At 60.8% G+C, this 115343-nt stretch carries 93 protein-coding genes and 8 pseudogenes (1 of these 101 running past the window's edge); 53 read left to right on the top strand and 48 right to left on the bottom strand.

All coding sequences use genetic code 11. From position 1 onward, the window contains the following. Positions 1–852, bottom strand: the 5' portion of a protein-coding gene (locus P0D80_RS28580) for a TauD/TfdA dioxygenase family protein (RefSeq protein ID WP_408179693.1). The gene continues 81 nt to the left of window position 1, outside the view; only the first 852 of its 933 coding nucleotides appear in the window; it begins with the start codon at positions 850–852; the stop codon falls past the left edge of the window. 539 nt (positions 853–1391) lie between these two features. On the opposite strand from P0D80_RS28580, the gene P0D80_RS28575 reads away from it, so the two are divergent. Genes P0D80_RS28575 through P0D80_RS28560 form a run of 4 tightly spaced genes read left to right on the top strand, consistent with a single transcriptional unit; the run spans position 1392 to position 5271 of the window. Then, a complete protein-coding gene (locus P0D80_RS28575) occupies positions 1392–2231 on the top strand; it encodes an ABC transporter permease subunit (RefSeq protein WP_408179694.1) in 840 nt (279 codons plus the stop codon). Next, the gene (locus tag P0D80_RS28570; RefSeq protein ID WP_132379886.1) at positions 2228–2974 is read left to right on the top strand and encodes an ABC transporter ATP-binding protein; all 747 of its coding nucleotides are present in this window, start codon (positions 2228–2230) and stop codon (positions 2972–2974) included. The genes P0D80_RS28575 and P0D80_RS28570 overlap by 4 nt, the downstream gene beginning before the upstream one ends. A gap of 35 nt (positions 2975–3009) precedes the next feature. Continuing rightward, a complete protein-coding gene (locus P0D80_RS28565; RefSeq protein WP_408288455.1) occupies positions 3010–4014 on the top strand; it encodes an NrtA/SsuA/CpmA family ABC transporter substrate-binding protein in 1005 nt (334 codons plus the stop codon). 9 nt (positions 4015–4023) lie between these two features. Further along, positions 4024–5271, top strand: a complete 1248-nt coding sequence (locus tag P0D80_RS28560) for an acyl-CoA dehydrogenase family protein (RefSeq protein ID WP_408288452.1) — start codon at positions 4024–4026, stop codon at positions 5269–5271. 65 nt (positions 5272–5336) lie between these two features. Here the strand turns inward: P0D80_RS28560 and P0D80_RS28555 are convergent, their stop codons facing one another. Then, positions 5337–6398 carry an LLM class flavin-dependent oxidoreductase gene (locus P0D80_RS28555; RefSeq protein WP_408288449.1) on the bottom strand — a complete coding sequence of 354 codons (1062 nt, stop codon included), beginning with the start codon at positions 6396–6398 and terminating at the stop codon, positions 5337–5339. Positions 6399–6691: 293 nt separating this feature from the next. Here P0D80_RS28555 and P0D80_RS28550 point away from each other — a divergent pair, with 293 nt between their 5' ends. Continuing rightward, positions 6692–7144 (top strand): helix-turn-helix transcriptional regulator, encoded by a 453-nt coding sequence (locus P0D80_RS28550; RefSeq protein ID WP_408179699.1) that lies wholly within the window; start codon positions 6692–6694, stop codon positions 7142–7144. 2 nt (positions 7145–7146) lie between these two features. After that, a complete protein-coding gene (locus tag P0D80_RS28545; RefSeq protein WP_408288446.1) occupies positions 7147–8478 on the top strand; it encodes a type II toxin-antitoxin system HipA family toxin in 1332 nt (443 codons plus the stop codon). Positions 8479–8688: 210 nt separating this feature from the next. On the opposite strand, the gene P0D80_RS28540 is transcribed toward P0D80_RS28545, so the two are convergent. After that, complete coding sequence (locus tag P0D80_RS28540; RefSeq protein ID WP_408179701.1) at positions 8689–9261, bottom strand: cupin domain-containing protein; 573 nt, start codon at positions 9259–9261, stop codon at positions 8689–8691. Positions 9262–9872: 611 nt separating this feature from the next. On the opposite strand from P0D80_RS28540, the gene P0D80_RS28535 reads away from it, so the two are divergent. Next, the gene (locus tag P0D80_RS28535; RefSeq protein WP_408288443.1) at positions 9873–10823 is read left to right on the top strand and encodes an oxidoreductase; all 951 of its coding nucleotides are present in this window, start codon (positions 9873–9875) and stop codon (positions 10821–10823) included. A gap of 310 nt (positions 10824–11133) precedes the next feature. Further along, a complete protein-coding gene (locus P0D80_RS28530; protein WP_408288440.1) occupies positions 11134–11556 on the top strand; it encodes a hypothetical protein in 423 nt (140 codons plus the stop codon). Between the two features lie 197 nt (positions 11557–11753). Here the strand turns inward: P0D80_RS28530 and P0D80_RS28525 are convergent, their stop codons facing one another. From P0D80_RS28525 to P0D80_RS28515, 3 genes are all read right to left on the bottom strand, one after another. Then, a complete protein-coding gene (locus P0D80_RS28525; protein WP_408288437.1) occupies positions 11754–12689 on the bottom strand; it encodes an SMP-30/gluconolactonase/LRE family protein in 936 nt (311 codons plus the stop codon). Positions 12690–12705: 16 nt separating this feature from the next. Beyond that, a complete protein-coding gene (locus P0D80_RS28520; protein ID WP_408288435.1) occupies positions 12706–13560 on the bottom strand; it encodes an SDR family NAD(P)-dependent oxidoreductase in 855 nt (284 codons plus the stop codon). Positions 13561–13737: 177 nt separating this feature from the next. Next, positions 13738–14652, bottom strand: coding sequence for a LysR family transcriptional regulator (locus P0D80_RS28515; protein WP_408288432.1), 915 nt, complete (start codon positions 14650–14652; stop codon positions 13738–13740). A gap of 202 nt (positions 14653–14854) precedes the next feature. Between P0D80_RS28515 and P0D80_RS28510 the strand changes: the two genes are divergently transcribed. Both P0D80_RS28510 and P0D80_RS28505 read left to right on the top strand, forming a co-directional pair. After that, positions 14855–15910 carry an aldo/keto reductase gene (locus P0D80_RS28510; protein WP_132379862.1) on the top strand — a complete coding sequence of 352 codons (1056 nt, stop codon included), beginning with the start codon at positions 14855–14857 and terminating at the stop codon, positions 15908–15910. Positions 15911–15932: 22 nt separating this feature from the next. Then, positions 15933–16235 (top strand): hypothetical protein, encoded by a 303-nt coding sequence (locus tag P0D80_RS28505; RefSeq protein WP_408288430.1) that lies wholly within the window; start codon positions 15933–15935, stop codon positions 16233–16235. A gap of 80 nt (positions 16236–16315) precedes the next feature. Here P0D80_RS28505 and P0D80_RS28500 read toward each other — a convergent pair whose 3' ends face one another. From P0D80_RS28500 to P0D80_RS28485, 4 genes and pseudogenes are all read right to left on the bottom strand, one after another. Next, a complete protein-coding gene (locus tag P0D80_RS28500; protein WP_408288427.1) occupies positions 16316–17857 on the bottom strand; it encodes a UxaA family hydrolase in 1542 nt (513 codons plus the stop codon). Between the two features lie 20 nt (positions 17858–17877). Next, positions 17878–18009: a hypothetical protein gene (locus P0D80_RS28495; RefSeq protein ID WP_408288424.1), complete on the bottom strand. Its 132-nt coding sequence runs from the start codon at positions 18007–18009 to the stop codon at positions 17878–17880. Between the two features lie 42 nt (positions 18010–18051). Further along, positions 18052–19391, bottom strand: a pseudogene (locus P0D80_RS28490) (MFS transporter). A gap of 70 nt (positions 19392–19461) precedes the next feature. Further along, a complete protein-coding gene (locus tag P0D80_RS28485) occupies positions 19462–20682 on the bottom strand; it encodes a fumarylacetoacetate hydrolase family protein (RefSeq protein ID WP_408288421.1) in 1221 nt (406 codons plus the stop codon). A gap of 158 nt (positions 20683–20840) precedes the next feature. On the opposite strand from P0D80_RS28485, the gene P0D80_RS28480 reads away from it, so the two are divergent. Further along, positions 20841–21791, top strand: coding sequence for a LysR family transcriptional regulator (locus P0D80_RS28480; RefSeq protein ID WP_408288497.1), 951 nt, complete (start codon positions 20841–20843; stop codon positions 21789–21791). 74 nt (positions 21792–21865) lie between these two features. Here P0D80_RS28480 and P0D80_RS28475 read toward each other — a convergent pair. Beyond that, positions 21866–22060, bottom strand: a pseudogene (locus tag P0D80_RS28475) (BamA/TamA family outer membrane protein); the annotation flags it as partial. 77 nt (positions 22061–22137) lie between these two features. Between P0D80_RS28475 and P0D80_RS28470 the strand changes: the two are divergent. Beyond that, a pseudogene (locus P0D80_RS28470) lies at positions 22138–22785 on the top strand (IS6 family transposase); the annotation flags it as partial. A 245-nt stretch (positions 22786–23030) separates the two neighbouring features. Here P0D80_RS28470 and P0D80_RS28465 read toward each other — a convergent pair. Together P0D80_RS28465 and P0D80_RS28460 are read right to left on the bottom strand one after the other, a co-directional pair. Further along, positions 23031–23375, bottom strand: a complete 345-nt coding sequence (locus P0D80_RS28465; protein ID WP_408179709.1) for a DoxX family protein — start codon at positions 23373–23375, stop codon at positions 23031–23033. A gap of 2 nt (positions 23376–23377) precedes the next feature. Beyond that, positions 23378–24301, bottom strand: a complete 924-nt coding sequence (locus P0D80_RS28460; RefSeq protein ID WP_408288417.1) for an NAD-dependent epimerase/dehydratase family protein — start codon at positions 24299–24301, stop codon at positions 23378–23380. A 130-nt stretch (positions 24302–24431) separates the two neighbouring features. On the opposite strand from P0D80_RS28460, the gene P0D80_RS28455 reads away from it, so the two are divergent. Together P0D80_RS28455 and P0D80_RS28450 are read left to right on the top strand one after the other, a co-directional pair. Beyond that, positions 24432–25037: a TetR/AcrR family transcriptional regulator gene (locus tag P0D80_RS28455; RefSeq protein WP_132379712.1), complete on the top strand. Its 606-nt coding sequence runs from the start codon at positions 24432–24434 to the stop codon at positions 25035–25037. Between the two features lie 616 nt (positions 25038–25653). Then, positions 25654–28041, top strand: a complete 2388-nt coding sequence (locus tag P0D80_RS28450; RefSeq protein ID WP_408288494.1) for a phosphocholine-specific phospholipase C — start codon at positions 25654–25656, stop codon at positions 28039–28041. Between the two features lie 269 nt (positions 28042–28310). Here P0D80_RS28450 and P0D80_RS28445 read toward each other — a convergent pair whose 3' ends face one another. After that, entirely contained in the window at positions 28311–28451 is a 141-nt protein-coding gene (locus tag P0D80_RS28445; RefSeq protein ID WP_408288413.1) for a diguanylate cyclase domain-containing protein, read from the bottom strand. A gap of 162 nt (positions 28452–28613) precedes the next feature. On the opposite strand from P0D80_RS28445, the pseudogene P0D80_RS28440 reads away from it, so the two are divergent. Next, a pseudogene (locus tag P0D80_RS28440) lies at positions 28614–28838 on the top strand (TIGR00366 family protein); the annotation flags it as partial. Between the two features lie 28 nt (positions 28839–28866). Continuing rightward, positions 28867–29559 carry a cytochrome b/b6 domain-containing protein gene (locus P0D80_RS28435; protein WP_408288410.1) on the top strand — a complete coding sequence of 231 codons (693 nt, stop codon included), beginning with the start codon at positions 28867–28869 and terminating at the stop codon, positions 29557–29559. A gap of 44 nt (positions 29560–29603) precedes the next feature. On the opposite strand, the gene P0D80_RS28430 is transcribed toward P0D80_RS28435, so the two are convergent. From P0D80_RS28430 to P0D80_RS28415, 4 genes are all read right to left on the bottom strand, one after another. Next, on the bottom strand, positions 29604–30065 hold the full coding sequence (locus P0D80_RS28430) for a CHRD domain-containing protein (protein WP_408179713.1): 462 nt from the start codon (positions 30063–30065) through the stop codon (positions 29604–29606). A 122-nt stretch (positions 30066–30187) separates the two neighbouring features. Continuing rightward, positions 30188–30802 (bottom strand): hypothetical protein, encoded by a 615-nt coding sequence (locus tag P0D80_RS28425; RefSeq protein ID WP_408179714.1) that lies wholly within the window; start codon positions 30800–30802, stop codon positions 30188–30190. Positions 30803–30850: 48 nt separating this feature from the next. Then, positions 30851–31642 carry a molybdopterin-dependent oxidoreductase gene (locus P0D80_RS28420; protein WP_408179715.1) on the bottom strand — a complete coding sequence of 264 codons (792 nt, stop codon included), beginning with the start codon at positions 31640–31642 and terminating at the stop codon, positions 30851–30853. Positions 31643–31644: 2 nt separating this feature from the next. Next, positions 31645–32238, bottom strand: coding sequence for a cytochrome b/b6 domain-containing protein (locus P0D80_RS28415; RefSeq protein WP_408288403.1), 594 nt, complete (start codon positions 32236–32238; stop codon positions 31645–31647). Positions 32239–33376: 1138 nt separating this feature from the next. On the opposite strand from P0D80_RS28415, the gene P0D80_RS28410 reads away from it, so the two are divergent. Further along, positions 33377–34594: a tryptophan leader peptide gene (locus tag P0D80_RS28410; protein ID WP_408288398.1), complete on the top strand. Its 1218-nt coding sequence runs from the start codon at positions 33377–33379 to the stop codon at positions 34592–34594. 501 nt (positions 34595–35095) lie between these two features. Then, a pseudogene (locus P0D80_RS28405) lies at positions 35096–35572 on the top strand (3-methyl-2-oxobutanoate hydroxymethyltransferase); the annotation flags it as partial. 32 nt (positions 35573–35604) lie between these two features. On the opposite strand, the gene P0D80_RS28400 reads toward P0D80_RS28405, so the two are convergent. Further along, the gene (locus tag P0D80_RS28400) at positions 35605–36561 is read right to left on the bottom strand and encodes a helix-turn-helix domain-containing protein (protein WP_408179719.1); all 957 of its coding nucleotides are present in this window, start codon (positions 36559–36561) and stop codon (positions 35605–35607) included. A 95-nt stretch (positions 36562–36656) separates the two neighbouring features. Here P0D80_RS28400 and P0D80_RS28395 point away from each other — a divergent pair, with 95 nt between their 5' ends. The 3 genes from P0D80_RS28395 to P0D80_RS28385 all read left to right on the top strand — a co-directional run bounded on the left by P0D80_RS28395 (position 36657) and on the right by P0D80_RS28385 (position 40471). Then, a complete protein-coding gene (locus P0D80_RS28395; protein WP_408288394.1) occupies positions 36657–37901 on the top strand; it encodes a DUF1479 domain-containing protein in 1245 nt (414 codons plus the stop codon). Positions 37902–37974: 73 nt separating this feature from the next. Continuing rightward, positions 37975–39222, top strand: coding sequence for an ABC transporter substrate-binding protein (locus tag P0D80_RS28390; RefSeq protein WP_408288391.1), 1248 nt, complete (start codon positions 37975–37977; stop codon positions 39220–39222). Between the two features lie 268 nt (positions 39223–39490). Beyond that, positions 39491–40471: an aldose epimerase family protein gene (locus P0D80_RS28385; RefSeq protein WP_408288388.1), complete on the top strand. Its 981-nt coding sequence runs from the start codon at positions 39491–39493 to the stop codon at positions 40469–40471. A gap of 96 nt (positions 40472–40567) precedes the next feature. On the opposite strand, the gene P0D80_RS28380 is transcribed toward P0D80_RS28385, so the two are convergent. Both P0D80_RS28380 and P0D80_RS28375 read right to left on the bottom strand, forming a co-directional pair. Continuing rightward, positions 40568–41053 carry a MarR family winged helix-turn-helix transcriptional regulator gene (locus P0D80_RS28380; RefSeq protein ID WP_408288385.1) on the bottom strand — a complete coding sequence of 162 codons (486 nt, stop codon included), beginning with the start codon at positions 41051–41053 and terminating at the stop codon, positions 40568–40570. Positions 41054–41398: 345 nt separating this feature from the next. Continuing rightward, the gene (locus tag P0D80_RS28375; protein WP_408288382.1) at positions 41399–42301 is read right to left on the bottom strand and encodes a LysR family transcriptional regulator; all 903 of its coding nucleotides are present in this window, start codon (positions 42299–42301) and stop codon (positions 41399–41401) included. Between the two features lie 129 nt (positions 42302–42430). Here P0D80_RS28375 and leuC point away from each other — a divergent pair, with 129 nt between their 5' ends. From leuC to P0D80_RS28310, 12 genes and pseudogenes are all read left to right on the top strand, one after another. Next, positions 42431–43846 carry a 3-isopropylmalate dehydratase large subunit gene (leuC, locus tag P0D80_RS28370; RefSeq protein ID WP_408288379.1) on the top strand — a complete coding sequence of 472 codons (1416 nt, stop codon included), beginning with the start codon at positions 42431–42433 and terminating at the stop codon, positions 43844–43846. After that, the gene (leuD, locus tag P0D80_RS28365; RefSeq protein WP_408288376.1) at positions 43839–44480 is read left to right on the top strand and encodes a 3-isopropylmalate dehydratase small subunit; all 642 of its coding nucleotides are present in this window, start codon (positions 43839–43841) and stop codon (positions 44478–44480) included. The genes leuC and leuD overlap by 8 nt, the downstream gene beginning before the upstream one ends. A gap of 104 nt (positions 44481–44584) precedes the next feature. Further along, complete coding sequence (locus tag P0D80_RS28360; protein ID WP_408288373.1) at positions 44585–45916, top strand: MFS transporter; 1332 nt, start codon at positions 44585–44587, stop codon at positions 45914–45916. Between the two features lie 909 nt (positions 45917–46825). Further along, positions 46826–46987, top strand: a complete 162-nt coding sequence (locus tag P0D80_RS28355; RefSeq protein WP_408179725.1) for a hypothetical protein — start codon at positions 46826–46828, stop codon at positions 46985–46987. Beyond that, on the top strand, positions 46984–48348 hold the full coding sequence (locus tag P0D80_RS28350; RefSeq protein ID WP_408288369.1) for an amidase: 1365 nt from the start codon (positions 46984–46986) through the stop codon (positions 48346–48348). The genes P0D80_RS28355 and P0D80_RS28350 overlap by 4 nt, the downstream gene beginning before the upstream one ends. 63 nt (positions 48349–48411) lie before the next feature. Next, positions 48412–50031 (top strand): gamma-glutamyltransferase family protein, encoded by a 1620-nt coding sequence (locus P0D80_RS28345; protein ID WP_408288366.1) that lies wholly within the window; start codon positions 48412–48414, stop codon positions 50029–50031. A 136-nt stretch (positions 50032–50167) separates the two neighbouring features. Further along, positions 50168–51451, top strand: a complete 1284-nt coding sequence (oxlT, locus tag P0D80_RS28340) for an oxalate/formate MFS antiporter (RefSeq protein WP_408288363.1) — start codon at positions 50168–50170, stop codon at positions 51449–51451. Between the two features lie 220 nt (positions 51452–51671). Then, positions 51672–52172: pseudogene (locus P0D80_RS28330) on the top strand (MFS transporter); the annotation flags it as partial. Between the two features lie 235 nt (positions 52173–52407). Then, on the top strand, positions 52408–53709 hold the full coding sequence (locus tag P0D80_RS28325) for an MFS transporter (protein WP_408288357.1): 1302 nt from the start codon (positions 52408–52410) through the stop codon (positions 53707–53709). A 107-nt stretch (positions 53710–53816) separates the two neighbouring features. After that, positions 53817–54698, top strand: a complete 882-nt coding sequence (locus tag P0D80_RS28320) for a glutamate cyclase domain-containing protein (RefSeq protein WP_494478662.1) — start codon at positions 53817–53819, stop codon at positions 54696–54698. A gap of 35 nt (positions 54699–54733) precedes the next feature. Further along, the gene (locus P0D80_RS28315) at positions 54734–55834 is read left to right on the top strand and encodes an alanine racemase (RefSeq protein ID WP_408288352.1); all 1101 of its coding nucleotides are present in this window, start codon (positions 54734–54736) and stop codon (positions 55832–55834) included. Between the two features lie 106 nt (positions 55835–55940). Then, positions 55941–56339 (top strand): RidA family protein, encoded by a 399-nt coding sequence (locus tag P0D80_RS28310; RefSeq protein WP_408288349.1) that lies wholly within the window; start codon positions 55941–55943, stop codon positions 56337–56339. 29 nt (positions 56340–56368) lie between these two features. Here P0D80_RS28310 and P0D80_RS28305 read toward each other — a convergent pair whose 3' ends face one another. From P0D80_RS28305 to P0D80_RS28290, 4 genes and pseudogenes are all read right to left on the bottom strand, one after another. After that, positions 56369–57235: an amidohydrolase family protein gene (locus P0D80_RS28305; protein ID WP_408288346.1), complete on the bottom strand. Its 867-nt coding sequence runs from the start codon at positions 57233–57235 to the stop codon at positions 56369–56371. Next, on the bottom strand, positions 57219–58127 hold the full coding sequence (locus P0D80_RS28300) for a polysaccharide deacetylase family protein (protein WP_408179733.1): 909 nt from the start codon (positions 58125–58127) through the stop codon (positions 57219–57221). The genes P0D80_RS28305 and P0D80_RS28300 overlap by 17 nt, the downstream gene beginning before the upstream one ends. Positions 58128–58183: 56 nt before the next feature. Beyond that, complete coding sequence (locus P0D80_RS28295; RefSeq protein WP_408288342.1) at positions 58184–59479, bottom strand: MFS transporter; 1296 nt, start codon at positions 59477–59479, stop codon at positions 58184–58186. A gap of 99 nt (positions 59480–59578) precedes the next feature. Next, positions 59579–59716: pseudogene (locus P0D80_RS28290) on the bottom strand (porin); the annotation flags it as partial. A 137-nt stretch (positions 59717–59853) separates the two neighbouring features. On the opposite strand from P0D80_RS28290, the gene P0D80_RS28285 reads away from it, so the two are divergent. Beyond that, a complete protein-coding gene (locus P0D80_RS28285; protein ID WP_408288339.1) occupies positions 59854–60753 on the top strand; it encodes a LysR family transcriptional regulator in 900 nt (299 codons plus the stop codon). A gap of 394 nt (positions 60754–61147) precedes the next feature. Here the strand turns inward: P0D80_RS28285 and P0D80_RS28280 are convergent, their stop codons facing one another. Then, on the bottom strand, positions 61148–62140 hold the full coding sequence (locus P0D80_RS28280; RefSeq protein WP_408288336.1) for a LacI family DNA-binding transcriptional regulator: 993 nt from the start codon (positions 62138–62140) through the stop codon (positions 61148–61150). Positions 62141–62509: 369 nt separating this feature from the next. After that, positions 62510–62740 carry a hypothetical protein gene (locus tag P0D80_RS28275; RefSeq protein WP_408288333.1) on the bottom strand — a complete coding sequence of 77 codons (231 nt, stop codon included), beginning with the start codon at positions 62738–62740 and terminating at the stop codon, positions 62510–62512. 308 nt (positions 62741–63048) lie between these two features. Between P0D80_RS28275 and P0D80_RS28270 the strand changes: the two genes are divergently transcribed. Continuing rightward, positions 63049–63900: an MBL fold metallo-hydrolase gene (locus P0D80_RS28270; RefSeq protein ID WP_408288330.1), complete on the top strand. Its 852-nt coding sequence runs from the start codon at positions 63049–63051 to the stop codon at positions 63898–63900. Positions 63901–64557: 657 nt separating this feature from the next. Here the strand turns inward: P0D80_RS28270 and P0D80_RS28265 are convergent. Continuing rightward, positions 64558–64866, bottom strand: coding sequence for a putative quinol monooxygenase (locus P0D80_RS28265; RefSeq protein WP_132379765.1), 309 nt, complete (start codon positions 64864–64866; stop codon positions 64558–64560). A gap of 150 nt (positions 64867–65016) precedes the next feature. Continuing rightward, positions 65017–66513 carry a replication initiation protein gene (locus P0D80_RS28260; RefSeq protein WP_408179737.1) on the bottom strand — a complete coding sequence of 499 codons (1497 nt, stop codon included), beginning with the start codon at positions 66511–66513 and terminating at the stop codon, positions 65017–65019. 1241 nt (positions 66514–67754) lie between these two features. On the opposite strand from P0D80_RS28260, the gene P0D80_RS28255 reads away from it, so the two are divergent. After that, entirely contained in the window at positions 67755–68972 is a 1218-nt protein-coding gene (locus P0D80_RS28255; RefSeq protein ID WP_132381211.1) for a ParA family protein, read from the top strand. Then, the gene (locus tag P0D80_RS28250; RefSeq protein ID WP_408288326.1) at positions 68969–69943 is read left to right on the top strand and encodes a ParB/RepB/Spo0J family partition protein; all 975 of its coding nucleotides are present in this window, start codon (positions 68969–68971) and stop codon (positions 69941–69943) included. Before P0D80_RS28255 ends, P0D80_RS28250 begins: the two co-directional genes overlap by 4 nt. A gap of 3455 nt (positions 69944–73398) precedes the next feature. Here the strand turns inward: P0D80_RS28250 and P0D80_RS28245 are convergent. Beyond that, complete coding sequence (locus tag P0D80_RS28245) at positions 73399–73542, bottom strand: hypothetical protein (RefSeq protein ID WP_408288321.1); 144 nt, start codon at positions 73540–73542, stop codon at positions 73399–73401. Positions 73543–74021: 479 nt separating this feature from the next. On the opposite strand from P0D80_RS28245, the gene P0D80_RS28240 reads away from it, so the two are divergent. Then, positions 74022–74300 (top strand): HU family DNA-binding protein, encoded by a 279-nt coding sequence (locus P0D80_RS28240; RefSeq protein WP_408179739.1) that lies wholly within the window; start codon positions 74022–74024, stop codon positions 74298–74300. Between the two features lie 361 nt (positions 74301–74661). Here the strand turns inward: P0D80_RS28240 and P0D80_RS28235 are convergent, their stop codons facing one another. The 3 genes from P0D80_RS28235 to P0D80_RS28225 all read right to left on the bottom strand — a co-directional run bounded on the left by P0D80_RS28235 (position 74662) and on the right by P0D80_RS28225 (position 78291). Beyond that, complete coding sequence (locus P0D80_RS28235; RefSeq protein WP_408288316.1) at positions 74662–76821, bottom strand: malate synthase G; 2160 nt, start codon at positions 76819–76821, stop codon at positions 74662–74664. A gap of 41 nt (positions 76822–76862) precedes the next feature. Next, complete coding sequence (locus P0D80_RS28230) at positions 76863–77267, bottom strand: heme-binding protein (RefSeq protein WP_408223739.1); 405 nt, start codon at positions 77265–77267, stop codon at positions 76863–76865. A gap of 85 nt (positions 77268–77352) precedes the next feature. Further along, positions 77353–78291, bottom strand: a complete 939-nt coding sequence (locus tag P0D80_RS28225; RefSeq protein ID WP_408288312.1) for an SMP-30/gluconolactonase/LRE family protein — start codon at positions 78289–78291, stop codon at positions 77353–77355. Between the two features lie 236 nt (positions 78292–78527). Between P0D80_RS28225 and P0D80_RS28220 the strand changes: the two genes are divergently transcribed. The 4 genes from P0D80_RS28220 to P0D80_RS28205 all read left to right on the top strand — a co-directional run bounded on the left by P0D80_RS28220 (position 78528) and on the right by P0D80_RS28205 (position 84125). After that, entirely contained in the window at positions 78528–80075 is a 1548-nt protein-coding gene (locus P0D80_RS28220) for a UxaA family hydrolase (RefSeq protein WP_408288309.1), read from the top strand. A gap of 99 nt (positions 80076–80174) precedes the next feature. Continuing rightward, entirely contained in the window at positions 80175–81482 is a 1308-nt protein-coding gene (locus P0D80_RS28215; protein WP_342960174.1) for an MFS transporter, read from the top strand. Between the two features lie 73 nt (positions 81483–81555). Then, positions 81556–82848, top strand: a complete 1293-nt coding sequence (locus P0D80_RS28210; protein WP_132379779.1) for an MFS transporter — start codon at positions 81556–81558, stop codon at positions 82846–82848. 110 nt (positions 82849–82958) lie between these two features. Continuing rightward, positions 82959–84125 carry a mandelate racemase/muconate lactonizing enzyme family protein gene (locus P0D80_RS28205; RefSeq protein ID WP_408288304.1) on the top strand — a complete coding sequence of 389 codons (1167 nt, stop codon included), beginning with the start codon at positions 82959–82961 and terminating at the stop codon, positions 84123–84125. A 70-nt stretch (positions 84126–84195) separates the two neighbouring features. Here P0D80_RS28205 and P0D80_RS28200 read toward each other — a convergent pair whose 3' ends face one another. Continuing rightward, positions 84196–85125 carry a dihydrodipicolinate synthase family protein gene (locus P0D80_RS28200; protein WP_408179745.1) on the bottom strand — a complete coding sequence of 310 codons (930 nt, stop codon included), beginning with the start codon at positions 85123–85125 and terminating at the stop codon, positions 84196–84198. A gap of 41 nt (positions 85126–85166) precedes the next feature. Continuing rightward, positions 85167–86165 (bottom strand): 2-hydroxyacid dehydrogenase, encoded by a 999-nt coding sequence (locus tag P0D80_RS28195; RefSeq protein WP_408179746.1) that lies wholly within the window; start codon positions 86163–86165, stop codon positions 85167–85169. Between the two features lie 142 nt (positions 86166–86307). Here P0D80_RS28195 and P0D80_RS28190 point away from each other — a divergent pair, with 142 nt between their 5' ends. Genes P0D80_RS28190 through P0D80_RS28180 form a run of 3 tightly spaced genes read left to right on the top strand, consistent with a single transcriptional unit; the run spans position 86308 to position 89684 of the window. After that, positions 86308–88047, top strand: coding sequence for an IlvD/Edd family dehydratase (locus tag P0D80_RS28190; RefSeq protein ID WP_408179768.1), 1740 nt, complete (start codon positions 86308–86310; stop codon positions 88045–88047). Positions 88048–88100: 53 nt separating this feature from the next. Then, the gene (locus P0D80_RS28185; protein ID WP_408179747.1) at positions 88101–88844 is read left to right on the top strand and encodes a GntR family transcriptional regulator; all 744 of its coding nucleotides are present in this window, start codon (positions 88101–88103) and stop codon (positions 88842–88844) included. Positions 88845–88877: 33 nt separating this feature from the next. Beyond that, complete coding sequence (locus P0D80_RS28180) at positions 88878–89684, top strand: NAD-dependent epimerase/dehydratase family protein (protein WP_408288299.1); 807 nt, start codon at positions 88878–88880, stop codon at positions 89682–89684. A gap of 203 nt (positions 89685–89887) precedes the next feature. Here P0D80_RS28180 and P0D80_RS28175 read toward each other — a convergent pair. The 3 genes and pseudogenes from P0D80_RS28175 to P0D80_RS28165 all read right to left on the bottom strand — a co-directional run bounded on the left by P0D80_RS28175 (position 89888) and on the right by P0D80_RS28165 (position 92595). Next, positions 89888–90588, bottom strand: a pseudogene (locus P0D80_RS28175) (fumarylacetoacetate hydrolase family protein). An 89-nt stretch (positions 90589–90677) separates the two neighbouring features. Further along, positions 90678–91637 (bottom strand): AraC family transcriptional regulator, encoded by a 960-nt coding sequence (locus tag P0D80_RS28170; RefSeq protein WP_408288489.1) that lies wholly within the window; start codon positions 91635–91637, stop codon positions 90678–90680. A gap of 91 nt (positions 91638–91728) precedes the next feature. Further along, positions 91729–92595 (bottom strand): LysR substrate-binding domain-containing protein, encoded by an 867-nt coding sequence (locus P0D80_RS28165; RefSeq protein ID WP_408288296.1) that lies wholly within the window; start codon positions 92593–92595, stop codon positions 91729–91731. A gap of 128 nt (positions 92596–92723) precedes the next feature. Between P0D80_RS28165 and P0D80_RS28160 the strand changes: the two genes are divergently transcribed. The 6 genes from P0D80_RS28160 (at position 92724) to P0D80_RS28135 (ending at position 100028) form a co-directional block, all read left to right on the top strand. Then, positions 92724–93746, top strand: coding sequence for an ABC transporter ATP-binding protein (locus P0D80_RS28160; protein ID WP_408288293.1), 1023 nt, complete (start codon positions 92724–92726; stop codon positions 93744–93746). Continuing rightward, a complete protein-coding gene (locus tag P0D80_RS28155) occupies positions 93743–94876 on the top strand; it encodes an ABC transporter ATP-binding protein (protein WP_408179752.1) in 1134 nt (377 codons plus the stop codon). The genes P0D80_RS28160 and P0D80_RS28155 overlap by 4 nt, the downstream gene beginning before the upstream one ends. Before the next feature lie 101 nt (positions 94877–94977). Then, complete coding sequence (locus P0D80_RS28150) at positions 94978–96480, top strand: ABC transporter substrate-binding protein (protein WP_408288289.1); 1503 nt, start codon at positions 94978–94980, stop codon at positions 96478–96480. A 6-nt stretch (positions 96481–96486) separates the two neighbouring features. Further along, complete coding sequence (locus P0D80_RS28145; protein ID WP_132379805.1) at positions 96487–97431, top strand: ABC transporter permease; 945 nt, start codon at positions 96487–96489, stop codon at positions 97429–97431. Then, positions 97431–98327, top strand: coding sequence for an ABC transporter permease (locus P0D80_RS28140; protein ID WP_132379807.1), 897 nt, complete (start codon positions 97431–97433; stop codon positions 98325–98327). Before P0D80_RS28145 ends, P0D80_RS28140 begins: the two co-directional genes overlap by 1 nt. A 63-nt stretch (positions 98328–98390) precedes the next feature. Beyond that, the gene (locus tag P0D80_RS28135; protein WP_408288284.1) at positions 98391–100028 is read left to right on the top strand and encodes a gamma-glutamyltransferase family protein; all 1638 of its coding nucleotides are present in this window, start codon (positions 98391–98393) and stop codon (positions 100026–100028) included. A 150-nt stretch (positions 100029–100178) separates the two neighbouring features. Here P0D80_RS28135 and P0D80_RS28130 read toward each other — a convergent pair whose 3' ends face one another. The 3 genes from P0D80_RS28130 to P0D80_RS28120 form a co-directional block, all read right to left on the bottom strand. Beyond that, positions 100179–100754: a hypothetical protein gene (locus P0D80_RS28130; RefSeq protein ID WP_408288281.1), complete on the bottom strand. Its 576-nt coding sequence runs from the start codon at positions 100752–100754 to the stop codon at positions 100179–100181. Positions 100755–101006: 252 nt separating this feature from the next. Then, positions 101007–101432: a response regulator transcription factor gene (locus tag P0D80_RS28125; RefSeq protein ID WP_408288278.1), complete on the bottom strand. Its 426-nt coding sequence runs from the start codon at positions 101430–101432 to the stop codon at positions 101007–101009. A gap of 151 nt (positions 101433–101583) precedes the next feature. Further along, the gene (locus P0D80_RS28120) at positions 101584–107178 is read right to left on the bottom strand and encodes a trifunctional serine/threonine-protein kinase/ATP-binding protein/sensor histidine kinase (RefSeq protein WP_408288275.1); all 5595 of its coding nucleotides are present in this window, start codon (positions 107176–107178) and stop codon (positions 101584–101586) included. 231 nt (positions 107179–107409) lie between these two features. On the opposite strand from P0D80_RS28120, the gene P0D80_RS28115 reads away from it, so the two are divergent. Beyond that, positions 107410–108090 (top strand): response regulator transcription factor, encoded by a 681-nt coding sequence (locus tag P0D80_RS28115; protein WP_132381217.1) that lies wholly within the window; start codon positions 107410–107412, stop codon positions 108088–108090. A 670-nt stretch (positions 108091–108760) separates the two neighbouring features. Continuing rightward, a complete protein-coding gene (locus P0D80_RS28110; protein ID WP_243658403.1) occupies positions 108761–109027 on the top strand; it encodes a DUF3331 domain-containing protein in 267 nt (88 codons plus the stop codon). Positions 109028–109140: 113 nt separating this feature from the next. Here the strand turns inward: P0D80_RS28110 and P0D80_RS28105 are convergent, their stop codons facing one another. From P0D80_RS28105 to P0D80_RS28075, 7 genes are all read right to left on the bottom strand, one after another. Next, the gene (locus P0D80_RS28105; RefSeq protein ID WP_408288271.1) at positions 109141–110145 is read right to left on the bottom strand and encodes a GlxA family transcriptional regulator; all 1005 of its coding nucleotides are present in this window, start codon (positions 110143–110145) and stop codon (positions 109141–109143) included. Between the two features lie 55 nt (positions 110146–110200). Next, complete coding sequence (locus P0D80_RS28100) at positions 110201–111256, bottom strand: HoxN/HupN/NixA family nickel/cobalt transporter (RefSeq protein WP_408288268.1); 1056 nt, start codon at positions 111254–111256, stop codon at positions 110201–110203. Between the two features lie 84 nt (positions 111257–111340). Beyond that, positions 111341–111622 carry a nitrile hydratase accessory protein gene (locus P0D80_RS28095; RefSeq protein WP_408288265.1) on the bottom strand — a complete coding sequence of 94 codons (282 nt, stop codon included), beginning with the start codon at positions 111620–111622 and terminating at the stop codon, positions 111341–111343. 68 nt (positions 111623–111690) lie between these two features. Continuing rightward, positions 111691–112332: a nitrile hydratase subunit alpha gene (nthA, locus tag P0D80_RS28090; RefSeq protein ID WP_408179760.1), complete on the bottom strand. Its 642-nt coding sequence runs from the start codon at positions 112330–112332 to the stop codon at positions 111691–111693. A gap of 33 nt (positions 112333–112365) precedes the next feature. Continuing rightward, positions 112366–113109: a nitrile hydratase subunit beta gene (nthB, locus tag P0D80_RS28085; RefSeq protein ID WP_408288261.1), complete on the bottom strand. Its 744-nt coding sequence runs from the start codon at positions 113107–113109 to the stop codon at positions 112366–112368. A 25-nt stretch (positions 113110–113134) separates the two neighbouring features. After that, positions 113135–113638, bottom strand: a complete 504-nt coding sequence (locus P0D80_RS28080) for a DUF1097 domain-containing protein (RefSeq protein ID WP_408179762.1) — start codon at positions 113636–113638, stop codon at positions 113135–113137. 24 nt (positions 113639–113662) lie between these two features. Next, positions 113663–114652 (bottom strand): CobW family GTP-binding protein, encoded by a 990-nt coding sequence (locus P0D80_RS28075; RefSeq protein WP_408288257.1) that lies wholly within the window; start codon positions 114650–114652, stop codon positions 113663–113665. Positions 114653–115343: the final 691 nt, after the last annotated feature.

The following is a 115343-nucleotide window of genomic DNA, read 5'->3' as shown; positions in this document are numbered from 1 at the left end:
GACCTGACGGTTATCCCAGATCGCGACATCGCCGGCACGCCATTCGAAGCGGGCTTGTACTTCCGGCGTCTTGATCAGATCGTAGAGATAGTTCAGCAGACTCTGGCTTGCCGTTTTCGATACGCCGAGCAGATGGCTGGTATGCCCTTCATTGACGAACACCAGCTTGCGGCCGTTCTCCGGATGCGTCTTGATGACTGGCACTTCAATGGGCGGATATTTTTGCGCGGCATCGCGCACGCGTGCCAACCCGGCCTCCACACTCTGCTCGCTCGTGCCTTCGGGAATGTCGTAACCGCTCAGCAGATCGGACAGCGCGTTCTTCTTGGGCGACGCAAAGAACGTGTTCACCGCTTTCAGCTTCTCGAAGTAGCGGGCCAGATCGGGATCCAGCAAGTCGTAGACTGCCGCCGACGAGGTCCAGATCGTGTCGCCGCCGCCCCCCTCAGGAATCTCCTGCGCGTGGAGGACGGTGGCCTTTGGCGGCTGCGGTTGCCATGAAACATCCACGTGCCAGTTGTCGGTGCCGCCGGACTGGGTTTTATCGCTGTGGGCGATGACTTCGATCTCCGGGAATCCCGCGACGGCCGGCAGATAGATATTCTTGCGAATGGGCGTGCCGAAGATGCGCGCAAGCGTGACGTGCTGTTCTGGCGTAAGCGTCTGCTCGCGAAAAAAGATCACGCCGTGATCGACCAGTGCCTGCCTCACCGTTTGCTGGTTCTCATCGCTGAGCGGCTGCGACAGGTCGACGTTCTCGATCACTGCGCCGATCAGCGGCTTGTAGCGGCGTACGCGAAGTTCCTGGTGAACGGTGGATGGCGATTGCTGGCGGTCGAGCACTGTACTCATGACGTCCTCCTTGGGGTCGATGGCGTAATTCATGAAAGCAGCATCGATGCGGCATCGGCAACCAACGATTCAGCTCATGCTTATGCGTTGCCGGGCGATTCGATTAGTCGCCGTCGCGGCAAAAAGAGTCCACCAGAGAAGCGCTTTGGTTCGAATAAAAGCTTATTTCGAAGCCCGCTTGCGTTTGCCTATAGTCGAAGGTTGGGTCGTTGCTCCGCAAGACGTCGATTCTGGACGGGCGATCCGTCATTCGCCCCATCGCTGTCAATACACGCCGATTGCATTCGGGCGACGCTGCCGTGAAGCAACGCGCTGAAACTGCAAAGCAAAGCATAAAAAACTGTTTGTCATTGCGATGTCAAACGGCCTTTAATAACAGGCTCGCCTTCGTGACATGCCGAAGTTGACCAATGTCTGCCCCCGCATCGGGGTATCGCTGAAGTAGCAATCGTATGTCAGGACTCGTCTCCGCATGGCGGGTTGATTTGTACCGGCTCCATATCGGAGCACTCTTTTTTCATGGCTGATATGGAACCGACATGGCTGACTTAACTTCCTCTCGCAACAGCTATGTCTCTTCGAAACGAATGCGCGCAGGTGTTTCGAGAGGTGCGCTTTATAGTTGGCTCTCCTGGATTGTTCCAGTTCTGGTCCTGGTGCTTTGGGAGGCTGCGGCGCGTATTGGACTGATTGCGCCTCAGGTGCTCCCGGCTCCAAGCAGTGTCGCGGAAACCGCATTGGATCTGGCCAGAAACGGCGATCTTTTCGTTCACCTCGGCGTCTCGCTTCTGCGTGCAATGGCGGGCTTCCTCATTGGGGGAATCATCGGCCTCGCGCTTGGCATCATGGTCGGCTTCTCACCGCTGGCACAGGCCCTTTTCGACCGATCGATCCAGATGGTGCGCGCGGTCCCTTTCCTTGCGATGCTGCCGCTCGTCATCGTCTGGTTCGGTGTGGGCGAGGTTGCGAAAATTTTCCTTGTCGCGCTCGCGGTCCTGTTCCCCATCTATGTCAACACCATGCTTGGCATCCGCCAGATCGATCCGAAGCTGATGGAGCTCGCCAAGGTTATCGGGCTGAACTGGACCGCGATCGTGCGACGGATCATTCTGCCCGGAGCGATGCCGTCGATCCTCACGGGCGTACGTTATGCGCTCGCTCATGCCTGGCTCGCGCTGGTCATCGCCGAAACACTCGCGACGACAAAGGGCATCGGCTTCCTGGCCATGGATGCCCGCGAATTCCTCCAAACCAATGTCATTTTGCTGACCATGATCATCTACGCGATCATCGGCGTCGTAGCGGACGCGCTGGTGCGCTCGCTTGAAACCCATTTCCTCTCATGGCACGCGAACTACGCCAAAGGAGAGCAAAAGTGAGCCAAAGCATCGCACTGCCCCGTGGTTCCGAAGTATCGGCACTCGTCAACGAAGATCGCGTCAGTCAGTCCGCGCTGGGCGTATCGGTACGTGGCCTGCGGCGCTGCTATGGCACGCGTGTCGTCATCGATGCACTGGATCTTGATATCCACCAAGGCGAATTCGTCGCGCTGCTGGGTGAAAGCGGGTGCGGGAAGACCACCCTGCTGCGCGCGCTGGCAGGCCTCGATCTGCCCGACGCTGGACAGATCCGCGCGCCCGAGCGTCCTTCCGTCGTGTTCCAGGAGCCTCGTCTACTGCCTTGGGCTACGCTGTGGGAGAACGTCGCTCTAGGTCATGAAACCACTGTCGGCCGAGCCGGCGCGGCTCGTGCCCTGGCCGAAGTCGGGCTTTCCAGCCGGGAGAACGACTGGCCCCGCAATCTCTCAGGCGGTCAGGCGCAACGCGTCGCGTTGGCGCGGGGCCTCGTTCGCGATCCCGCCCTTCTGCTGTTGGACGAACCGTTTGCGGCGCTCGACGCGCTCACGCGGATCAAGATGCACGGACTCGTCAAGGAGCTCGTTGCCCGCCATCACCCGGGCGTGCTGCTCGTGACGCATGACGTCGACGAAGCGCTCACGCTCGCCGACAGGATTCTCGTCATGCGCACGGGGCGCATCGCTGCTTCTTTCCGACCCAAGAACCACACGCCACAGGAACTGCGGTCCACGCTGCTCGCAGAACTGGGCGTTCTGTCTCACTGATCGATTTCCTGCACGACTCCAAGGACCTGACAAGGATGAATGATTCTTCACTGAGCCGCCGCCAACTATTGCGCGCGGCGGGTGGCCTGCTGGCCGGCGCCGCCGCCAGCAGCCTGTTCCCAGCCCGGGCAGCCGAGCCGCGCAAGCTGACACGCAACACCGATACGGTTCGCATCGGCTGGGGGTACGGCAGCCTGCCGGACATTGCCAAGCAACGTGGCGTATTCGAAAAGACGCTCGCCGCAAAAGGCATCAAGGTCGAATGGATCGGTCCGTTCCCGAACCACGCGCCGTCAATTCAGGCAGTGGTCGGCGGCAGTGCGGATTTCGGCTTCTGGGGATCGACTACGCCTGCATTGGCCGCCATGCTGGCCGGCTCACCTATCGTCTTCAATGCGTTCGACGTCTATTCCCCACGCTCGACTGCCATCATCGTGAAGAAATCGAGCGGCATCAACTCGGTCGCCGATCTGGCGGGCCGCAAGGTCGCCATCAACCGTTCGGGACTTGGCGAATTCCTGCTCATTGCAGCCCTGGAAAAGAACCACATTGACCGCGACAAGGTCGAGTTCGTTTATCTGAATCCGCCCGATGCCGCGCCCGCGTTCGCGCAAGGCAAGGTCGACGCCTGGTCGATGTGGTCGCCGGCGGTGGATATCGCGCGTAATTCGAACGACGCCAAGGACATCTTCAACGAGGGACGCGACCTCGATTTCCTGATTGACTACAGTTCGCTGGTGACGCGTCGCAAATTCACCGAAGAGAACTCCGAGCTGATTCGCGCGGTGATCGACGCGTACTACGTCGAAGGCGCCTGGCAGTCGACGCATTCCATCGAAGCCGAGCAGCTCGCACAGGGAGAAGCCAAATACCCGAACCAGGTGCGCGACTATCTGGCGAGCCTGAAGCGTGTGAATCAATTCCACGAACCCGACGACGCCGCTTTCATCGCGCAGCTTCAACGGGCAGCCGACTGGCTCGCCGAACGCAAGATCATCCGCTCGCGGATCAAGGTCGCGGATTACAGCATCAAGGTTTGATGGAGCACCATGAGCACGTCTGAAACCACGATCGTCGACAGCGGCCGGCCCCAGCTTGTCTCGCCACTGTCCGCAAGCCTCGGCTTCTCGGAGGCCATCGCCGATATCGCATCGACTGCGGCAGAGCGGGAACTGACACATCGTCTGCCGTACGATGAGATCGCTAAGCTCAAGGCGCTAGGGTTCGGTGCGCTACGCCTGCCGACCGATGCGGGAGGGCAAGGGTTATCGTTGACCGAGCTCTTCTTTGTAGCTCGCGATCTTGCTGCGGCCGATTCCAATATAGCCCATGCTTTTCGTAACCATCTGTGGCAAGTCGAAGCGTCGCTTAGACAACGAGACCACCCTTTCCATGCGCATGTCCTCGACCTGACCAGGCAGAACAAGACCGTCGGGCTCAGTTTTACCGACAGCGACGCGGTGGCGGCGGGCGCTCGTCCGAGCCGGGTCCTGAGCAGGCTCGAATGGGACGAAACACGGCATGCCTACATCGGCTCGGGCGAGAAAGTTTATGCGACGGGCAACCTCTACAACGACGCATTCATCGGCCTTGCTGTGGAAAGCCGTGCGGGCCGGACTGTGCAATACGTGCTCGACCGAGGCGAAGGGGTCAGCGATCACGACGACTGGCAGGGATTCGGCCAGCGCCTGACAGGCTCAGGCACGGCGGCCTTTCGCGCCGTGAGCGTGCCCGCCGCCCATGTTTACCCGCCGGATCCGCCGAAGCCTGAAGAAGCCGCGCCGTGGGGATACACCTTTCATCAGGTCTATCTGACCAACTGCATCGCTGGCGTCGTGCGGCGCATCGTACTGGACGCTGTAGAGGTTCTGCGCGCGCGGGGGCGCAACTTCTACCATGGCGAAGCCGCGCATCCTACCGAAGAGCCCGTACTGCAGACATTGCTCGGTCGTATCCGCGCGTATGTGGCCAGCACCGAGGCGACTGTAGACCGCGCTGTCGGAGCGCTGCAACGAGCCTGGGACAGCTATGGCACGAGCGACGAATATGAGACTACGCTTGCCGCCACGCTCTCGGCGGCAGAGGCCAAGGTGGTGACCGACGATCTCGCCCCGCAGATCGCCAGTTGGCTGATCGACCTCGGGTCAGGCTCGGTCGTCTCGCGCGTGGGCGCTCTGGACCGGCACTGGCGCAACATCAAGGTCATTGCCTCGCATAATCCGCGGCTTTACAAGGAACGCCTGCTCGGGCAGAACTTGCTGACTGGGCGTCTTCCGCCCACAGGTGCGTTCTTCTGATCACGAACCACGTCGTACCTGGCGCCAGGTACGAGCCTTGATTGCTTCCACCAGATACTCCGCGCTCAGGCGACAAGGAGACGCCGAACGCGCGGCGCAACCTCTTCCGCAAAGCGCTGCATATCGGCCTCGAAAGGCTGGAACTGCAGCATGAAGAGTTCAATCCCCGCTCGGTGAAAATCGGCGATACGCCGTGCGACCGTGTCGTAATCGCCGACAAGCCTTGCGGCCGTGCCACCGTTCGAACCGACGCGCGGCGACTGTGCGAACGTCTGGATCATCACCACGTTCGGATCGATATTGGCTTTCTGCCGCTCCCGCAGCGGTTTGTCCAGCTCGGCCAGCGCGAACAGATGTTCGAGGTGAGCCTCTGCCTGCGCCTGTGTTTCGCGTGCGATCACGAACGCCGACAGGCCGAAACGCAAAGCGTCCTGCCCGACGGGGCGCGCGCGAGCGGATACGTCGGCGATCAGGCGTGCAACGTCGTCGTGCGGTTGACCATTGATGAACCACACGTCGCCGTGCGCCGCTACCAGTGCGCGCGCCGGCTCCGACTCACCACCGACGTAGATCCGCGGACGTGCGCGAAACGGATCAGCGGGACGCAACTGATACCCGTCGATGTGGAAGTTATCGCCGCGGTGATTCACCACTTCGCCGCGCAGCAGCGCATCGACGACCGAGATCCATTCGCGGCCGTACACGTAGCGTTCATCGTGTTCCGGAAAACCGATGCCGGCACGTTCGAGCTCCGGACGATTCCACGCGTTCACCAGATTGATCGCAAAACGCCCGCCGCTGATGTGCTCGATTTGCTGAGCCATTTTTGCGAGCACGACCGGATGATAGAGATAGGGCTTGATGGCCGTAATGATCTCGATGCGCGACGTGAGCGCCGCCAATGCAGCCGATGCCGTCCATGCCTCGAGCTGGTCGAGCGAGGCGTCATGCGGATTGACCGTATGCTGGGCGACGAGCACCGAGTCGTAGCCGAGGCGCTCGGCCTCGAGCACGAGCGTCTTGTTGCGTCCCCAGGAGGCGTCATACGGTTCTGCGGGATCCTGCAGCGCCGCGCGGCTACCATGCACGAGCGCCCAGATGCCGAAGCGCGGAGGTTTGGCTGACATCGCTTTGATCAACGGGAAGATACAGGTGAAGGGACGCCCATGCTACCGCTACCTGTACGCCTCGCCATCCAATTTCTATCGATATGCAATTGCCAGAAAGGCATTAAGACCCTCGTCGCGCAATGCGCGCATATAACGATGCGGACTACCCCGCGCCCCACGAGTCGACTTAACAGTCTATTTTCTGTATTTGCCATTTACAGCATATTTTCTGTATTTGTCGAATACATAATATATACTGTTTCTGTCACTCACAGACTGGTTGATGCTTTCACGACTTTCCGAGGTCGCCCGTGGACTATCCCGTTAAAACCCCTCGTCAGTTGCGGCCACTTCTTGTCGGCTTCCGCAAGGCCGCCGGACTCACGCAGTCCCAGGTGGCGAGCCATTTGGGGGTCGCCCAGCAAACCTACGCCCAACTCGAGGCAAAGCCCGAATCCGCGAGCATGGATCGGCTATTCCACGTTTTGAAGTTGCTCAAGGTCGATATCGTTCTGACCCAGGTGTTGAGCTCGGCCAATCCCGAAGGCCACCAACCCGGGCGTCTGCGTACAGCGGGGCCGCCGGTCGCGGCAAAGCAGAGCGTGGCAAAAAAGCGTGCGACTACTCCGGCCGCGAAGACAGCGGGCACCCGGAAGGCGGCCGCCACCCCGGCGCGCGGTAGCGGGCAAGGCGCGCCGAAGCCGCCCACCCGGAAGCGAGTGGCACCAGTGACTACTGCCCCCAAGAAGCGGGAGGACTGGTAACAATGGGCCGCCGCTCGCACGCCAAAAGCCTCAACCTCTGGATGAACGGGTTGCCAGTCGGTACCTGGGAGACCACGCGGGACGGAGAGAAGCTGACCTACTTCGAAGCTTGGATAGCAGACGAACAGGGACGTCCTCTATCGCTCTCGCTGCCTTTTACGGCCGGCAATCAGCCCTATCGGGGCAAGGTGGTCTCGGACTATTTCGATAACCTGCTGCCTGATAGCAGGGCTATCCGCGAGCGCATCGCAGGGCGCTACAAAACTGGCGGCACGTCGCCGTTTGAGTTGCTGGCCAAGCTTGGACGAGACTGCGTAGGCGCTACCCAGATGCTGCCTCCAGACGAAACCCCGGTGAATCTTGAGCAGATCAATGGGCGCCCCCTCAACGAGGCGGAAATCGCGCGGCTACTGCGGGAAACAACGGCCCCGTCCGTATTGGGCCAGCATGAGCCCATCGATGACCTGCGCCTGTCCATCGCCGGCGCGCAGGAAAAGACTGCACTTCTGTGGCACGACGACCAGTGGGCCATCCCGGAAGGCAGTACCCCGACCACGCATATCCTGAAGCTACCTCTTGGACTGGTCGGAAACATGCGCGCCGACATGCGCACGTCGGTGGAAAACGAGTGGCTGTGCTCGAAAATCGTCGCAGCGTATGGTTTGCCGATCGCCAGTTGCGACATCGCCACCTTCGAGGACCAGAAAGTGCTCGTCGTCGAGCGATTCGATCGCCGGTACGCGAGCGACGGTTCATGGATCCTGCGGCTTCCCCAGGAGGATATGTGCCAGGCGACCGGGACGTCCGCCGCCGACAAATATGAGTCAGATGGCGGGCCCGGAATCCAGAAGGTCATGGAAGTCCTGGCCGGTTCAGAACGGTCCGCGATCGATCAGCGCCATTTCTTCATGACGCAGATCGTGTTCTGGATGCTCGCCGCCACCGACGGGCACGCGAAGAATTTCAGCATCGCACACCTGAAGTCCAACCGCTATGAGGCCACGCCGATCTATGACGTTCTCTCCGCGCACCCGATCATTGGCAATGGACCGAACCTGCTTTCTGCGCGTCGGGTGAAACTGGCAATGGCGGTACGTGGCAACAACGCCCACTATCTGATCAATGATATCCGTCGACGCCACTGGATTGCGCAGGGGCAACGAGTCACGCTTGCTCCGGCCGACGTCGAGGAGATGATCACCACCCTAACGGACATGACGGAGGATGTCGTCGCGGAGGTTGAGGCGCTGTTACCGGCCGCGTTTCCAAACGATGTGTCGGACAGGATCTTCGAGGGCCTGCGACAACAAAGCGCGAAGCTTGCCGCCCAGTAGACCGGTTGAAGGCAGCAGATCCGTCGCCGCTATTGCAATCAAGCGAGACAAAATGACGACGTCTTCCACCGCCGCGACAAAGGTAGCGCGTACCGGCGCTAGCCAGTCTGCAATGTCGGCAGATACTTCTCGAACAGATAGCCCGGGCGGCTCGTCCTCACCGAAATCATGAGCCGACAACAGCGTATAGCCACTGGTCTGGTCGGCGATCTAAAACAGTCTGGGTGTACCGGCCCAGACAACGACCGACTCGATGTGGGCGGTATTTACCCAGCTATGCGGCACCGTCGATTCGTAATGCGCGCTATCTCCCGCGCGCAATACAAATGTCTTGCCCTCCAGCGTCAGCGATACCTGGCCGGCGATCACGTACATGAACTCCTCGCCAGCATGCGTTGTCACTTCGGAGCGCTCTTGCCCGGGCGGCATCCTCACGAGAATGGCCTCAAGATGACGGCCTCCGGTCAGGTTCGTGAGTCTGGCAAACAGGTTCGCCGAATCCGCAAAGCCAAAAAACGTCAACTGCTCCGCGCGGCACACCGAACGTTCTTCACTGGGCGTGTCGAGGAAATACTGCACGGCCACTCCGAGTGATCTAGCGATACCCGCCAGCGATGTAAGGGAGGGGCTTGCCAGACCTCGTTCGACTTGCGACAGGAATGGCTTCGAAATGCCAGCCGCAGTGGCCGTATCATCGAGCGTGCGCTTTAGCCGCTGCCGCAGGCCGCGTATCTTGCTACCCAGCGCAAGAGGTGAATCGCTATTGTCAGTTTTAGTGAGCATGGCACGCCAGAATTAGCCGCTCTTGGCGGGTGTAACAACTTAACAGTGCTACCGATGCGCTCGGCAAGACGAGCGATGTCGCACCCTCGCATCTGTCGCGGGTGCCTGCAAGCGACGATGTCCGGGCGCTGACCGACTACATCAGCGGCGAACAACAACTCAACCGTGGGCCGCCCATGGAATAATGCGCCGCCCTCTCTCCAGCTGTTGCTCGGTCCTCGGAATGGCCAAGATCGTTTAGCCCACTGTAATCCGCTCGGCCTTTTTCATTTGAGTCGGTTCTTCAGCGGAGCCCCGCATCAGCTCAGTCAATCTGCGGCTATTCTGATCAATTGTTATTGTCAGGCTTGACGTTGCGTCGCACTTTGCAAAAATTTTTTGCGCCAAATCCTTGATTCAACTTCCGAGCGGCATGCTGTAGGAAAACGAAAGGTTGTTCACATCCAATCACATTGACCTCCACGTCTTCTCATGCGCGAACTGGAATCCCCCGAGCGCAGCACGCAACACGGATGATCAGCATCGCGGGGAACTGCCTACCCGATAGCGACACCCCAAGCTTACTAATGGTAGTCTCGAAGTCGACTACCATCATGCCGAGCCGGAGCAATATGAATAAACAGTGGACCGTGACAGATATTCCGCCGCAGATCGGCAAGCGAGTTCTCATCACCGGTGCGAACAGCGGTATTGGCTACCATGCTGCATTGACTCTGGCGCGCAAAGGCGCGCAAGTCATACTTGCGTGCCGCGATAAACAACGCGGAGAAGAGGCCTTAGCCCGTCTGAACGCCGCCGCACCCGACGCTCGTGCTGAACTGGCGATTCTCGATCTCGCATCCCTCGCGTCCGTAGCACAGTTCGCACAGAGGGAGCTCGCCGGGCAACACCCCATTCACATTCTGGTCAACAACGCTGGCGTCATGGCGCCACCGAAACGGCGCGAAACTGCCGACGGCTTCGAACTGCAGTTTGGCACCAACGTACTCGGCCATTTCGCGTTGACTGCGCTCCTTATGCCCGCTCTCGAACTAGCGGCAACTGGATCGCCTGAGCGACCACGCATCGTCACGATTGCTTCCATCGCGCACAAGCATGGTCAGATCGATTTCAACGACCTCCAATCCACAAAGACGTATTCGCCGATGCAGTCCTATCGGCAGTCAAAGCTCGCGGATCTGATGTTTGCGTTCGAGCTCGACCGGCGTTTGCGTGCTGCCAATTCCCGTGTTATGTCGGTTGCCGCTCACCCCGGCGTCGCAAACACCAATCTGTTTCGGGGCGGTGACCACTCCACGATTTCAAGAGCTGCCCGCGAGCTCCTTAGTCATTTCATCGGTGCCGCGCTGAACACCGATTACGCAGGCGCCCTGCCGACCCTTTACGCTGCTACTTCGCGTGACGTCAGTGACGGTGGCTACTATGGTCCACAAGGCTTTCTGGAAGCACGTGGAAGCAGGATCGGCGAGGCGAGTGTTGCCAGACAGGCAAAGGACACTTCGAACGCCGGCCGTTTGTGGCAGTTGTGCGAGGAGCTCACTCAGGTACGCTTGCGCCCATAGTGCGGGCCGGCCAAACCCTGAAGCGAGGATCAGGAACGGGCGCCTCACGCGGATGGTCGCGGATCGGGCGAACATCAACACGGGTTAGGCAGGTGCGCGGACCGATAACGGATAGACACGCTGCGGCAGCCCTGGTCGCGAGTTTTCGTGGCGCTGGTTACCCCGCCTATACCTCTGTATAGGTAAGTTACGCTAACGCGGCATCGGCATATCCCACCGTAGAGTAGATTCGTGCTCCGGTAAAACCTACTCTTCTCTCGTTCCGACAGGACCGGCGAGCGCGCAAGCTCGCGTGCGGCAGGAGAACCGAGTGACTCTCGAATTTTTAAGCCATCAAGCCATTTTCGACCAGGCGGTCCAGCATCTGTTCCAGCAGCGCGAAGCAGCGCTCCTGCCGCGCGGCGGCGGCGCATATCGCGGTTACTGCGGCGGCTGTCCAATCGGCAACTTCATCAAGCCACGCGACTACCTGACAGTGATGGAAGGGGTTCCCATTCACTATGTCAGCAAGAAAAAGCATGAAGTGCCCGCTTATATGGATGTGGGTGTCGCTGCGCTGAGAAGAGCGCTACTGCGTTCGAAGATCAACGTATACGACCCGCAGACGGTCAGCCTGCTGAGCTGCCTGCAAAACGTACATGACGTCTTCGGCGTCTGGGAATGGGGCGACAGGCTGCAATCGATCGCGCATCAATTCGGCCTTAACGCAGACCAACTGACGAACGCTGCGTAAGGACGGCCCGGGCTCGAGCACACGGCGTGCAGTGCCGCTATGATTGCGACTGCCGTTCCTTGCCAACCCGCTGGAGTACGTTATGCCGGGAGTTCAGCGAGCGCCAGCGCACTTCCTGAACCCGCATAATCCGCATCATGACCGACCGGTGTGTGGTGACGCCGCCGACCGGGCGCGGACGTAATCCACCGACGAGCTCAGGTTGCAACCGCCGCAGTCGTATCCACGTATAGCGCGTACAGTGACTGCCCGGCTGCCATGAACAGCCGGTTGTGCGCCGCGCCGCCGAAGCAGACGTTCGCGCAGCGTTCGGGCAGAGCAATGCGCCCAATCGCGTTGCCGTCCGGCGCGAATACCATCACACCGTTCAGTCCCGGTCCGGTGCCCCAACCGGCCCATAGGTTACCGTCCATGTCGCAACGGAAACCGTCTGGCGCGCCGTTCTCGCCCGCATCGACGAATACGCGTCCGCGCACGAGGCGCCGACCGTCCTCGACATCGTACACACGGATGCGCCGCGGCTTCGAGCCCGATTCGACGATGTAGAGGCGGCGTTCGTCGGGCGAGAAGCAGATGCCGTTCGGATTGACGATGTCGTCGGCGACCACCTCCGCCCGGCCGGTGGCCGGGTCGAGGCGGTAGACGTTGGTCGGCAGCTCCGGCTCACCTTTGACACCCTCGTAGTTGTTGGAGATGCCGAACGGCGGATCCGTGAACCAGATGCTGTCGTCGCTCTTCACGACCACATCGTTCGGCGAATTCAGCCGCTTGCCGTCGAAGCGGTCGAGCAACAAGGTCAGCGTGCCGTTGTACTCGGTGCGCGTCACGCGTCGGTTGCCGTGCTCGCAGGTGATGAGCCGCCCCTGGCGGTCCCGTGTATTGCCGTTCGCGTACCCCGAAGCCCTGCGAAATACCGACGTCGCGCCAGATTCCTCGTCCCACCGCATGATGCGGTTGTTCGGAATATCGCTCCACAGCAGGAAGCGGCCGTCGCCAAACCACACCGGTCCTTCGCCGAAGCGCATGCCAGTCGCAAGCCGCTCGACCGCCGCGTTCGTGATCCGGTATTTCAGGAAGCGCGGATCGAGCACTTCCACTGCGGGATCGGGATAGGTTTCACTTTGTTGCCACATAGTGCTGGCTCTTGAGTCAACGGGGCTGCTTGATGAACGCTTCGAATGCCGTAGCGTAGTCCGGATGCCAGCGCGACAACGCGGGCCGGTTCTCGACGATATCGCCTGCGGCCCATAGGATGCGCAGTTCATCGAGTGAACGCGGCACGTCGTTGTCGGGACACAGTATGTAGAAGTCGCCGGCGTCGAGACGCTCGAACATGAAATCGACGGTCTGCTCGGGCGTCCATGCGGCGGCGGGCTTTTCCACGCGGCCGTTGCGTGTCAGTTCCGTGAACACGAAGCCAGGAATCAGCAGATGAGCGCTAATCCGGCAGTCGGCGGTGTTGCGCAGTTCGTGCTGCAGCGCTTCGGTGAACGCTTTCAGACCGGCCTTCGCAACGTTGTAGGCGGGGTCGCCCGGCGGCGTCGTGATGCCTTGCTTCGAACCAGTGTTGATCACAAGTCCCGGACGACCGCGCTTGATCATGTCCGGCACGAAGACTTGCGTACCGTGGATCACGCCCCACAAGTTGACACCCAGCACGCGCGCCCAGTTCTCGGTCGGACCGAACATTGCGCTGCCGGGCTGAATGCCGGCATTGTTCATCAACACATCTGTTCCGCCGAAGCGTTCGACGACGGTTGCGTGCAGGCGGCGAACATCGTCGGCGACGCTGACGTCGGTCTCGACCGCAAAGACGTCTTGTGTGCCGCTTGGGGTCAGCGCGGCGATTTCCTCCACCGCCTGCGCGACGCGGTCGGCGCCGAGGTCGGCGATGCAGACGCGCAACCCAAGCTGCGCAAAGCGTTTGGCAGCAGCCAGGCCGATGCCGGCGGCGCCACCGGTGATCACGGCGACGGCGCCGGGGGTCAGGGCAGAATGAGTCATGAGAATCCTCGTTGATGCCGGAATCGCGGCGCCTACAAGCGACTTACGATCCCGATCCGTTGGAACAGTGAGTCGGCGATCCTAGCATGACCGTTTCTTTCGTGACCGGCCGGGCTCTCAATGACGAGCGATCCTAAGCATGTTGCGCTATTGCCGCGCGAAGCGGCGAGTCGAACGTCAGGCTATCATCGCGGGCAATTTGAGCAAGTCCAGGAAAGCACGGGCGACGGGTATGAGCGGTTCTCCCGCGCTCCCCTTAAAAACCGCCGCAAGTTCCCAGCAGGGTTCCTCGGTCTCACGCAGGCTCGCCATTGCAACCGGCGCGCCGCGCGTGTCGCTGCCCCTTGCTGCGGCGACGGATTCGGGCACCATGCTGATCGCAAGCCCCTGTGCGGCCAGTTCGAGCAACATCGGCATGTCGTTGACCTCGAAGCTGGTCCGGCGCTGCAGCCCTGCCGCCGCAAAGCTTCGATCGACGAGCCGCCGCACGCTCCACTCCGGGCGCAGGTCGGCGAATGTTTCGTCGACGAGATCGGCCAGCTCCAGCCCGCTGGCGCCCGCAAGCCGATGATACGTCGCGCAGACGACAACCATTCCTTCGCATGCGAACATGTGCGACCCGAGATCGTCGAGCGGCGTATCCGGCGGCTGCGTGAACGCGAGGTCGAGGCGCCCTTCCCTCACATCGTCGATCAACGCACGCGAGCCGTCGAGTGTCAATTCGATGTCGATCCCACCGAACGCGGCCCGAAACTGTCCTAGAGAAGCCGGCAGGTCGACGAAAGGCGCGAGACCGTGAATCGCACCGATACTCAGCCGCCCGCGTGCGAGCCCATGAACCTGCGTGACGGCGTGCCGCGCGTCGCGGGCGGCAGCCAGTACCCGCTGCGCCTCTGCGAACAGCACTTCGCCGGCAGGCGTCAAGGCGACTCGCCTCGTGCTGCGATTGAACAACGGTCCGCCCAGGTCTTCTTCCAGCGAGCGGATCGACGCAGACAATCCGGACTGCACAAGGTTGAGGCGCCGCGCCGCGCGCGTGAAATGTCGCTCTTCCGCGACCGCCACGAAATGTTCCAGTTGCTTCAAATCCACGTTGGCACTCTTTCTGCAGAGACGATTAATCACGGAAACCGCTTAATTGGATCACATCTTTCTATTGGAATGGTAATTCAATCTCCGTTATCGTCGAATGTCTGGACACGTGAAACGCCGCGCACGAAATGCGGGCGCAATGGGACTTAACGACCGCACGCCAGTTGCGAATCCTCACAGCATATAGGGAGATTGCTTCATCATGGACTACCGTCAACTTGGCCGTTCGGGCCTCAAGGTGTCGACCGTCACGCTGGGCACGATGACGATGGGCGGCAAAGGCAAATTCGCCAGCGTCGGCGAGGTCGGCCTCGACGATGCGCGCCGGCAGATCGACATGTGCATCGACGCGGGCGTCAACCTGATCGATACCGCGGATGTCTATTCGAACGGTGCGTCGGAGGAAATCGTCGGCCAGGCGCTCGGCGGCAAGCGCAAAGGCGGCGTGCTGATTGCGACGAAAGCCCGCTTTCCCATGGGTGACGGCCCGAACGACCGGGGTCTGTCGCGGCATCATTTGATAGAAGCCTGCGAGGCGAGCCTGCGCCGTCTCAAGACCGATGTAATCGACCTCTACCAGGTGCACGAATGGGACGGACTCACGCCACTCGAAGAAACGCTTGAAGCGCTCGACCTGCTTGTCCGGCATGGCAAGGTCCGGTATGTCGGCTGCTCGAACTACTCGGGCTGGCACCTGATGAAGGCGTTGCATGTGAGCGAACGCGATCGCCTGCCGCGCTTCGTGAGTCAGCAGATTCATTACACGCTCGAAGCACGCGAAGCGGAATACGAACTCGCGCCGATCGCACTCGATCAAGGCCTGGGCATTCTCGTCTGGAGCCCGCTCGCAGGCGGCCTGCTGTCGGGTAAGCACCGCCGCGACGCGACGCCCGAGGGCACGCGTCAGCTCGCCGGCTGGACGGAGCCGCCGATCCGCGACGCCGAACGACTGTGGTCGATCGTCGATACGCTTGTTGAAATCGCCGGCGAGCAGAATGTCTCGGCTGCGCAGGTCGCGCTCGCATGGACGCTCGGGCGCCCCGCCGTCACGTCGGTCATCATCGGCGGACGCAACGAGAAGCAGTTGCTCGACAACCTCGGCGCGGCCAACCTCAGACTGAGCGCCGAACAGCGCGAGCGGCTCGACAAGGTGAGCGCGCCGCCCCTGCTCTATCCGTACTGGCATCAGGTGCAGACCGCGCACGATCGTCTTTCAGTTGCGGACCTGTCGCTGTTGGAGCCCCATCTCAAGGCGTAGACGCGCATCCATTCCCCATCTCATGGCGATGGTCGGCATGCTGGCGGGAGGCTGCCTCAGTGACAGCCTCCTGAAAAAGGGTAAATCGGTAACGGTCGCGCGCAAGTTGCCGGTGATCGTCGGCCTCGTGTTGACCGCCACGATCGTTCGGCAATCTGTCCGGTATTACTACGCCCGTCGTTTTCGGCATGATCCTGCAGCGCACGCACAACTTCCACTATGCGATGTGATACATCTCGATCGTCGCCGTTCTGGGCATCCTTTCGTAAATCTTCCTCGTCGGCAAAATCGAAATGATCGTGCCGCCGAAGAAGCGGGCACCTAACGCGTACGGGGTTACGCAGTCGAGCTAGGCTCAAACAGGCTGGCTTACGCTAGCCGCGCCAAAGAAACGCAAACGCCGCCTTATGTGATGGCGCCAATCTGCCAGGGCACGAATTCATTCTGGCCGTATCCGTGAATCTCGCTTTTCGACGCCTGGCCCGACGCGGTCGCAAGCATGAGTTGGAAGATCTCCTCACCGAGTTCGTCGACCGTTCGTTCGCCGTCGAGGATCGACCCGCAATTCAGGTCGATGTCCTCTTCCTGGCGTTGCCACAAAGCGGTATTGGTTCCCAGTTTCAACGATGGCGACGGCGCGCAACCATAGGCGGAGCCGCGGCCGGTCGTAAAGCAGATCAGATTTGCCCCGCCCGCGACCTGCCCGGTCGCCGAAACCGGATCGTAGCCCGGTGTATCCATGAAAACGAGACCGTGCGCACGCACCAGTTCGGCGTACCGGTACACGTCGACGAGATTGCTCGTGCCGCCTTTCGCTACGGCGCCAAGCGACTTTTCGAGAATCGTTGTCAGCCCACCGGCCTTGTTCCCGGCCGATGGATTGTTGTTCAGATCGGCATTCATGCGCGCGCAGTATGCTTCCCACCAGTGAATCCGTTCGATGAGCTTTTCGCCGACTTCACGTGACACGGCCCGGCGCGTCAATAGATGTTCGGCGCCGTAGACCTCGGGGGTTTCGGAGAGAATCGCCGTTCCACCGTGCGAGACCAGGCGATCGACTGCCGCGCCGAGTGCCGGATTTGCGGTAATGCCGGAGTAGCCGTCTGAGCCGCCGCATTGCAAGCCGATTACGAGGTGCTTGGCATCCACGGGCTCGCGCCGTACCTTGTTCGCTTCCCCGAGCATCGCCTTGACCTGTTCGATGCCCGCCGCCACCGTGCGCGCCGTGCCACCGGTCGCCTGAATGGTCATCGTCTTCAGCGCCGCCCCGGACGTAAGACCCTGGCTTTGCATAAGCCCATCGATCTGATTGGTTTCGCAGCCCAACCCGACTATCAGCACGCCGGCGAAATTAGGATGCCGTGCATAACCACCGAGCGTGCGCCGGATCATTTCCAGCGCTTCGCCTTCGGAATCGATCGCGCAGCCCTGAGCGTGCGTCAGCGCGATCACGCCATCAACGTTTGGATAGTCCGCAAGCGCTTGCGGATGAATATCGCGACGAAAGTAATCTGCGATGGCGCGCGCCGCCGTTGCGGAGCAATTGACCGATGTCAGAATGCCGATGTAGTTACGCGTTGCGACACGTCCGTCGGCGCGTACGATGCCCATGAACCGTGCCGCCGCTGCGACCGTCGACGCCGGCTTCGCATCTGCGCCGAACGCGTAGTCCCGATCGAAATCGCCCATCGCAAGGTTGTGCGTATGGACGTGCTCCCCGGCTTCGATGGCACGTGTCGCAAAGCCGATGATCTGGCCGTAGCGCCGCACTGGCGCGCCCGTTTCGATAGCGTGGACGGCAAGCTTATGACCCGCCGGGATCAACCCACGTACGGCAAGACTACCGCGGATGCGCATGCCCGAGACAAGCTGGTGCCGCGCGATGATGACATCGTCATCTGGATGCAGTTGCACGATTGGCTCTATAGTTGCCGAAGGATCGGCCATTGTGTTCTCCGCGTCGAATATCATGACGTTGCCTCCTCGATCTGCGCTGCGCGCACGGCCTCGCCTGTTACGGCATCAAGGCCGGCGAGCGTATTGATCGATGCGCAAGCGCCGCATCGTCCGCCGATGTAATGATGTCCGAGAATGCTCATGTGAATTTCCGGTTAAATTATGTGCAGCGTATCTGCATGTGCCTAGCGAAGCGTCGCTTCGGCCGAGCCAATCGGCGCTTCGGCTACGCGGCGTGAATGCAAGCCGATGCTCATAAGCAGGAACACGCCGACGACGCCTGCAAACGCCAGGGTGAACATGCCTGCACGAGGGCTATGAAAGAGCGTCTCCACTGCCGTCTTTAATGTGGGCGCGATGAAGCCGCCGAGATTGCCGAGCGCGCCGATCATTGCAATACCGCTCGCGCTGCCGCGGTACCGCTCAGGTAGGCCGTCGGCAAGGTCCAGAAGAGCGGCTGGACGACTACGAAGCCGACCGTCGCGATACAGAATGCGACGAGCACGGGTCCAATGTGATTGCCGAGGGTCGACAGTGCTATTCCTGCCGCGGCCGCCGCCAGCATGGCGATGGCGAGTTGCCGGTGCTTCCCGCTCGCGTCCGCGTAGCCGGTGATGAAGCGCAGTGCGATGAGTGCGCACAACCAGGGAATGGCGGTCAGAAAGCCGACCTTCGAGCCGATGGCGGTACCGGTCAGCTCCGAAATCCGCGTCGGCAGATAGAAGATGACGCCATACACGCTAACCTGAATGGCGAAATAAATCGATACAAAGCGAAGCACGTTCCAGTTGCGCAGCGCGGTTAGCGCAGTAGCGGGCCCATGCGCGACCTTGTGCCGGTCTTCCGCTGCAATGGCGTTTTCCAGGGCGTCTTTTTCGGCCGACGTCAGCCACTTCGCGTGGCGCGGTTTGCTCACCAGATAGAAGAACGCGACGATGCCAACAGCCGACGCAGCGAGACCTTCGATGAGAAACATCCATTGCCAGTTGTGCAGACCCAGGCGGCCACCCATGACCTCCATCAGATAACCTGATAGCGGGCTGCCCAGCACGAGCGCCACTGGCAAGCCAAAGTAGTAGATGCCTAGCGCCTTGCCGCGTTCACGTGCGGGGAACCAGTATGTGGAATAGAGAATGACGCCGGGCGAAAAACCTGCTTCGGCCACGCCCAGAATGAAGCGCAGCGCATAGAACGAGGCCTCGTTGTGCGCAAACATCATGGCCGCCGACGCAAGCCCCCAAGTGACCATGATCCGGCTCAACCAGAGCTTCGCACCCACCCGATGCAGCATCAGATTGCTCGGGATCTCGAACACCGCATAGCCGATGAAAAAGATCCCCGCCCCGAGCGCAAACGCCGCGTTGCCGATGTTCGAATCGACTTGAAGGGCCTGTTTGACAAACCCGACGTTCGAACGGTCAAGCATCGATAGCGCGAACATCAGCGCGAGGAAGGGCGCAAGCCGCAGGCGCGCCTTGCGCACCGCGCTTTCCAACGGGTCTTGCGTAACGTGTTGAGTCTGCATCTCGTCTATCTCCTTGAGGAAGCCGGGTATGCCGGTCTGTTATGGGGGGTTAGAGCCGGGTCATACGTGATCAGAGAAAGGCTGTGCCCAGTAGTCCTCGTGCAGCAAGGTTCGCCATCAGCGCGCGCACGCCGAAGGTCCACGGCTCGATGCGGTCGCTGTGGCTGACCCGGTTGACCAGCGTGCCGAGCTGCCGGCTCGAGATCTTCACGATATCGCCCAGCTTGTGTGTGAAGCCCGCGCCAGCGGCGTCGCGGTCTTCGATTGGTGCAAAAAGTGTCCCGAGGAACAGCAGCGCGCCATCGGGGTATTGATGGGTCGAACTGATCGTCTGCGAAACGAGATCGAGCGGGTCGCGCGTGATCTGGTCCATCGAACTCGTGCCTCGCAAGACAAAACCGTCGCTGCCTTCAACGCGCAAATCGACTGTCGCCCGACGCACATCGTCGATCGAGAAAGTCTCGTCGAAAAGCCGCAGGAAAGGGCCAATCGCACACGAGCCATTGTTGTCCTTCGCCTTGCCAAGCAGCAGCGCGCTGCGTCCTTCGAAGTCGCGCAGATTGACGTCGTTGCCCAGCGTCGCGCCGAGCGCGCGGCCGCGGCTGTCGATCGACAGCACGATTTCCGGCTCCGGATTGTTCCAGACCGAATTCGGATGCAGCCCGATCTCCGTGCCTGTACCCAAAGCCGCCAGCACCGGCGCTTTTGTGAAGACTTCCGCGTCAGGGCCGATTCCGACTTCCAGGTATTGGGACCATAGTCCCTGCTCGATCAGCAGCACCTTCAATTCGCGCGCCTCGGCGGAGTCCGGTCGGATGCTGGTGAGACTATCGCCGACCAGAGACCTGATCTGCTCTCGCACGCGCACCGCGCCTTGCGGGTCGCCCTTTGCCTGCTCCTCGATCACTCGTTCAATCAGGCTCGCCGCAAAGGTCACCCCTGCTGCTTTGATGACCTGCAGATCGCAAGGCGCGAGCAGATGGACGCGCTCCGGATTGCGCGCGGTACCGCCCGTTGCATCGGCCGTATTGCCGATGATCGTCTCCAGCTCGCCGATCCAGCGGCCACTCGCGGCTCGCACCGTCGCGACCGGATCTTCCCGCTCCAGCAAGCTGCTGATGGTCGGTGCTGCGTCGGAAATGTCGAACACGCCGTCGGCGCGCAAGACGACTACGGCGGGACCTGCGGGCATTGAATTCGCGGCAGGAACCCAGGCGCGGCCGACAAGCGTGCCGGACAATCCGTCCGACGGCAGCGTGTCCGTTACGCTGAGTGAAAGCGGGGGTGTCATGTCTGTCTCCACTGAAGTTTGTCTGGCGCGCGCGGCTTGCCGCCAGTTCGCGCGTTGATTCGCCCAGCAGCAACTTTAGGCAGCCGACCGATAAACATCCAATCTCTTATTCAGTACAATCGATTCCATCCGGTTATGAGTTCGTGCGTGTTTACCCCATGTCCAGACAATTTGCGGTGCGTACGTCGAGCGTCCTGGCAAGGCTGCGCTTCAGACATCTTCAACTGCTCGATGCCCTCGGACGCACGCACAACTTGCGCATCGCAGCCGAACAGATGCTTATCACCCAGCCCGCGGCGACAAAAATCCTGAGTGACATCGAATCGATGTTCGGGGCCCAGTTGTTCGAACGGTTACCACGGGAGATGCGCCCAACCGATCTCGGCGTATTGTCCGTGCGCTATGCGACCACGGCGGTAGCCGATCTGGGCAGGTTCGTGAACGAGTTCAGCACCTTGAGCGATGGCGGCTACGGTCATCTCACCGTCGGCGCTATCTCGGCTTCGGCCGCTCAGGTGGTGACGACCGGCATCAGGGAGATTCGCCAGCAGCGGCCGCAACTGGTCATCAAACTGGTCGAGCAAAGCAGCGACCAACTGGCGATCTGGCTCGAAGAAAGGAAGCTGGACGTGATGGTCGGCCGTCTGACGGAGCCGCGCCATCAAGTACTGTTCGACTTCGAGGTGCTGTCCGGGGAACCGGTCTGGGTGGTCGTCGGACAGCATCATCCGTTGCTGCAGCGGCGGCGGCTGGAGTTGGCCGATCTTGGCGCGTGGCCATGGATTCTCTATCCGCAAGCAACGGCTATCAGGCAGCTGTTCGACGAAACGTTCGCCGGCGCGGGCATTCCTGCGCCGGTGGGCATGGTGGAAACGCCTTCAATCTTTTCGACACTGGAACTGTTGCAGGCAACCGACATGATTTCGCTGCAGCCACGTGCCGCTGTCGAAAAATATGTAAGCAAGGGTCTGCTCGGACACCTGCCCATTCCCATCACCCGGACCATGACGAGCTACGGTATCGTCACGCGCAAGCACGAGTTGCCGTCACAGCCCATGCAGGAATTCATCGCCATTCTACGTTCCGTGGCCGGACGTGTCGGCGATTGAGCGCTGCCAACGCGGGACGAATCGAGTGAGGCAACGTGACGATAGGGATCGGCGAGAGCGGTCCGACGATAGCCTTAGAACGATGTGCCTATCTGGAACTGGAATTTCTGATACTGATCGCCTGCGTGCTTGACGAGCGGAAAGCCGAGGCTCAACTTGAGCGGACCGATCGGCGAGATCCAGGCGAGCCCCAGCCCATAGCCGTAGCGCAATCCGTTCGCACCGATGCTACTGCCTTCGCTGCCCCATACATTGCCGCCGTCGAGGAAGGCAGCCGAGGCTCTGTTGCAAATAGGGTCGGCGAATCGGTTAGGGTTATCGGAGCAAAACGAACGGATGACCCGCGATGAGCAAGCTGAAGAGTCTGGAGGAGTTGTTCGGTGGACACCATTTCGATCGGGAGACCATCATTCTGTGCGTTCGCTGGTATCTGCGCTACATGCTCAGCCTACGCGATCTGGTCGAGATGGTGGCCGAACGAGGATTATCGCTGGCCCACACGACGATCCTGCGCTGGGTGAGACGTTATACGCCCGAGTTCGTCAAGCGCTGGAACCGCTTTGCTACGCCAGCCGGTCGCTCGTGGCGCGTCGACGAAACCTACATGAAGATTCGCGGCAAATGGGTTTACCTGTACCGGGCGGTGGATCGGGCTGGCCAGACGGTGGACTTCATGCTCAGGGCGAGGCGCGACATGGCCGCGGCCAAAGCCTTTTTCAGCAAGGCTATCAGGCATCAGGGCCAGTCGCCGGAGACCATCACGCCCGACGGGTACGCTGCCTCGCACCGCGCGGTGCGCGAGATGAAGGCCGATGGTCTGCTGCCTGAAGACACGAAGGTCCGGTCCTCAAAATATCTGAACAACGTGATTGAACCGGATCATCGCCACATCAAGTCCAGAACAAATGTGATGCTTGGATTCAAGCGGTTCAGGAGCGCCGCGACCACGATTGCCGGCATCGAATTGACGCATCGCATTCGCAAGGGCCAGTTCGATCTCACGGAGCTCGGCCTCAAGGAGGCCACTGCACCCACCGTATGGCATGCGGTTCTGTCCACTCGATTAGTTATCCTTCCCATAGGCAACTTCTCAACCTGCTTTCCTATTTGCACCAGAACGATCAAATCGAAGTTGCTCCAATGCCGCTATCCATGTGCGCAATTCAAGTACCTGCAGCACGGATTTGCCCGCGCGACCTGTTAGCGTCCGGGGCTCACTCGCCTGGTGGCGAGGAAGCCTCAACCGCGGAGCGCCACAGTAACCACAACGAGAGCCGAGAAGATCAGCGCCGGGGCGAGATGCCGGAACGGCTCCCGATTTCGTAGCAACGTGAAGAGCGCGCCAATCATGATCGCACCGGCCAGCGTTAGGCCTAAAACTCTGGTTTGTTGTCCAAGAAGAAGTGCCGCACTGAGCAACTCGAGCGCGCCACAGAGCAACTGAAACCAGGCCGGGTAACCCCAGCGTGCGAAGTCGCGCTTCACCGCGCCGCGTCGTGCGAGATTGACGACCCCAGCAACGGCGAACAGAACCGCTACGATCACCGCGAGAATCGATTCGAAAGATGCAGTGTTTAACGCCATGGTCATGCTCCGTTGCTTTGCTGAAAGTGCTTCTGTACAGAGAGGTCCGCAATCAGGCCGGGGCCGTGGGGTTCCCACGCAAGAACTCGCCGGGCATGCTGGCCGCTTACCGTCTGGTCGAGCGCCAGTGCGTCAGCAAATGGCCCAAGCGATTTGCGAGCATCGTCAAGCGGCCAAAATTCGATGCGGTCCGCACCGACCGAGGCCCGAATCGCTTCGCCCATTTCGGCAATGGCAACGGCATCTTCCGCGACCACGTTGAAGATCTGTCCCGCGACTCGACCGTCCCCGGTTGCCGCCCGCTCCACCGCGCTCAGGTAGGCCGTGGCGAGATCATCGACGTGAACAGCAGGCCAGTGGTTGCGACCATCGCCGACGAACCTCACACTGCCGGTCTGACGGACCATGCCGGCAAGCATGCCGAAGATGCCGCCGCCGTAGCCGTGCACCATCGCCGGCCTGAGGATCACTGCAGCAATCGAGCGGCGTGCTGCTAGCGCCAGCACCTGTTGCTCCACTGCGGGCCGCCAGGCGATGAGTGGTGTCGGATTCAGCGCCGATGCTTCAGTCGCGGGCTCCCCCTCTGTATTGCCGTAGACCCAGGTGCCCGACGTATAGACAAACGCCGCGCCCGAATGCAGATGCGAAAGGATCGCTACAGCCGCGGCCTCGTCAGCAGCAGCAGCGGAAGCATCGTTGGTCGACGCCATGTGCACCACGCCATCAGCGGCACCGGCAGTCGCAGCGAAAGACTGTGGCTCGCGCAAGTCGCCGCCATGCAGTTTCACGCCGAGACGTGTCAGCGCGCCGGCGGCCGCCGAACTGTCCTCGCGCACCAGCGCCGTCACCTGATGGCCGAGGCTGATTGCCCTGCGCGCGACCGCCTGCCCGATGAAGCCCGTACCACCTGTGACGAATAGTTCCATAGCGTTCTCCTCGATGATTGCCTGCGAAGTTGAAAAGCCATACAAACGAGACTCATCAGTCTCGTTTTGACAAATCTAAACGAGACTACCCAGTCTTGTCAACTACTCGGCGATCTGTTATTTATCTCGCATGGACACTTCTTCTATCCCCGGCCTGAGCCCGCTGCAAAGCCGCAAGCGGTCTGCAATCCTCGACGGCGCGAAAACCGTTTTCTTACGCGAGGGTTTCGGCCTGGCAACGATGGACGATGTCGCCGCGGCCGCTGGCGTCGGCAAACAGACGGTCTACCGCCACTTCAAGTCGAAGGAGGCGCTCTTCGTTGGTCTGGTGAGCTCGATGTGCGCTCAGGTGGGTGGACTTCTTGCCAGCGCTCGGGACGAGCAATCCGATGGATCACCCGAAGTCGAGTTGCGCGAGTTGGGATGGGTGTTGGCACGAAGCCTTATTACCCCGGATAATCTGCGGCTTTACCGGGCCATCGTTGCTGAGGCCGAGCGTCTTCCGGCACTCGGCCAGGTGTTTTTCGAAAATGGTGCAAAGGTCGTGCGTGCCTTCGCCGCCAATATTCTGCGAGAGCGATTTGACGAATCGACTGCTGCAATGCGGGCAGCGACATTCGTTCAGTTGGTGCTTGGCGACGCGTATCTGGAACTGTCAATTGGCTACACGGTGCCCGATGTCGAAGCACGCTTTGCGCTGCAGATTGACGAGGCGGTAGCGGCTGCACTTCGCTAAGGAGCGGCGCATAAGATGTCGAGCCGCTTCATGCGGAACGCAACAGCGTGTAGCGCGGGAAGCAAGACAGCGGGTGTCCGATTCCGAACCCAGTCGCGCACCGGTTTCCGTACGATCCAGGCGCGTTTCCAAAATTGTGAGTGTCGTTTTGTGGCCGGTCACTGCCTGCCGCCGATCGACGACACGCGACCCACTCCTGCCTGTCACACGCTCCGCTAGTCAAAGGCTGGTAACGGAGAAGGCCGGACATCGAAACCACATCGAACAACCTGTCGGAGCCTGCCCAAGGATACCGACACGCCGCCCATCGCCGTCCCTCGCCTACGAAAACTATTAGAGAACCGACACCATACCGTCATTGTTGCTCCCTATATTCGTCAGTCGCCCGATCCTGACAATTACCGAACGACAGGTTACGGGCGTGCAACAAGACATCCTTGAGCTTCCACGAGCGGGGTCTCGGCAGGCAGCCGTCCTAACGGGCGATATCGAGCATGGAGCGCGAACGATGCATGCGGTCGATCGTGACAAGCCATGCGGGTTCGCCGAGCGATCGGCTGCAGTGAACGCTATCGAAGGTTTCGACGATCAGCCAAACAAGAAGGAGCACCTGCACGTGAATTCCCGCCGCAAATTTCTCCAGAGTACCGCCACGGCCGGCCTGTCGGCTGCCGCGCTCAGCGTATTTCCACCCAGCATCCGTCGTGCGCTCGCGATTCCCGCGCATCATGAGAGCGGCACGATCAAGGACGTCAAGCACGTCGTGATCCTGATGATGGAAAACCGCGCGTTCGACCACTACTTCGGCACCTATAAGGGTGTGCGCGGATACGGCGATCGCTTCACGATTCCGCTACCGAACGGCCGCAACGTGTGGCAGCAGATCGATGCCAACGGCAACGTGGACCTGCCATACCATCTGGATGAGACCAAAGGCAATGCGCAGCGCGTGACCGGCACGCCGCATAGCTGGGTCGACACGCAGAACGCATGGGATGGCGGCCGCATGGCTGCATGGCCGGTGTCCAAGCAGGACCAGACAATGGGCTACTTCGACACGGCTGAAATCCCGTTCCAGCGAGCGCTGGCCGAAGCGTTCACCATCTGTGACGACTACCACTGCGCGTTCCTTGGCGGCACGCACCCGAATCGCATCATCCATTCCACCGGCACGAATGGTCCTGCGTATGGCAAAACCTTCGTGAACAACTTCAGCGGCGACTTTGACGTCACCACATCGGCGTCGGCCTACTTCGACTGGAAGACCACCGCCGAGCGCCTGGAAGAGGCCGGTGTGACCTGGAAGGTGTATCAGAACATCAAGAACACCTTCGGCTGCAACCCGCTGCTCGGCTTCAGGCAGTACCGCCGGGCCAACGAGGCGCTGCCGTCGGCGCGTCAGGTCAGCACGTCGCTGAGCCAGGCCGCCGAGCCGGTCTACAACCCGACCGATGCCGTGGCCCAGCCGCTGATCAAGGGCTACGCGAACACACTGCCGACCACGGACACCGACCCGAACACCAACGGCACCTTCGTCGAGGCTTTCGCCGATGATGTGAGAAACGGCCGTCTGCCGGAAGTCTCGTGGGTCGTTCCGACCGACGTCTACTCCGAGCACCCGGGGCCTTCGAGCCCGGTGCAGGGCGCGTGGTTCGTGCAGCAATTTCTCGATGCGTTGACCGCCGTGCCCGAGGTATGGAGCAAGACCGTCCTGCTCGTCAACTTTGACGAGAACGACGGCTTCTTCGACCACGTGCCCCCGGCCGCTGTCCCGTCGCCGAACGGTGACGGCACCTACGCCGGAAAGACCACGCTGGGCAGCGCCGACCTGGGCGTCGAATACTTCACACATCCGTACGTGACCCGCGCCGACACGGGCGCGACGCCTAACAGCCAGCCGAGCGGGCCGGACGGCAAGCCGTACGGCCCGGGTCCGCGCGTGCCGCTGTGGGTGATTTCGCCGTGGAGCCGCGGCGGCTGGGTCAATTCGCAGACGTTCGATCACACTTCGGTGCTGCGCTTCCTCGAAGCCCGCTTCGGCATCAAGGAAAGCAACATCTCGACGTACCGCCGGCTGATCAACGGCGACCTGACTTCGGCCTTCAACTTCGCGACGCCGAACAACGAGCCGCTGCCGACCATCGCGGGCGAGAAGAGCAAGGCCGACGCCGATGCGTTGCGCGCCACGCAGCAGGCGCTGGGCCAGATCGTGCCGGACGCCAGCCGCGGTATGCCGAAGCAGGCTAACGGCTTCCGCCCGTCGCGTGCGCTGCCGTACGAACTGCATGCCAGCGCTCATGTGGACGCGAGCACCGGTACCGTAAAACTGCTGTTCGCCAATACCGGTCGCCAAGGTGCTGTGTTCCACGTCTATGACAAGTTGCACCTGGACCGCCTGCCGAAGCGTTACGCAGTCGAGCCGGGCAAGACGCTGGACGACGTGTGGGCGCCGGGCTCCACGGACCTCGGCAAGTACGACCTGTGGGTACTCGGCCCGAACGGCTACCATCGCGAATTCAAGGGCGACCTCACCGCGCTGAAGGGGCACAGAACCGCCAATCTGGAAGTTCGTGTGGGTTACGGCTCCCTAACCGGCAACCTGCACCTGCAACTGCGCAACGAAGGTGCCGGTCTCGCACAGTTCACAGTGAAGTCCAACAAGGTCTACGGTGCGCTGCAGGCTTTCCCAGGTCTGCCGAGTCCGGTTTTTGGCCAAGGTCCTTTGGGCTTCGCTGGTTTCCCGGTGCCGGGCTTCGGCGCATGGCCGGAGCCTGCCCCGTTCTCCCGGAATGATCGCCTCGACCCAGGTCACACCTGGGCGGTAAGCACCAACGGCGCGTTCCCGGTCGCGCTCTTCTGGAACCTCGCCCAGACCGGCTTCTGGTATGACTTCGAGATCACCAGCAGCACAGACCGCAGCTTCTTGCGTCGCATCGCCGGGCGTATCGAAACCGGCCGTCACTCGGTGACCGACCCTGCGATGGGGATGATCGACAGCTTCTGATCGAAGACGAGAGGCACCGGGCATTAGCTCAGTGCCTCTCGTGCAATGAAGGTCTTCCAGTGCATCGGACTACGGCTACCGCTCCTCGCCCGAACGGTTTCGATCAGGCGCTCCCGCACCTTCCATGTCTGGGACAATTCGCGTCACAAATTGGGCACACGACCGTCAGATGTAAAGCGGAGTCGAGCATTTTTCGTTGGATTGATACTGCGGACACGGTTGCAGTAGCCGCCCCGCTGCGACGCTTCCCGTCCTCACCGGACTTGTCTTCAAGACATCGCTACAGCCTCGAACGAAATCCGGTCTCGTCCACTTTGCTTCGCTCGGTAGAGCGCCGCATCTGCCCGAGCCAAGGTATCGGACAGCGTTTCCCCGTCGTGCACAATTGCCATGCCAAAGCTCGCGGTCACGCGATGCAAGTCGTGCACGCCCCCTACCGCGCCTGGCACCAAGCTGGCGATCAGCGCGATGCGCCCCAATTGGCGCCCTTCGACCGAGCGGGAATTCAACGGCCGCTTGCGAAGTACATCGGTCGTTTCGCCACCCACAACGGATGCGCGGTTGGACGAGCTGGTAGATTCGTAATCGCGATACCAGCCGCGTGCGCGCTGCACGCGGACTTGGGCAAGGCGGCGATGGCAATCGCTTTCGGCGAGACTCGGACCATTAAGGTGCAACCGTTCTGGGCGCTGCCGGCGCTCGCGATTGAGAAGCCTGCCGTACGGGATATCATGGACTATTGCGTCACCGCGTTGCTATTTTCCGGAGTGGTGTTCACCCCGGGCCTGTATCTCTTCCAATCGCTTGCGGACGGAGGCGCAACACATGGATACTCACGAACTTGTCACTCGGCAGACACAGCCTGCCCGCCGCCCGGTGCTGGTCTGGGACGCGCCAGTGCGACTGTTTCACTGGCTGGTGGTCGTGCTGGTCACGGCGGCCTATGTCACCTTGAAACTAAACTGGATCGACTGGCACGTCCGGGTCGGCGAGACGCTGCTCGCGTTGGTCATTTCCCGGCTGCTGTGGGGCTGCTTTGGCAGTGAGACCGCGCGCTTTCGCAGTTTCGTGGCGTCGCCCGCGGCTGCACTTCGTCATTTACACCACCTGTTTCGCCGCGAGCCGGATGTGCAGGTGGGCCACAATGCGGCCGGCGGCTGGATGGTCCTGCTGCTGCTCACATTGCTGCTGGTCGAGACGCTGAGCGGGCTCTATGTCAACAACGACATCGCCGACGAAGGGCCGTTGAGCGAAGTCGTGCCCGCGTGGCTCGCCAACGCGATCTCGACGCTGCACGGGCTTGTTTGGGACGTGCTGCTCGCCGCGGTGGCGCTGCACGTGCTCGTGATCGCTCTCTACGCGGTAGCGAAGGGACACAACCTGCTGCGCCCGATGCTAACGGGATACAAACTGTTGCCCTCGTCGATCGATGCGCCGCGGCAGACGCCAGCGCTGCTGGCGCTGCTGCCGCTCGGCGTCGGCGCTGCCGTGGTGATGCTGCTCGCGGCTTATCTCTGAGCTCGCCGGGAACCTGATCTCAGGATGCCGCTTCAGTGGTCGCGTCAGTTGCTCTTCGGCGGCACCACCTGGCCGCGGATCTCGCCGTTCGGATTGGTTTTGGTGTGAACGTTGATGTACATGTCACCGGCTTCGAACATCTTGGCATCGTCCGGGGATAGCGTGGCCTGACCGCTGATCGGGCTCGTCATCTCCATGTTGCCTTTCTGGGAGAGCCAGACCTTCACGCCAGCGTTTTTGCCGGCCGGGGCGGGCCCGTGGAAATGTGCCATGGTGGCCTGACTCGACAATCCGCCGAAGCTGATGTTCCAGGTTACGACCCGCGTGCCTGAGTCGTACGTGAGGTTGGCGGTGCCGCTGCCCGGAGTCTGCACCGGCGGAACCTGTTGAGCGCCCGTCAACGGCACTTCAAATGCGACCGGCGCCGCTTGCGCCAAGGTCAGCGTACCTGCCAAGGCCAGGCCACCCAATACCATGAAAGCGCACTGCGAGATGGATCGTGACATTTTGTTTTCTCCTTTAGGAACCAGCGAACGCGCGATGCTGCGGATAGTATAAATCGACCCGCTGCGGAGGTTGAACCACGTGCTACCGCAGCGGGCAGGTCATTCGTCCGACCGACGATCGACTACATCGGCGGAGCGACTCCATCCTTTTCGACCACCACGCGCTGCGCGACAAATGCACCCTGCGACGCGGCCGTCGCGACCACAAACACCTTCTTGCCCGCGGTCAGGTCGGTGCGTGCGGCCGGCGTGAAAGTCACGATGGGTACGTTAGGCGGTACGGTTACCTCATTGTTCCCGCCTTTGTACGACAGCTTCAGATTCCGGCCGCTGGTACCCTGAACCACCGTGTCGACGTTCGCATTCGTCATCGTGCTGTTCGGACCGAGGTCCCATGCGTAGTGACCTTCACCCGAGCCGCGCGCGGATTCGGGGAAGACGACCACTTCGGTGGCCGTCAACTTTCCGTCGGTGCCCGTCGTTGCGGCCGTGCCGACGAAGGAGCCCGGCTTGATGTCCGAAAGCTGCATCGCCTTGACCGCCGATACGGTAACGGTCGGTTTGAGCTCGATCGACACAGTGTCGCCGCTACGACGATGCACCTTCAGGACGTCGCCGTCGAGCGAGACAATATCGCCGCGGATGCGCGACGGTTTGGCGGCGGGCGTCTGAGCGAGCGCGACACTGGCAAAAGCCAGCGTGGCGAGGGTGACGCCAAGTTTCAAGCGGATAGACATGGATGCTCCATAAAGGACTGTTGAGTTTCGAGAGTGGACTAGTGCACATCAGGAACCGCCGAACCAGTTATAGCCCTGGTTCTCCCAGTAACCACCGGGATATTCGTTCGTCACACTGATTGCGACGATATGCTTCGGATTCTTGTAGCCGAGCTTGGTCGGCATACGCAGCTTCATCGGGAAGCCGTATTTCGGCGGCAGCACCTCGCCGTCGTATGTGAGTGTGAGCAGCGTCTGAACATGCAACGCAGTTGGCATGTCGATGCTGGTCCAGTAGTTGTCCGCACAGTGCAGTGACACGTACTTCGCCGTGATGTCCGCGCCCGAGTGCTTCAGGAAACTGGAGAAGCGCACGCCGCCCCATCGCCCGATCGCACTCCATCCTTCAATGCAGATATGGCGCGTGATCTGGCTTTCCTGCGGCATTGCGCGCAGCTCGTCGAGCGTCCAGACGCGTTTGCCAGTCGCGAGGCCACCCACCTGTAGCCGGTAGGTAGCGGCGTCGACTTCGGGCACATCGTCGATATCGTAGAACGCGTTGAACGGAAACGGCCGAGTGATCATCGACTCCGGATAGGTCGGGGCCATCTCGTTCGGATTGAACAACAGGGCTTGCACCTCGTCGTTGAAGAACGACATTCTGCGCAGCATGGTGTTCACCGACTTGTCATTGGTCAGATCGCAGCCCGACAGCAAAGCTAAGCCGCCGAGCGTGAGAACTCGCTTGCCAAGCAGCCGGCGGGCCGGATTTTTCAGCTCGTTGCGCGCATCCTTGATGATGGATTCAGCGTGAGACCGAAGAAACGTATCAGGCTCCACAGCCTTTTTTCGAAAAGTCATGGTCACCGTCCGCGAATCATCAGAAGCAGCGAGCGCGGCACCAGCGCAACCATGACGACATGCACGACGAAGAACGCAACCAGCACGCTCATGGCAACGAAATGCACGACACGCGCGTTGTCGTACCCGCCCATCAGCGTGCGCAGCAGCGGGAACTGCACCGACTTCCATATCGCCAGCCCCGACAGGATCACGAGCGCGATATCGACGATGACGACCAGATAGGCGAATTTCTGTACCGCGTTGTAGCGTGTGAGGTCCTCATGCGCGAGCGTGCCGCGCAGTGCGGCGACGAGATCGGTTGCAAGCGACTTGAAGCTGACCGGCAGCAGTTTCCGGCGCAGACGTCCCGAAGCGATATTCAGCCCGACGTAGATGAGGAAATTCGCGACCAGCATCCACATGATCGCGAAATGCCATTGCAAGGCCCCGCCGAGCCAGCCGCCCAATGTGATGGTGGAAGGAAACTGTAAAGCTGGAAAGATCGGCGAGGCGTCATAGATCTGCCAGCCGCTTGTCACCATCAATACGACAGCGAGCGCATTAATCCAGTGTGTGATGCGGACCCAGGCAGGTTGAATCGTTGTGTGAATCAAGGCGATCTCGTGATTGATGAGGTAGCACACGGTCGGCACTGCTGGCCGGCCGCGACCAGGATGCGTCGCCATACGTAAACATAACCAGCGCGCAACTATTCCATTGCGCGACAAATAATTTTTCTTACAAGCGACCGCATGCGTGACATTGCGGCCGAGAGCGCCAATTGGTCCATGTTTCGAAGGCAAGTGACTCGAACCAGGCAAGAATCAGTCACGGCCCGCTGGACCGGCCTAAGCGCGACGAGTGCGATCGTCGGGGAAGGTCCGTTACCTAGGGGCGGAGCCGACGTTCGAACGACCCGGCGACGAGCCTGCGTGGACAGCCCGTCTACCTCTGGTCCGGCACGCAAGACCAGGTCGTCAATCCGCTTGAGATGGTCACCGAGGCCGGCATCAACGAATGGGCCGATACGAACAAACTGGTCGTCGTGTATCCCGACACGATTGCGTCGTCTGCGCCAGGGCCGACGAACCCGCATGCATGCTTCGACTGGTGAGGTTACTCCAATCAATACGACCCGAACTACGCGCTCAAGAAGGGCTTGCAGATGTCCGGGCTTTACGCGATGGTGCAGCGCGTGCCTAGCCGGGCGTAGGGCCGTCGTGGCACGGTTCCAATCGGTCGCATGGAGATTTGTGCGGCTGGACCGAACAACCGGAAACGGTCATTCCCTCCGGCGACCGTATCGCTGCGCCAGAGCCAGCCGATAGCACGGACCGTACACACGAGCGGCGCCGTGCTTCGCAACGGCGCGACCCGATTCGGACGCTCCAGGCAACCCATCTTGCTGCTCCTTAACTCGCGCGCCTTGTCCTTTCGCCCAGGGAGCGGGCGGAGAAAGCCTTGCTTTTGGCGGCACCAGATCAGTGATCGGTGTCGCATTTGCGGATATTGCCGTTCCCCCTACAGGCCTCACACGCGCCGCCAGGACTGCTTCGAACTGTCCCAGAAGAACAAGGAGCAGCCGTCGGTTTACGGCCCCGCCCGAGTGTGCAAGTATCGGTGCCGAGGCGTATACCACATCCCTTTGCGAGGTTCAGGATGGCTTGGAGACTCTGGAAGACCGGGAAGCGGCAAGATGGGACGCAAAGCTGGCCCAGCGATACGAATCAGTCGATAAAGCAGCTTCTGGACATGTACCTCGCCAGCGATGCAGCACCGTTTTCAGGGTGGGCTGCACCTGGAATCATATTCGCGCCAGATGTCGAACCGGTCCTGCGAAACGGAGTTCGTGGATATCAACTTGCCCTCTGGTTCTGGCTCTTTGCCGAGAAGCACGGCCCGATCGCGGCACGAATGGTACGCGAGTCCTTCTGCCTGTTCGCTGAGGAAGCGCAACCGTCGTCCGGTGACAGGATTGATGCGCTCCTCGACTTCGAAAGCCGCCTCGCGCATTCTATCGAAGGGATTTCCTCCGAGGCGCGCACGTTCCGGCTCGAGAGCCTGTCGGTAGAGCTACCGATGGAATTCTTTCTGGCCACCGGCTTCCTCCGACTTGCACCTGAATCCCCTTATGCCGGAGGGAATGAGAGCGCCAGTCTGCAAGGCAATGATTACAAGCTCGCTGACTGCTTTGGCCATGCAACCGAGGAGGCGCTGGCAGTATTCCGAGCGATGATAGACAAGGTCGACTTTGATGCGAAATCGCTATCGAACTGGAAATGGAGCGCCCATCCTGGCGCTGCCGAGCGACATCTGCAGCGACGCTACAGCAATCCCCTGTTTCCCCTGCACCGCCAGATGGTGACGGCTCATGAGGTCTATGAAGCACGTCTTGCCGACGCCCAGTCCCTTCACGAAATCAGCAACGAGCTTGGTGAGCTTAGCCTCTCGTTCTCGCAGACGACCGAACTACCGCTGAACTGGCAATCGTTCCTGGAAGGATATCGGGACTACGTCGACCGACTCGATGAACGCCGCCTCGCGGCGGGTGGGCAGAACGCGCCGCTCGGTGACGCAATTGAAAGACTGCGCGCTGACATCCTCACAACCTGGCGCACTTCCCTTCACAGGAACCGGCACAGCCTTGCCACACTGGACCAGGAAGAAGCGCAGAGAGCCGAGCGACGCGCGCTTCTGTACGGATGCGACTGGACCGCACAGATTCTAAGTAACGGCTCTCTGATACCACCAGAAGAGGTCGTTCCTGCCCTTCTGAGTGAGTCCCCGTCTGAGCTGGAAAGGGTGGTGACCGCCCTTCAGGCCGACCCCCGACTGCATGAGACGCTTATGCAATGTCGCGCAACCGCGCATCGACTTGACAACGAATTCCGCTCGGGCGGCCGCAATATTCCTGACATTGGCGACAAGCTCCGTATCCTTGACGGTCCGCCCGGGCAGGTGCCGGCCTGACGTCGCCCGCTCGAAGTCAAACGTCCGGCCGTCCAACGCCGGGGCTGGCAGCGTCCAGGGCAGATCTGCGTACGGCCTTCGGCGGCGAGTCTGTCGATGAGGCGGTCCAGCACGGCAAATTCGGGGAGTCGGACCTACTTGGGCTTCTTCGAGATCGACATGGTCGGACACCGCGGCGCCTCGAAAATAGACCGTGAGTTCGTCTGCACCCTCACGCTGACTGATATCACCAGCGGCTGGACGAGGCAATCGTTCGAATCGTGCAAATTCTGGCGATCTCTATGGAACATAGCCACTACATCAATGACGTCGACCATGCGATTGTCGAAGACGAACGCTCCGTCATCGGCCATTGCCTACATTGACGTGACGGCGTCGGTGAGGAGGCTATAGGCCGCTTTCCTACCGTTCGCACACCGATGGCCGCGAATGTCAGGTCTCACTGTCAGGGAACTCACACTCCCGACCCGGAGCAGCCAGTCATGAAGTTAGGTCCAACGGCTGCTAAAAGTTGACATGCCTTTCGGTACCTATGCGACTCCGGAATCTGCATTCGACAATGCCGTGAAACTGATCCAAGCAGGTGCGCAGATGGTCAAACTCGAGAGGCGCGCCTGGCTGATCGATACCGTAAGATTTCTCACTGAGCGTGGCGTACCCGTTTTCGCTCATCTGGGCCTCACGCCGCAGTCCGTGCATCGACTCGGGGGCTTTAAGGTACAGGGGAAAAAAGCAGAAGACGTGGAACAATTGAAAGCTGATGCCGTCGCCCTGCAGGCAGCAGGTGCATCTCTTCTCCTTCTTCAGGCCATTCCGACTTCTGTCGGGAGCGAGGTGACGGAGTTGCTGGCTATCCCAACCATCGGTATCGGGGCTGGTCCGGACTGTTCGGGGCAAGTGCTTGTGATGCACGACATGTTGGGCGTCTTCCCCGGCAAGACCGCTTACCCGACGAGAAGACATTCCAATGCGGCCAGCTTCAATCCCGCGCCTAGGGCCGCTTGTCTGCGTTACGCGATTGATTTCGGTAGTCGCGGGTTGCGTTGCAATGAAGGTGAGCGTTCGTTGATCTGCGGACTGGCGTCTGTTTCGGCAATATCGCCGGCCGTGAACTGTTTGCGGTAAGCGGCGGGCGTGAGTTCCTTCAACGCCTTGAACTGTCGGTTGAAGTTAGCGACGTTCGGAAATCCAGAGCGGGCTGCAACGACGGAAACCGGGATGGAAGTGTGCGCGAGCATCCGGCAGGCATGTCCAATCCTGACCCGCGCGATATATCGCCCAACGCTCTCTCCAATGTGCTGCTCGAAGTAGCGGGCCAGAGAACGCTCCGACACATTTGCAGCGTCGCAAAGTTCGGATAGACGCAGCGGTTCAGCGAAGCGTAAATCGATCATCGAGAGCACGCGATTTATACGTTCCGGTTCGTGGCCTGAAGGACCCTCCGTCCGGTCGCTAAACGCAGTAGGCGAAGCGAGCGGCTCACCAGGCGCTTCCGCTAGCGCGCACAAAACGTTTAGCGCTACGGCAAGGCGTTCTCGCGGGGCGCTGGACAGCAGATCGTCGACCTGAGTGTGCATCGCGGCGCCGACCTCCGGACTGAACGCGAGCCCGCAGGCCGCCCGGCGTAACAGATTACGCAAAGGCGCATATTCCGGGCAGACATCCGCAAGCCGACGCGCCCAGTCGCCGCCGAACCAGATCACGATTGCAACCTGAGGAGATGCCGAGTCAATCGAGCGGTTCGACGCCCAGGTATGAGGAAGATTCGGCGGCACGAGAACCAGGTCCTCGTCTACATAGTCTGCAATCGAATCTCCGATATAGCGCTTGCCGTGACTGTTCAGCGTCAGGGTCAGTTCGTATTCCGGATGATGGTGCCATTCAAACGGAATGCGCGGCAGACGCCGGTGGTAAACCCTAACCGAGCAGTCGTCGCCAAATTCGACATGTTCGTACGCTGGTTTCATGGCAGAAGGCGCAAAGAAATTGTCTGGATGGTATCACTTTTGTGGGTGCGGTCAGCCTATGCTTCGGACATAGCAGAACCCACAAGGAGACGACCATGGCACTCATCATCGACGATCTGCCGGCAGCCATCCGGCAGGCCAAACAGGAGCTTCGCGCACGACTTCCGAACTATCGTGATGTTTTCGCCGAGGTGGATGAAACGATCCGCGCCGAAGCCAGCAGAATTGCCGCGCAACGCAGTCGCGGCGAAAACGTGATCCCCGAAATCCAGTTCTCTGACATCGCGGAGCAGCGCGTGAGCGCAGAGCAGATCGACCTCGTCAAAACGCGTGGTGCATGTGTGATCCGCAATGTGTTCGACCGCACTCTGGTGGAAGGGTGGGACCGCGACATCGCGGACTACGTCGAACGCAACGATCTGGATACGCGTCTGCAGAACCGCGCCGAGGACAAATACTTTGGCCAGCTCGCGTCGAGCAAGCCACAGATTTACGGCGTGTACTGGTCAAAGCCGCAGGTCCTCGCGCGGCAGGCGCCGTCGCTGACGGCGGCCCGTGTGTTTCTGAACCAGTTGTGGCGCAATGAGAGTGAAGGCCGGGTCCATTTCGATCCAGAGCGAGTGCCGGTTTACGCGGACCGGATGCGTCGACGGCCGCCTGGTTCCGAGTCATTGGGCTTGTCCGCGCATTGCGACGGCGGCTCGGTCGAGCGGTGGATCGAAGGTAACTTCCGCAAGGTGTACCGGCATGTGTTCGATGGCAACTGGCGTCAATACGATCCGTTCGACGCCGCATTCCGGCCCGACGTCGAAGAGATCGCGTCGCCCGCAGTGTGTTCGATGTTCCGCACGTTTCAGGGATGGACCGCGTTGACGCCGCAAGGCCCCGGCGACGGCACCCTGCAGCTCGTGCCCATTGCGAACTCGATGGCCTATATTCTGTTGCGCGCGCTTCAGGACGATGTCGCCGACGATGACTTGTGCGGGGCGATGCCTGGTCGCGCGCTCTCCATCAAGCCGGAATTTCATGCGCCGTTGTTCGACGCGCTGTCATCGATTCCCCACATGCAGGCGGGCGACACTGTGTTCTGGCACAGCGACGTGATCCACGCAGTGGAAGACGCGCACCACGGTGCAGGCTACAGCAACGTGATGTATATCCCGTCGGCGCCCGCTTGTGCCAAAAACGATGAATACCTCAGGCGCCAATTGCCCAGCTTCCTTGAAGGCAAGAGCCCGCCCGACTTCCCTACTGACCACTTCGAAGTCGACTTTGTCGGACGGGCTACCGCCGAAGATCTGACGCCTCTCGGTAAAGCTCAACTCGGTTTCGATCTGTGAGCGCTACCCTGACGCACGCCATCGTGGCGTGCGCCTGCCTGGTGATTCATAAACAAAACTAACGGAGACAGCAATGAAAAGAACACTCATGTCGGGCGCGATTGTCGCAGCGGCGCTCGCCACGGGCGCACAGGTCGCCAGTGCTGCCGAATCACTTTCTGTGTTGCACTGGTGGACCTCGGGTGGCGAATCGAAGGCAATCAGAGTGCTGAAGGACGACATGAATAAGCAGGGTTACGAGTGGAAAGACTTCGCCGTAGCCGGAGGCGCGGGTGCGGCTGCCATGACGGCGTTGAAGACACAGATCATGTCCGGTAACGCACCGTCGGCTGCGCAGATCAAGGGGCCGTTGATACAGGACTGGGCTGATCAAGGCGTGTTGGTCGATATAGACAAGTCCGCCACCGATTGGAAAGCCCAACTTCCAGCGCAGATCAACAAGACCATGATGTCAAAAGGCCACTATGTGGCCGCACCATTCTCGGTGCACCGAATCAACTGGTTGTGGATCAACAAAGCCGACCTCGATAAAGTGGGCGGTAAGCCGCCGACGACATGGCCCGAGTTCTTCGCGCTAGCCGACAAGTTTCGGGCTGCGGGCATTACGCCAGTCGCGCGTGGTGGCCAGCCTTGGCAAGACATGACCATCTGGGAGACGGTTGTACTTTCTCAGGGCGCGGATTTTTATCGCAAGGCCTTGATTGATCTCGACCAGAAAGCACTGACTTCGCCGCAGATGTTGCAGGTGTTCCAGATTGTCCGAAAGATTCAGGGTTACTTCGACAAAGGCTCCACCGGTCGCGACTGGAATCTCGCGACTGCCATGGTCATCAACGGATCGGGTGGTATGCAGTTCATGGGGGACTGGGCGAAAGGCGAGTTCGCGAATGCGAACAAGAAGGCTGACGTTGACTATATCTGTGCGGCTGCGCCTGGTACTTCGAATGCCTTCACCTACACAGTAGACTCGTTCGTGTTTTTCCAGCAAAACGGCAAAAAAGAAGCGACGCCTGGTCAGCTTGCGCTTGCCAAAACGATCATGTCCGTCGATTTCCAGGAACAGTTCAGTCTCTACAAGGGTTCCATTCCTGTCCGGCAGGATGTTCCCATGGGCAAGTTCGACGCCTGCGCCAAGAAATCATTCGCAGATGAACAGTCCACAATCAAATCCAATACGTTTCTTCCGTCATTCGCTTTTGGTGATGTTCAGTCGTCGGCCACCCAGGGCGCGATTACCGATGTCGTGACGAACTTCATGAACTCGAATGATGACCCGCAAGAGGGGGTGCGCAAGGTCGCCGCTGCAGCGAAGACCAAATAGGTACGAGTTCGCAACCGCCTGGCAAAAATCAGTCGGTTATGCAACGTCATTCGTGGGATATGAGGTCGCCTTTATGAACGTCTCCTCCACGTCTGCAAGATGTGGATTTAGCCCGCCGTTAGCGCGGGCTTTCTTTTCGTTGGAGATATCCTTCCAATGAAGCCCCTGCGGATCCGTCGGCCATGCGATTCGACGCAACGGAATCCGACGACGCCCCATATCGACGGTCCGTAGGTCAGTCTGGTGGGAACTGCCGGAGGAAAAGCCAATGAATGCAATGACCCGTCGGACATTGAATTGGGCGCATGGTGAAGCAACGATCCAGGCGCTGGGCGGAATGCTTGGGCCCGTCCGCTTTGAACTGGGTGGAGGTCAAAGCATATCGCCGCTACATGTCGCACCGTGGGGCGACGATGCGCGGTGGCCTGGACTTATGCGAGCGATGCGCGGAGAGTGGCCATGCCTTCCGTTTGGAACCGTCCATTGCCCCAGTGGCCTGCCGCAAGGTTTTGAGCTACTGAATTCCTCCGACGACTGGAATCACGGCTATGGATCCAACCATCTTTGGCAACTGGTGGAGCAGACTTCGGACATGCTCCGTCTTCGAATTGATTACCCGGAAAACGGCGAGATCGAGAGTCTCGAGCGTGTCATCAAAGCCAATCCCGATGCACCGATTCTAGACGTCTCGCTGACGGTCCGCGTTCGGCGGGAGGTCGTCTTGCCAGTGGCCCATCACCCGACATTCGATGTCCCGCTCGAGGGAGTTGAAGTCCTCGGATGTCCTCATCAGGCAACTCATAGTTACCCGGCCCCTGTAGAGCCAGGGGTGTCAAAAGTTTTGCCGGACCGCACGGCCACATCGCTCAGTGCACTTCCAACCGGAACCGGATCTCTGGATGTGACTCTGCTGCCCCTCACGGTGGCAACTGAAGAAATCTTGCAGATTGCAGGTTGCCAACCGCCCTTTGTTTTGAGGTACGCAGCCAGCGGCGCCGACGTTCTGCTTGACTGGAATGTCGAAGAGCTTCCAGATGCTTTGCTTTGGATTAGCAACGGCGGCCGGACAAACGCGCCGTGGTGCGGGAGGAACTTCGCACTTGGCGTCGAGCCGGCTAACAGTTTCTTTGATCTCGGACGCGTCGTGGTCCCGCCTGCCAGCCACCCACTCGCGGCCCGTTCTGGACTAAGGTTTCTTGTTGAAGAGCCGCGCACCATTCGCTATCGGCTTTCAGTACAGGCAATCTGAACGCGGGCAGTTGCGGATCGCGCAGCAACCGGCATCCGCCACCCGCCGATCGTCTGCCCGCCCTGGCGCAGCCTATTCTCACCCTGGCGTTTCGATTCAGGCTGTGCGTTTGCGCCGTGTCGACGGGCGCGTCCATTCGCCGCCCTCCTCAACGTGTTCCGTCAGCTTGTTGATGCAGTCAAAAAGCACGCGCTTTTCCTCGGCTGACAAAACGGACAGGAGCTGTTCGTCGAAGATCTTGCCGATCCGATCGCACTTGCGGACGATCGCCTTGCCTTTCCTGGTCAAGTTCAGGTTGATGACACGTGCATCCGTCGTGCCGGTAGAGCGCGTCAGCAAGCCGCGATTAGCTAGTGTGGTGACCAGCTTCGAAACCAGCGTCTTTTCAAGGTATGTCAGCTCAATCAGCGGGCCGAGGGAAATGCCCGGCTGCATATCGACGAAACGCAGCACGCGCAGGTCGCGAAGGGTTACGTCACATTCGGCTTCGTAAAGGCCAGACGCCACGCCCTTGGCCAACTCGCTCAGTACATCGAGGCGAAAGTTCAAATGCTCCAGTCTTGGATACGGTGCCTTCGACATGCTGTTCTCCCATTCGGCTACTTTAATTCAGTTGCACACTGCAACTTTTAAATATTACGCGTTTCGTGCACGAAACATACCACCGTGCGGAAACTCGCATAAGTGCGGACGAGCCCTGCGCTTACCAAACACGGTGCGATCGCACACGGTGTCAACATGCGCTGCTGCTGGTCGCGACGGGCGCGCCGCTCAACGTATGCGCCGCTGCGTTCGAATTCTGGAAGCGCGTCGACGACGCCGACTAGACGCACGGCAAAATGTCCATTGCCAGCCGGCTCGACCGACGTGTTCCGGGTTGCGGTGCAAATCGCAGGTGAGCGGAAAACCACCGGCTTTTCCGCCATCTCAGCCCGCTCCCGGCCCCTTCCCGAGAAAGCCTTCGAGAAACTCGACGAACGCCGTCACCTTCGCCGTCAGATTGAGCCGCTCTGGATATACAGCATAGATATCTGCTGGCGGCAACGACCAGTCGGGCAGCAACTGCTTGAGACGGCCAGACTGCAGATAGGTGGTCGCATCCCACTCCGAACGCATCAGGATGCCCTGTCCGTCAAGCGCCCAGACGAGCGTCGCTTCGCCATCATTGCTGCTCAGCACACCGTGCACCTTGACCGTCTCGTGGCGCTTCCCCTTGCTGAAATGCCAGGTGCCGTAGGCCGTGTCATTTTCCCTGAGTACGATGCATTGATGCCGCTGCAGATCGCGCGGCGTATCCGGTTCGCCTTTCGCGCGCACGTAGATCGGTGACGCACAGACCATCCGGCGGTTCGTCGCGACCTTGCGTGCGATCAACCTCGAATCAGGAATCTCGCCGAACCGCACGCCGACGTCAAACGCCGCTTCGGCGAGATTCAGCGGGCGATCCGTCAACTCGAGTTGTACCTCGACGTCGGGATACTGACGATGAAACGCTGCGATGGCCGGGGCGATGTGACGGCGGCCAAAGCCGAACGTCGCATTCACGCGCAGCAGCCCCTTTGGCGTCGCTCTGCTGCTCGAAATGGTCCGGTCGAGTTCCTGTAACGCAGACAGCAGCTTCGACCCCGTCGTCAGGTATTGCTCGCCCTCGTGCGTCATGCTGAGCCGCCGGGTAGTCCGGTTCAGTAGCCGCACACCGAGGCGCCGCTCCATCTGCGCAAGACGCGCGCTCACCGCGGGCGGCGTGACCCCAATGTCCCGCGCGAGCGCCGACAGGCTGCCATGTTTGACGAGTTTGACGAAAAACTCGAGATCCGAAACCGCATCCATTGATAAATTCAATTTAAGAGTAGTTTAGATTCTACTGAATTCTATAACGGAATTGGCGAATTAGACTCCCGCTTATCGGTCGATCATGACCGCGCCCCACGCTTCAGATTCAACCGGCCAGAGGAGTCCATGCCGCACACCTTCTATCAAAAGCTCGTCGCGTCACATACGGTCGACCGCCTCGACGAACAGCATGTGCTGCTGTATGCGGACCTGCATATCATGAACGAGTACACGAGTCCGCAGGCGTTCGCCGGACTCGCTGAGAAAGACCTCCTCGTGCGCCGGCCACGGCAGCAGATGGGGATTGTCGACCACGTCATCCCGACGCGTGCGGTGCCGGTTGCCGCCCGCACGATCGACATCGTCGACGCATCAAAGCAAGCCGCGAATTTCACACGCAACTGCGTCACGCAAGGCATCCACCTGTTCGACGTGAACGATCCGGCGCAGGGGATCGAGCACGTCGTCGCACCGGAAATCGGACTGATCCGGCCTGGCATGGTCGTACTGTGCGGCGATAGCCACACGACGACTTACGGCGCGCTCGGCGCACTCGGTTTCGGGATCGGCACCTCCGAAGTCGAACACGTACTCGCGACGCAAACGCTCGTCTATCGCGTGGCGAACGACATGCGGATCACCGTCGACGGCGAACTGCCGCCTGGCACCACGTCGAAGGACCTGGTACTGCACATCATTGCCCGTATCGGCGCACAAGGCGCCCGCGGCTTCGCGCTCGAATATGCGGGATCGACGATCGCTTCGCTTTCTGCCGAGGCGCGAATGACCCTGTGCAACATGACGGTCGAAGCCGGCGCGCGCGCTGCGTTGATTGCACCGGACGACACGACGATCGACTACGTGCGGGCCCGCGTGCGCGATCTGGATACGGCGACGCTCGATAGCGCGACGGCCGCATGGCGCTCGCTGCGCTCGGACCCCGATGCACTCTTCGATGTCGAACATCATGTCGATGCATCGCAAATCGCGCCGTATGTTACGTGGGGCACGAGTCCGGACCAGGCGATTCCCGTCGACGGGCACATTCCCGAAGTCGACACAGCAGCGGGCATCGACGCAGCAACCGCGCTCAAGGCACTCGACTACATCGCGCTGCCGTCCGGCGCAAGCATCGAGGGCACGCCAATCGATCGCGTGTTCATTGGCTCGTGCACGAACGCGCGCATTGAAGATCTGCGAGCGGCTGCGGCTATGGTGCGGGGACGCAAGGTCGCGGCATCGGTTCGCGCCATGGTCGTTCCTGGTTCCGGCATGGTCCGCGACCAGGCGGAGCGCGAAGGCGTTGCGCAGACCCTGATCGACGCGGGCTTCGAGTGGCGCCAGCCCGGCTGTTCGATGTGCCTCGCGATGAACGACGACGTCCTGGCGCCGGGCGAGCGCTGCGCTTCGACGACCAATCGCAACTTCGAAGGCCGCCAGGGCCGTGGCAGCAAGACGCACCTGATGAGTCCCGCAATGGCCGCTGCCGCCGCGATCGCGGGTCATATCGTCGACATTCGCAAGGAGCTTGTACATGGCTGATCGCCGTCTCATTCAGGGCACCGCAGCACCGTTGCCGATCAACAATCTTGATACCGACCAGATCATGCCGAAGCAGTTTCTGTTCGGCATCGACAAGTCGGGGCTCGCGCGTGGACTGCTTTACGACCTGCGCTACGACGACCGCGGTCAGCAGCGCGAGACGTTCGTGCTGAATCGCCCGGAATATCGCGACGCACGTATTCTCATCGCCGGTTCGAATTTCGGCTGTGGCTCGAGCCGCGAACACGCCGTGTGGGGGCTGCAACAAGCCGGTATCGAAGCGGTCATCGCTCCGAGCTATGGCGAGATCTTCTACTTCAACGCCGGCAACAATCGCCTGCTGCTCGTGACGCTCGCGCCGGAAATAGTCGATGCACTCGTCGCCGAACTCGCTCATGCGGAGACCAAACAGTTGTCGATCGACGTCGAGAACGAAGTTGTCGTGACCGCCTCGGGCGAGCGCCACGCGTTCTCGATCCCGCCCAGGCAAAAACGCATGTTCCTGGACGGTCTCGACATGGTCCAGATGACACTGCGGCAGTCCGACCAGATCGATGCATTTGAAAAGCGGCATTGGGCAGCCAATCCGTGGGCACGCATCGATCTTCCCGCCCAGCAAGGCAGCATGTCGTAACCAGACGCAAGCACGCTCTCCATGCGTGCGTGTCAGCATCGAGCGACGCGAATTTCAACCTGATAACGAGACCGGCGCGTGGAACGCACCGGCGGGAGACAACCATGGCCCAACCTTCCAGACACGCTACCGTGCCGGACGCCCGCGCGCTAGAGACGCGCACCGTCAAGAAGATCACATGGCGCATCGTGCCATTCATCATCGCGCTGTACTTCGTGAGCTTCCTGAACCGCGTCAACGTCGGTTTCGCCGGCCTGACGATGAATCACGACATCGGGCTCACGCCAGCGATGTTCGGCTTCGGTGCGGGAATCTTCTTCGTGGGCTACATCGTGTTCGGCATGCCGTCGAATCTTGCGCTGCAGCGCGTCGGCGCGCGGCGGTGGATCGCGTTGCTTATGGTCGTGTGGGGAGGCCTCTCCGCTGGGACCGCGAGCGTCAGCGGTCCCTATAGCTTCTATGCGCTGCGCTTCTTGCTGGGGCTGGCGGAGGCCGGATTCTTCCCCGGCATCATCCTGTACCTGAGCTATTGGTTCCCGGCCCGGCACCGGGCGCTCGTGACGGCGATCTTCATGACCGCCGCGCCGTTATCGAACATGATCGGCTCGCCTATCTCCGGCGCCATCATGGGCATGAACGGCATCGCACAGATTCATGGCTGGCAATGGCTCTTCATTCTCGAAGCGGCGCCGACCGTCGCGCTCGGCGTGATCGCGTTCTTCTTCCTGACCGACAAGCCTGAAGACGCGCGCTGGCTCGAAACCGAGGAGCGTGAGTGGCTCACGCTCGAGATGGACCGGGAACGCGCCGCCAAGGCGACCGGCGCGGCATCCAGCGTATGGGCGGCCACGAAGGATCCGCGAGTGCTCGCCCTCGCCCTCGTTTATGCGGGCACATCGACTGGCCTGTACGCGATTGGCATTTGGGCACCGATGATCATTAGCCACTTCGGCTTCAGCTATTTCGAACTAGGCCTCGTCAACGCAATTCCCAATGTCGTCGCCGTCGTGGGCATGGTGCTCTGGGCGAAAAACTCCGACCGCACCGGCGAACGCAGATTGCACGTATCGATCGCATGTCTGGCCGCAGGCGCAGGGATGCTGCTTGCCGGGTACGCACCCTCCGCACTGCTCCTGATCGTCGGACTGTCGGTCGCGAATTTTGGCATCAACGCTGCGAAGCCGCCGCTGTGGAGCATGCCCACGCAGTTCCTCTCCGGTTCGGCTGCAGCTGCCGGCATCGCATTGATCAATGCGATGGGCAGTTTGATAGGCGGCACGATCGGCCCGATGGTCATCGGCAGGTTACGCGAAATCAGCGGCGACTACTCGTTGGGACTCTACTTCGTTAGCGGCACGCTGATCGTGTCGGCGGTCATTTGCTGGATGTTCGGCCGTCGACAAACTGAGTCGTCCGTTACACCCACAGTCTCCTGATCCTGTTGTGCGAAGCAGCGCCCGATTTTCGCAAATAGGATCAGTGTGCAAAAGCCATACAAAACCTGACCAAGGTGATAACAACGCAGACGCGGTTGCCTAATCGCTGATGCGTCTACGCTCCTGACACGCGTAGACGTAACGGCCCTTGTGACAAATCATTGGGCAGAAGAGCCCCTATCCGGAAAGCACTCGCTGGCGTCGGTGGGAGGCCGTGTTTTTCGGCCGCCCACCGACGCCGCGGCATTTATGCGGCGGTCGAAGCGACACTTCATACCGCATGCCCCCTGGCCAAAACCACCTGAATTGAACTGGCAAGACGCTGTATCCAGCGCAACCCGAGCCGCACCATAAACGTTCTGATGCAACCGTTGGTACGGCGCCTCAATTCTGAAGGTAGTTTTCGCAACGATTCCCAATCCTGAATGTCTTGCAGCCGCTTTCGCCGCCGAACGTTTGTGTTTCGCCCAGAGACGGTGCGTCACCAATTTTGCCGTGCCTGATGCACCTTCGTTGCGCCTGTCTGCACACTTCCCGAACATGGCAGCGTGTTCACTTCCACATGGAAATGCTCGATTCGCCGTTGCATTTGGTGTTTTCGCACCATGGCACGCTTCGTGCAAACCGAATCAATGCGTACATTTCAATTGTTGCGATTTGCATCTATATTTCGCCGACAACCGGCGAAACCAGCAACTGAGTGTCCTGAGGAACAGACGCTTCACAGGCGTCAATCAACCGTGTACCGACGCTGCGCGTAGCGGGCACGTGAGCGAAGCGCGAAGTGATTGAAGTTCAGCACGAGGTCCGGCATGCCAGTACAACTAGCGTTGCGAAACATTCGAAAATCCTTTTCCAGTAAACAGCGCTCGGGCGTTGATCCAGATCGTGAGCGCCGCGGTAAAACGCATGCTTGACGAAGGCGTCTATCCGATGAATGTCGACATCACCCCGAAATCGCCGACGGCTGCGATGGGTATGCGGATCGCGCTCGGCAACCCGAAGCAGCAGCCGAAATACGACACCTTCATCGCGCAGAACTTCATTCATCAGGCACTCGCCGCGAAATGAACCATTCTTCCCCCTCCCCCGGCATCCGCGAAATCCGTGACGCGATCCGCACGGGAACCCGCACCGTCGAGCAGACCGTGCAACAGGCGTTCGATGCCGCGCAACGGCTGCAACCGGAGTTGCAAGCCTTCATCCATCTGCCGACGTCGCCGATCGTCAATCGTGCCGATCGCGACGCGCCGCTCGCGGGCGTCCCAGTCGGCATAAAGGATCTGATCGATACGGCTGATATGCCCACCGCGTATGGATCGCCGGCCTACGAAGGGCGCAGGCCCGAAAAGGATGCATGGGTAGTCGCCCGTTTGCGCGAGGCCGGTGCCACGATACTCGGTAAGACAGTCACCACCGAGTTCGCCTGGCGCCAGCCCGGCGCAACGACCAACCCGTGGAATAGCGATCACACACCTGGCGGCTCGTCGAGCGGCTCCGCTGCCGCCGTTGCGGCAGGCATCGTGCCACTCGCGCTCGGCACGCAGACGTTCGGCTCCGTCATCCGTCCCGCCGCGTATTGCGGCGTGGTCGGGGTAAAGCCGAGCTACGGCACGATTGCGCGGACTGGCGTGTTGCCGTTGTCAGCGTCGCTCGATCATCTTGGCGTTTTCACCGCCAATGTCGCTGACGCAGTTCATGCGCTAGCCATTCTGGCAGGCAGCGACGCGGACGATCCACACGCGTCGCATAACAGCCGCCAAGGGAAAGTCCCTGGCGATGCGGCAAAACGGCCGCCGCGCATCGGCGTGTTGCGCGAGCAGATCGGTGGACCGATCGACAAAGCGCAGCAGCATGTGCTGAATCAACTAGCCCTACGTTTGCGTGCCGATGGCGCGGAAATCGTCGCTGCCGACTTGCCTGCTGAACTGGCCGACGCTGCGCGGCATGCTTCGATCCTGCTCGCAGTTGAAGCCGCATTGACACACGGCGAATTGGTAGACCGTTCGCCAGCTCTTGTCAGCGCATCGATCACGGCTCTGGTCGAAGAAGGCCGGGCTTTACCCGCGACCGAGTATGCGAAAGCCAAGGCATTGCAGATAAAGATGGCGCTTCGCTTCGACCGCTGGCTGACCGAAGCGGCGCGACTCGACGCGCTGCTGGTAGCGCCCGCATCGGGCGAGGCGCCCCTTGGGCTCGACTATACGGGCGATGCGGCGTTCTGCACGCCCTGGACCTTCCTCGGCGTTCCGGCGGTGACGTTACCGGTTGGCTTCGGTCCGGGCGGACTGCCGCTTGGCGTGCAACTGGTCGGTGCAAGTCAGCACGATGCCGCTTTGCTATCGCTTGCCGAGTGGGCGGAAGGTAGAACCGGCTGGAACATCGCAGTTGCTTCTCGCTGTGGCCAGCTTCGTTGTGTGCAGCAAGTATGACGTGATCGTGCAAACCCGCGGCGGCTGAGCGGATAGCGATGATCGATTGATTTTTGAGGAAACATGAGAGCAGATTTTTTGAATCCCGTGCGCGGCATCCGCGGGATGGCGGTCACACCCCATGCGCTGGCGTCGCAAAGCGCGCTCGCGATCCTGCGCGACGGCGGCAATGCCGTCGAAGCGATGATTGCCGCCGCGGCGACCATCGCAGCGGTGTATCCGCATATGAACAGTATCGGCGGCGACGGCTTCTGGTTGATTTCGCGGCCGGGCGCAGAGCCCGTCGGCATCGAGGCGTGTGGCGCGGCGGCATCGGCGGCGACGATCGATGCCTACCGCGCACGCGGCCTGCAATCCATACCGTTTCGCGGCACGCTGGCGGCGAACACGGTGGCCGGAACAGTGTCGGGCTGGTCGCTGGCGCATCGCTGGTCCACTGACACACTCGGCGGCAAGCTGCCGGTCGCGCGCTTGCTGGAAGACGCAATCGCCTACGCAGGGGGTGGCATCCCGGTCACGCGCAGCCAGTCCGAATGCATCGCGCTCAAGCGGCACGAACTCAAGTCAGTCGCGGGGTTCGCCGAGACGTTTCTGACGAGCGACAACCCGCTGGGCGTGCCGGCCGTCGGCGAGCGCTTCGTGCAGCCGCGCCTCGCCGCGACGCTCGAGCGTCTCGCCCACGCGGGTCTCGACGATTTCTACCGGGGCGATCTCGCGCGCAGCATCGCGGCCGACCTGCGCGCCCTCGAAAGTCCTCTGTCGCTAGCGGATCTTGAACGGCATCGCGCAAGGCTGCGCACGCCACTGGCGCTCACGCATTCGCTCGGCACGATCTACAACATGCCGCCGCCCACACAGGGGCTTGTATCGTTGCAGATTCTCGGTGTGCTTGACCGTGTCTTGCGCGACGATATGGATCCGCTCGGGCCCGAGTACGTCCACGCGTGCGTGGAGGCAACCAAGCTCGCGTTCGCCATACGCGACAAGCACATCACCGACCCGGATTACATGGACATCGATCCACAGGCGCTGCTTGCGCCGAGTGTACTCGACGCGATGGCCGAGGGGATTTCGATGTCCACGGCAGCACCGTGGGGTCGCGGTCTCGGACCGGCCGACACAGTGTGGCTCGGCGTGATCGACGCCGACGGCGTGGCCGTCAGCTTCATCCAGAGCATCTATCACGAGTTCGGCAGCGGCCTCGTGCTCGCAGATTCGGGCATCAACTGGCAAAACCGCGGTTGCAGCTTCTCGCTCGATCCCTCTGCGCGCAACCCGCTTACGCCCGGGCGGCGGCCATTTCACACGCTGAACCCGGCGCTCGCGCGCTTCGCCGATGGACGCACGATGGTGTACGGAAACATGGGCGGCGACGGCCAGCCGCAATCGCAAAGCGCCGTCTTTTCGCGGATCGCGCACTTCGGCTGGAATCCGCAAGCCGCTATCGATGCGCCCCGCTGGCTGCTGGGCCGAACCTGGGGGCAAACCAATGAATCGCTCAAGCTGGAGGCGCGGTTTCCGGTCGACACATTCAATGCGCTGCGTCGTCTCGGCCATGACGTCGAGCAGATGAGGCCGTACGACGAAGCAATGGGCCACGCGGGCGCGATTGTCCGGCACGGCAACCGGTGTCTGGAAGCAGGCTTCGACCCGCGCAGCGACGGCGCCGCGGCTGGCTGGTAGGCGCGCCTGCTAGACAGCGGGCGGGCGCGCCGCCCGCATCTTTTTGAACCGACGGCCCGCGAGTGTTTGCGCTGACGTCAAGGACGGCGCACGTCTGTCCATCTGTCGATACATCAATCCCAAACGGAGAAACACGTTGAACACCCCCACGCAAGCACTGAAAGGCGCCGCCCCGCCCGCCGCGCAAACAGCCGCGCATACCCGCTGGATCCAGCTCGGACTCGGCCTTGTTTGCATGATGACGATTTCGAGTCCGCAATATGTATGGACCCTGATGACGAAGCCGCTCATGGCCAAGCTCGGCATCGCACTGCCGGAACTGCAAGTGACATTCTCACTGCTGGTGCTGCTGCAGGCATTTTTTTCACCGTTCCAGGGTGCGCTGATTGATCGTTTCGGGCCGCGCATGCTGATCTCGATCGGTACGCTGCTGGCAGGCGTGAGCTGGGTGTTGGCTTCGTATGCGCACAGCACATCGATGCTGTACCTCACGTATGGCTGCATTGGCGGTCTCGGAACCGGCATCGTCTATGTCGGCGTGGTGGGATTCGTGGTTCGCTGGTTTCCCGATCGACGCGGCTTCGCCGCCGGTGTCGCGGCCGCGGGCTACGGCATGGGCGCCATTGTCACCACCTTTCCGATCTCTGCATCGCTGGCAACGCACGGCGTCGAATCCACGTTGTGGCTCTACGGCATCATCTTCGCGGCGGTCGGCCTCCTCGCCTCGCAGGGCCTGCGAGTACCGCCTGCGGCCGAGAGTATCGGCTCGGCAGTATCCCAGTCAGGGGTCTCGACGCTCGACTACCGCCCGTCCGAGATGCTTAAGACGCCGCTGTTCTGGCTGATGTTCGTGATGATGACGATGATGTCTACTTCGGGCCTCATGGTTACGTCGCAGATGGCAAGCTTCGCCGCCGACTTCGGCGTCAGCAAGGTGCTGGTCTTCGGGCTCGCCGCGTTGCCGCTGGCACTGACGATCGACCGCTTCACGAACGGTCTGACCCGTCCGCTGTTCGGTTGGATATCGGATCGCCTGGGACGGGAAAACACGATGTGTTTCGCGTTCGCGCTGGAAGGTGTGGCGATGGCGCTCTGGCTGCTGACGCGCGAAAACGCGGTCCTGTTCGTACTGCTGTCCGGCGTGGTGTTCTTCGGCTGGGGCGAAATTTTCTCGCTGTTCCCTTCGACTCTGACCGACACGTTTGGTACCCGTTATGCGACCACGAATTACGGCTGGCTTTACATCTCGTTCGGGATTGGCTCGATCTTCGGCGGCCCGCTGGCCGCGTTGCTGCATGAGCACACCGGCAGCTGGGTGCCAGTGTTCGGATGCGCGATCGTGCTCGATCTGAGTACTGCCGTCCTTGCAATGTTCGTGTTGAAGCCGGCTCGCGCGCGTTTTGTGCGAGTGCTTGGATAGCCTGTCTTTTCGCGCCTAATGGCGGCCCTGTGCAGCAGGGTCGGCACGCTCCGACCCTGCTGGCGGGGCAGTCTCGTCTCGAGCGCATGTCTGGCGATGCCATTGGTATAGATCGGCGGCATCATTATGTCTTCAGGCGAAGAGTATAAAAACGAGCCACAACCACCAGTGCGCCAGCAACGTTTCATAGAGCGCGTAGCAAACGTATTGAGACTGCTTTCTGCGGCGCACCCTCATCGCCGGCAGCGTGTTCTTGCCGATTGGCGCCGTGGTCTTCGCAGCACTGACCCCAGAGAGCACACCGCTGTTTGCAGGAATCGGGTCGTTGATCATGGGCTTTGGGATGGGAATAGTTAGCGTGAGCTCACTTATTCTGATCCAGGAAATCGTCAGGCCTTCGGAACGCGGTAGCGCGACGGCGTCCAACCTCTTCTCCCGCAACCTCGGCAGTACGCTTGGCGCAGCCGTGTTTGGCGCGGTTCTGAACTATGGGCTGACTCATTCCACCGGCACCGCGGAGTTGACCTCCGATCAGTTGCGACAGCTTCTTGGCTCGGCACCGGGCGACGCTATCGTCAACGCTGCGGTGAGAGTTGCGCTCCACCAGTCCCTCCATCTCACGTTCTCGTCCGTCCTGGTGATATCGATCGGCGCGGTCGTCTCCTTGTTGCTTGTACCCACCATCAAGCTCGTGCAAAGGAGCGAACCTACAACCAATTGATACGCCGGCCTTTTCCTCACCGGGTCACCTTTGACCCAGCGCATGATCGGCGATTTCTATCGATTGCCCGGGTCACTTTCGATTATCTCCACTCAGAGCCGCGCACCTATACTCAATTTTTAACCAGCACGGAACAGGCGCCTGCGGCGTGGCAGATGACCAGTTCATCCATCGCCGATGCGCAACGCGCCGCGCATGTACGTGACATTCAAATAGCGAGTCAGGAGAAGCAGGCATGAGCAGAGCACCCGCCGCGGTCGTCGCGTACGCGCAGCCGAAGACATCGGTTCGCTGGAAGATTTTTCTCATCATGTTGCTGCTCGTCACGGTCAACTACATCGATCGTGCATCCCTGTCCGTCGCAATGCCGATGATCGCAAGCGAGTTCACGCTTACGCCGGTCATGCAAGGCCTCATCATGAGTTCGTTTTTCTGGTCGTACACGCTGATGCAGATTCCGGGCGGCATGGCAGTCGACCGCTTCAAGCCGCGGCTGGTCCTCGCGCTGTGCACTTTGCTCTGGGGTGCCTTCCAGGGTCTTGGCGCGTTGACGACCAATGCGATGTCCTTGCTCGCGACGAGGCTCGGACTCGGTGTGGCGGAAGCGCCCGTGGCCTCGGCGGGAGGTGCGCTCAATGCAATGTGGCTCACGCAGCATGAGCGGGTCCGCGGCGCATCGCTGATGGACGGCGGTTCACCGCTCGGCGCGGCGCTCGGATCAGTACTGATCACCTGGCTGATCGTAGTGGCGCACTCATGGCGCACAGCGTTCGCGATCGCCGGCGTCGGCACGGTCCTATGCGGCGTAGGCGCCTGGTACTACATCAAGAATCAACCGCGCGATCACGCCGGGGTCAACGAAGCCGAAGCGGAACATATCGAACAGGCCCGGCGCAAGGAAGATGAAAAAGAAGCGAAAGACCTGTCAGGCAACTCGCTCGATTTCTTCAGGTATCGCTCAGTGTTGCTGATGTTCGTCGGCTTCATGTGTTGCACGACGCTTTACTACGGCCTGTTGACGTGGATGCCCACCTATCTGCAGAAAGTGCAGGGCTTCAACATTCAGCAGATGGGCGGCGCCAGCTTCGTGATCTTCTTCTGCGGCTTCATTGGCGAACTATGCGGTGCCTACGTCGCCGACAAGTGGCTCGCGAGCGGCGCCGCGCCGAACCGCGTCATGCGCACGATCTTCGGTATCGCCGGCGTGGTCGCCACGATTGCGGTGTTTTCAGTGGCACATGCGACGAGCCCCACGATGGTCGTGATCCTGCTGTCCATCACGCTCTTCTTTCTGCGCTGGGGTGGTCTGTACTGGTCGATCCCCGCGATGCTCGCCTCGCGCAACAAGGTGGGCGTGCTCGGCGGTCTGCTCAACTTCGGTGGGAATATCGGCGGCATGGTGATCCCGATCGCGATCGGCGCGATCGTTCAATTCACCGGCTCCTATTTCCTCGCGCTGATGTGTTTCGCCGCGATGGGCGTCGGCCTGATGCTCTGTTCGATCGGAATCGATTATGAAACGAAGATTCCGGTCTAAGCCCTCGCCGCGCCTCGCATGAACTCCGTTGCTACTGAGATTGGAAAATGGGAATAGCAAAAGTCGAAGACATCATTGGCCAAACCGTCCGGCGCGATATTGGCCGCATGAAACGGTTCGTTGAAGGTCAGCTGGAAGCAGCCGCGCGCTCGATCATGAGCACGCCCAACGCCCACGTCGGTATCGTGACTGGCTTCTTCATACGCAATGCCGTCCCGCCCTCGCCGGAGACGGATGGACTGGGCGGCATGGCCCACCTGGCGGCCGCACTTTCGAACCTCGGCATACCGGTGACGGTGATCTCCGACGCGCCATGCTGCAAGGCGGTCTGGGCTGTTACAACCGAATTGCCGAAAGACGTGGCGTTCGAGATTACCTCGGTGAGCGCCGCATCGGTCAAGTCGCTGAGAGCCCGGCTCAGCGAGGCTGAACGTCCGATCACGCATATGATCGCGATCGAGCGGGTGTCGCCCGCGAGCGACGGCAAGCCGCACCGCGAGTACGGCGCGGACATGTCCGACGATACCGCTCCGCTGCATCTCCTGTTCGAGGATCCCGAGTGGCCGCGTCCGTGGGTCACGATCGGCATCGGCGACGGCGGCAATGAAATCGGCATGGGCGTGCTGCCCGAAGAAATCGTCCACGACGACATTCCCAACGGCCCATTGATCAGCGCAGCCATTCCCGCCGACTACCTGATCGTTTCGAGCGTCTCGAACTGGGGCGGCTGGGGCCTGGTATCCGCGATGGCGATGGTCGCGCCGCGAGATGCGGCCGCGCGGTTGCTCACCGATTTCACGCCAGAGCGCGACCGGGCTTATCTCGCCGCGGCCGTCGACGTCGGGCAGGCGGTTGACGATAGCCGCATCGACCGCCCCGCTACGCCGAAAATGAGCGTCGACCGGCTGTCGTGGGAACAGCATGCACAAGTGCTGAGTCAGCTCAGAGCTCACGTTGACGGATATCTCGCAGCGCCGTCGCACTCGTGAGCGCGACGCCCTTTTCCTCTCTTAACGCACCAACCATGTTCGACCTTTCGAGTACCGCTCTCAAACGTGCGCCGTCATGGGCCGCCAGCTTGCCAGAAGAATTGCAGACACCGTGTTTCATCGTATCCGAGCGCGGCATCGTCGATAACCTGCATGCGACCGCCCGCGCGTGTGGAGGGGTGGAACGCCTCATGCCGCATGTGAAGACGCATCGCGCAGGGTGGATCGTCAAGAGACTGATTCGCGAGGGCGTAACCGCATTCAAGACCGCGACCGTGGCGGAAGTGGCGATGGTGCTCGAGGCCGGCGCGAAACACGTCGTCTGGGCGTATCCGACTGTGAACCCTGCTCATATCCGTACCGTGCTCGCGCTGGCGCATGCTCATCCGGACGCACGGGTCGAGGCGCTCGTCGACTCGGCGGCAGGCGTAGCCGCGTGGCGACTCGCGACAAATGGGGTGCAGTTGCCCAATCTCTCGCTGCTCATCGATCTGGATGCCGGCATGGGCAGAACCGGAGCGCCGATAGCAACGGCGACGCTGCAACTGGCCCGTGAGTTGGCCACGCTCGGCTGCTTTGGAGGATGGCATGTCTACGACGGCCACATCCATGATCTCGACCATGCCACACGCCGCAAGCGGGTGGCCGCCATCGTGGAGGAAGTGGCGGCGCTGACGCGCGCCGCCGAGGCAGAGGGATTGTCGAGAAGGCTCATCGCCGGGGGCAGCTATACGTTCGATCTGTGGCCGCTCACACTCGCCGATTTCGTGTCCCCCGGCAGTTGGGCCTATTCGAGCGCTCAACACGACCTGGAGTTGCCCGCACTCGGCTGGACGCCGAACGCCTATGTGCTGGCCACGGTGATCTCACGCAATAGCACGACCGCCACACTCGATGCGGGCTCGAAGGCGATCTCGCCGGACAAGCCGCTGGCCGAGCGCTTTCGCTGGGACGGCAAGATCGTCATGATGAGCGAAGAGCACGTGGTGGTCGAAAACACCGATCTGGCAGTCGGCGACCGGGTGATGCTATTGCCGCGCCACGCTTGCACGACTGCTTATCTCTACCCCAGTGCAATGGTGCTCACCACGGAAGGGTCGTGGGAAGTGCGTGAACAACTCGGGAACCGTCGATAAGCCATAAGGCTCGTGGCGGGCAGAAGTCGATTGAAGCGACGCCACGCAGCCACGCACGTCATACGGCAAGTCGAAAAAACACCAGATCAAGGCGAAGGGAAAAAACATGAACGATAGCGGCACGTCCCGCGCACTGCGTAGCGTCAATCCAACGGACCTCAAACCAGGCGGGCACTATTCTTCCGCGATGATCGCGGGCGACTTCGTCTTCCTGTCCGGCCAGACGCCGCGCGACGCCGACCGGAAGGTGATCGGCGACTCGATCGAAGAGCAGACCCGTGCAACGCTCGCGAATGTCGAGCGGGTGCTGGCGGCCGCCGGCGCGAGACTGGAGGATGTCGTCAAGGTCACGGTCTATCTGACCGACTTGACGCTCTTTAGCCGCTTCAACGCGCTCTACGCGAACTGGTTTGCCCAGCACAAGCCGGCGCGAACGACCGTGGAAGCCGGTCTGCAAGGTGTACTCGTAGAGATCGACGTGGTTGCCTACATCGGCAAGCATTGAACCAGGCGGCGCGGCGTGCCGCACGCATGCTAAAAGCCGTAAAGCCTCGCAGGATTTTCAACGAGGATTCGGTGCCGCGTCGATTCATCCGGTATCCACAGCGCCAGGTCATCCAGCAAATGGGCAGCGTCCGGCTTGTTGCCGGCCGCTTGCGTCGGATGAGGCCAGTCCGTTCCCCACAGCATCCTGTCCGGGGCAAGCCGGGCCAATCTGAGCGCGACAGCGCCGACGTCGGCGTAGACCAGCGCTCCGCTTTTCGACGCGAGATAGGGGCCGCTCAATTTGACCCAGGTACGGCCGCCGGCCAGCAGCGCCTCGACCATCCGGAACGCGGCATGCTCCGCGCCGTCCGGTTGCGGGATCTGCCCCATATGATCGATCACGAGCGGCGACGACAGACTCGCAAGCAACTGCCGATGCGCGAGTAGCTGCGCGGCGGTGGCATTGACCTGAATGTGCCAGCCGAACGGTTCGATCCGTTTCGAGAGCGGCGCCATCATCGATACCGTGACGCCGACCAGGTATTCGAGGTTAAAGCGCAGCCCGCGTACGCCCATATCGTGAAGACCGGCCAACTCACCATCCGTCACGGTGACGGGCACGGTCGCGATACCGCGCGCGGTCTTTCCGAATTGCGATAAGGCATCGAGCAGACATCGGTTGTCCGTTCCATACGTAGACGGTTGAACGACGACATGTCGCTCGACACCCAGCCTCCGCTGCAGCGCGCGATAGTCGGCGACCGTCGCGTCGGGCGGCAGCAACTGCGCTGACGGATCGACTGGATACCGCGCATCGTAGATGTGGTGGTGACTATCGGTCGCCTTCGGCGGAACCGGAAAGCGCGGCTGCCCGGCGCCGCCGGATCGCGCACTGGATTCAGGTCGGTTGTGCATGTTCAAGTGCCCATTCGGCGACATCGCGATGTGTCGCGAACCACACTCCCGGCAACGACTGCGCGTGCCGGATGATTTCTTCCAGAATCCATATCCTCGACCGGTAACCGGTGACGTGCGGATGCATCGTCAACTGGAAGACGCCACCCTCCGCATAGGCCGCATCGAACTCGCGGCGAAAGATATCGTAGACGTCGGCCGGCGAAGTATAAGGCCGCACCGCCTCGAAGCGATTCATGATCAAGTACGCGCCGTCGTCGCGAATCCACTCGACGGGCAGTTCGACGAGACCGCTCGGCACGCCGGCCTCGAGCAGTTCATAGCAGTCGACGTCGGCCATCAGCGACGAATCGTAGCGCAATCCCATTTCGCGCGCGATGGACAGCGTATGCGGGCTGAAATCCCATGACGGCGTACGCATGCCCACAGGACGCTGCCCGGTGATGGTCTCGAGCGTGTCCGCCGAGCGTAGCAACAGATCGCGCTCCGCCTCATGCGGGAGCACCGAGTTCAATTCATGAATCCAGCCGTGCAGGCCGATTTCGTGGCCGTCGCCGACGATACTGCGTGCCTCTTCCGGATGCAAAAGCGCAGTGACCGCCGGTACGAAGAACGAGGCCGGCACGGCATATTTGCGCAGCACGTCGAGAATGCGCGGCATGCCCGCCCGGCTACCGTACTGCCCCCAACTGAGCCGGCCGATCGACTTTCCGCCCTCGCGCAATTCACTGGTTTCGTGGTCGCAATCGAATGAGAGCGCCACCGCGCAGCGCGCTCCAGCAGGCCAGCCATTGGGGCGAAGCGCGCGTCCCGCGCGTACCTGGTCGACCAACTTCCGCCAATGGGCCTCAGGCCATTGCCAAGGCTGGCTATACGAGTCATCTGGGTTCATCAAAGCGTCCTTACTGACGGTTGTTAATTGAAGACCGGAAAGCGGTAGCGCCGGTCTCATACAGGCAACTTCTTCTCGTAATCGATGCCGAGCGAGCAGAGCAGCAAGCCGACGCCGGTCGCCGCAAAAAACATCATGGCGAGAAAATACGAACCGGTTGCCTGGACAATCCCGCCGACCAGAATCGGCGCGCCAATGCCGCCGACCGCCGCTCCCAGGTTCAGAAAGCCACCTAGCGTGCCGACCTTGTTGCGCGTGGCAAGCAAAGGTGGAATGCACCAGTACAGGTTGCCCCAGCGCAAAAAGAAAACCGTGCACGAGAGCAACGCGACGACCAGCGTCGCGCTGGACAAGTAAGCCACCGAAAACACCGAGACGGTGGCAATCACGCCAGCCGCGCCGAAAATCGTACGCAACACCGTGTTCGGCCTGCCGCCCGCCGCCAGCCACTTATCGGCAAGCCACGCGCCGACGAGTTCGCCGGCGAAGCCGGAAAAGTAGATGATGAAGCTCGACCCACCCATTTGACGGATATCGAGGGCGTGCTCCCTGATCAGATAGCTCGGCATCCACGTGAGCAATCCATTGAACAACGTGTTGCAGCACATGAAGCCGAAGAACATGAACAGGAAGGAGCGGTACTTCAGAAAGTCGATTGAGCGCCCGGATGCGTTGGCCGGCTCGCGCTCCAGTTCTTCCTCGTGCGAGCGCTCGATGAACGATGCTTCGTCTTCGTTGACCGCCGGATGCTCACGCGGATGATTGCGGATATAGACCCAGGCCAGGGCGCCGGCCAGCGTCGTGGCGACACCCGCAACCACAAACGCGAGGCGCCACGAACCCAATACTCCGATCAACGCCGAGATCAACAGCGATCCCACCGCTGCGCCGAGCGGCGCACCGCCGTCCATTAGCGACGCGCCCCTTGTGCGTTCGTTGCGCGTCAGCCATAGCGCATTGAGCTTACCGCCGGCAGGCGCGATCGACGCTTCGGCGAACCCAAGACCGAAGCGCATGAGCAGTAGTGAAGCAGCGTTCGTACAGAATCCCGCCCCGGCCTGGAAGCCTCCCCAGACGAGCGTCGCCACCGTGATCACGATGCGCGGCTTGAAACGGTCGACCAGCAGGCCCGCCGGAATCTGCATCACCGCATACGACCAGAAGAACGAACTCAGAATCAAGCCTTGCACCATCGGCGAGAGCGAGAACTCCTTCGAGATCAGGGGCATCGCGACCGACAGCGAAGCCCGGTCCACGTAGTTGATCGTGATCAGCACGAGCAGGAACCAGAAGATCCTCCATCGAACCGATGATTTACGGCCGTGCGCCAGCGCTGCCATTCTCGTGTTCATGTTCACTCCCCTGCTTCAGTAGTGGTTGCCGCTCGAGCGGCGCTATCAAAATCTCACGCGCAGGGCCGCACGCCGCCCTCGACGCCGCTTTGCAGCGGCCCATTGACTATGGCCGGCCGAGTTGCTGACGTAGGTCAGCCCCTCATCGATCATCCCGTACAACGTGACGCTGCTTTGCGCAAACGCTGGAATAGCGAACGCGTTCGAAAGTGCGAGAGCGAGCAGCGATTTCCTTATCATAAGGATTCCCAATTCATCGTCAGAACGCTTCGGTGTCGATAGAGAGGCAACCAAGGAGTGCACCGAGTATACGAATGCAATTTTTCCGGGAGATAATCAAAGTTAGCGAGACCATCTGATAGAAACCTTCGATCATGCGTATTTCTCTTCAGCAAATTGAAACCTTTTACTGGGTGGCGCGGTTGGGAGGGTTTCATGCGGCGGCGCGTCATCAACATCTCACGCAGCCGACCATTTCGGCGCGTATCCAGGAGTTCGAAGAACATCTCGGCGTGCAGCTGTTCACGCGCAGCCGGACGCGCACCGAACTCACGCTCGCAGGCCGCGACGCGCTCGCCGATGCGGAACAGGTGCTGAAGCTCGCCGAGAAACTCGAACAGATCGCGAAGCGTACCGACCCCATGTACGGGCTTCTGCGTCTTGGCGCGATCGAGTCCATCGCCCACGCTGGGCTTGCGGATCTACTGACGCAACTCAAGACGCGCTATCCGCACATGAAGATCGAACTCACGATTGACGTGGGCGTCGCGCTCGGACGCAAGCTTGGCGCGCACGAACTTGACATAGCGATTCTGAACGATTCCACCGATGCGCCCCACGTGGTCGAGACCGCCATCGGCCACACCGATCTGCACTGGGTTGCGTCGCCGCAACTCGTGCCCAATAACAAAATCGCGCCTCACGATCTTGCGTCGGTGCCGATCATCACCGTCTCGCAACCGTCATCGAACCATTCGCTGGTGATGAACTGGTTTCGCAGCGCAGGTTGCAATCCGGACAACATCAGCTCATGCAATTCCCTGTCGATGATGTCGCGGCTCGTCGCGGCCGGACACGCGGCGGCCGTGTTGTCGCCCGCGATAATGCGCGCAGAGATCGATTCCGGGCTGATTCACGTGCTGAACACTGAACGGCCAATCACTCAGCAAGGGTTCTTTGTCGCCTATCAGGAAGAGTGTCTTAGCGGCGCGGATACCATCGTGGAGCTGGCCAAAGAGGTGCTCACGCGCAGTCGCGTGCTTATTCCGGGGTAGTCGGCGAGCGGGGGTGGACTATTGTGCGCCGTACAGCGCCAGACCGACGTACGGCGTGTTCATCAGGACAGGGGCGGTCGAGCTCCGGCAGACGTCGGCTGTCGTGCATGGAACTTGCCAACGCAGGTCGCTAAATGGGCGTTCTTGCCGTTGCTGCCCGGCAAATCTGAGGTGCGCACTGCCGCCGAAGCGAATGCGGCCGCACCTGTTACGTGCTGAGTCCGCGCATGGTGCGGAGTAGGCATCAGCCACGCAATGGTTGTCGGGGTCAGCGAGAATCTGAGTCGTCTGTCCGGACACACGAGTCGCCGACGCGTCGTCGCTGCACGCGCCGCAGTCCGTGCTCGCCCGACTTTGCGTCTTTCCATGACGCGCCACACCGCGCGTCGGCGACCTAGGTGTTGCGAGGACGCGCCGTCGTGCCGCGCACGATCAGATCGGTCGGAACGATATACTGCGAACTCACCGGCCGTCCTTCGATCCGTGCGAGCAGATACTCGGCGCTGCGCGCGCCGATTTCGTCAGCGGCGAGCCGCATGGTCGTTAGCGGCGGCGACGTGAAGCTGGAAAATTCGATGTCGTTGATGCCCGCGATCGACAGGTCGCCCGGTACGTCGATGCCCGACTCGCGCGCCTCGGCCAGCGCGCCGATTGCAAGCAGATCGGTGCCGCAAATGACGGCCGTCGGTCGCTCAGGGCCGTTCATCAGCGCCTTCATCGCCATCTGCCCTTCAATGATCTTGTGCGGCATCTCGATCAGATGCTCGTGGCGCAACTGCAGCCCGCGCGATTGCAGCGCCGCGCGCACGCCGATGATGCGATCAGCCGCACGATCGCTGTGCTGCGTCATTTGCGTAATCATGCCGAAGCGTGTGTGCCCGAGATCGAGCAGATACTCGGCAAGGCGACGGCCGACCGCCACGTTGTCGAAACCGACATACGGGTAGTCGTGATCGACTGTCCAGCCATTGACGAGCGGAATCTGTTCCTTCTTGATCAGTTCGTAGAGCGCAGGCGAGTGGCTGCGGCCCACGAGCATCAACCCGGCGATACCGTCCGCGATCAGGGCACGGACCTGCTTCAGTTCGTCTTCCTGGTCGTAGTACGAGCATCCGAGCAGCAATGTATAGCCGGCTTCCCCGATGCGCTTTTGCAGCGCGAACACGCCGATCGCGAAGTTCTGGTTTTCCAGCGATGGGATCACCGCGCCAATCGTTTTCGAGCGCTGCGATGCCAGCGCACGCGCCGCGGCGTGCGGTGTATAGCCGAGTTCCTGCGCGATGTCGCGCACGCGGTTCTGCAGTTCAGCCGCTACCTTTGCGTTGCCGTTCAACACGCGCGAGACGGTCGCAGTCGATACCCCTGCCGCGCGTGCAACATCGATCACGGAAATCGCATTCGATTTGCGACGCGGCGCTCTTTTCTTTGCCTCGTTGGTCAACTTGAACCCTGCCCGATGTCGAGGCGCACCATCGCGCCTTCCCTGTGCGGCATACTATAACGCGGCACCTTGAGAAATGGCCACCGCTGGGCGCGGGCCTTCGCCTGCTCCGTCCGTTCAGCGTTCGCGTCGGACTGTACGAGCCAGTCGAAGCTGCCGGAAAGAGTGCCTCGTGCCGATCCTTCACCCGCCCCGTGGCCGCGATCTGCACGGCATACCGTTGTGCGCTATTCGCCGGCGCGTAGCCCCGCTGCCGTAGGTTCTGTCCCTGCGGTTGCGAGCATTGCTCGACACACTGGGGGCGATCACGAAGTGCTAGTCGGGGTAATCATGCAGCGCTTTGTCGGTTGCATCACTCCGTGATGGCTGAGCAAAACGAAAGGATGGCGCAGCGCCGTCGGTGTACTGCCGGGACGAAACCAGTTGATCCGCATGCATGCGACCGATATGCCGCGCCTGTTCCGCGTCCATCCAGCCGAGCGCATTGGCGATTACCCGGTCGCATCGATGAAATCCCACGGGTGATTCGAACTCGGCGAACACCACGCGTTTGAAGTCGGCGTGCGAAGACTGGGCTCAATGGCACCCCAAAGTGGCATTCACCAAATACCCAATTTAAGTAATCGTTTCTCTAGCGTTTGAGATTTCCTTCAAAATTTAATCAAAAGCGTAGAGTCCCTAGGCATTTCTCGGGTAAACCCCGATAAATTATAGAGAAAGCGCTTACTCACTTCACCTATACTGTGGCTTCCGAACGGCCATACCCGCGACCGCGACAACGCACCTTATCGCCCGGCAATGCGCGCGGCGGAGTCATGTGTACCGATAAGATCGCGGCATCACCTTGCTCATGAATGGGTGGGAAGGGAAACGACCGAACTCGCCCTACGACCGTTCATCTGATCACCGACCCAGATTCGGCCAGGGGCCAGCCCGTCAAGTGGGCACTCTGCGTCAGCACCACAAAACAGTTGAAGCGAGCCTCAGACATGGCATTCACCATCGTACCGATCCGCTGCGGCGATATCGTCAACCATGAGCGCTCGTGTTTTTTGTACCGCAAGAACTGCGGTTCCGCGCGCCTGCATGCGCCTTGTATTGCGTGGTTGCTGCGCAGCGCTCGCCAAACGATCGTCGTCGATGCCGGGCCGGGTCCCCGCTCGCGCGCACCGCAGTGCTACACCGAGACGGATGCCGGAATCGACGACCTGCTGCAATACGGTCTGGCGCGCGAAGGCGTCGACCCGGCTTCCGTCGAACTAGTCATTCTCACTCATCTGCATAACGACCACGTCGGCGGCGCGCGGTTGTTCACGAACGCACGCTTTCATGTCCAGGAAGCCGAGTTGAAAGAGGCGGTCTGGCCGGTGCCGTTCCAGCGTCCGATCTACGAAACCAACCAGCGCGGCCGCACTCCACCGTGGGTGGACATTCTCGACCGGATGGACGTGGCGTTCGGTGACGCCGACGTGGTGCCGGGCATCCGCGTATTGCGCCTGCCGGGACATACGGGGCTCACAGGGTGTGTTGGTCGACACGCAGGCAGGACCGTATCTCATCGCGGGCGACCTGATTCCACTCTACGAGAACTGGCCGGAGGACGGCAGCGAGCCGATCCCGAACGGCAACCACACGGACCTGCGCGCTTACGACGAAAGCTTCCGCCGCATCGCGGCGCTTGGAGCAACAGCGCTACCGGCGCATGAGCCAAAGGTTTTCGATTGCAAGGTGTATCCCCCGCCGCAGGTCCGGTAAGCGGTCGGTATTGCCACGGAAACAGACGATGAGGCATAGATGGTTCCAGCCGCAGGGCGACGATGATCAACTTCATGGATCGCATCAACTTGGGCTTCGCGATACCGGCCATCGCAGCGAACTGGCGTCGACCTCCGCGGTATTCGATTTTGCCTCCGGCGAGCTTTTTCCCGGCTATGGCATCGCGCAGCCGATCTGGGCCGGCTCACCGACCACAGATACGGCAAGACGCTCATTGCCGTTACGCGGGTGCTGTGGAGCATCGCCGAACTATCGCAGAGCATGGTCCATAACGCGTTGCAACGGGCGGCCGTACGTTTTGCGATCGGTCTGTTCGAAGGAGCATCTTCCCGACCTTCCTGCTGTTCGTGAAGAACGGGTTCGCGCCCTGTAGGCGGGCCACAAGTACCAGCGTCGTTCCGTTCCCAGATCCGCGCGCAACTGATTCGGCTTCCGTTGCGCAGGTGTAGCCAAGAGCACGCTGTTCCCATCGCACCGTCGCAGCCAATATGCTGCGAACGCATTCACCGCATCATTGATCGTTTAGGTGCCCGACTGCTTGAGACATTCCCTGCTCATCAAAAGCAGGGCTGCACGAGCCCAGCCCTTTAGCAAGCCTGGAGCACGTTGATGACGCGGCTCACGAGCAACGGGCGAGTATTGCGTCCGTATTCGGCCATATGCGCGGAGGCCGCATGCGCCTTTAACGCTTCCGCGCTTTCCCAGCGTTCGATTACAGCAAAGGTGTCAGTGCCGAGCGATGTCTGAATCGTCCCGAAGTCCGGTACGTCGACTACGGCCTCGTAGCTAATGCACCCCTCTTCCGCCAGCACCGCCGGACGGTTTTTGTTGAAAAGCGCCAGCACGGCTTCGCGTTGACCGGGCTGGGTAGTGATCGTTGCAATGACATGGATCATCCGGATTTCTTCCTTTCCTGTTTCGGCGCCGATCGCCGCGCGAAAATGATAGCCGCATTTGGACATGCTTGCTGACAGGGCCTCACTGTGCGGTTCTGGTCGGGCAACTTCCGCAGCGAAGCGCAGGATTGCTGATAACCGTACAGAACGTTATGGGTTCCGCGCGCGTACACGCGCAGCTTTTCTAATTTCGCCGGCGACGTACGAACTGAACGTATTGGCAACGTCTGGCAGATTCAGAATGTTGGCCTCAGTGACATTAGCCGGTTTGAGCATTTGACGCTCAATAGCGCGCAGTCCCATCGTGCTCGACGCGACAAACTTGCGGACGAGGTCCTCCCGTGTCTTCTTGTCCGCTGTGTCGAAGAATTCGCGCGCCAGACGAATCTCCTCCTGTCGACGTTTATCGGCTGCCGCGTTGGCTGCCGCTAGGCTGGCCTCGACTTCCTTTTGCCTGTCAGACCTCGTCCCCTGTTCCCCCGTCGCGGCCTCAACAAGCTGGGCCTGAATCAACTCGACCTGCCTGTCGGCGTCGGATACCCGGTAGTTGTCCGAAAGAGCCCTCATGAGGTAGGCGGATGCTCTTTTCACCTTGATACCCTGCCTGATTGTCCAGCGGGTGTAGTCGATGGCTTGTTGAATGCGCTCGTCCGTCCAGACGAACCTGTTCTCAGCGATTTTTTCAAACTGTTTTTCAGACAGTCCGAATTCGTCTTGAAGCATTTTGAAGAGTACGACTGAGTTCAGCATGGCCGCTTTGGATGCCAATGCCCCTTCTTTGCGTTTGAGCCGGAAGCGTATCTGGTCTTTCTTTCGCGAGCCGGGAGTTCCGGCACGGGTCTCATACGACAACTCGATGTCGGACAGTTCGTTGATTTGGTTGACGGCTGGCTCGAGATAATCGCGCTTGAAGTATTTGAACTCGGCGTTGTTTGCCCATGACTTGCCGGGCAAGTTTCGAACAAGGTCGAGTGACAGCCAGTCTGTTAGCCCGCTGGGTACGGATGGCAAGACATGGTCGTAAATGCCTCGAGCGTAGATGAGCGTAAATCTCGAGGTGACTAGCAGGCTGGTCCAGTACGAGTTCTCAGGGTCCTTGATGAGGCGTTGCAGTTCGATAGGCACGCGGAAGCGAATCCGGCCATTTCTGACGCTGACCCGGCCGATCAACTCAAGCCAGTCTCCGTCTTCATTCTGGACGGCCAAGTCCTCATCCGCATCGTCATCACCGGCACTGCCCTCCTCGCCGGGTTCGAGAGGTTCCTCCAGCATGCGTCCTTTCGAATCTACGGACACTACCGGTGCACTCATCACTTCGAGCATCGAAGATTTGACGCTGCGAATGACGCTGGAAAAATGTTTCTTATTCCTGCTGTCATAGCGCATCAGCCATTTAAAAAAGCTGAGCGTCACGTCATAGGTTTCCTGAATTTCAGGGTCCTGCGCGACGATGAAGTAAGCGGCATCCACAAAGCGTCTGGCGGACAGTCCTAATCCGATAATGCGCGCGAAGACCCGGTTCTTTTGATACCCGATATCTTTATCCGGACTAGTCTCATCGATGGACCTTTGCGCCGGCGCCATCTCGACGAATAGGTCCAGTGCAAATTGAAGAGGAGTGACTCGCCGGTCGACGCTGCTGGACATGCCTGTTCCCTGGAAATTTCAGCAGACTCTAGGCATACAAAGGTGAGATGTCAACAAGAAAGTCTCACCTTTGGCACTGAGACGAACAGCATGCACATCATCTCTCACCTTCGGCACACCATCTCTCACCACTAGTGAAAGCGTCGGTGCCGCAGCCCATGATGGTAGAGGGTTTCAGCCGGTTATCCACAGGTGACGCAGGAAAATCTCTCACCTTCGGTAAAACGCGCTTTTGTCTCTCACCTCGGCATACTATAAATCTCCCCTTCTGCACCCAAATGTCTCACCTGAGGTGCACATTTTCTCTCACCTTCGGCACATTGCGTCTCACCTGTCCGGCACTAACCGTTTGATAACAAAGGAATCGCATTTCCCCTGTACGTTTGTTAGTTCGTTTTTTTTCTTTAAAACAACCAACAAACTGCTCGGCAACGTGGCTAGCTAAACGGCCCGCGCTAGACATCAGAGCCGAGCGCAAAGGTCCGATATGCGGTGGGACCTAAATAGGGCTGTCAACTCTGCGCGCTCGAGTGAGTGAGACAACAAGTCTCCCGCCGCGTTTAGGTCTGTATGGCGAGAACGATGGCGCTTTTCGGATGAGAGAAGCAGTGCCGCCCCACATGCATTTGGAGCGTCAGTCTCGGTGATGTTCTTCGCGCCTGCTTCAAAGGTGAGAGATTGTGTGCAGCATTTTCTGCTGGCCGATTCACACGAGGTCTTTCGTCCACGCCGTCGGTCACATTCAGTTGCGCCGCGACGATCGTCCTACGTACAACCTTCAGCGGCGAATGTTGATGACCGTGGGGTGAGGGATTTTGTGCATGCGGATGCGCGTCCGATACTGGCATTTGTGTGGATGCACACTATCTCTCACCTTTGCCCTCTTCTTCTGTCAAACGAAATAAAAATGTAATGTAATCGTCCCATGTATGTGCTCTCATCGCTACCAGACATCTTGAACTCTAGCCTCTCAGTCCGTTTCCTCGGCTCGGTCTGACGGGTTAGTGGACAAAAACTCTCACCTTTTTTCCATAACTGCATCCCCGGCGGCGTCACCTGCTTTAAAGGTGAGAGATTTTGTGCGGGCGATTTCGTTCACGTTGGCTGCCACACATATCGTTGAAGGCATAAAAAACAGTGGCTTACGAACGATATTTGAGAAACTGGACGACAATATAACGCTGTTTTTGCGTTTTTCCTGTATTCTCCGTTTAGCTTCAATTTCCAGGGAAAACTCCGAAATGGCCAATGTCAGCCAACCGATGCCGATAGACCGAACCGTGACGCTTGAGGAAATCTCAGATTTCGCGGACGTCGTCACCGATTATGCAACTGAACTACGGGACCAAATTCTCGCGCCGCGCCCGCGCAAGGAAGCGCCGGTGTTTACGACTGGAGAAGTCGCAGAGCTATGCGGCCTGACGCGTCAGCAGGTGCAATACTTGGCAACCAAGGGGGATGGTGTGTTGCCGGAAGGGCAGTCCACCGGGACAGGACGAAGCCGAAGTCGGCTATTTACACTAGGTGAAGCTCGAAATTGGGTACAGCAGGTGTCGGACATCTACCAGACGCCTTTGGTAGCTGGACCGAGCGATTTCGAAGGCAAAGTACTCATCACGTCGCAGTTGAAGGGGGGCTCGGCTAAAACCACAACGTCGATGTGCCTTGCCCAAGGGTTGAGCCTGCGCGGGCGAAAGGTTCTCGTTGTCGACCTTGACCCCCAGGCTTCGCTTTCCGAGCTATGTGGGCTGTATGCCGAAAAAGAGGTATCTCCGGACGATACAGTGCTTCCTTTTGTCTATGACCAAAAGGTCGAAGGAGGTCTGCTCTCCCGGGTGCAGCCAACGTACTGGGATGGGTTGGATATCATTCCGGCGCATACAGAACTGGTCGGGGCTGAGTATCACCTTCCCGCGATGCAGATGAAGCTTGCAGGATTCAAATTCTGGCAGGTGCTCCGGGATGGACTAGCGCCATTGCGCAAGCACTATGACTACATCATTCTGGATACATCGCCCTCTCTGTCCTATCTCAACCTGAACGCATTGATGGCAGCGGACGCCATGGTAATGCCGATGGTCCCGGAGAATCTCGACTTCTTCAGCTCGCTTTCCTTCTGGCGACTTTTCTCGGACGTCGCCAAGTCGTTCATCAAATACGAAGCTAACAAAAAGTACGATTTCGTTTCTGTGCTGCTGACCCGCGTGAATTACAACAGCACTTCCGCGGCACCGGTTGTCCGCACGTGGGCACAAGGTGCGTATCGTCACTGGCTGGACCCGTTTGAGGTTCCTGCCAGTTCCGTAATGAGCTCAGGTGCTCTCGCATTTACGACCGTTTTTGACATCAGCAGCTCGCATAGCCAGGCGAAATCCTTAGCGCGCGTCAAGCAGCCGTTAATTGACTATTGCCGATGGGTCGATGACATGTTCGTCAAGCAATGGAGGCCAGCACAATGAGCGCCAACAATATCCGTGATCAGATGTTGGCCAAGACCGCAAATCTTCGGTCAACAGCGGAACGAACCCCCGATGCCAGCCGTCGCGCAAGTCGGACAGAGACGGCACCGGGGATGGCCGGAGCATTGGCGGCCGCGCAGTTGAGGGTACAGGAGCTTGAGTCGTCCGGGACGACGTCGCAGTTGCCAGTGACAGAAATTATTCCTAATCCCTGGCAGCCGCGGCGCGTATTCAATGAAGCAAAGCTGTCCGAGCTGGCAGAGTCGATTCGCGAAGTCGGGCTCATGCAGCCCATCGTGGTTCGTCGGGTTGAATCGGCCTACCAGATTGTGGCAGGGGAGCGGCGCTGGCGAGCACACAAGATGCTCGGGGCGGAGTACATCAAGACGGTGGTCATCGAGTGCTCCGACCAGGACATGATTGTGTTGGCGCTGGTCGAGAATATGGACCGGGACGACCTCACCGATTATGAAGTGGCCATCTCGCTTCGTCGGTCTGAGAGCGAGTTCCCTAGCCGTAAAAGGCTGGCAGAGGCAGTGGGCCTCTCACGTACCGGGCTATACCAATTTCTTGCGTTCGAAAATCTGCCGGACTTCATGAAGAAGGACCTTGATTTGCAGCCTGCCCTACTCGGCTGTAACGCTGCAGAGGAAATTGTCTCAGCCCTTAAGAAGCACGGCGGCGAAGCTGAGTTGGCTGCACGCGAACTCTGGCCAGATGTGGTCAAGGGAGATCTGGCCCAAGGCAAACTTGCGCCGGCGATTATCGCGATGGTGACCCGTCGTGCGTCGGGGACGACGGCTCGGGAGAGGCTTATCGAGAAATTCTTCGCCGGAAAGGACCAGGCGGGAAGCATCACGAAGGACGTCAATAGCTTTACGGTGAAAATCAAGGCTGCGGCTTTGACCGAGGCACAAGAGGCGCGAATTCGGCAGCTTATCAGTGAGCTGTACAAGGGCGAGCCGCGATGACCTAGCATTTCTTGCGACAAAGGAGCCCGCGTCGAGCGGGCTTTTTTTTGTGCCGACGCGGGCGTCAGTAATACTGACACTGGACGCCTTGAAGCAAGACGATGTGTTCTATCGCCGAGGTGATGGGAGGTCGATGGCAGGCCGTGTCTGCGATTCGCGTTCCGCTCGGGCAAGGCGCAACATTGGGCGCACATGTGTCAGTGAAACCGACACCGACCGATTCTGAATTGCATACGACGGACGGCGCGTCCGGTCGTGGACGTTTGGCCGGTCTGGCTCTGCGGGAGCAGTGTCGGTACTACTGACACTCTGAGTTTTGGACAAGAAGGAGGACGGCAAGCAGAAAACCTTAGCTCTTTTTTGAGGTCGTCTTCCAAGCGCGAGTCAATAGCGAGCCTGCATCCCATAGAAGACAAAGCTCAGCCCGCAGCGACGCCTAGAAGATGAACCGGGTTGCGGTCATCACATGGGTTTCAACGTATGCCACACCTGCTCCTTGATGTGCTTTCAGGAGTGGCGCCTGCTGTAGTTGTGGACCGCCGTCCCGTCGGCGTTACCTAGGGTCACGGTATTTCCTCTTGCGAATGTGAGGACCGGCTTGGTTGGCATGAAGTGTGGGCCGAGGTTCATATGCACTGGAATTTGCGCAACCGCTACGAGGAGCCACGAGTGTATTGACAGGTTGCGACAGTGACTCTACAACGCGCCCTGTTCGGAGTGTCGGTATTACTGACACCCGCGGTCGATAGTCGATTTGCTTCGAGATATCCTACTTTTCTTCGTGTAGAGGCGTCAGTATCCCTGACAGGCGTTCAAGCCACACCTTTCGACCTATAGGCGGGCAAATATATGGCGACAGCGTAGCGACCCGACTGTTCATTTGCTCGCCGCTGATAGCGAGGGTGGAAAGTGCCTCCAGCGGCGTTGCCTCCCTCTCCCTCGCACAAGCGTGGTCGTGTTAGAACTAACCCGGGCCCGCTCTACCGATATGTAGATCGTTGCACTCTGGAGGAAAGCGTACCTCAGCACTCGCTGCGGCACATCCACGCGCAGGTGGTCGGCCGCGAGCAGGTTGACGAACGTGTGCTGCAGCGCGTGCGGCGCCGCTTCAAGCGAAGGGCGCGGTTCCCGCACGTCCAGCGCGAGAGTTTCGTTCTCCGCGAGGCGCTGCTGTGTCCGCGTCACGGCTTGGTCTAACCCGTGGCGCAGGATCCACTCCAATCCACAGAATGAGCAGATGCTTTGCTTGCGGGTTGCCGTGGTTGGAATCACCACCCGAGAGAGGCGGGATTTCTCGCTTCTTCGCATCCTAAAAGTCATGTTCGCGATCGGCCGTGAGCGCGTGGCCCTTCGACGACCAAATTCGAACGAACTCTGTCCGCCACTTTCGGTTCCACAGAATCGCGACCTTCCAAGGGTATCTGCTTCTTCGTGCTGCTCGCGCCCGGGCTGGGGCAAACACGCGGATAAGTTGGAAAGAATCATCCCGCTGCATATTGGCCAAGCCCATCAGAAGGACCGTTGCGCACGCGAGGCAGTACTGTGTGCCCGGTACCGTGGGGCCATTGACTTCCAGCGACATGGTACGCCGCGAGTGGATGAACTTCGCGCATTCAGGGGAGCAGCGCCGCCGCCGTGCGTGAACGACTCCTAGTGTCTCTTCGGCAGGCTTTGTCGACGGCAGCCGCCAGTCTTCGTTTCTGTCGCCGGGTCCGCGATGTCCCGACATGGGTTGCCGCAAAGGTAGCGTACGCCAATCGCCACGCGAACATTCCCGCAGTACAAACACGTTGTACCACTGCAAATCAAATCGACGACGAATGCCCGGCAAACGGGCGCAACGTACAGCTATTCTGAGTGCCTTCGTGCCGCTTCACCCTGGATACGACTGCGTGAAAAATCCCTCCGCGCTTGCACAATGCCCATCGAGGCGCCGAGATCTCAGTCTGCCAACCTCCAGACGCTGGCAAGGCGAAGCATTCAAGCCCCTTCTGGCCTCGGGGGGTGTTCGGGACGTCGCGGAGCAGGGCAGGTGTATCAGGATCGCTTCGACGTTGTTGTACGGGAGAGACCAGGGATGAGTTAAGAGCCGGGCGCGCGATTCCGGGCCCGGCTGCCGTCGCTCGACTCAGCGATCCGCCCAACCGGCGTCATCACGATTTGCGCCCGGAGTGAACGACCGAGGTTCGTGCACTGCTCCTCGGACGCGAATTGCCGTTCCGGCGTTGCTGCGTCGCATTCGGCCGCACAGTTCGATGCAGGCCTGCAGTACGGTTAGAGTCTTTGCTTGCTGGTGATGCACTGGCCGATAGCCCACTTCCCCAAGCCATGCTGAAGTCGAGTCTTCCTCTTCGGAACTCAGTCCTTCTAGTAGTGCCCTTCACCCAAAAAGAACGGCCGGCGACTGAACCTCTGCACGCCCACACGGTTCTCGGACAGGTAGCGGTTACTCAGACATAGTGCTTGCGTGGATGGTCGCGCATCTCAGCGAGCGATGCTTCCAGCCGCGTCGTCCTCTCGATGCGATTCATCATGGGGGCGTCGTCTGGATTGGACGTGGTCCAACGATCCGGCGTTGGGGCAGTGTCGATACGGAGGCAATGTGCGGTCAAGTCCACCGGCGCGTGGCGCCGCCCGGTTGCGACCTTATTGTGCTGGGCCATCAATAGGGCCCAGGTGAGCATTCGGACCCCTGCCAGCTGGTAGTAACCAACGCACAACACCGCAAAGAGAGACCGCCGGGTGTCTCCCTAGAACGAGACAGCTACATCAAAAAAATGGCGAAGCAGGCGGGTGCCGGCATCAATTTGCCGCGGTGGCCATGACGGCTCCTATTCATCAATACGCTAGATACGTTGCATGAGCTGTGGCAGCCGCTTTAGCCGGAATTCTTCCGGCAAGCCGTACGACTCCCACGCCGCAAATTAGAGGAAGCCACTCTAGTTAGGCTCGATTTTTTTGACTCAAACCGCGGACTCGTCCGGCCGGTCGTGCAAACGTTGCGGTTCGCAGTGGAGGGCTCCCAGCCTCCCGCGATGTCGGATTACCTTTGAAAACATCACGACTGCGACATGCTTGCGCGTGCAGTCGTCGCGCCGCTATTCACGGTGGATGCTTATCACGGGTCGTGTTCCCTCAGGTGGAACCGCTAGACAGCTGAGCGCCGGCAAGAAATGACTGCCTTCATATGCATTATCTATCTAAATAATTAATCAATAGTTCGTCATTCATGCATCGCATCGCGTGTCCTCGCGTGATCGGAAGTCCCGAATGCGCGTCCCGAGCAAGAACACGCTATACGCGTCTCAGTTCGACGCACGGGGGAAGCTGTGACATTGCTTTCACGATACTTGCGAAAACTGTTGCGCTCCGAGTGAATACTGTCCACTGATCCGCTGCAAAACCTTCGAAAGTTTCGACCCTCGATCTTTGCCAGAGTTGGCCGGACGCCGAAGTCACAGCCCCGTAAGCGCATCCTTAGCGACGCCGACATTGAGGGCGAGACCATCGATCAGCAGTAAGTCGTTCGGTTTATCGTCACCGTAGACGCGCGTGACAGTGCGTGCATCGGTCATGTGGAAGGTGCCGACGCCGCGCATGCAGGAGCAGTTTTCGTGCTGTTGCGGGGAGGACGCCAGCAGCGCGGAGCTTTACGGGCACCTCCACGACCCGCTCGAATGCTTAGCTACGGTTAGGCTTGCACGGGCGGTATGCACGAAGCGGACTCCAGGCATCGAGTAAACAGCCTCTCGTGAAACAATTAAACGATCAATGCGGAAGCGAAAAAACGATGCACAAACAATAACTTAGAGGAATTTCCAGGCACGGCTGTCCTTATGTTTCACGACGAGGCGCATTCCAAGGCTGCGAAATCGACAAGCGCCAACAAAAATCACCGGGCAATACCTTCGCAAACCGCCATGTATCAAATATTACGTATTCTGTAGTTCTAGTCTGGTACGCCAACGCTACCGATGGCTACCGAGTCGCGAAGAGGATCACGCGCTGTTTGTCATTGCGCGAACGCGCGGCGATCGGGTAGGGTGACGGTTTCCACAAAGAAAACAACGGATCGACAATGAACAAACAGGAACTGGTGGATGCGGTCGCTGCGGCGACTGGCGCGAGCAAGGCGGCAACAGGCGAAGCGATCGACGCGTTCATCGGCGCAATCACGAGCGCCGTCAGGAAGGGCGACACGGTTCAACTCATCGGCTTCGGGTCGTTTTCGACGGGAGCCCGCGCCGCACGCGTGGGCCGCAACCCGGCGACCGGCGCCGAAATCCAGATCCCCGCAGCGAAGACCGTCAAGTTCACGGCCGGCAAGGCGTTCAAGGATGCCGTGAACGGATCCTGACAGCGTGCGACAGCCGCCGGTCGGTGATATGCCGGCGGCTGTCGGTTGCGAACACGTCACAGGTGGCCGACATGTTCCGGGGGTCACGCGGGTTCGCGCCGGCGTCACCGCCACTCCCGGTGAACCTGCCTGTTTTGGCGTGCGGCTTATCAGCACGACGCCGAACTCGAATACGGAAGCGTTCGCACTCCGGCATGCCTCGCGTCCACACGCCTGGGTATCCTCACTAAAAGGAACATATTGTCAACGCGGCTATTTACACCCCAGCCGCAAGTTGCCAAGCACATGCGTGCGCGGGATGCCACCAGCCGCCCGCGACGCATGCTGAGTCGACCACGCTTTCGACTGCGCTATGCTGCGCCTACCACTTCGCACCAAGTCGGAACTTGTGCAGCAATGGCTCCGTATACCCGCTAGGCTGCGACCGCCCTTCAAAAACCAGCGCCTTCGCCGCCTTGAACGCGAGTGATGTGTCCAGATGACCGGCCATTGGCTGGTACTGCGGGTCGTTGGCGTTCTGCGCATCCACCACCTTCGCCATGCGCTTGAACGTTTCGTTCACCAGCGCTTCCGACACCACCCCGTGATGCAGCCAGTTCGCAATGTGCTGGCTCGAAATGCGCAGCGTCGCGCGGTCTTCCATCAGGCCGATATCGTGTATATCCGGCACCTTCGAACAGCCGACGCCCTGATCGATCCAGCGCACCACGTAACCCAGAATCCCTTGCGCGTTGTTCTCGATTTCCTTGCGGATTTCCTCATCTGACCACTGCGCCTCTTCGACGACAGGAATCGTCAGCAAGCCATCGAGCAACTCATCGCGTACGCTGTCGTAGGCGGTCTTTTCCAACTCTTGCTGCACGGCCTGAACGTCAACTTGATGGTAGTGCAGCGCGTGCAGCGTCGCGGCAGTCGGCGACGGCACCCAAGCCGTGTTTGCGCCCGCTTTCGGATGCGCGATTTTCTGTTCGAGCATCGCATGCATCAGGTCGGGCATCGCCCACATGCCTTTGCCGATCTGCGCGCGTCCGCGCAATCCCGAGCTCAAGCCGGCCAGCACGTTATTGCGCTCGTAAGCCGCGATCCATGCCGACGATTTCATATCCCCCTTGCGCATCATCGGACCGGCTTCCATTGCGCTGTGCATCTCGTCGCCGGTGCGATCCAGGAAGCCCGTATTGATGAACGCCACGCGCGCCGATGCCGCCGCAATGCACGCCTGCAGGTTGACGCTCGTGCGGCGCTCCTCGTCCATGATACCCATCTTGATGGTATGGCGCGGCAGCCCGAGCAGATCTTCGACACGGTCGAACAGTTCATTGGAAAACGCGACTTCGGTCGGGCCGTGCATCTTCGGCTTGACGATGTAAATCGATCCGGTCCGCGAATTGAGCTTGTTTTGCAGGTCGTGCATCGCGCCCAGCGACGTCATCACGGCATCCAGAATGCCTTCGGGAATCTCGCGACCGTCGCGATCGACGATCGCCGGATTCGTCATCAAATGCCCGACGTTACGGATAAACAGCAACGAGCGGCCATGCAGTTTCACGGTCGAGCCATCTGGCGCGGTGTATGTGCGGTCGGCGTTCAGGCGACGCGTGAAGGTCTTGCCGTTCTTCGTGACTTGCTCAGTCAGCTCGCCTTTCGCGAGGCCGGTCCAGTTGCGGTAAAGCTGGACCTTTTCGACGGCATCGACAGCGGCAACGGAGTCTTCGCAATCGATAATCGTCGAGACGGCCGCTTCCATCAGCACGTCCTTCACACGCGCAGCGTCGGTCTTGCCGATGGAGTCCGTTGCGTCGATCTGGATCTCGAAGTGCAGGCCGTGATGTTTGAGCAGGACGGCGGAAGGGGAGCCTGCATCGCCCTGATAGCCGATGAACTGCGCGGGGACCTTCAACGCCGACGAGCCGTTCTTGAGCGTGACAGCGAGCTTGCCGCATTCCACGCGGTACGCGATGGCGTCGACGTGCGAGCCGTTGACGAGCGGCGCGGCTTCATCGAGGAATGCGCGGGCGCGCGCGATCACGCGTGCACCGCGCACCGGATTGAAGTAGGCGGTGCGCTCGGCACCGTCGGTTTCGGGGATCGCATCGGTGCCGTAGAGTGCATCGTAGAGGCTGCCCCAGCGCGCATTCGCGGCGTTGAGTGCGTAGCGCTGGTTCGACAGTGGCACGACGAGTTGCGGGCCGGCTTGCCCGGCGATTTCGGTGTCGACATTCTGGGTCGTCGCCTTAACAGCTGCGCTCGCCGGTACGATATAGCCGATGCCTTCGAGAAATGCGCGGTATGCCTTCAGATCGCGCACGGGCCCCGGATGCGCGCGGTGCCACTGGTCCAGTTCCGTCTGCAGGCGATCGCGTTCTGCGAGCAGTGCGCGGTTCTTGGGGGCGAGGTCGTGGACGAGGGCAGCGAAGCCTTTCCAGAAGGCTTCGCTGTCGATGCCAGTCCCACTCAACGCCTCATCGTCGACAAATTTGCTGAGAACAGCCGCGACACGCAGCCCGTTTCTGTCGATCATTTCACCCATCATTTGCTCCAACAGTTTCAAATATCAATCAATCAGCCGTTGAGGCTGTTTGCCGCCGTTCTGGCCACTTGCGAATCCTGATCTGGTTTGACACCGGACACGCCGACCGCACCCACAACGTTTCCGTCGACCACGACCGGGACGCCGCCCTCGAGCGTGCCGGCTAGCGGCGCGCTCAGAAACGCGGTGCGGCCGCCGTTGATCATGTCTTCGTACTGCTTCGATTCGCGTCGACCGAGCGCGGAGGTACGCGCCTTTTCTGTTGCGATGTAAGCGCCTATCGGCGCACAGCCGTCGAGGCGGAGCAGGGCCAGCAGATGACCCCCGTCATCCACGACCGCGATGGTGACTGCCCACTGGTTTTTCTCTGCTTCCGCGCGCGCGGCTTCCAGGATTCGCGTAGCTTCTACAACGGTCAATACGGGTTTGCTTTGCATGTCAGGCTTTCAAGTCAGTGTTTCGAAGTGAAGTGTCGCCACCGGCGCATGCCGGAGGCCGTGATACGTTTCGTGGAGAACGGGGCTATCCACCCAGCGCGCCCTGCGTGTTGACGTGCACCGCATAAATGGACTGCGACGACGCCATGAACAGCCGGTTACGCGCGCGTCCACCAAAGCACAAATTCGCGCAGCGCTCGGGCAGGGCGATCCGGCCAATCATCTTTCCCTGTGGCGAAATAGCCATGACGCCATCGAGTTCGTCATTGCCCATGCCCCAGCCGCACCACAGATTGCCGTCGATGTCCGCGCGCATGCCGTCGATCGTGCCGGCGCCCGCGTCATAGAACATTCGGCCTTCACCGATTCCGCGGCCATCCGCGTCCACTTCATAGACGTGGATCATCCGGTTGGGCACACCGCGCGATTCGATGATGTAGAGCAGTTTCTCGTCGGGTGAAAAGCACAGGCCGTTCGGTCCTTTCAAGTCGCGAGTGACTACGGACGCTTCGCCGGTCATGCCATCAATTCGATATACGGAGTGGGGGAGTTCCTGCTCCGCCTTGATTCCTTCGTAGTGTCCGGAGATGCCCATCGGCGGATCCGTGAACCAGATAGAACCGTCCGACTTCACGACCAGGTCGTTGGGGGAATTAAGCGGCTTGCCTTCAAAGGAATCGAGAAGGACGGTGATGCTGCCGTCGTACTCAGTGCGTGTGACGCGGCGGCCGTGCTCGCACGTAACGAGCCGCCCTTGTCTGTCGCGGGTGTTGCCATTCGCGTAGTTGGAAGGTTTCCGGAACACGCTGACTACGCCCGTTTCCTCCTCCCATTTCAGCATCTGGTTGTTCGGAATGTCGCTCCAGAGCAGGTAACGTCCATCGCCGAACCATACGGGGCCTTCGGTCCACCGGTAACCGGTAGCCAGCCGTTCGACGGCCGAAAAGGCCACGCGGTATTTATCGAAGGAAGGGTCTAGCGAAATCACCCGCGGGTCGGGGTATCGCTCAGCTTGTTGCCACATCTCACTCTCCTGTTCAGGCCCCGGCATTTCCGCCTGTTGCGGCGGCACGATCGCTAGTATAAAGGGAAACGAGTAAGCGCTTTCTCTTGAATTAGTCCATGAAGTGCCATAAGATGCCTGAAATTCTTGAGCCTAGAGCAGTGACGCATCGGCAGTAGCGGTTATGTAAGAAAGCGATTACTCGTTTCCTGCCTTTTTTGACCGCCCGGCGCAAATTTCTAGAAGGGCAATGCCTGATGACTGAGATGACGAGCAAGAACGTAACCGGGCCGGTGATTCGGTTGCATCCCGCTGACAATGTGGTCATTGCGCGCATCGACGTCGCAATCGGTACGCCGGTTCCAGCAGAAGATTTTGTTTGCCGCAGCCAGGTGGCCGCAGGTTATAAGATCGCGGCGACGCCTATCAAAAAGGGCGAACCGGTTCGCAAATACAACGTGGTGATCGGTTTCGCCGCGACGGATATTGCGCCAGGCACGATGGTCCATAGCCATAACGTCGAGTTCCGTGAGTTCGACCGGGATTACGCATTTGGAGCGGACTACCAGCCCGTCGAGATGGTGCCCGAGGCCGAGCGCGCCACGTTCCAGGGCATCGTGAGGGATAACGGAGAGGTTGCCACGCGCAATTACATCGGCGTGTTGTCGACAGTCAATTGTTCCGCCACGGTCGCGCACAGGATCGCCGAATGGTTCACGCCGGAACGCCTGGCGGACTACCCCAATGTAGACGGTGTGGTCGCGTTCACGCACTCGATCGGCTGCGGCATGGAAATGAGCGGTGAGCCGATGGCGCTGCTGCGCCGGACGATGGCGGGTTACGCGCGGCACCCCAATCTTGCCGCGGCGCTGATTGTCGGGCTGGGATGCGAGCGCAACCAACTGGCCGGACTGATGGATCAGGAAGGTCTGAAAGCTGATTCGCGGCTGCACACATTCATCATGCAGGAGAACGGCGGCACCCGTCGGACCATCGAGGCCGGCGTCGCGGCGGTCCGGGCGCTGCTGCCCGATGCCAATCGCGTGAAGCGCACGACGGTTCCTGCAAGTCATCTGAAAATCGGTCTGCAATGCGGCGGCTCGGACGGCTTTTCCTCGATCACCGCCAATCCTTCGCTTGGTGCGGCGATGGATTTGCTGGTCCGTCATGGCGGCACCGCCATCCTTTCCGAAACACCCGAAATCTACGGCGTGGAGCATACGCTCACGCGGCGTGCGGTCAGCCGCGAAGTCGGCGAGAAACTGGTTGAGCGGATCCGCTGGTGGAAAGACGAGTATTCGGTCGGTCGAGACGTTCAGATCAACGGCCAGGTCAGCCCTGGCAATCAGGTGGGCGGGCTGGCGAACATCTTCGAAAAGTCGATCGGATCAGCGATGAAAGGCGGCACCGGGCCCCTCATGCAAGTGTATCGATACGCCGAGCTGGTGAAGCAATCTGGACTCGTATTCATGGACACTCCCGGCTTCGACCCCGTCTCCGCGACGGGTCAGATTGCGGGCGGCGCAAATCTTATCGCCTTCACGACAGGGCGCGGTTCGATGTTCGGCGCCAAGCCCGTGCCGTCGCTGAAACTCGCCACCAATACGCCGATGTACACGCGTCTGACCGAAGACATGGATCTTAACTGCGGAGGGATTCTGGATGGCATCGCGTCGATCCACAGCACGGGCCAGAAAATCTTCGACGCTATTCTTGCCGCCGCGTCGGGCGAGCGCACAAAAAGCGAAATGCTCGGACTGGGTGACCACGAATTCGTACCGTGGCAGATCGGCATCATGAGTTGAGTGCGCAGTGGCGCAGCGCATTGCGAGGGCGAACGGCCATTTACACCTATAAGTAAAACCGTCGCCCGTAGGCAGTCGAACAAATGGCGGAGACAGCCTGTGAGTACTCAAACCCCGGCAATACAAATACCTGACAGCGCGACAAGCAACTCGATCTACACGCGAGTGACCTGGCGCTTCATGCCCTTGCTGTTCGTCTGTTACGTGGTGGCGTATCTGGATCGGGTCAACGTGGGCTTCGCCAAGCTCCAGATGCTCAGCGATCTGAACTTCAGCGAGGCGATGTATGGCTTCGGCGCGGGCATTTTTTTCATCGGGTATTTCTTCTTCGAGGTGCCGAGCAACTTGCTGCTGCACCGGCTCGGCGCGCGCCGCTGGATCGCCCGGATCATGCTCACGTGGGCCGTGCTCTCGGCCGCGACCGCGTGGGTCACCACGCCCACGATGTTCTACGTGTTGCGTTTCTTTCTGGGCGTGGCCGAAGCGGGCTTTTTCCCGGGGCTGGTGCTGTATCTCACCTACTGGTTTCCATCGCACCGGCGCGGCAAGATGATTGCTTTCCTGATGGCGGGCAATCCGGTGGCGGGCATTGTCGGCGGCCCGATTTCCGGCTTCATCATGCAGCGCCTCGCGGGGCACGCGGGCCTCGCCGGCTGGCAGTGGCTGTTCATTCTGGAAGCCGCCCCCGCGCTGATCCTCGCAGCCGTCATTTTCTGGTTCCTCGATGATCGGGTGAAGGACGCAAAGTGGCTACCGGCTCAGGACCGCGACTTCATAGCGTCGGAAATCGATGCGGAAGCACGCACCAAAAGCCACGGTTCCGTGCGCGAGGTCTTCACGTCGCTCAAAGTCTGGACCTTGTGCACGATTCTCTTCGGTATCGTGATGGGCTCCTATGCAGTTGGCTTCTGGCAGCCAACCATCATAAAGAGTTCCGGAATCACGGACGCCTTCACCATCGGCCTGCTCACGGTCGTGCCTTATCTTGCCGCCCTGATTCTGATGATCGTGGTCGGCCGCCACGCGGACCGCACGCGTGAACGCCGCTGGCACGTCGTGTTGCCGCAATGCATGGCGGCCGCGGGGTTCGTGATGTGCGCCTACGCGGGCAACAATACGTATATTGCGTTGCTTGGCCTGACGCTTGCCGCTTCGGGCGTGATTACGGCCTTACCCATGTTCTGGGCCTTGCCCACTTCCTTCCTCGGCGGCACCGGTGCGGCGGCCGGCATTGCCTTGATCAATTCGACGGGCAATCTCGCAGGCTTCGTAAGCCCTGCGCTGGTGGGTTGGCTAAAGACGGTCACGCATTCACTTGATTCGAGCCTGTTCCTGATTGCGGGGTCGCTGATTGTCTCCGCAGGCCTCATCTTGACGCAGCTTCCCGCCAGGCTTGTCAACAAGTAGTACCTCCATGGCACTCGAGAGAAGTGCCAGATAGCAACATTCGGTATCCTCAATTACATGGAATAGAGACAACATGAAGACTGGGAAGTATCGCTACGTTGTCGCCTTGCTGCTGTTTATCGCGGGCGCGATCAATTACATGGACCGCGCGGCGCTTGGCGTGGTCGCGCCTGTCCTCAACAAGGAGCTGAATCTTTCACCGTCGCAACTCGGCGTAGTGTTCAGCAGTTTCTTCTTCGGCTATTCCATCTTCGCATTCGTCGGCGGACAACTCGCCGACAAGTATGGGCCGCGCCGGGTCTTCTCCTGGTCGATGGGGGCGTGGTCCATTCTCTGCGGGTTGACCGCGGCCGCGACTGGATTCGGCACGTTGCTGATCTCCCGGGCGCTGTTCGGGTTCGGCGAAGGTCCGATGAATTCGACGACCAACCGGACCATCACCAACTGGTTTCCCCGGCATGAAACCGCGACCATGGTCGGCTTTACGTTTTCAGGCCAGACGGTAGGCAGTGCGATCGCCGGGCCGGTGGTGGGACTGATTGCGATCGCCTACGGCTGGCGCACGTCGTTTGTGATCATCGCGGCGTTCGGGCTGGTGTGGATCGTCGCCTGGCGCATGTTCGCTACCGACAAGCCGGCGCAAAGCACGCGGGTCGGCGAGGCCGAACGCGAGATGGTCGAAGCGAGCCGCAGTGCGGCACATCCTGCGGAAGGCGGCGAAGAAAGCACGCCGCTGCGCAGCTACCTGTTTCGTCCGAGCACGCTCGCGCTTGGCGTCGGCCTGTTTGCGGTGAACTACACGCTGTTCGTGTTCATCTCTTGGATGCCGAGCTATTTCACCAACGCGCTGCATCTCGACATGAAGCAGATGAGCTTTCTGAGCGCAGTGCCATGGGCATGCGGCGGGATTGGATACTTCGGTGGCGGCCTGCTTGCCGACGCGTGTTTCAAGCGCATGAGCAACAAGCTGCTGGCGCGCAAGGTCTCGGCGATCGTGCCGCTCGCGCTGTCGGGTCTCGCCTTGGTGGGCGTCAGCATGGTCGATTCCGTGACGCCCGCAGTACTGCTTGTCGCGTTCGCCGTACTGTTTCTGACGGCTTCGTCGCAAGCGTGCTGGGCCACCATGCACGAGCTTGTGCCCGGCAGGCATCTTGGGGGCGTAAGCGGCTTTGTTCACCTGATGAGCAACATCTCGGGCATCGTCGGTCCGACCATGATGGGTTTGGCGGTCCAGTACCTGGGTGGTTACAGCAGCGGCTTCATGCTCGGCGCGGCGGTCGATCTGGTCGGCGTGCTGGCAATGCTGCTGGTCATCGGCCGGCGCGCGGCAGGCGAGACAGCCGGGCCGCATACCACCGCCGCATAAACGGTCCGTCCCGCCACGCAAGGAGCCGGGAGGCGCAGGCGGAGCCACCCGCCCGCGGCCGTACGCGTGGCCGCGCGAGTATCCCGTTTTTTTCGAGTCGATCTACTGCCATGAAACATGTCATCGTTGAATCCGAGCAAACCGATTATCAGACACGTTCGCGGATCGTTTCGGTGGAGGCGCGCACCATCCGCGTGCCGCTTGACCGTCGCACTGCATTCTCGACCCGCCTCGTCACTGCCCGCGACTACACCGTAGTACGCGTCACGACAGCCGATGACCATCACGGCATCGGCTTTTGTTACAGCGGCAACCGCGCCGGCATGCTGGTCACGTATGCCGTGCGCGAACTGTTTGCGCCGCTGTTACGTGGGCGCTCCGCGCTCGACGTCGAAGGCTCGTGGTGCGCCATGTACGACGAGTCGCTGCTGCAAGGGCGTGCGGGCTCGGTCATGCGGGCGCTGTCCATCATCGACATCGCCTTGTGGGACCGCAATGCACGCGCTGCGGGCCTGCCGTTGAGCCGCTATCTCGGCGGCACATCCAGCGCCACTGTGCCGGCCTATGCCAGCGGTGGTTACTATCTGGAAGGCAAGACGCCGGAGCATCTCGGCGAGGAAATGGCCGGCTATGTGGCGCTGGGGTTTCGCGCGGTGAAGATGAAGGTAGGGCGGCTTGATCCGCGCAGCGAGGAAGCGCGGATCAGGGCCGCCCGCGAAGCGATCGGCGACGACGTGCTGCTGATGCTCGATGCCAACAACGCATGGTCCGACGTTCCGACCGCGCTCGAATACATGCGCCGGTACGAGCCGTTCAACCCGTACTGGATCGAAGAGCCGTTCAGTCCCGACGACATCGAGAGTCATGCGCAACTGAGCCGACGCACGCCGGTGACCGTTGCGACCGGCGAGATAGAAGCGGGGCGTTGGCGGCATCAGGAGCTGCTCGACAAGCGCGCGGCCATGATCCTTCAGTCGGACGCTGCGGTATGCGGCGGGATCAGCGAATGGCGGCGGATTGCGGCGTCGGCCGCGGCCGTGGGTGTGACGATGTGCCCGCACTGGTTCCACGATCTGCACGTGCATCTGGTGGCGTCGACGCCCAATGCGCGCTATGTCGAATTTTTTCCTGACGATCAGGTGCTGAATTTCCGTCGGCTGGTGGACACACAGTTGTCGTTCGCAGACGGCAACCTGACCGTGCCGACTCGTCCAGGCCTCGGATTCGACTTCGATGAAGCCGCGCTGAACGAATACGCGCTAGACGATTGGGCCTGAAGCCGAAGCCGTGAATAGCTGGAAAACACCACCGGTTGCGCATGCAACCGGTGGGTGTTTCTTCAGGGCATCAGGCGGTGACTTCGACCCCTGGCATCGAGAAGCCGATTTCGCGGAGCGCGGCGGCGAGCGCATCGCATTGCACTGGTGTCAGATCGACGAGAGGCGGGCGGACGACGCCCCAGTCGGCATCGTTGGAATACACGCCGATCGCTGCCTTGAGTGCGGGAATCATCGGGAATTTGGCAAACACCGCACGCGTGGCATCCAGTGCTGCCTGACGGGCATCGGCGTCGGCCGATTGCCAGTGACGATACAACTGCACGATAGCCGCCGGGTTGACGTTTCCGGTTGCCGTGATGCAGCCAACGCCGCCCGCCCGCATGGTGGCCAGCAGGAAGGTCTCGCTGCCGGCGAACACATCGAAGCCATGCGGCTGGAAGCGCTCGAGCATGGCCTGCGTGTTGCTCCAGTCGCCCGAACTGTCCTTCACGCCGGCGATCACGCCCGGGAAAGCAGCGAGCAGCCGCTCGATGAGCGCGAGGCTGAGCGGCACCTGGGACACGGGCGGGATGTGATACAGATAAATGCGCAGTGCGTCGGAACCCACGCGTTCGATGATCTGCGCATAGCTGCGGAACAGGCCTTCGTCGGTGACGCCCTTGTAGAAGAACGGCGGCAGCGTCAGCACATGATTCACCCCTAGCGAAAGCGCATGGCGTGTTAGTTCGACCGTGTCGGTGAGGGCCGAGCAGCCTGTGCCCGGCATCAGACGATCGAGCGGAATGTCTGCGCCAACCAACGTTTCGAGCAGCTTCATTTTCTCGCTGACGGCGAGCGAATTCGCTTCCGAGTTGGTCCCGAAAACAGCGAGTCCGACGTCCTGTTCGATCAACCATCGGCAATGACGGACATAGCGGTCGTGATCCGGAAGAAGGTCTCTTGTGAACGGCGTGACCACGGGCGAGTAAACGCCGCGGGGTCGGTTGACTGAAGTCATCGCGTGTTCCTTTTGATTGAAGTGAGCGTGTTTCGCGCCATTCAGCCCGGGATCTGTTGCGCAGACGAGCGGGCGTGGAGCGCTTCGGGATTGACACAGGTCGACGAGAGTTGGCCGTCGAGTGCGTCGATGAGATTGCGTACCGCGCGCATGGCCATGTTTTCGCGCGTCTGTTGCGTAGCGGAACCGATATGCGGCACCGCTACCACGTTCGGCAACTGGAGCAGCGGCGAGTCCTGCGACACCGGTTCGCGTTCGAACACATCGAGACCGGCGCCGCGAATGCGGCCTTCACGAAGATGTTCGATGAGGGCGACCTCGTCGACGACCTGGCCGCGAGCGCAGTTGATGAGGATGGCCGACGGCTTCATGGTCCCGAGTTCGGCGCTGCCGATCAGCCGCTCGGTGGCGGGCGATAGCGGCACAAGCACGCAAACGAAGTCCGCAGTGGCGAGCAACTCGGGAAGCGGCCGCCATTGCGCGCCGTAGCGCTCCTCTGCTTCCGGGTTGCGGGAGCGGTTGGAATAGATCACGTCCATGCCGAAGCCAAGAGCGGCGCGCTTGGCGACCGCGCTGCCAATGCGCCCAAGCCCGACGATTCCCAGCGTTGTGTGGTGCACGTCGACACCGAATTGCGCCTCGCCGACAGTACGCGTCCATTGGCCGCGCCGTGTCCAATCGGCAAGTTCCGAAATGCGCCGGGCGGTTGCGAGGATCAGGCTGAATACGAGATCGGCGGTGGTTTCGGTGACTTCCTCCGGCGTATTCGTCAGTACGATGCCGCGGCGTGAGAGTTCAGGGACATCGAACGCGTCGAAGCCGGCCGAAATCGTGGACGCGACCTCGAGTAGAGGCGCCGCATCGAGGATCTCCGGCGTTATCTTGAGATTGTTGCCGACCATTGCGTGAGCCGCGCCCAGTGCTTGCCTGAACGGCGCGAGGTCGCCGGATGAAACGTCGACCAACTCGACGGAGCAGTGCTCACGAAGGAGCCCCAGCACGGCAGGAGGCAACGAACGATAGGCGACGACGTGCTTCATGAAGACCTCGGCGGAAGGCTGTTGGAGAGTGGATATGCGGCACCGACCGCAACACAAAAGAATCGCTTGCGGAGAGACTATAAGTATCGGTAACATTCCCGTCAAGATTATTGATAATCTCATCGACGATTCAGGAGCGACAATGAGCGAGAAGAAAAGCGGCTTGCGGCAGGGGCTGACGAACTACGGCGATGAAGGTTTCTCGCTATTTCTGCGCAAGGCGTTCATCAAGGGGGCGGGCTATACCGACGACGCGCTGTCGCGTCCCATCGTGGCCATCGCGAACACGGGGAGTGCCTACAACCCATGCCATGGCAACGCGCCGCAGTTGATCGAGGCGGTAAAACGCGGCGTGATGCTGGCTGGCGGCCTGCCTGTCGAATTCCCGACGATCTCGATCGCCGAGAGCTTTTCGCATCCGACCAGCATGTACCTTCGCAATCTGATGTCGATGGACACGGAGGAGATGATCCGGGCCCAGCCGATGGACGCGGTGGTGCTGATCGGCGGCTGCGACAAAACCGTACCGGCCCAGTTGATGGGGGCGGCGGCGGCGGGCGTTCCCGCTATTCAGCTGGTGACGGGTGCGATGCTGACGGGCTCGCATCGCGGTGAACGGGTGGGGGCATGTACAGACTGCCGTCGCTTCTGGGCGAGCTTTCGCGGCGACCAGATCGACGAAGCCGAGATCGAAGCCGTCAACAATCAACTCGTCGCAACGGTCGGGACCTGTTCGGTGATGGGAACGGCAAGCACCATGGCCTGCATCGCGGAAGCCTTGGGCATGATGCTGCCGGGTGGTGCGTCCGCGCCTGCCGTGACCGCCGATCGCATCCGCATTGCGGAGCGCACCGGCGCGCAGGCTGTGGCGATGATCGGGCGGGACCTGAGTCCGACGGCCATCCTGACGCCCAAGGCGATCGAAAACGCATTGCGGGTGCTGCTCGCAATCGGCGGCTCGACCAACGGCATCATTCACCTAACGGCAATTGCGGGCCGGCTCGGGATTCGCATCGACCTTGAGCAACTCGACCGGATGGCGCGCGAGACGCCCGTCCTCGTCGATTTGAAACCGTCCGGACAGCACTACATGGAAGACCTGCATCGTGCCGGCGGGCTGACCACGGTGATGCGCGAGATGAAAGGCCTGCTGCATCTCGACGCGCTCACTGTGACCGGCCGTACGCTCGGCGAGGAGCTGGATGCCGCCCCGGCGAGCTTCCCGCAGGAAGTCGTCCGCCCGTTTAACCGCCCGATCTTTCCGCAAGGCGGTATTGCGGTGCTGCGTGGCAATCTGGCGCCGGGCGGCGCGATCATCAAGCAGTCAGCGGCAAGCGCCAGCCTGATGGAGCATGAAGGGCGGGCCGTCGTCTTCGAAGACGCGGAGGATCTGGCTCGTCGTATCGACGACCCGGAACTGGACGTGGAAGCACATGACGTACTCGTGCTCAAGCGGATCGGTCCGGTCGGTGCACCCGGGATGCCGGAAGCCGGCTACATTCCGATCCCGCGCAAGCTCGGCCGCCAGGGTGTCAAAGACATGGTGCGCATTTCGGATGGCCGCATGAGCGGCACGGCGTCCGGCACAGTGGTGCTGCACGTCACACCTGAAGCGGCCATCGGCGGTCCTCTCGCGGTCGTACAAACTGGCGACCGCATTCGCCTGAGCGTGGCAGAACGGTCTATCGAACTTGCCCTCAGTGACGAGGAAATCGCGGCTCGTCTCGCCGCGTTGCCGGCGCGCCAGGCCGACCCCGACGAGCGTGGTTATCGCAAACTCTTTCTGACCACGATCACTCAGGCCGACGAGGGCTGCGACTTTGACTTTCTGCAAGCTACCCGGATCACCGCGACCGTTCCCGGCAACGGAAACAAGGGTTAAAGATCATATTTTCGTATAGGCTCGCGGCTTAGATCATTTTGCGGATCCTTTCTATGAGCAACGCTGCCAAGCCCAAACGCTCCGCTACACCCACTGCGAAGACGGTCGAACGCGACCGCAATATCGACGAGACGCTGCGCAGCGTCTCAGACGAGCTCGAGGAGCAGATCGTCCTTGGCGTTCTGCATCCGCGCGAACGGCTCGTCGAAGACGATCTGTGCGAGCGCTTCAGCCTGAAGCGCCACGTCGCCCGTCTGGTGCTGGCGGAGGTGGAGCGGCGCGGCCTGGTGGAGCGCCGCAAGAATGTAGGTGCGCTGGTCAAGTCGTTTACACCGCGCGAGGTCACTGAACTGTATGCGCTACGCGAACTGCTGGAAGCAGACGCGGCGCGGCGCATCGTTTTTCCGGTCAGTGCCGAGGCGCTCGATGGGCTAACGGCAATTCAGGCAGAGCACGACGAAGCGGCCATCGCCGGCGACCTGCGACGCGTCTTCCGCGCGAACATGGCTTTTCACCATGCGTTCTTTGCGTTGTCGGAAAGCCAGGTTCTAACCGAGGCGATTCGCGAGTATGAACGCCGCACGCATGCGATCCGTTCAGTATCCATCGTGTTTCCCCAGTATCTGGAGAAGGCTCGTGCCGAGCATCACCAGATGATCGAGGCGCTCCGGACCGGCGACCGGGAATCGTTGATCAAGTTATGCCGGGACCACCTGGTGCCATCGCGCGATGCGTATCTCGAAGCGCATCATCGCCGCTCGGCTGGCTACGCCGTACAGAAAGGCGAAACCGATTAGCTGTTTTTTACCTGAATCACAGAGAGGGTATCAATGACTCGAGTACTGATCACCGGCGCGGCCGGTCACATTGGGCGCGTGCTCCGCGCCGGTTTCCAGGGCCACTATGCGCTGCGCCTCGCCGATATTGCGCCGCAGGCCGAGGCACAGGCAGGCGAGGAAATCGTGACGGCGAACATCACGCGCCTGGAGGATCTTCTGCCGGCCATGGAGGGCGTCGACGTCGTCGTGCATCTCGCCGGCATCCCCGACGAGGATCGCTGGGAGCGCATCCGCGATATGAACATCGAGGGTTGCTACAACGTGTTCGAAGCGGCGCGGCAAGCAGGCGTCAAGCGAGTGGTGTTCGCGAGTTCGAACCATGCAGTGGGTTTTCATCGTCGCGACCGGATGATCGACAACAGCGTCGAGCCGCGTCCTGATAGCCGCTACGGCATCTCGAAGGTGTTCGGCGAGGCGCTTGGCCGGATGTACGCCGACAAGCACGGCATGTCGGTTGCGTGCATCCGTATCGGCTCGTTCCGCCCGGACAACAGGCCGACCGTACCGCGCCACCTCTTCACATGGATCAGCCATCGCGACATGGTGCAGGTGACGCGCCGCTGTATCGACTATCCGGACTTCCACTTCGCGGTCGTGTACGGCGTATCCAATAACGCGCGCAATCGCTGGGACAATGCCAACGTGCGCTATCTCGGGTACGTGCCGGAAGATGATGCCGAACTCTATGCGGCTGAGATCGCGGCAACGGGAAAGACGGAAGATGCGCGTGAAGCGCTGTTTCATGGCGGCCCCGGCTGTCTCGTCGAATTCGACGGCGATCCGCTCCTGATGGATTGAGGGTGGCGGTCTATCGTCGGAACGATTGCACCGCGGTAAAGCAGGGACTCGTGGATCAGCTTCCTTCATGAGCCTGCGACAGGAAGCAGTTGGACGTTGAGCCTGTGCGTCCACACTCGAGTCCCGCTGCGAAAGTGCGCCTCGGTTCGCACCGGTCGCACTTGTTCGCAGGGGAGATCTTCGGGCGACTTCCCGCGCCCCGTTCATCCGACCAGCGGGCCCACCTCGAAACTGAAGTTTGCAACGCCATCCACTCCACCTGCGACCTTGTCGCCTGGGCGTAGTGCGCCGACGCCGGCGGGTGTTCCGCTGAAGATCAGGTCTCCCGGCTTCACGGTCACGGCCTGAGACACGTAACTGATGATGTCCGCGACAGGCCAGATCATTTCGCCGAGATCGCCTTGCTGACGGACTTCTCCGTTCACGGACAACCATATGCGGCCACTGGATGGATGCCCCGCCTCGGACGTCGGTTTGATGTCGCTCACTGGCGCAGACGCGTCAAAGCCTTTCGCCCAGTCCCACGGGCGGCTCAGTTTCTTCGCCGTCGCCTGAAGATCCCGGCGTGTCAGATCGACACCGACTCCATAGCCCCAGACGAAATCGAGTGCGTCTTCGCGGGCGATGATCTTTCCTTCCTTGCCGATCGCAATGACGAGTTCAATCTCGTGGTGCAAGTCGGAGGTCAGGGGCGGATACGGAAGGACGCCGGTCGCTGGCACGACTGCATCGGCAGGCTTGGAAAAAAGAACGGCGGGTCCCGGTCCGGGTTGGCGCCCATTTCGCGCGCATGCTCTGCGTAGTTGCGTCCGACACAGAACACGCGGCGCACGGGAAAGCGGCTCGTCGAACCGCTGACAGCAACGGAGGTGATCGTGGGTGGAGTCACCGAGTATTCGGTCATGGTAAGCCTCGCAAGTAGTATTGGCCTACCTACGATATCGCCCTGCGAACCTGCCGAGCAGGACAAATCCGCTGAACACCAGGACGATCTTACGGTGCTTCCTTGCGCGCGGTTGCCCCGCCGTTTCGTTGACGCGCACTCCGGTGCATGTCGCGAAAGTCGCTCGGCGACTGACCGACCGACTGACGAAACCGCCTCGAAAAATAGGCCTCGTCGCGATAGCCGACCAGAAACGCGATGTCCTTGATGCGCCGGTTGTCGTTTGCCAGCAGTTCCTTTGCGCGTGCGATGCGTCGCTCGGTCACCCACTCGACAAACGTCCGGCCCGTCTCTTTCTTGATCAGATGCGTAAGATAGTTCGGCGATAGAAACGCAGCGGCGGCGGCAGAGGTCAGAGACAGCGCGTTGCTCGCGAGATGGGCATCGACATGACGGTCCACACGGACCAGAGCGTCTCGTCGGCCGAGTCTCTGGACGTTACGCGAGGAAAGCCGAAGTAGCTGATCCGCGTGTCGCTGGCATACGATCCCAATCAACTGGAGAAGGTATCCGCGCAGGAGGGCGCTCGCACCAAAGCGCCGTGTCTCATTGACCTCCAGCATACGTGACAGAACCGGCTCGATTTCGGCGAGATCGGCGTCCGCCAGAATAAAGTCGATGTACTCCTGAAGCCTGAACGGCGCGAGTTCGGGTGCCTGCGTAATCGACACATCCTCGAGGTCCAGGGGACCCGCGACTCCGTCCGTATTGGCGCGTAGAAACGCTTGCGTAAAGTTGATGACAATGAAGCGCGAATGCGCGGGGTGCGGTATCAGATGCAAGCGATGCGGCAGGATAAAGGCGACCGCACCCGCAGGAAAAGGTCGGCGTACTCCGCCGATGTGCTGTTCGGTATCGCCGCCGAGGTTGATCTGAATCTGAAAATATTCGTGCTTGTGCGGCTCTTCAATTGCGGGGCGTGAGGCTTGGTCGCGTATGTAGAAATCGAGGCGATCGCTTCGCTCAGGCATCGCGTAAGTGCGTGATGCCGCCGCCCGTGAAGCCTTCATGGCTGCATGCTCCAATTGATTCAGGGTACTGTATCAGACCATATGTCGTCGTGTGCAGACGCACCGCTGTGAAGCGGTGGGCACAGGTCGCTCAGTCGTTGTGCAGCGTGTCGATAATCGCCTGCGTGATGCCGCGCCGGTCATATGACGCGCGCTGGATCATGCCGACCGTGCGCAGCACCGGTGGATTCGAAATCGGCAGCACGCGTAGTAGCGGATCGTTTTGCCAGTTGCCGCGATGCAGAAGCGGCAGCACCGCGACGCCGACATTTTCGCGCACCAGCGCGACGATTGTCTCGATCGAGTTGAGTTCGAGGTATTCGTTGACCGTCAGGCCGACTGTCTGCAGTGCATGCTCGACAACGCGCCCGGTGCGCACCCGCCGGTCGAAGCGCAGAAAGGGGTGGCTGCGCAGAATTCGCCGCGGGTCGTTGTCACCGATTTCGCGGCTGACCACCAGCATCAGTGGCTCCGTGTATAGCGTCGTCCACTTCAGCGTGTCAGGCAGCGTCATGTCGGCACGCGCGACGACCGCCGCGATATCGACCTCACCCGCCTCGACCATCCGCGCCAGTTCGTCGGAGCGCGACGACAGCAGCCGCACATCCAGTTGCGGATGCGCGGCCTTCAATCGCGCGATGACCAGCGAGAGCGCGCCGATCACCGACACCACCGCGCCGATGGTCACCGGCCCGACCATCGAGTCCGCCGGCGTCGCTTCGAGTTCGTCCAGGAGGTCGAAAATCTGCTCGACCTTCGGCCAGATATCTTGTCCGTGGCGGCTCAGCGCGATCTGCCGACCGCTGCGGTCGAACAGCTGGCGGCCGAGCGCCTGTTCGAGCCCGCGCATCTGCAAGCTGACCGCCGCCTGGGTCAGCGCGACGCTCCGGGCCGCTGCCGCGAATGATCCGGTGCGCGCGATGGCCCGAAAGGTTCTCAACATGCGCAGGGTCGGCATCGCTCATCCCCAAGAAAAAGTTAAGTATCAGTAAGAAATATTAATATTTTCTGTCGTCAAGCGCACCACATAATCGCCGCGAGGACAGCCTTGAACAGGACTACCAGCTCGATATGGAGTTTCCCAGCATGACCGATGCCGCCCGCCGACCGGTTCTGGAGGTGCGCGGCTTTTCGTTGAAGTTCTCGCGCGCTGCCGAGGTACCGAACCTCGTCCACGACGTGTCGTTCTCAGTCGGCACTGGCGAGACACTATGCATCGTCGGTGAATCGGGTTGTGGCAAAAGCGTGACGTCGCTCGCGCTGATGGGTCTGCTCGCGAGCCCGCCTGCACAACGCGTCGCCGGCACCGCGCATTTCGAAGGCAAGGACCTGTTCTCGCTAACCGAGCGCGAACTGGCTGATATTCGCGGCAACCGGCTGTCGATGATCTTTCAGGAGCCAATGACGTCGCTGAACCCGGCGTTCACGGTCGGCGAGCAGATCGCCGAAAGCATCCGGCGACATCGCGATGTCGAGCGCGGGCAGGCGCGCGAGCAGGCGCTCGAAATGCTGCGGCTCGTGCGGATCCCGGCGCCGGAAACCCGGCTCGATGCGTACCCGCATCAGCTCTCCGGCGGCATGCGCCAACGCGTGATGATTGCGATGGCGCTCGCGAACCGCCCGCGCCTGTTGATCGCCGACGAGCCGACGACCGCACTCGACGTGACGATCCAGGCGCAGGTGCTGGCGCTCGTGAAAAATCTGCAAGCCGAGACCGGCACCGCGATGGTGTTGATCACGCACGATCTTGGCGTCGTCGCTGAAGTCGCCGACCACGTCGCGGTGATGTACGCGGGCCGCATCGTCGAATACGGCACCGTTGCCGATCTGTTCGACGACCCGCAGCATCCCTACACGATCGGCCTGATGGGCGCGATTCCGTCGGTCGGTAAGCGCGAAGGCGCGCTCGCGACGATCCGCGGTTCGGTGCCGTCGCCCGAGTTGATGCCGAACGGCTGTCGCTTCGCGCCGCGCTGCCCCTTCGCCGAGCAACGCTGCACCGACGCCGCGCCGCCCGACAAGGTGATAGCCGGTGTGCATCGCGTCGCGTGCTGGCTCGCTCCGGTCGAACAGGTTGCCGCGCCGCTGTTGCGCAAGGAAATTGCATGACGACGCCCAATACACCGACGCCGCACGCACACCCGGCCTCGAATTCGCAGACGCCGATCATCGAGGCGCGCGCGCTGACGAAGCATTTTGGCGGTACGCGGCATCTCTTCACACGCTCGCCAACCGTCTATGCAGTCAACGACGTGTCGTTTGCGGTCGACCCCGGCGAGACGTTCGCGATCGTCGGCGAATCGGGCTGCGGCAAGTCCACACTGGGCCGCCTGCTGCTCCGTTTGATCGACTCGACGGACGGCCGCGTCTTCTATCAAGGCAACGACATCACGCATCAGCAAGGCGCGCCGCTGCGGCGGCTGCGCCGCGAAATGCAGATCATCTTTCAGGATCCGTTCGCGTCGCTGAATCCGGGCATGACGATCGGCCAGATCGTCGGCGAGCCGATCGCGCTGCACGGGCTCGCGCGCAACGGCGCCGAGCATCGCGAGCGCGTCGCGCAACTGCTGCGCACGGTTGGCCTGCAACCGGCCTACGCGGACCGTTTCCCGCACGAATTCTCCGGCGGCCAGCGACAACGGATCGGGATTGCGCGCGCATTGGCCGGCGAGCCGAAGCTGATCGTCGGCGACGAGCCGGTGTCGGCGCTCGACGTCTCGGTGCAGGCGCAGGTGATCAATCTTCTCGAAACACTGAAACAGGATCTCGGCCTCACGCTGATCATGGTCGCGCACGACCTCGCGGTGATTCGCCACATGAGCGACCGCGTCGCCGTGATGTACCTCGGCGAGATCGTCGAGCTGGCTGAAGTCGATGCACTGTTCGACGCGCCGCTGCATCCGTACACGCAAGCGCTGCTGCGCGCGATTCCGGCGAGCAGCCCGCACGAGCGGCGTGCGAAGCCCGCGTTGTCCGGCGATCTGCCGAGTCCGACCGCGCCGCCTTCCGGTTGCCGTTTCCATACGCGCTGTCCGCATGCGAAGCCGCACTGCGCGCAAGCGCGGCCGATCAGCGAACGGCTCGATGACGGACGGCAGGTCGCATGCCACTTCTGGCGCGAGATCCAGAACGCCGGCGGCGGCGCACCGCTGGCCACGAGCGTCAGCCCGAAATTGATCGAGCGGCTCGCGATCTACCGCGACCGCCAGGCGACGCTCGCCGCTGGCGGTGGCGATTGAGCCGGTGGTCGAGATGAAAATCGGGTGAAGAATCGAGCTGCCGCCGCTGTGCTGCCCGCTCACCAAACCGTTTGTGAATTGGATAACAAAGGGAAGTCCTCATGCGAAGAATATTGATTGCCGCGGCGCTCGCACTCAGCGCTACCAGCGCGATGGCCCAGACCAGCCAGACGATACGGATCGGCTTGCAGGACGACATCGGTTCGCTCGACCCCGCACGCAGCGTGCAGCTCGTCGACCGGATCGTATTTGCGTCGCTGTGCAACGCACTGGTCGATATCACGCCCGACCTGAAGATCGTGCCGATGCTGGCGACGTCGTGGACGACGAGCGCCGACGGCAAGACGCTTACGTTCAAGCTGCGGCAAGGGGTGAAGTTCCAGGACGACGAGCCGTTCAATGCGGCCGCCGTCAAGGCGAACCTGGACCGCGACCGCACGTTGCCGACGAGCAACCGCAAGAGCGAACTTGCGTCGGTCGATCACGTCGACGTGATCGACGACTACACGGTCGCAATCGTGTTGAAGCAGCCAGACGCCGCGCTGCTCGCGACGCTGACCGACCGCGCCGGCATGATGCTCGCGCCTAAGACGCTGGCCGATCCGGCTGGCGTCGCCGCGCATCCTGTGTGTTCGGGCCCGTACAAGTTCGTTCAGCGCGTGCAGAACGATCGCGTCGTGCTAGAGAAATTCCCGGGCTACTGGGACGCCGACAAATACCCGGTCCAGCGCGTGATCTTCCTGCCGATTCCGGACAGCACCGTGCGCCTCGCAAACCTGCGTTCGGGTTCGCTCGACATGCTTGAGCGCCTCGCGCCGTCCGATGTCGCGTCGGTCAAGAGCGACGCGAGCTACAAGTTCGCGCCGGTCAGCGGCTTCGGCTATTACTACGTTACGTTCAACATCGGCAACGGCAAGCGCAGCAACGCGCTGCTGAAAGACAAGCGCGTGCGGCAGGCGTTCGAACTCGCGATCGACCGTGACGCGATCAACCAGGTGATCGGCGCGGGCATCTTCGCGCCGGCGAATCAGGCGGTGCCGAAGTCGAGCCCGTACTACAACGCGTCGCTGCCGATGACGCATCGCGACGTCGCGAAGGCGAAGGCGCTGCTGAAGGCGGCGGGCCACGAGCACGTCGACATGGAGTTCACTTACCCCAACAACACGGTGTCGAGCCAGATCGTGCAGATGATGCAGGCGATGGTCGGCGAAGCCGGCTTTAACCTGAAGCTGCGGCCGACCGACTATGCGACCGAGCTCAATGCCGCGCACAGCGGCGACTTCGAGGCGATGTACCTCGGCTGGTCGGGCCGTGTTGATCCGGACGGCAACCTGCATCAGTTCAACACGTGCGCCGGCAACCTCAATTACGCGCATTACTGCAACGCCGAAGTCGACCAGCTGCTCGACGCCGCGCGCGTGAAGCTGACCGCCGCGGACCGCAAAACGCAGTACGACGCGGCGTCCAGGCTGCTCGCCGACGACGATCCGATCATCTACGTCTACAGCCAGCCGTGGCCGTTCGAACTGTCGAAGAAGGTGCAAGGCTTCACGCCCTATCCCGACGGCCTGATCCGCCTACGCGGCGTCAGTGTCAAGGGCTGACCGATCATGCTGCAGATCATTGCAAATCGCGTGCTGGTCGCCATTCCGACGCTGATTCTCGTGTCGATGCTGATCTTTGGCCTGCAGAAGCTGCTGCCCGGCGATCCGGTAATGGCCATGGCCGGGGAAGATCAGGATCCGCAGTTGATCGCGTCGTTGCGCGTCAAGTACCACCTCGACGAACCGGTGCCGACGCAGTACGCACTGTGGGTTCGCGACGTCGTGCACGGCGATCTCGGCGCGTCGCTGCGCACGGACGTCCCGGTGACGTCGCTGATTGCGCAGAAGCTGCCGGTCACACTGCAGCTCGCGGCGATGGCGATGATCTTCGCGATCGGCATCGGCATTCCGGCCGGCGTCATCTCCGCTGCAAGCCGCGGCGGCGCGCTCGATTACGGCGCGAACATCTTCGCGCTGTCCGGCATGTCGATCCCGAACTTCTGGCTCGGGATCATGCTGATCTTCATCGTCTCGGTGCGCTGGCACCTGCTGCCGTCGTCCGGCTACGTGTCGCCGGCCGAAGACTTCTGGCTCAGCATCAAGACCATGTTGATGCCCGCGTTCGTGCTCGGCGCCTCGCTCGGCGCGCAATTGATGCGCCACACGCGCAGCGCGATGCTGAGCGTGCTGCGCACCGACTATATTCGGACCGCGCGTGCCAAGGGGCTGCTGCGCGGCACCGTCGTCGTCAAGCACGCTTTTCGCAACGCGCTGGTTCCTATTGTCACGGTGCTCGCGCTGCTGTTCGGCGAACTGCTCGCGGGTGCGGTGCTGACCGAGCAGGTTTTCACGATCCCCGGCTTCGGCAAGCTCATTGTCGATGCCGTGTTCAATCGCGACTACGCGGTCGTGCAGGGTGTCGTGCTCGTCACCGCGCTATGCTTCATCGTCGTGAACCTGTGCGCCGACGTGCTGTACGTCCTCCTCAATCCCCGACTGAGACGCAGCTGATGGCTACTTCCGCCAACCCCGTTCACGCGTCGGCCGCTGCGTCGCAGACGACCGCACTGCCGCGCCGCAAGCGTCGTGGAATCGCCAAGTTCATGCGCAATCGCGCCGCCGTGTTCGGCGCGGCGCTCGTGCTGCTCATCGTCCTGATGGCGGTATTCGCGCCGTGGCTGTCGCATTACGACCCGGTGCAGGCGAGCTTCATGACCGTGCGGCAGGCGCCTTCTGCCGTGCACTGGTTCGGCACCGACGAACTCGGCCGCGACGTGCTGAGCCGTCTGCTGTGGGGCGCGCGCGCGTCGCTGCTGGCGGGCGTCGTGTCGGTCGGCATTGCGGTCGTGATCGGCGTGCCGCTCGGCTTGCTGGCCGGCTATTTCGGCAAGCTCGTCGACGGAGTGATCTCGCGAATCGCCGATGCGTTGTTATCGATTCCGTTCCTGATCCTCGCCATCGCGCTCGCCGCGTTCCTCGGACCGAGCCTGACCAACGCAATGGCCGCGATCGGCATCTCCGCGATGCCGCGCTTCGTCCGGCTGACGCGCGGCCAGGCGATCACCGTGAAGGCCGAGGAATACGTCGAAGGCGCGCGGGCAATCGGCCTCGGCCACGCGCGGATCATCGTGCGGTACATCCTGCCGAACGTGCTTCCGCCGATCATCGTGCAGGCAAGCCTGACGATCGCGACCGCGATCATCGCCGAAGCGAGCCTGTCGTTTCTCGGGCTCGGCCAGCTGCCGCCGGCGCCGTCGTGGGGTTCGATGCTCAACACCGCGAAGGATTTTGTCAGTCAGGCGCCGTGGATGTCGATTTTCCCGGGCATCGCGATCTTTCTGGCCGTGCTCGGTTTCAACCTGCTCGGCGACGGCCTGCGCGATGCGCTCGATCCGCGCGAGTCGTAACTCGAGTCCGTCACCGCCTCAATGGGCCGACGGCCCCCTCATTACTCTCGTTTGAGTTTTTCAATGACACGTTTCAATTGGCAAAACCCGTATCCAACACCCCGTTTGCCCGTGTTCGCGCGCAACATCGTTTCGACGTCCCACCCGCTTGCCGCACAAGCCGGCTTGCGGATGTTGTGGAAAGGCGGCAACGCCGTCGATGCGGCGATTGCCGCGGCGGCGGCGATCACGGTCGTCGAGCCGGTTTCGTGCGGCCTCGGCAGTGACGCGTTCGCGCTCGTCTGGGACGGCGCGAAGCTGCATGGGCTGAACGCGTCGGGCGTGTCGCCTGCCGCGTGGAACGTCGATTACTTCAAGCGTAAGTACGGTGAGGAAAACGGTCTCGCGAAGCACCCCAAGCGCGGCTGGGATGCGGTGACGGTGCCGGGTGTAATCGCCGGCTGGGAGGCGCTGCATCAGAAGTTCGGCACGCTGCCGTTCGCCGACCTGATGGAGCCGGCGATCGAAATCGCCGAGCGCGGCCATGCGGTGGCGAGCGTCGTTGCGTACAAGTGGGCGGCCGCTGTGCCGGAACTGAAGGACCAGCCGGGCTTCGCCGAGACGTTCATGCCGCGTGGCCGCGCGCCGGAAGTGAGTGAACTGGTGCGCTTCCCCGGGCACGCGAAGACGCTGCGCAAGCTGGCCGAACAGGGCCCGCGCGCGTATTACGAAGGCGAGATCGCCGAACAGATCGCCGCGTTTTCGCGCCAGGGCGGCGGCGCGCTCACGATGGACGATCTGCGCAACTTTCGCGTCGACTGGGTCGAGCCGATCAGCAAGGACTATCGCGGCCACACGGTGCACGAAATTCCGCCGAACGGCCAGGGCATTGCCGCACTGATCGCGCTCGGCATTCTCGAACAGTTCGACGTAGGCGCGCTGCGGGTTGACGGCATCGAATCGCAGCACCTGCAGATCGAAGCGATGAAGCTCGCGTTCGCCGACGTCTACCAGTACGTCGCCGATCCGCGCTCGATGGAGGTCACGCCCGAACAGATGCTCGACGACGCGTACCTGAAGTCGCGCGCCAAACTGATCGATCACAAGCGCGCCACGCAGTTCGATTTCGGCATGCCGAAGGCCGGCGGCACCATCTACATGTCGGTGGCCGACGAGCGCGGCATGATGGTCAGCTTCATCCAGTCGAACTACATGGGCTTCGGCTCGGGCATCGTCGTGCCGGACGCCGGCATTTCGCTGCAGAACCGCGGCTACGGGTTCTCGATGGATCCGAAGTCGGCGAACGTGGTCGAGGGCGGCAAGCGACCGTTCCATACGATCATCCCTGCTTTCCTGACCCAGCAGGTCGACGGCCGCCAGGAAGCGGTGATGAGTTTCGGCGTGATGGGCGGCGACATGCAGCCGCAAGGACATCTGCAATCGATCGTGCGCATGCTCGACTACGGCCAGCAGCCGCAGGCCGCGTGCGACGCGCCGCGCTGGAAGGTCAATCGCGACTTCACGGTTGACGTCGAAGCGACGCTCGATGAGGACACGGTGCGTGCTCTCGAGGGTCTCGGCCATACGATCAAGTCGGTCGATGATCCCTATATGGACTTCGGCTCCGGCCAGTACATCTGGAAGCTCGATCGCAACGACCCGGAGCGCGGTTATGTCGCCGCGAGCGACACCCGGCGCGACGGGCTGGCCGCCGGGTTCTGATCCTGGCCGCCGGGCCGTACAAGATGCCTGAGCCTCGCAGGTGGCGACCCGCCCCTTGCGAGGCTCGGGCTCAACGATGCCACGCATCCGTGTACGATTTGATCGGGCGGGACAGACGGGCGATCTCAGGCTCAGCGTCAGGCGCGATCATCAGTGGTTCAGACAGAAACACGCGCTCGCGGCTTCGGCAGGCGACAGGCCACTGTGGAAGTAAGCCTGCAATCGCCGCACGATCGCATCGTCCGGCTCCCAGGGCGCGCGAATGAAGCCTTCTCCGACGGCTTCTTCGTACACGGCGTTTGCCCATGCGCACAGGTCGAGTTCGAACGAAAAAGGCAGTGCTATCTGGTTGGACTGGATGAACATGACAACCTCCACAACATCGAACATGTGCGTGGTCAAATCACGCAGATGCGAATAACGGCGGCGGATAGATACGACATTTCCTCGTTTCAACGATTTGGATGCGCGGTGGTCTTGATCATTGCGACAAGCAAAGCGGCCACGACGACGAGGAAGCCGGACATGTAGATAAGCACGACGGTCATCATCGGTTGCTCCTCCTTCAGATATGCCGCAAGTGCGGCGGCCACCACCGGCTGACAGCATGGGCCGCGATGCGCGCAGCAGATCCACGGCAAAGGCCGCGAGACAAACCGTGAGCGTCAATCGTCGAGAAACCGGATTTAAGTTCGCGTGTTGATCGAACGAACTGGTGATAAACAAGACTGACCATGCCAGGTGTATCGTGCTTGCACACTGGCCTTGAAAACAATGTACAGGTGCGAGCCACACGAAACCATTCTACGAACGGTTCGAACGCCGGTGCATGTAGATAGGAATCTCATACCCGCGTATAACTCGCGTGATGGCGGAAGGCGAAAAAAATCGTCCTGACGAAGCAGGGGAATTGAAGCTGTGAGCGACCGGATTGCGTGGCCCGGCGCGACGGCAATCTCCTGACGAACTGCGAACGCGCTATGGCCGACCCAGCGCAAGATTGAGCAATCGCTCGACAGTGATGGCGTCAACGGGCTTCTCGAGGAAAGGGGGCGCACCTCTGGCCTGGATTTTGGCCTCAACGGCGTCAGTCGGGAATCCCGAGGTGAAAATGATCGGAATGGCGTACCCGAGGGCCAGAAGATGGTCGTGCAGTTCGATTCCGGACAAGCCCGGCATCCGTATATCCGAAATCAGGAATGACGTTTCGCCGACTGACCCCGAATCCAGAAATTCTTCCGCCGATGCAAACACTCGCGCCTGCCACCCTAGCGAACGAACCAGACTCGCGGTCGCCACCCGGGCACCCTCATCGTCGTCGACGATGGAAACAATTTGAGAAGACACAAGCGACGGGCCTCGACACACTGAAAGCGGAGCGTGCCAGACGAAATCGTCTGGCATGCGACTCAAATCAATCGTAGCTCGGAAGCCGCAGCACGGAAATGATACGAATGTATAAACGGGTCATAAGCGTAGCGTCGATCCGGATGCGTCTTGATCGTGCTCTCGACCATTACCAATTATTGTCCTGTTTATCACGCCGGATTGCCCTTCAGGACGCTTCGCTAATCGAAGGCAGGCTGAACTGAAAAATGGCCCCGTGCCCGGCATTGTTGGACGCCCACACTTGTCCTCCGTGGGCTTCGATGATCGAACGGCAGATCGACAACCCCATGCCCATTCCTTCGGCCTTCGTGGTGAAGAAAGCGTCGAACAGCCGATTTGCGCTTTCCGGATCGATCCCCGGGCCAGAATCCTGTACAGCGACCACGACGTGCCCATCGCTATCCCGATGGGACTCGACCCGGAGTTCACGTGAGTCGCCGCCGATGTCAGCCATCGCCTGGATACCGTTTATGACCAGATTGATGAGCACCTGCTGAAGCTGGACCCGATCACCGAGCAACGGAGGCAGCCCGGAGTCAAGCTCGAGGCGCAACGAAACGCGATGATTCAAGACTTCGCGCTGAACCAGGGCCACGACGTCATTGATCACATCGTTGAGTTGCAGCGGCGTCTTCCGCGGGGCAGCCTTCCTGGTGAGCGTGCGGATACGCCGGACAATTTCACTCGCGCGCCTACCTTCGCCGATCATATGCTGCACACAGGCCCGCACCTCTTCCGGCTGCGACTCCCCGCGGCCGAGCCATCGCAGGCAGGCTTCGCCACTGGTCACGATCGCGCCGAGCGGCTGGCCGACTTCGTGGGCGATGGATGCACTCAGTTCCCCAAGCGTTGTTACGCGAGTTGCATGAGCCAGTTCCACCTGCAACGCTTGCAACTGCTCTTCTGCCTGTTTGGCCGCGGTCCGCCGCGCTGCGAGTTCCGCCTCGGCCTCCTTCTGTTCGGTCAGGTCGAGCACGAACGCCACGCCGTTTTCTTCCGAGCCCTCGATTAGCGCGCCGCCGACCAGAACCGGGATGCGACTGCCGTCCTTGCGGATATATTCCTTCTCATAGGGCGGGGAACTCCCGCGCTGCCGTAGGTCGTCAATCGCCCGCGCATCGGCGGCGCGATATTCCGGAGGTGTCATGGTGGCCCATTGGACATGGCCGGACAGCAGATCTTGTCGCGAATAACCTACGATCCGGAGAAACGCGTCGTTCGCGTCGGTTGCGATACCGGCCACGTTCCAGAAGAACACTCCGATGATGTTCGATTCGACCAGCCGCCGGATGCGTGCTTCGCGCAGGCGTAGCTCCTCCTCGGCCAGCTTGCGCTCGCTGTTCTCGCGTTGCAGGTCGGCGTAGAGCAGCGCGTTCTCCAGCGAGATCGCAGCCTGCGAGGCCAGCAGTTCCAGCACGGTCACGCGTTCGGGAGGGAAAGCATGCGTGGCCAGGTTGTTCTCCAGATACAACAGGCCGATCAACGCAGAGCGCCGCATGATCGGCAGGCACAATACCGACTTCGGTCGCCGGCGGGCAAAGTAGTCGTCTGCCGCAAAGGGATTCGATTGCATCGCATCTGTCAACAATACCCGCTCCTGGCAGCGGCGCACGTAATTGATGATGGACGCGGGCAGCACCGATTCGCGTACGGACGATTCCGGCAACGCCTGTGCGGGCCGCGCCCGGCCCAGATGCCGCCGTACCTGGATCGTCTGCTGCTCGACGCTCGCTTCCGCCGCGAGGACCAGACTCTCGTTGCGTGCGAGCAGCAAATGGCAGGTCTGAGCCCCGGCATTTTCAAGCAGGATGTGCATCAGCGTGTCGACGAGATCCTCGAGCACGATCTGGCCAGAGATGGCCTGGGAGGCCTTGGTGACCGACAGCAGATCCAGTTGTTCGACATTGCCGAATGCAGTGACCGCCGATGAAGCCGGCTCTTCGCGCAGTTGCGGCGCGCGCGCGTCGATCTGTCTGACCTTACCGTCGGCGCCCCAGCGCGCAAAGCAGTCGCGCGCCTTTCGCATGTATGTGTCGGCAATTGTCTCGAATCCACGCGTCCGGTAGAACGCCGATGCGCGCTCATAAGCGATTGCCTCGTTATGGACGAAGTGGTGCTCGCGTGCCGAACGAATGGCCTGTTCGTAAAGCCGCATGGCGTCGGAGTCGTGCCTCTCGAGTCGGGCAATCTCCGCGGCTATCAGCGCGGCGCGGTTCGTGAAATTCTCGGGGCAATTGTTCGCCCACGTCTCGAGCTGCCTCTGGTGAGCGGACAGCGCCTCCAGATGCCTGGGTCGTTCGTCAGCCGATACCGAATCGCAGTGTGCTGCGCGCGCCAGCGCGCCATAGAAATGATATTCCGCCACCTCGAAGCAGAATGGCGACGCCCACAGCAACGGTTCAGCATTCGATGCCGCCGCGATGGCGCAAGCGTAGTCAGCTGCATGGAAACGCGCTTGCAACTTGCGAATCCAATACCAGCAAGCGACAAGTGCCAGCCCTGGATCTGCGGCCAAATGCTGCTCGAACCGGTCTTCGTCGAACGCGGCATCGTTGAAGGAGCCGAATTCGGGCGTCAGACCGCGGAGTCCATTGATCAGCCTGAGTTGCGCAGTCATGACGTCGGCGACGAATTCGAACCGCATTTTGCGTGCGAACTCGAGGCCACTTTCGGCTTCTCGCTGCACATCGCCGAGCGGGTCTCCGGCAGCCAGAAGATTGGTGATCAGGTTGTTGCCGCAATAGCCCGAAAACGTAAGGTCGCCAGTTTGGTTGGCCGTGTCGAAGGCGAGCCGCAGTATGGCTCGACCCGAACGTATGTGCGCCGTCCAGGGAACGATGAAGGCGCCAAAGCCGGCGTAGACGCGAGCTTTGAAGCGATCCATCCTGTGCTTCTCGACGAGATCGACGCCCAGCTTGCCGAACCGTAACCCGGCCTCGTAATCACCGAATTGCGGCCCAAGGGTCATGCCGAGCATGACGTATGCGAATCCCGATCCATCGCTATTGCCATGCTCGAGGCTCAGATTCGCCATGCGACCGGCGACGAGGCAATACAGGTTCATGTCCGTGGCATGGGCGGGCGGCTGGACGGCTGTTAGCACGTCCAGGGTGGCACGGCACACGGGATCGGTCATCAGAGGCAATTCGAGGAGCTGCTCGATCGAGCGGCTGCCCATCCGTTGCCACAGTTGTCCGTACTCTTGCTGCACCTCCTCCTTCCGCGGGTGCGCCGACCACGTGACGCCGACGGCACGGAGATATTCGAGGCTCACTTCAACGGCGCGGTCGGCTTGTCCCGCGTTCATATAAAGGGCCATGCGCAGGCACGCGACGGCGGCCTTATCGATGAGGTTTGCGGCGCGGTTTGAAAGCATCGACAGCCGTTGTTCCGCCGACGTCAGGTAGCTGTTGAGGAATTCGCATTCGGCACGCTGAAAGCCGAGCGAGAACGTGAGCGCATCGTGCCGGTTCGTACCATCCTCTGTCACCAGTGCGTCTCCGGCAGTGAAATAGGCCAGTGCCGATGCGTAGGCCGTCGCTGCCTTGGCACGCATGCCAGCGCTGAGATTGAGTTCAGCGACACGCTCGCGTTCTTCAGGCGCCTTGATCAGCGCGGCGCCCCGATTGAACTGGTTTGCCACATCGAACAGATGGTCGGCGAGCTCGTCGGCCGTCATGTTCGAGAGGAGCACGCGACCGATGCGCAGGTGTACTTCACTGCGGCGCTCTTCGGGAACCAGTGAGTAAGCCGCTTGCTGGATCCGGTCGTGCAGAAACTTACCGCTGCCATGGGTGCGCAGAATCAAATTCTCGCGCACGGCAGGCGCAAGTTGCTGCTCGAGTTCGGCCTGGCCGCTGACCAGCGCGAGAATCCGCAGGTCGAACTTGTTGCCGAGGCAAGCGGCCAGCTGCAGCGCTTCCTGTGCCGGGATCGGCAGTTGCCGCAACTTGCGCAACATCAGATCGACGACGTTGTCGGCGAAGTCTTTCGCTTTGATCTGTTCCAGGTCCCACTGCCATGCCTGAATCTGTGCATCACGCCGCAGCAACCCCTCCTTGTGTAGCGCATCCAGGAATTGGATAAAGAAGAACGGGTTGCTCTCGGTGCGTTCGCAAATGAGGTGTGTGAGCGGCCCGCAGGACGCGTGTGGCGCATGCAGCGTATCGGCGACCAACTGATTCAGATGCGCGGCGGACAACGGCGCGAGCTGGATGTCGATCACGGGCGTGCCACTGTGATGGATCGCATCGAGGCTCTTCATAAGCGGATGCGCTCCGCTCACTTCGTTGTCGCGGTAGGCGCCGATTAGCATCAGATAACAGGTGTCTGGGTGAGTGAGCAGGTGTTCGACGAGCGCCAGGCTGGCGGCGTCGATCCACTGCAGATCGTCCAGAAAGAGGACTAGCGGATGTGCCTTGCTCGTGAACACGGTCACGAATTGCCGGAAGACCAGGCGGAACCGGGTTTGTGCCTCCGCCGGCGGCAGCGCCGGTACCGGAGCTTGGGTGCCGATGATCAACTCGACTTTGGGCAGCACATCGAGAATAAGCTGGCCATTGACCCCGACCGCAGCCTGCAGTTGTTGTCGCCAGCCGGCGATGCGTGCTGCACTTTCGGCCAGCAGTTGCTGCACCAACTCGCCAAACGCTTGCGTAAGGGTGGCATACGGAATGTCTCGCTGGTACTGATCGAACTTGCCTGAAATGAAGTAGCCATGCTTCGTGACAATCGGCTTGCGCAAGGTGTCGACGAGCGACGACTTGCCGATGCCCGAGTACCCGGATACGGTGGCAAGCGCCGCCCGGCCGGTGGCCGCCATGAGTTCGAATACACCGAGGAGCGCATTCAATTCCTGATCGCGCCCGTACAGTCTGTGTGGAATCTGGAAGCGATCCGATAGATCGTCCGTGCCGAGCCGGAACGGCTCGATCAGGCCGGAGGCGCACCATTGCGCCAGACAGCGGTCAAGATCGGCTTGCACGCCGCGCATGCTTTGATAGCGATCCTCCGGTAGTTTGGCCAACAGCTTCATCACGATGTCGGACACCGGTTGCGGCACCGCGGGCGCGATATCGCACGGCGGCGGTGGCATACGGGCGATGTGGCAATGCGTCCATTCCAGCGGATCGCTTGCCTGGAACGGCAACTGACCGGTCAGCATGCGATAGAGCAACACGCCCATCGAATAGCAATCGGTCCGGTAATCAACCGGCCGATTCATGCGGCCGGTTTGTTCGGGGGACATATACGCCCACTCGCCCACGGATACGACAATGTCCTCTGGCGAGACGGTGTGTTCCTGGGTCGTTGCGAGGCTGAAATCCACCAGCAGAACATGGCCAGTGTCTGGCGCGACCAGAATATTGGCCGGCCGCAGATCTCGATGGATGACGTGGGCGGTATCGACGCCCGCCAATGCATCGGCCAGGTGATGGGCGATAGCGAGGCAGCGAGGCAGGTCCGGGCGCGGGCCGTGGCACAAAATTGTCTCGAGCGAGTCGCCCGAGAAGTCTTCCATAACCGATACCAGGCGTCCGCGGTCATCGATCAGGGTAAGCGGCTTGGCAACGCCAGCGATGTTCAACCTTTGAAGGAGCAGATATTCGCGCTTGAAACGAGCGGACTGGACTGCGCCGGCGTGTTCGGGAAGGAGCTTCAGAAGCACCGGGCGCCCATCTGTCAAGCGTCGGGCACGGTAGAGGTCCGAGCCCGCCGTCACGTAGACCCGATCAATGGTCTGACAATTCGCGACTAGCATTGTCCCCCCTTGTCTGCCGCGACCCGGCCCGACACCTGCACGTTGCATTCCGCTGTTGAATGAGGGCCCAGCCTGCACGGACGTTGGCCTCATCCAAAATAATCACGTGATGACGGCAACGATTTACAATTAGTTTACTCGGTTGCCAATGAGACGCAGAAGCATTGGCAAGTTGAAAATGGGTCCATGCCAGTGGGGTGCGACCGCATTCCGGCTTCCCAAGGTGTCAAGATGACTACTAGACCGACCCGCCGAACGACGGACAAATCCGAAACAACCGACGCGTCCGTCATCTATGTCGTCGATGACGACAAAGGAATCCGTCTGGCCCTTGACCTGCTTTTGCGCTCGGTAGGCTTGCGCGTCGAAACGTTCGAGTCGCCGGACGAATTTCTCCAGTTTCCTCATTCCGCGGGCCCGAGCTGCCTCATCCTCGACGTGCGACTCCGCGGGAAAAGCGGCATGGCTTTTCACCAGGAAATCGTCAATAGCGGCATGCGTATTCCCGTCGTATTCATGACCGGTCATGGAGACATCGAGATGGGGGTGAAGGCAATGAAGGCTGGCGCGCTTGATTTTTTTGCGAAGCCATTCAAAGACCAGGACATGCTCGACGCAGTTGCCCACGCCTTGGCGCGAGACAGCGAACGGCTCGCTGCGGAAGCCGCGTTAGCCGGTCTACGCGCTGCGTACCAGTCTCTTTCGCCGCGCGAGAAAGAGGTGATGGGCTTTGTCTTGTCCGGCCTGCTGAACAAGCAGATTGCCTCTGAGATGAACTTGAGCGAAATCACGGTCAAGGTGCACCGTGGACAGGTCATGCGAAAAATGAACGCGCGCTCTATGCCGGACCTCGTGCGCAAGGCCGAATCGCTTGGTATCAAGCCCTGTCTGCCCGACGGCCGTCAGTGCTGAGCGCGGATCTGCCCGCGTTTGCCGCCCAACAGGAGATTCGCTTGACGGGGCAAGCTCAGTGAAATCTCCTTACCGCGCTTATACGTCCGTATAAGCCGGTTACGCTAATGCGGCATCGGTATATCCAACCGTAGAGTAGACTCGCTCTCCGGCTAAAACTACTCTTCTCTTATCGCGGCACGCTTGCTCTCCTTGCAGCGCAAAGCTCGCAGTTCGGCCCGACGACCCCATGGCGCTTTCGGATGGCCGCCCGACCGGTTCCCTTCTTAACGTCCCCAAGGAATCATCGTGTCATATGTTCTACGTAGCTGGATCCATATCGGAAGCAACTCATATGGCGAGTACACGTTCGTGCCGTGGCTCGGCAGGACCATTTATCGCCGTACCGTCGACTTCTCCGCCATATGCATCCAGTAGCCGCAAAGTCGGGAGTTGCTCGGCCGCTGCCTCACTCTTTGCTAAGGATCGCAAACGATCGTGAACATCCCTCATCGCCTCGGCCGGACCGGGTTACTTCAGCGCCCGAGGTTCGGAACCCGTGGACGACGACGCTCGCAGCCATCGGCCAATCTTTTTCTCCGCCAGACCCGATGCGGAGTCCTCGGACCTGTGCGGTCGCTCCCGCTTGGGGGGTGAGCCGCTCAATTCGCGTAAATCGGAGGGCGGCGACGTGCGTACCTATACTGTGACGATCGTGGAGGAACTGTCCAATTCGCTCTTCGCATTGCGCTGGCACGACCCGACGCGTTGCAACTACGAGGAGCAAATCTGGGCACTATGCTTCGCTCCCGCGGCGGCGCGTTGCGCCCTGTCTGGCGAGCGCATCCGCAAGGGCGACCCGGTCTACCGTCCCCGAATCCGCGGATCGTTCAAACCACTCAACAGCGAAGCAGTGATTCTGGCCAGCGAGCTGCGCAAGGCCAGCACACGTGGCTGAGACGCGCTGGCCGTCGCAGAGTGCGCGCCAGGGTTTGGCGACAAACAGTTCAACTTGAAACCGGAAGCGTCTCGACGATCACGCGCAATTCGCACGGTTAGCTATCGCTTTCGTCATCGGTGACGCAGAGCAGCAGCCCCGTCGTTCACGGGATCGCCGGAGCGAAAGCGTTGCCGATATTCGGCGGGACTGATCTGAAGCCGGCGGCTAAACGTACGCCGAAGCGTATCCGCGCTCTCAAAGCCGCAACGCTTCGCGATTTCGCCGATCGGGTGGCGGGTGCTTTCGAGGTAGCGGCGCGCGGCATCGATGCGCGCGTCGTTCAGGAATGCGATGAGACTGACGCCGCATTCCTTGGTGAAGATGCGGGACAGATTGCGCGGACTCATTTTGAGGCGGCGCGCAAGCGACGTGGTCGTGTGATTCAGATGAAGGTTGTCGAGCAGGTACTGCTGAATTGACTGGATCTGGGAATCGCTGGCGGCCTGGGTTTCCAACAGGGGGCTGAATTGCGATTGGCCGCCCGCGCGGCGCACATATACGATCAGATACTTTGCGACGTCGAGCGCCATTTGCTTGCCGAAGTCTTCTTCGATCATGACCAGCGCGAGATCGATGCCGGCGGTCACGCCTGCGGTCGTGTAGAGGCCGCTGTCTTTTACGTAGATCTGGTCGGGTTCGACCTTCGCCTTCGGAAACATTGACGAAAGACGCGTGGCGTCCATCCAGTGGGTCGTGACCGTACGGTTATCGATCATGCCGGCGGCGCCGAAAGCAAAAACGCCGTTGCAGATGGCGGCGATCCGCCTCGTGCTCTTGTGCTGCTTCGCGAGCCATTCGCTGAGCGTCGAGTCTTCGAGTACTTCGAATATGCCGAGGCCGCCGGGCACGATCACCGTGTCGAAATGCGGACACGGATCGAAGATGGTCCGGTCCGGCATTACCGTGAGCCCGCTGGAAGACAGCACACTACCGCGCGTCGTGCCGATCGTCAGCATTTCGTATTCGCAGGCCCCCTGACTGAGGATGCGGACCTCCGCAAAGGCGTCCTTGGGCCCCGCGATATCGAGCAGCTGGAATCCGGGGAACAGCACCATTCCGACGGTGATCTTGCGCATAGGGGTCAGTCAAAATGGAGCCGAGGCTGGCGCGACGCATGCCGCATGCGCTCGCCTAGCGGCTCGCCTCGAGTTCGTCGAAGCGCCGGGTTCGGTAAAGCACCATCGATACGAGCCAGCTCGCGGCGAAGATGCCGATGATGATGTAGCCCAGCGTGCCGAAGTTGTCGTTCAGCGTCCCGATAGCATCCCACAGCTTGCCTTCGAGCTTCAAGTGGTCAGAAATCAGGCCCAGGGCCTCGATCGTGCCGACCAGCAGCGCGACCGCGACCGACACCAGTGTGATCGTCATGTTGTAGTAGATCTTACGAATCGGCTTGAGATAGGCCCAGCCGTAGGCCCCGAGCATCAGGTGACCATCGAGCGTATCCACCAGCGACATTCCCGCGCTGAAGAGCGCCGGGAACACCATGACCGCCCATGGCGAAATGCCGTGAGAAGCCTGCGACGCGGACATGCCGAGCAAGCTCACCTCAGTCGCGGTGTCGAAACCCAGTCCGAACAGAAAGCCAAGCGGGAACATGTGCCAACTGCGCGTGACTAGCCGAAACATCGGGCGAAAGATCCGTGCGAGAAAGCCGCGATCGGCTAGCAACATGTCGAAGTCGTCGTCGACGTAGGCGCCGCCTGCGCGAACGTGGCGCCATGCCTGGAAGATCGCTTTCAGAATCAGCAGGTTCAGGAACGCTATTGCGAACAGAAAGACTGTCGACACGGACGTACTGATCAGGCCGCCCAATTCCTTGTATTGGGCAAAGCGTGTGCTCAACACGCTTGCGACCGCCACGACCGCGAGCGAGGCGATGACGATGATGGTCGAGTGACCGAGCGAGAAGAAAAAGCCCACGGCGACAGGGCGCTTTTTTTCCTGCATCAGCTTGCGGGTCACGTTGTCGATCGCGGCAATGTGATCGGCATCGACCGCATGGCGCAAGCCCAGTCCATAGGCGATCAACGCGGTGCCAAGCAGGACCGGGTGGTCCCAGAACGACACGAACGCCCAGATCCACGCGGCGGCATTAGTCACCAACAGCAGGCCGTAAATGCCGAAGAGCTTGCGCTGGACCTGAGGATCGGATCCGGTAAGTACATTGGACAGTTGCTTGAGCATGATAGATATCCTGATGAAACTTCGTTACGCGATATGGCGAGCGTTTTCGCACCCTTGTCTGAACGCCGGAAGCAAGGGCACGGCTCAGTTGCTGGACGGACGCAATGCGCGCAGATTCAGCGACGCCATGTCTGTAGCCGACAGCACCCCAGCCTGCGTCACGGTCTTTTCGAGGGCGAGCAGAAAGCGCTCGTAGTAATCCCACGGTGGCTGCCCCGCGCAGTATCCGTCTTCCCATTCGGCGATCGACTCGATGAGATTCTGGCGGAAGTCTTCCCACTCGAAGTGCCCCGCCTTCGACAGCGAAAGCGCGAGCCCGAATACCTGCCGCTCCCATGGCTTGTCGAACAGAAGTTTGCCTTGCATGCGCGGCGGAGAGTCCGGATGTCCAAGCATGCTGGAGGCGGCATATTCCTCGAACCGGGTAAACATGATCAGACCGCCGGCCGAGGCGATGCGTCAGGCGAGGGCACCAGCGCCACACCCATCATCGCTTCGGGTGTCACGAGCGCAGCCAGTTCCGCCTCGCTCATGCCTTCAGTACCCGCGGGCCGCTCCGGGATGACGAACCAGCGGATTTGCGCGCTGCTGTCCCATACCTTGACTTCTGTCTCGTCCGAAACCGGCACGCCGAACTCCTTCAGCACGGCGCGCGGTTCGCGCACGCCGCGCGCGCGAAACACCGGGTCCTTGTACCAATAGGGCGGCAGACCGAGCACGGGCCAGGGATAGCAGGAGCAGAGCGTGCAGATGATGAGGTTGTGAACGCCGTCGCCGTTGGCGACTGCGGCCATGTGTTCGCCTTCCGCGCCTTCCATCCCGGCCGGGAAGTCCATTTCCGCAATCGCCTTCGGTGTGTCTTCGACAAGGCGTTCTCTGAACGCCGGATCGATCCACGCGCGCGCCACAATTTTCGCGCCATTGAACGGGCCGGCCATCGTTTCGAAATGAGCCAGCACGGTATCGACCGAGTCGCTGCCCAGCACTCCTTTCTCGATCAGAAGCGCTTCGAGCGCCCGTACCTTGGCCGCGCTCGCGGCCTCCCGCTCGTCGTCGTATTTAAAAAGTTCGCTCATGTTGGTTCCATACCAGGTGATGGGTGTCGACATTCAGTTCGATGCATCGAGATACGCTTCGTATAGGTCGGCGTAGATCGTCGTGTTTGGTTCGCTCTTTTCCTTGCCCCAGATGTCCTCGGCCTTGAATGCAACGCGATAGACGGGCATCGGCTCGCCGATGCCGTCGGGCCCTGTTGAAACGAAGTAGGAGTAGGCACCCGGATAGACGAAGTCGATCACACCGCGCTTGTTGCGCAGGTAGCCCGGCAAACGCGTGTGATCGACGGCGGCCGGATCGGCGATGCACACCTGGGCACCGGGTTCGAAGCGCGGCGTCTGCGTCAGTGCATTCAGCCCCGAATCGCCTTTTGCAAGGTAGTCGTTGATCTGCGAGGCAATGGCCGGATTCGGCTGCGCGGGCAACGGCGCATCGGGCTGGGCGCGGTATTGCGCGGTCTTCTGCGCGAGCTCGTCGGCCGATACATAACCCTGATCGATGAAGAATTGCGAAATCCCCATCAGCCACTTTTCGTAGTACCGGTATTTGAAGTATTCGAACGGCTGCATGCCTTCGGCGCCGGTGCGCAGCGACGCCCAGGTCCACGTATTCCTGAACGTGGTAGGCAGCGTTGCCACCGGGTACTTTGGCAATGCGTCCGACAGATGCGTGCTTTCCGCCATCATCACCGTATGAATGCCGAAAATACGCTTCTCCCACGGCTCGACGAAAACCCGTGTCTCGACATTGACGGGTCCGAGGTTTTCGAGCCCGCCAAGGCTGTGCTGTAGTTTCATGACGTGCGATTCCTGAAGTGGGTGGTCAGTTGAGTTGAGGCTGAGCCTTGTGGCTTAGTGCTTCGCCGAACGCTTCGGAGACGATGCCGAAGACGGCGCCGGTAACGAGCGCGGCGGCAGCCACCAACGCGGGGTTCTGGATACCGACCGTGGTAATCGCCTTACCGGTGGCGACTGTGGTGCCGACCGTCGAAGCGAAGCCCCACACGACGGCGGGCAGCACATTCAGCAGCTTCAGTTTCGACACCTGCACCATCGCCGCACTTCCGACGCCGACGCAGATCGCTGCGGCGAGCGGGGCCGTGCCGCTATTGGCGATCGCCATCAGCGAGAGCGACGCGATGACGAGGCCGGTGAGATTCGACGCGACGCTTTGCACGAAGCCGCGCGGACCGCCGCCGACCACGAAGAACGATGCCCACGCGATAAACGTGACCCAGACGGGGACTGGAAACACCGTTGCCGTGACGTAGGTGTCGACGACGGCGAGCACGCCGATACTGACGGTAAGCGCATCAGTCTTTTTCATTGCAGACTCCTCGAGATAAGTTGGCTAGTGGATACAGCTGAGAAACGATTCGCGCAGTCGTGGAAAATCCAGATTGCGGCCGATGAACACGAACTTGTTCTCGCGCGGCTCGTCCTTCTGCCATGCGCGTCCGGGTTTGGCTTCCAGCAACATATGCACGCTATGGAAATGGAACTGTCGCGCTTCGGCGTGAAAGTTGAGGACGCCTTTCATGCGCATCATTTGCTGGCCTTGCTGCTGTACGAGTTCGTTAATCCAACGGTTAAAGCGCGTGGCATCGAGGTCGCCGTTTTCGACCAGCGCGCACGATTGGATCGACGTGTCGTGTTCGTGGTCGTGAGCGCCTTCGTCGAGCAGATCGGGCTCGATCGCGAGCAGCGTGGGGAGCGAAAAGCGGCGCACACCCAGCAGAGCGTCCGCGCGGATTTGCGAGCGGGTCGAGGTGATGATGGCGGCGGTTGGATTCAAAGAACGGATCGTTCGTTGGACGGCGACTAGCTCGTCTTCCGTGATCAGGTCGAGCTTGTTGATCAGAATGACGTCGGCGAACGCCACTTGCTCGCGCGCAATGTCGTCATCGAGTTGCCGGCGCAGATGCAGTGCGTCGACCACAGTGACGACCGATTCGAGATCAACGGCTTCGCGCAGGTCGGGATCGGCGAGGAACGTTTGCAGGACCGGTGCCGGATCGGCGAGTCCGGATGTCTCGACGATCAGGCGCTGCATGGGTGCCGCGCCGGTCTGCGAACGCGCCAGCAGCGCTTTCACACTATCGACGAGGTCCGCGCGCACCGTGCAGCACACGCAGCCGTTATTGATTTCGACCAGCGCCTGTTCTTCGGCGACGATCAATTGCCCGTCGATGCCGACTTCGCCGAATTCGTTGACGACCACGCCGATTGATCCCGGCGCCCGTTGCTGCAGCAACTGATTGACGAGGGTGGTTTTACCCGAGCCGAGAAACCCGGAGATGACAGTGACGGGAAGCTTGAGCGGTGTCGGTGTGCGATTCATGAGAGAGTCCGGTGCTGATCGAGACTGACTCAATAGAGCGAGTACCAGGCCTGTCGCCGTCATCCGTCTGTGCAGGAAATCAGCTTGTCCCGAATGCACGGGAAATGTGGCTGTTTTTGTCCGAGGCGGACATTGAGGACAACATGATGCGAACAGGCGGCATGAATCCGATGCCAAGCGCTGGTGCAGGTGTGAGATTCGATGCCCTGCGACGGTGCGCAATGTTCCGTAGCTATGCGCTGCGGTGGCGATGACGACTCTGGAAAACGCTAATGAGCGCGCATTCAGCAATAACGGGCAGTACCTACGGCTGTTCCGCTCTCAGAAGGCGATGTCAGTTTTCACTGAAAGTAAATAAACAAGTGATTTTCGGTGAAGCCATAACGTGCCTCCCGCGGATAAGCTATTACTTCCCACTTCCGAGTTCCCCGTACATTGACCCACGTGCGATGTCTCAGGCGGCACCTTAATGCATTGCCCACCAACTATACGTTCAATGGCGACTGCTGATGCCTTCGATATCCAACGGTACCGATCATAGTTTGCGAGTAACACCAGAATGACAAACAAGACTGCCGCACAGAACATTCGCGAAGCCGCCCTCGATTACCACGAGTTCCCCACTCCGGGGAAGATCGCGATCGCCCCGACCAAGCAGATGATCAACCAGCGCGACCTCGCGCTGGCGTAC

The sequence above is a fragment of the Paraburkholderia sp. RL17-373-BIF-A genome (genome assembly GCF_046030175.1).
In the GTDB taxonomy this organism is placed as follows: Bacteria; Pseudomonadota; Gammaproteobacteria; order Burkholderiales; family Burkholderiaceae; genus Paraburkholderia.
Note: the sequence above shows the minus strand (reverse complement) of the source record. Positions and strands in the feature narration are given on the sequence as shown.

Excerpts from the sequence above, each read along its gene's own strand:
- P0D80_RS28535 (WP_408288443.1), top strand. The coding sequence starts at position 9,873 with ATGAATAAACAGTGGACCGTGACAGATATTCCGCCGCAGATCGGCAAG.
- P0D80_RS28505 (WP_408288430.1), top strand. The coding sequence starts at position 15,933 with ATGGCGATGGTCGGCATGCTGGCGGGAGGCTGCCTCAGTGACAGCCTC.
- P0D80_RS28080 (WP_408179762.1), bottom strand. The coding sequence starts at position 113,638 with ATGAAAAAGACTGATGCGCTTACCGTCAGTATCGGCGTGCTCGCCGTC.
- P0D80_RS28410 (WP_408288398.1), top strand. The coding sequence starts at position 33,377 with ATGTACCTCGCCAGCGATGCAGCACCGTTTTCAGGGTGGGCTGCACCT.
- P0D80_RS28455 (WP_132379712.1), top strand. The coding sequence starts at position 24,432 with ATGGACACTTCTTCTATCCCCGGCCTGAGCCCGCTGCAAAGCCGCAAG.
- P0D80_RS28495 (WP_408288424.1), bottom strand. The coding sequence starts at position 18,009 with ATGAGCATTCTCGGACATCATTACATCGGCGGACGATGCGGCGCTTGC.
- P0D80_RS28435 (WP_408288410.1), top strand. The coding sequence starts at position 28,867 with ATGGATACTCACGAACTTGTCACTCGGCAGACACAGCCTGCCCGCCGC.
- P0D80_RS28385 (WP_408288388.1), top strand. The coding sequence starts at position 39,491 with ATGAATGCAATGACCCGTCGGACATTGAATTGGGCGCATGGTGAAGCA.
- P0D80_RS28200 (WP_408179745.1), bottom strand. The coding sequence starts at position 85,125 with ATGACTTCAGTCAACCGACCCCGCGGCGTTTACTCGCCCGTGGTCACG.
- P0D80_RS28555 (WP_408288449.1), bottom strand. The coding sequence starts at position 6,398 with ATGTCAGCCAAACCTCCGCGCTTCGGCATCTGGGCGCTCGTGCATGGT.
- P0D80_RS28240 (WP_408179739.1), top strand. The coding sequence starts at position 74,022 with ATGAACAAACAGGAACTGGTGGATGCGGTCGCTGCGGCGACTGGCGCG.
- P0D80_RS28350 (WP_408288369.1), top strand. The coding sequence starts at position 46,984 with ATGAACCATTCTTCCCCCTCCCCCGGCATCCGCGAAATCCGTGACGCG.
- P0D80_RS28560 (WP_408288452.1), top strand. The coding sequence starts at position 4,024 with ATGAGCACGTCTGAAACCACGATCGTCGACAGCGGCCGGCCCCAGCTT.
- P0D80_RS28195 (WP_408179746.1), bottom strand. The coding sequence starts at position 86,165 with ATGAAGCACGTCGTCGCCTATCGTTCGTTGCCTCCTGCCGTGCTGGGG.
- P0D80_RS28165 (WP_408288296.1), bottom strand. The coding sequence starts at position 92,595 with ATGCCGACCCTGCGCATGTTGAGAACCTTTCGGGCCATCGCGCGCACC.
- P0D80_RS28285 (WP_408288339.1), top strand. The coding sequence starts at position 59,854 with ATGCGTATTTCTCTTCAGCAAATTGAAACCTTTTACTGGGTGGCGCGG.
- P0D80_RS28125 (WP_408288278.1), bottom strand. The coding sequence starts at position 101,432 with ATGCCAGACGATTTCGTCTGGCACGCTCCGCTTTCAGTGTGTCGAGGC.
- P0D80_RS28565 (WP_408288455.1), top strand. The coding sequence starts at position 3,010 with ATGAATGATTCTTCACTGAGCCGCCGCCAACTATTGCGCGCGGCGGGT.
- P0D80_RS28265 (WP_132379765.1), bottom strand. The coding sequence starts at position 64,866 with ATGATCCATGTCATTGCAACGATCACTACCCAGCCCGGTCAACGCGAA.
- P0D80_RS28120 (WP_408288275.1), bottom strand. The coding sequence starts at position 107,178 with ATGCTAGTCGCGAATTGTCAGACCATTGATCGGGTCTACGTGACGGCG.
- P0D80_RS28225 (WP_408288312.1), bottom strand. The coding sequence starts at position 78,291 with ATGTGGCAACAAGCTGAGCGATACCCCGACCCGCGGGTGATTTCGCTA.
- P0D80_RS28305 (WP_408288346.1), bottom strand. The coding sequence starts at position 57,235 with ATGCACAACCGACCTGAATCCAGTGCGCGATCCGGCGGCGCCGGGCAG.
- P0D80_RS28140 (WP_132379807.1), top strand. The coding sequence starts at position 97,431 with ATGGCTACTTCCGCCAACCCCGTTCACGCGTCGGCCGCTGCGTCGCAG.
- P0D80_RS28345 (WP_408288366.1), top strand. The coding sequence starts at position 48,412 with ATGAGAGCAGATTTTTTGAATCCCGTGCGCGGCATCCGCGGGATGGCG.
- P0D80_RS28575 (WP_408179694.1), top strand. The coding sequence starts at position 1,392 with ATGGCTGACTTAACTTCCTCTCGCAACAGCTATGTCTCTTCGAAACGA.
- P0D80_RS28430 (WP_408179713.1), bottom strand. The coding sequence starts at position 30,065 with ATGTCACGATCCATCTCGCAGTGCGCTTTCATGGTATTGGGTGGCCTG.
- P0D80_RS28270 (WP_408288330.1), top strand. The coding sequence starts at position 63,049 with ATGGGTGGGAAGGGAAACGACCGAACTCGCCCTACGACCGTTCATCTG.
- P0D80_RS28100 (WP_408288268.1), bottom strand. The coding sequence starts at position 111,256 with ATGCTCAAGCAACTGTCCAATGTACTTACCGGATCCGATCCTCAGGTC.
- P0D80_RS28145 (WP_132379805.1), top strand. The coding sequence starts at position 96,487 with ATGCTGCAGATCATTGCAAATCGCGTGCTGGTCGCCATTCCGACGCTG.
- P0D80_RS28310 (WP_408288349.1), top strand. The coding sequence starts at position 55,941 with ATGAACGATAGCGGCACGTCCCGCGCACTGCGTAGCGTCAATCCAACG.
- P0D80_RS28075 (WP_408288257.1), bottom strand. The coding sequence starts at position 114,652 with ATGAATCGCACACCGACACCGCTCAAGCTTCCCGTCACTGTCATCTCC.
- P0D80_RS28360 (WP_408288373.1), top strand. The coding sequence starts at position 44,585 with ATGGCCCAACCTTCCAGACACGCTACCGTGCCGGACGCCCGCGCGCTA.
- P0D80_RS28295 (WP_408288342.1), bottom strand. The coding sequence starts at position 59,479 with ATGAACACGAGAATGGCAGCGCTGGCGCACGGCCGTAAATCATCGGTT.
- P0D80_RS28525 (WP_408288437.1), bottom strand. The coding sequence starts at position 12,689 with ATGTGGCAACAAAGTGAAACCTATCCCGATCCCGCAGTGGAAGTGCTC.
- P0D80_RS28205 (WP_408288304.1), top strand. The coding sequence starts at position 82,959 with ATGAAACATGTCATCGTTGAATCCGAGCAAACCGATTATCAGACACGT.
- P0D80_RS28500 (WP_408288427.1), bottom strand. The coding sequence starts at position 17,857 with ATGGCCGATCCTTCGGCAACTATAGAGCCAATCGTGCAACTGCATCCA.
- P0D80_RS28230 (WP_408223739.1), bottom strand. The coding sequence starts at position 77,267 with ATGCAAAGCAAACCCGTATTGACCGTTGTAGAAGCTACGCGAATCCTG.
- P0D80_RS28420 (WP_408179715.1), bottom strand. The coding sequence starts at position 31,642 with ATGACTTTTCGAAAAAAGGCTGTGGAGCCTGATACGTTTCTTCGGTCT.
- P0D80_RS28480 (WP_408288497.1), top strand. The coding sequence starts at position 20,841 with ATGTCCAGACAATTTGCGGTGCGTACGTCGAGCGTCCTGGCAAGGCTG.
- P0D80_RS28190 (WP_408179768.1), top strand. The coding sequence starts at position 86,308 with ATGAGCGAGAAGAAAAGCGGCTTGCGGCAGGGGCTGACGAACTACGGC.
- P0D80_RS28395 (WP_408288394.1), top strand. The coding sequence starts at position 36,657 with ATGGCACTCATCATCGACGATCTGCCGGCAGCCATCCGGCAGGCCAAA.
- P0D80_RS28320 (WP_494478662.1), top strand. The coding sequence starts at position 53,817 with ATGAAACGGTTCGTTGAAGGTCAGCTGGAAGCAGCCGCGCGCTCGATC.
- P0D80_RS28400 (WP_408179719.1), bottom strand. The coding sequence starts at position 36,561 with ATGAAACCAGCGTACGAACATGTCGAATTTGGCGACGACTGCTCGGTT.
- P0D80_RS28160 (WP_408288293.1), top strand. The coding sequence starts at position 92,724 with ATGACCGATGCCGCCCGCCGACCGGTTCTGGAGGTGCGCGGCTTTTCG.
- P0D80_RS28220 (WP_408288309.1), top strand. The coding sequence starts at position 78,528 with ATGACTGAGATGACGAGCAAGAACGTAACCGGGCCGGTGATTCGGTTG.
- P0D80_RS28260 (WP_408179737.1), bottom strand. The coding sequence starts at position 66,513 with ATGTCCAGCAGCGTCGACCGGCGAGTCACTCCTCTTCAATTTGCACTG.
- P0D80_RS28485 (WP_408288421.1), bottom strand. The coding sequence starts at position 20,682 with ATGACACCCCCGCTTTCACTCAGCGTAACGGACACGCTGCCGTCGGAC.
- P0D80_RS28540 (WP_408179701.1), bottom strand. The coding sequence starts at position 9,261 with ATGCTCACTAAAACTGACAATAGCGATTCACCTCTTGCGCTGGGTAGC.
- P0D80_RS28300 (WP_408179733.1), bottom strand. The coding sequence starts at position 58,127 with ATGAACCCAGATGACTCGTATAGCCAGCCTTGGCAATGGCCTGAGGCC.
- P0D80_RS28135 (WP_408288284.1), top strand. The coding sequence starts at position 98,391 with ATGACACGTTTCAATTGGCAAAACCCGTATCCAACACCCCGTTTGCCC.
- leuC (WP_408288379.1), top strand. The coding sequence starts at position 42,431 with ATGCCGCACACCTTCTATCAAAAGCTCGTCGCGTCACATACGGTCGAC.
- nthA (WP_408179760.1), bottom strand. The coding sequence starts at position 112,332 with ATGAGCGAACTTTTTAAATACGACGACGAGCGGGAGGCCGCGAGCGCG.
- P0D80_RS28355 (WP_408179725.1), top strand. The coding sequence starts at position 46,826 with ATGCTTGACGAAGGCGTCTATCCGATGAATGTCGACATCACCCCGAAA.
- P0D80_RS28155 (WP_408179752.1), top strand. The coding sequence starts at position 93,743 with ATGACGACGCCCAATACACCGACGCCGCACGCACACCCGGCCTCGAAT.
- P0D80_RS28245 (WP_408288321.1), bottom strand. The coding sequence starts at position 73,542 with ATGCGCGGCGTCGGCACCTTCCACATGACCGATGCACGCACTGTCACG.
- leuD (WP_408288376.1), top strand. The coding sequence starts at position 43,839 with ATGGCTGATCGCCGTCTCATTCAGGGCACCGCAGCACCGTTGCCGATC.
- P0D80_RS28325 (WP_408288357.1), top strand. The coding sequence starts at position 52,408 with ATGAGCAGAGCACCCGCCGCGGTCGTCGCGTACGCGCAGCCGAAGACA.
- P0D80_RS28105 (WP_408288271.1), bottom strand. The coding sequence starts at position 110,145 with ATGCGCAAGATCACCGTCGGAATGGTGCTGTTCCCCGGATTCCAGCTG.
- P0D80_RS28390 (WP_408288391.1), top strand. The coding sequence starts at position 37,975 with ATGAAAAGAACACTCATGTCGGGCGCGATTGTCGCAGCGGCGCTCGCC.
- P0D80_RS28315 (WP_408288352.1), top strand. The coding sequence starts at position 54,734 with ATGTTCGACCTTTCGAGTACCGCTCTCAAACGTGCGCCGTCATGGGCC.
- P0D80_RS28545 (WP_408288446.1), top strand. The coding sequence starts at position 7,147 with ATGGGCCGCCGCTCGCACGCCAAAAGCCTCAACCTCTGGATGAACGGG.
- P0D80_RS28210 (WP_132379779.1), top strand. The coding sequence starts at position 81,556 with ATGAAGACTGGGAAGTATCGCTACGTTGTCGCCTTGCTGCTGTTTATC.
- P0D80_RS28250 (WP_408288326.1), top strand. The coding sequence starts at position 68,969 with ATGAGCGCCAACAATATCCGTGATCAGATGTTGGCCAAGACCGCAAAT.
- P0D80_RS28170 (WP_408288489.1), bottom strand. The coding sequence starts at position 91,637 with ATGAAGGCTTCACGGGCGGCGGCATCACGCACTTACGCGATGCCTGAG.
- P0D80_RS28235 (WP_408288316.1), bottom strand. The coding sequence starts at position 76,821 with ATGATCGACAGAAACGGGCTGCGTGTCGCGGCTGTTCTCAGCAAATTT.
- P0D80_RS28185 (WP_408179747.1), top strand. The coding sequence starts at position 88,101 with ATGAGCAACGCTGCCAAGCCCAAACGCTCCGCTACACCCACTGCGAAG.
- P0D80_RS28465 (WP_408179709.1), bottom strand. The coding sequence starts at position 23,375 with ATGGCGTTAAACACTGCATCTTTCGAATCGATTCTCGCGGTGATCGTA.
- P0D80_RS28150 (WP_408288289.1), top strand. The coding sequence starts at position 94,978 with ATGCGAAGAATATTGATTGCCGCGGCGCTCGCACTCAGCGCTACCAGC.
- P0D80_RS28380 (WP_408288385.1), bottom strand. The coding sequence starts at position 41,053 with ATGTCGAAGGCACCGTATCCAAGACTGGAGCATTTGAACTTTCGCCTC.
- P0D80_RS28460 (WP_408288417.1), bottom strand. The coding sequence starts at position 24,301 with ATGGAACTATTCGTCACAGGTGGTACGGGCTTCATCGGGCAGGCGGTC.
- nthB (WP_408288261.1), bottom strand. The coding sequence starts at position 113,109 with ATGAAACTACAGCACAGCCTTGGCGGGCTCGAAAACCTCGGACCCGTC.
- P0D80_RS28095 (WP_408288265.1), bottom strand. The coding sequence starts at position 111,622 with ATGCAAGGCAAACTTCTGTTCGACAAGCCATGGGAGCGGCAGGTATTC.
- P0D80_RS28255 (WP_132381211.1), top strand. The coding sequence starts at position 67,755 with ATGGCCAATGTCAGCCAACCGATGCCGATAGACCGAACCGTGACGCTT.
- P0D80_RS28520 (WP_408288435.1), bottom strand. The coding sequence starts at position 13,560 with ATGACTCATTCTGCCCTGACCCCCGGCGCCGTCGCCGTGATCACCGGT.
- P0D80_RS28425 (WP_408179714.1), bottom strand. The coding sequence starts at position 30,802 with ATGTCTATCCGCTTGAAACTTGGCGTCACCCTCGCCACGCTGGCTTTT.
- P0D80_RS28180 (WP_408288299.1), top strand. The coding sequence starts at position 88,878 with ATGACTCGAGTACTGATCACCGGCGCGGCCGGTCACATTGGGCGCGTG.
- P0D80_RS28510 (WP_132379862.1), top strand. The coding sequence starts at position 14,855 with ATGGACTACCGTCAACTTGGCCGTTCGGGCCTCAAGGTGTCGACCGTC.
- P0D80_RS28375 (WP_408288382.1), bottom strand. The coding sequence starts at position 42,301 with ATGGATGCGGTTTCGGATCTCGAGTTTTTCGTCAAACTCGTCAAACAT.
- P0D80_RS28115 (WP_132381217.1), top strand. The coding sequence starts at position 107,410 with ATGACTACTAGACCGACCCGCCGAACGACGGACAAATCCGAAACAACC.